Genomic DNA, 114703 nt, shown 5'->3' with positions numbered 1-114703 from the left:
AAGGCCGGCGGCGACATCTCCGTGGAAGGCTGCAGCCCGCAGAACCCCCTGATCCCGAGCAACACGTCCGAGACGTGTGGCGGCAACGTCCTCGACCTCGTCACGGCCAAGCTCGTGTCGTACGCCACCAAGGACGCGAAGCCCCAGATGGACATCGCCGAGTCGATCACGACGTCGGACAACCAGAACTTCGAGGTCAAGCTCAAGAAGGGCTACAAGTTCCACGACGGCACCGAGGTCAAGGCGAAGAACTTCGTCGACGCCTGGAACTACGCCGCGTACTTCCCCAACGGCCAGGGCGCGTCCTACTTCTTCACCCCCTTCGAGGGCTACGCGGACCTCCAGTCGGAGGACCCCGACGAGGACGGCCCCCAGAAGGCTCCGGCCCCCAAGGCCAAGGAGCTTCTCCGGCCTCAAGGTCGTCGACGACCACACCTTCACGATCAAGACCAGCGAGAAGGTCTCGAACCTCCCGGTGCGCCTCGGCTACACCGCGTTCGCGCCGCTTCCCGACTCGTTCTTCGCCGACCCCGAGGCCTACGGCAAGAAGCCGATCGGTGCAGGCCCCTACGAGTTCGTCTCGCTGACGCCTGACGTCGACATCAAGCTCAAGAAGTTCGCGGACTACTCGGGCAAGGACGCCGCCAAGCCCGACAACATCACCTTCAAGATCTACGCCGACGACGAGACCGCCTACAAGGACCTCATCGCCGGAACGATCGACGTGATGGAGCAGGTGCCCACGAGCGCCCTCATCGGCGAGGCCTGGAAGACCGACCTCCAGGGCCGTGCGGCCACCAAGGCCGTCGCGGGCATCACCCACGTCGGCTTCACGAAGACCGACCCGCGTCTGTCCAACGTCAAGGTGCGTCAGGCCATCTCGATGGCGGTCAACCGCCAGGAGATCACCGACAAGATCTTCAACAAGGGTCGGGTCCCGGCCACCGGTTGGGTTCCGCCGGGCATCGACGGCTACGCCGCCGGCGCCTGTGGCGAGGCCTGCACGTTCGACGCGGCCAAGGCCAAGACGACGCTCGCCGAGGGTGGCGGCTTCACCGGCACGCTCGAGTTCGCCTACAACAACGATGGTGGTCACAAGGAGTGGGTCGAGGCGACCTGCAACCAGATCAAGACCAACACCGGCATCAACTGCGTGCCCCGTCCGTTCGTCGACTTCTCGACGATGCTGAAGGAGCTCGAGTCGCGCAAGTTCAACGGGATGTTCCGTCTGGGCTGGCAGATGGACTACCCGTCCATCGAGAACTTCCTGGCCCCGCTGTACGGCACGGACGCCGACAGCAACTACCAGGACTACAGCAGCCCTGCGTTCGACAAGCTGCTCAACGACGCTGCGGCTGACGGCGACCCCGCCTCCAGCAACAGCAAGTACCAGGAGGCCGAGAAGATTCTCGGACAGGACCTCCCGACCATGCCGATGTGGTACACCGCTCGTCAGACCGGTTGGTCCGACAAGGTGAACACCGTCGAGGTGGACGCGTTCGGAGTTCCGGACTACGGAAACGTGACGCTGAAGTAAGCGGTTCGTGCACGATGGGGTGGGTGGCTCGTCACCCACCCCATCGTGATGTCCGTTAAGGCTCCACCACCCGGAGAGGTATGGTCGAGCGGCCCCGGTGGTGGTCACACGACCGTGAGGCATCGCTGACCTCGATCAGGTGGCGACGCACATAGTGAAGGAGGTGGCGCGTGGGCAAATACATTGTTCGCCGTCTGCTTTTGATGATCCCGGTGCTCGTGGGCACCACGTTCTTGATCTACGTCATGGTTTTCGCACTTCCGGGTGACCCCACGGACAACAAGTGCGGCGAGCGCCCCTGCTCACCGGCATACATCGCGGCCTTCCGTGCCAAGTACAACCTCGACGACCCGCTGCCGCTGCAGTACCTCAAGTACATGGGCAACGTGCTGCAGGGCGACTTCGGTACCAACCAGCGTGATGTCCCCGTCATCGACGACATCATCGCCCGCTACCCCACGACCGTGAAGCTCGCGCTCATGGCCGTCGTCATCCAGGTCATCATCGGCATCCTCGCCGGCGTGCTCTCGGGCGTGCGGAAGGGCAAGTTCATCGACCAGGTCGTCCTTGTGAGCACCCTGCTCCTCATCTCCGTGCCGATCTTCGTCATCGGCAGCACCTCGCAGCTGGTCTTCGGACTCCAGCTCGGCATCTTCCCGATCTCGGTGCCAACGCGAGATGCGACGCTCTTCGACTTCGTCCTACCCGCCTTCGTGCTGGCATCGGCGTCGGTCGCCTACATCGCGCGACTGACGAGGACGAACCTCGTCGACAACCTGCGTGCTGACTACGTGCGCACGGCCAAGGCCAAGGGGCTGACGCGAGCCCGGACCGTGGGTCTGCACACGCTGCGCAACTCGATGATCCCCGTCATCACCTTCATCGGCTACGACCTCGGCGCCCTTCTCGGCGGATCGCTGGTCACCGAGCGCATCTTCAACATCAACGGCGTCGGCGGCTATCTCTTCCGCGCCATCCCCGCACAGGACGGCGTCGCGATCGTCGGCACCGTGACCCTGCTGGTGCTCGTCTATCTCCTCGTCAACCTGCTCGTCGACCTGATGTACGGCGTGCTCGATCCCAGGATCAGCCATGAGTGACCAAGTCGCCTCCCCCATGACCGTCGACGCCGGCGAGGTCGAGGCAGGTGGCTCGCTCGCCAGCGACGCGTGGAAGGCCCTGCGCCGCAACCCCGTCTTCTGGATCTCCGCGGCGCTCATCACCCTCTTCGTCGTGATGTCGATCTTCCCTGGCCTGTTCACCGACAAGGACCCGGCAGCCGGCAACCTCGCAAACTCGCTCAAGCCGCCGGGCGACGGCGCGATCTTCGGACACGACCGGCAGGGCTACGACATCTACGCCCGCACGGTCTACGGGGCGCGCTCGTCGATCCTCGTGGGATTCCTCGCGACCACCTCGACGATGCTCGTCGGTGTGGCCATCGGGGTGTTCTCCGGCTACTTCGGCGGGTGGATCGACATGCTTCTCTCGAGGCTGACGGACATCTTCTTCGCCATCCCCCTGCTGCTGGGCGCGCTGCTCTTCCTGGCGACCTTCCCCAACGACTCGCAGACGCCGTACCTCCTCATCGTGCTCAAGGTGGTGGCCGCGCTGGCCGTGCTGGGCTGGCCGTCCAACGCCCGACTGATGCGCTCGAGCGTGCTGCAGGTCAAGCCGCAGGAGTATGTCCAGGCCGCCCGTGCACTGGGAGCCACCCCGTGGCGGATCATCCGGTCCCACATCATGCCGAACGCCTTCGCGCCGGTCCTCGTGGTCTCGTCGATCAACCTCGGTGTCTACATCTCCGTCGAGGCGACTCTGTCGTTCCTCGGCATCGGGCTCACGCCGCCGGCGATCTCGTGGGGCGTCTCCATCAGTGAGGCGCTCACCGCGATGCGTGCGGCTCCCCACGCCCTGTTCTTCCCCAGCCTGTTCCTGAGCATGGCGGTCCTGGCCTTCATCCTGCTCGGCGATGCCGTGCGCGATGCCTTCGACCCCAAGTCACGATGAGGAGCGACATGACCGCAGTTGCCCCAGCGCACAAGCCCGACTCCAAGTACAAGGCCGCCCCCGACGGCACGTTGCTCGAGGTGGACGACCTCTTCGTCGAGTTCCACACCGCCGGTGGCGCCGCCAAGGCGATCAACGGTGTCTCCTTCAACCTCCGCCAGGGCGAGACCCTCGCCATCCTTGGTGAGTCCGGCTCCGGCAAGTCCGTCACCGCGCAGGCGGTCATGGGCATCCTCGACATGCCGCCGGCCGTCATCCCCTCAGGTGGGATCCGCTACTGCGGTGAGGACCTCCTGACGATGCCGGAGGAGCAGCGCCGTCTGATCCGCGGGCCGGAGATCTCGATGATCTTCCAGGACGCACTGAGTGCCCTGAACCCGGTCTTCCCCGTGGGCTGGCAGATCGGTGAGATGTTCCGGAAGCACCGGGGCATGAACAAGTCCGACTCCTACGCACAGGCTGTCCGGCTCATGGAGCGCGTGGCCATCCCGGCCGCCAAGCAGCGGGTCAAGCAGTATCCGCACCAGTTCTCGGGCGGCATGCGCCAGCGCATCATGATCGCCATGGCCATCGCGCTCGACCCGGCGGTCCTCATCGCCGACGAGCCGACCACGGCGCTCGACGTCACCGTCCAGGCACAGATCATGGCGCTGCTCGCCGAGCTGCAGGAGGAGCGCCAGATGGGGCTCATCCTCATCACGCACGACCTCGGTGTCGTCGCCGACGTGGCCGACCGCGCTGCGGTCATGTATGCCGGTCGGATCGTCGCCCAGGCGGAGATCGAGGACCTCTACGCGCGTCCGGCCCACCCCTACACCCGCGGGTTGCTCGAGTCGATCCCGCGACTGGACCAGAAGGGTCAGACCTTGGCGGCCATCGGTGGGCTCCCACCCAACCTCACGCGCATCCCCCCGGGATGTGCCTTCCACCCGCGCTGTCGGATGTCGCAGGACATCTGCCGCACGGACGAGCCCGCCCTGCGCCTGGTCGGCCAGCAGCGGTCGGCGTGCCACTTCGCCGAGGAGGTCCTCAATGGCTGACGACATCATTCTCAAGGCCGACAACCTCTTCAAGCACTACCCGATCCGCGATGGCATCCTGCGGTCGACGGGCAAGCAGAACGTCAAGGCGGTCGACGGCGTCTCGTTCGAGCTGCGGCGCGGCGAGACCCTCGGCATCGTCGGCGAGTCCGGCTGTGGCAAGTCCACCCTGGGTCGCATGCTCATGCGGCTCGAGGAGCCCACGGCTGGCACGTTGAACTTCGACGGCCACGACATGTACAGCCTGAACAACAAGGAGATGCGCGCGGTCCGCCGCGACATCCAGATCGTCTTCCAGGACCCGTACACGTCGCTCAACCCGCGCAAGACGGTCGGCGACATCATCGGCGAGCCGTTCGACATCCACCAGGACGTCGTGCCCAAGGCGGGTCGCAAGAAGGCTGTCCAGGAGCTGCTCGAGCTCGTGGGCCTCAACCCCGAGCACATCAGCCGTTACCCCCACCAGTTCTCCGGTGGTCAGCGTCAGCGCATCGGCATCGCCCGGGGCATCGCCCTGCGCCCCAAGGTGCTCATCTGCGACGAGCCCGTCTCGGCACTCGACGTCTCGGTGCAGGCCCAGGTCATCAACCTCATGGAGAAGCTGCAGAACGAGCTCGGGCTGTCCTACGTCTTCATCGCTCACGACCTCTCCGTCGTCCGCCACATCTCCGACCGCGTCGGCGTGATGTATCTCGGCCGCATGGTCGAGCTGGGCACCGAGGAGGAGATCTACCAACGGCCGACGCATCCCTACACCCAGGCCCTGCTGTCGGCCGTCCCGGTGCCGGACCCGACGATGCGTGGCAAGCGTGAGCAGATCGTCCTCACCGGTGACGTCCCGTCGCCGGCGAACCCGCCCTCGGGGTGCCGCTTCCACACGCGGTGCTTCAAGGCCCAGGAGCGGTGCAGCGTCGATGACCCGGAGCTGATCGACCGTCCCGACGGTCTCGCGGCGCACCGGTCCGCGTGCCTCTTCGCCGAGCCGCGTGTCATCGTCGAGACGATCGACGTCACCAATGTCGAGCCGGACTCACGCTTCGCGACGACGGACGTCGTCGACCTGGACGTGATCTCCGAGGACCAGGAGAGCGCGCCTGCCGACGCCGCTGCCATGGCGGAGCGTTCTGAGGCCACGGTCGGCTCGGAGCGTCGCCACAGCACGACGCAGGACAATCGCCTCGTCGTCGACGACGAGCCGGACGAGAAGCGGGACCCGAGGGTCTGACAGACACCGCCGGCTCAGCCGGAAGAACAGGTATGCCGTCCGCTCACGCGGGCGGCATACCTGCATCTGGGGTCGTGGCGGCTCTCACGCCCCGCGACAGAGCGGTCGTCGGAGGCCGCCGGTCAGTCGCCGGTCTGGGGATGGCGGGTGCGCAGCAGCCGCCTCAGCGACTCCAGTCGGGAGACTCCTGAGGGCCCGGCACGGCCGGCGGCCACCCACTCGTCGAGGGCGCACTCCTCCTCGTCGTGGGTGCAGCCGCGAGGGCATCCGTCGGTGCCGGACTCGAGCTCCGGGAAGTGCGTGATGATGCGTTCGGGGTCGACGTGGGCCAGGCCGAACGACCGGATCCCCGGCGTGTCGATGACCCAGCCGTCACCGTCGGGCAGGCGCAGCGCGACGGCCGATGTCGAGGTGTGTCGCCCGCGACCGGTGACGTCGTTGACGACGCCCACCGCCCGGTAGGCATCGGGGACCAGGGCGTTGACGAGGGTGGACTTGCCCACCCCCGAGTGTCCGACGAGCACGCTGACATGCCCCCGCAGGGCGTCGCGCACGGCGTCGAGCCCGTCGGTTCCGTCCGCGTCCGTGGTCGCCGTGATGACGGCAGGCACCTCGAGGGGTGCGTAGTTCTCGAGGAACGGCGCCGGATCTGCGAGGTCGGCCTTGGTGAGGGCCAGCAGCGGAGACATCCCTGCGTCGTACGCCGCGACGAGGCAGCGGTCGATGAGCCGGGGGCGAGGCTCCGGATTGGCGAGGGCGCAGACGACGACGAGCTGGTCGGCGTTGGCCACGATGACCCGCTCGACGGGGTCGGTGTCGTCCGCGGTGCGGCGCAGGAGGGTGCGACGGGGCTCGACCCGCACGACGCGTGCGAGGGCGTCGGGGCTGCCGGAGACGTCACCGACGAGGAGTGCGTCGTCGCCGACGACGATGCTCTTGCGGCCGAGTTCGCGGGCCCGCATGGCCACGACGATGCGTTCATCAGCGGATCCGGGCTCCATGAGGACGGTGTAGCGACCGCGGTCGACTCCGATGACCATGCCGGGGACGGCGTCGAGGTGGGCCGGTCGGTCCTTGGACCGAGGACGGCTGCCACGCTTGCTGGGACGGATCCGGGCGTCGGACTCGTCATAGTCGCTCGTGGCCCGGGCCATCAGGCAGTGCGCCCCTCGGGCTGGTGCCGACCGAGCATTCCGGCCCACAGGGTCGTGAAGGTGGGCAGGGTCTTGGCGACGGTGTCGACATCCTCGACGACCACACCGGGCACTGCCAGCCCGATGACCGCACCAGCCATGACCATGCGATGGTCGGCGTAGGTGTGGAAGGTCGTGGGGGAGAGGGGCCGTGGCGTGATGTGCAGGCCGTCCTCGGTCTCGGTGACGAGAGCCCCGAGGGCGCCCAGCTCGCGTGCCAGGGCGGCCAGCCGGTCCGTCTCGTGGCCGCGGATGTGGGCCACGCCACGGATGAGGCTGGGCCCTTCGGCAAGCGCCGCCAGGGCCGCGACGACCGGGGTCAGCTCACTGGCGTCGTGGAGGTCGACGTCGACCCCTCCGAACCCGTCGACGGCGCTCACGGTGAGTCCGTCGCGGGCCAGACTGACGTCGGCGCCCATCTCGTCGAGGATGTCGCGGATCTCGTCGCCGGCCTGGGTCGTGTGCTGCGGCCAGCCGGGGACGCGCACCCGTCCGCGGGTGACGAGCGCGGCCGCCAGGAAGGGGGCCGCGTTCGAGAGGTCCGGTTCGATCTGGACGTCGAGCGGGTTGAGCGGCCCCGGCTCGACGCGCCACAGGTTGGGCTCGGTGTCGTCGACGTCGGCTCCGGCATCGCGCAGCGCCTCGACCGTCATGTCGATGTGCGGCTGGCTGGGCACCGGCTTGCCGTCGTGCTGGATCATCACGCCCTGGTCGTAGTGCGGACCAGAGAGGAGTAGGGCAGAGATGAACTGGGACGACGCCGAGGCGTCCAGGGTCACGGGACCGCCACGGACGGAGCCAGCTCCGCGAACGGTGAACGGCAGCGCACCACGGCCGTCGTCGTCGATCCGGACCCCGAGGGCGCGCATCGCCTCGAGTGCCGGACCCATGGGCCGGGTCCGCGCCTGTGGGTCCCCGTCGAAGTGCACGGGGCCGTCGGCGAGCGCAGCGAGAGGTGGGACGAAGCGCATGACCGTGCCCGCGAGTCCACAGTCGACGATGGGCTCACCGTGCGTCTCGCCGGGCGTGACGAGCCAGTCGTCCCCGTCGACCTCCTCGACCTGGGCCCCGAGGCCGCGGAGGGCGCCCACCATGAGGATGGTGTCCCGAGAGCGCAGCGGCGACCGCAGGCGGGACACCCCACTGGCGCGAGCGGCCAGGATGAGGAAGCGGTTGGTCAGCGACTTGCTGCCGGGGAGGTCGACGACCGCCTCCACGGGCTCGGTGGTCGCCGGGCAGGTCCAGTCAGGTGAGGGCATTCTGTGCCTGGGCCGCCTTCAGTCGGGCCTCGCGGCGAGCGGCCTTGGCCGCGTGTCGGGCCTCACGCTTCGTCGTGCGGGCGGTGCGTTGCGCGCTCTCACCGGCGAGCCGGGCGCGGTAGCTCAGGCTGGGCTTGCCGTCGGTGTCGACGGCGGCGAGGAGCAGGCCACCGAGCAGGCCGAGGTTCTTGAGGAACTGGATCCTCTGCTGCGCGCGCTTCTGCGGGTCGGACTCGTTCCAGAAGGGGTGTGCCGCAAGGGTCGTCGGCAACAGGGTGCCCGCGAGGACCGTCGACGCCAGACGCGGGACGTGACCGGTCGCGAGCAGTGCGCCACCACCCACCATCGCAGCACCGTTGGCTCGCACGAGCAGCTCGGGGTCGTCGGGCAGGCCGAGCTTGCGGGCCTGGTCGAGCAGCGGGCCGGCCGCCTTGGACTTGGCGCCGGGATGCTTGAGCTGGTCGAGCCCTCCCACGACGAACATCGCGGCGAGCATGGGACGGGCAACACGACGCACGAGCGACATGCGTCCTCCTCGGGGTCGGGACGGATCGTGGACCTGCTCCTACCGTAGTTGGTGCGCATCCATCCGTGGCTTCGAGGGTCGCCCGGTCATGCGGCTGTCCCCGCTCGTGTCGTTGCCACTGCGTAGATTGGCCGCATGTGCGGGCGGTATGCGGCCACGGCCAAGCCTGATGAGCTGACCCTCGAGTTCGAGGTCGACGACGATCGCGTGGCCGAGCCCTCCCGCAGCGTGCTCGTCAACCCGCAGTCCCCACCTCCGGGGACCCCGGACCACAACATGGCCCCGACCAAGCAGGCCCCAGTGGTGCTCACCAGGTCACCACGGGGCGAGTCCGAGGGCCGTGCGACACGGCAGCTCCGACTGCTCACCTGGGGCCTGGTCCCGAGCTGGTCCAAGGACCCCAAGGCAGGGGTCCGGATGATCAACGCCCGGGTCGAGTCCGTGCTGGAGAAGCCGGCCTACGCCAAGGCGGCAGCGCGCCGACGGTGCCTCGTGCCCGCACGCGGCTGGTACGAGTGGCAGGCCTCGCCGACCGCGACCGACGCCAAGGGCAAGCCACTCAAGCAGCCCTTCTTCACCTCACGAGGCGACGGTGCGAGCTGCGCCTTCGCCGGGCTCTACGAGTTCTGGCGTGACCCCGCGGTCAGCGACGGGGACGACCCCTCTGCGTGGTTGACGACGTTCACGATCATCACGACCGAGGCGGAGCCCGGTCTGGACCGCATCCACGACCGCCAGCCACTGGTCCTCGAGCGGGCACAGCTCGACGACTGGCTCGACCCGGACCTCACCGACCTCGGGCACGTGGCCGAACTGCTCCGGCCCCACGCAGCCGGACGCTTCACGGCATACCCCGTCTCCCGGGCCGTGAGCAGCAACCGCTCCAACGGACCGCAGCTGCTGGACCCGGTCCCCGAGTCCGAGCTGCACGGGGTCGTCGATCCCATGACCGGCGAGATCATCGGGTCCCCGACGTGACTGCGCGACTGGTCGAGGTGGAGACCCCACTGGGGCCTGCCCACGCCCACGTCTCGCGGCCGCCTCGGGCTCGAGGGACCGTCGTCCTCACCCACGGGGCCAGCGGTCGGCTGGGTGGTGCCGAGCTCGTCGCGGTCCGTGACGGACTCGTCGAGCAGGGCTGGGCGGTCGCGTTCGTGCAGCAGGCCTGGGGCGTGGCAGGACGCCGTATGCCGCCGCGTCCCGTCCCGCAGGACGAGGCGTGGCTCCCCGTGGTCCAGACCCTGCGCACCGGTCGGGCCCGACTGCCCGGACCGCTCGTCCTCTCGGGCAAGAGCAACGGCGCCCGAGTCGCCTGCCGCACGGCGGCAGACGTCGGGGCCGACGCCGTGCTGTGCCTGTCGTTCCCGCTGCATCCGCCGGGCCGGCCCGAGGTCTCCCGCGCCGGCGAGCTCAGGCTGCCTCTGGCGGCAGGGATCGCGCTCCACGTCGTGCAGGGGGAGCGGGACCCGTTCGGCACCCCGGGTGAGGTCCGCGCCGAGCTCGACGACCCGGCATACGTCACCGCGGTCAAGGGCGAGCACACGATCAGGGCGACGGGGCCGCTGGTCGCCGCCGCGCTGGCCTTCCTCGAGACGGTCGCCTCGCTGCGGCGCCTCAGAGCAGGCCGCCGGCGACGTCGGGCGCCGAGGAGTCGTCGGGCTCGACCTGTGGCTCGCGCGCGAGGTGCTCCTCGACCTGGAACCAGTCGTCGTCGGCGCGCTCGGTGATCGTGAGCAGGGTCTTCATCGACGACACCTCCTCGACCTGTTCCTTGAGGAACCACAGCATGAACTGCTCGCTGAGGACATCACCCTCCGCGCGGGCCGCCCGGAAGAGGGCCTCGCACTGCTCGGTCACGGTCTTCTCCTGCTCGAAGGCCAGGGCGATGGGCTCCGCCGGTCGGTCGAAGGAGTTGCGCACGGGGTCGACCCCGGGGATCTCGACGTCCCAGTCCCGGTCGAGCATGTAGCGGACCATCATCATGGCGTGGTTGCGCTCCTCCACGCTCTGCGCGTAGAAGCGCTCGGCGAGCCGGGGAAGGTCCAGGTCGTCGAACCACACCGCGATCGCGATGTACTGCTGGCTGGCGGTGAACTCGTGGCGTATCTGCTCGCCGAGCAGGGTGACGAACGAGGATGGGGTCGACGTGAGCATGGCCAAACGCTACACGCGGGGAATGGTGCCTCCTTCCCCCTGTTGAACCCCCTGTTCCCGCACCGAGAAGTCGTCGGCGCACCGCATCACCGAGAGGTTCGCCCGTGCTCGTACTGCACACGACGTCACCCGCCGAGACGGGTCTAGGGTGGAGTGCGATGACCACACCACAGACGACCAGCGACGAGACCGGCGTGGATCTCGCGACCGAGACCCCGGCGCAGAAGCAGGCGCGGTTCGAGGCGGAGGCACTGCCCCTCCTCGACCAGCTGTATGCCGCGGCGATGCGCACGACGCGCAACCCGGCCGATGCCGAGGACCTGTTGCAGGAGACCTACGCCAAGGCGTTCGCGGCCTTCCACCAGTACAAGCCGGGGACCAACCTTCGTGCCTGGATGTACCGCATCCTCACCAACACCTACATCAACACCTATCGCAAGAAGCAGCGCGAACCGCTCCAGTCGGATGCGTCCGACGTCGAGGACTACCAGCTGGCGCGGGCCGAGTCGCACACGAGCACGGGTCTGAAGTCGGCCGAGGCACAAGCCCTCGACCACCTTCCCGACTCCGAGATCAAGCGGGCCCTTCAGGACCTGCCCGAGGACTTCCGGATGGCGGTCTACCTCGCCGACGTCGAGGGGTTCGCCTACAAGGAGATCGCCGAGATCATGGGAACCCCCATCGGCACCGTGATGTCCCGTCTCCACCGCGGTCGTCGTCAGCTCCGCGAGATGCTGACGGAGTATGCCGCTGAGCGCGGCTTCGGCAAGGAGGTCTCGTCGTGAACGAGAACGTCAACAGCGCCCAAGGTACCCGTGGAGATCATGGCGTCCTCGGCGGCCACGTCGACTCAGGTGATGGGTCCGCTGGGTCCCACGTCGACTCCCATGCAGAGTGCTCCGAGGTCCTGCACCGGATCTATGAGTACCTCGATGGCGAGATGCAGCCGGCCGACGTCGCGCGGGTCGCAGAGCACCTCGAGGCCTGCGGGCCGTGCCTGCACGAACATGACCTGGACCGTGCCGTGAAGGCTGCCGTACGTCGCACCGGTGGTGGCGAACCCTGCCCTGACCAGCTGCGCGTGCAGGTCATGCAACGGATCACCATGGTGCGCCTCGAGCTCGATCGCTGACCCGCCTGCAGGTGTGACGAAGGGGCGACCACCGCATGGTGGTCGCCCCTTCGTCGGCTGCTGCGCTGTGCTCAGGCGTTGGGCTTGCGGCCGTGGTTGGCCTTGTTGCCCTTGCGCGAGCGGCGCTTGCGGGCGCGCTTGCTCATGGGAACTCCTCGAGGTTCGGGGGTGAACGGGCGACAGGGAGCCCTGACGGTGCCAAGGGGCGCCACAGATCGCTCGTACGTCGTTTTCATTGTCGCACACCTGGGAAGCGTGGGATAATGGGCAACTCAGTCCTGGCTTCCCTGGTCGGGACCAACGAAAGGTCTTATCATGCGCTCCATCCGTATCGCTGCCGTCGCCGTCGTCCTCGCCGCTCTCTCCACGATCGGTGCGACCTCCGCCCAGGCCGGTGACTCCTCCCACGTGAAGAACACCTCGGTCAAGGCTGCCGGCTGGCAGTGGTGAACACCTGTCCGATGTGGTGACGCCGGAGACCCCGGCCTCACTCCCCGCGCGATACACGACGCCGACCTACATCGGCGTCGTGGTGCTTGTGGCGGTCGGTCTCGGGTGCTACTCGTACCTACGGTACGGCTGGCCGGATGACTGGGTCGCCCTGGTCGTCCTGGCATTTCTTGGCGCCCTGACGTGGTGGCTTCCGTCGACATCGAGTGACGGTCGCATCCACTTCACCGCCGACAACGTCGTGGTCCTGGCGGCCATCCCCATCGTCGGACCGTTGGGGGCCGGAGTGGTGGGTCTGGCCATGGCGGTCCTCACCCGGCGTCGCATCGCGCTTCATCGACGGCTCTTCAACGTGGCCATGGCGTCGGCGTCCGCGATGGTCGGGGGGATCGCCTACGACCTGGCGGGGGGATCGCTCGCGGTCGACGAGCTCAACGGGGCGCTGCAGCTCGTGCTCCACGTCGGCCTGCCCATCGTCGTCGCCGACGCCGTCAACCTCCTGGCGAACGCCGTCCTCGTGGCCGGCGTCATCCGGCTCACGGCAGGCGTGCCTCTCCAGCTGCAGCTCGTCGACATGCTGACGAGCTCGGGTCTGACGCAGTTCGCCTACGGGATCATCGCCTTCCTGGTCGTGATCATGTGGCTTCCGGGGAAGCGGTCCGGTCGCCGTGCTCGTCGCACTCGCGCCTCTCGCGGGCGCGCGCTGGGCCCTGCTCCAGTACGGCGAGGAGCGGGACGCCAGGGAACGAGCCCTGGGCGCCCTGGTGACCGCCATCGAGACCCGGGCGCCTGTCCTGGAGGGGCACAGCGGACGCGTCTCCACCATGGCCGCGCTCATGGCCCAGGAGCTCGGTCTGGGCCCCAAGGAGGTCGCCGACGTCAGGACGGCCGGACTCCTGCACGACCTCGGCCGGGTGGTCGTCGCTCCGGGGCAGGAGGGCGTCGACCAGGCGGGCGGCGCAGCTCTGAGAGGTGCGGCCATGCTGCAGAGCCTGCCGTTCCTCGCGGGGGCCTCATCAGTGATGGAGGAGGTCGCGAGGGCGGAGGCCTCCGGAGCCCAGCTTCTCGATCGCGGCCGACATCGTGCGAGCGGCGGACGAGTTCGACCTCATCCTGCACGGCGAGGACCGGGTCAGTCCCTCCGCTGCCATCGCCCGGGTGCGCGAACGCAGGCCGGCGACCCCGGAGGCGGACCGTATGCTCGGAGCCCTGGCCAGGGTGGCCCGCCTCCATGATGGTTCCGGTGAGGGCATGGTGACGACGTCATGACTCCTCCGCCGCGGGTCGGGGCGCTCATCGCCACGACGGCCCGGCCCTCTCGCCGGGTGGAGCCGATGGTGCTCCTGCTCGGCGCCGTCACGGTCCTGTCCGCCCTGGTCACCGAGTCCGCGCGCCTCGAGCTGGCCGTGCGCGACCACAGCTCTGTCCTGGCGGCCTTCGCCGTGGCCATCGTCGTGGGTGAGCAGTTCCGCGTGCAGATGCCCTCGGGGCGCGTGGCGGCCCCGGTCTCGACGGCGTCGGCGATCGCCCTGGCGGTGCTCGGCTCGGTGGAGGGACATCCCGTCTTCGACGTCCCGGCCGGCATCGTCGCCCTCGTCGTGGCCGGGTCGTTGTGCGTGGGGACCCTGGTCGGACGTGCCCTTCATCGCCGGACCCATTGGTACGTCGTCGCCGCTCGGACGATCGGCGTGGGGGTCACGGCAAGCCTGATGCGTGCGGTCCCCTTGGACGGCGGGGCGGGGGAATGGGCCTGGCAGCTGGACGACGGCCGACCGCCGTGGCTCGTGGCGATCGTGATGATGGGCGCCGCTGCGGCCGGCCTCTATGTCGAGATCATTCTCACCGGCCTCGTGCGGGCCCAGCGGCGCTCCCTGCCCGTGGCAAGCGCACTCTCCGAAGAGCTCGGTGAGGCGCAGGCGCTCACTCTCGGTCTGCTGGCGGCGGGCCCGCTCGTCGCCTTCCTCGCGCCCGTCGTGGGTCTGGCGGCGCTGCCGCTGGGCCTCCTGCCGATGGTGCTGACCTATGTCGCGGTGCGCCGCTACACCACGAACCGCGCTACCTACCGACAGACGATCGCCACCCTGTCGCAGCTCACCGAGGTGGCTGGCTACACCCCGGCCGGGCACGCCTCCCGGGTCGCCTCCCGCGCGGTGAGCATCGCGCGCTCCATGGGCATGCATGCCGAGCAGGTCCAAGACCTCGAGTATGCCGCGCTCCTGCACGACCTGGGCCAGGTCGGGCTCAGATCCCCGATCCCCGACGGCGCAACCGTGCTGGCTGCTCCCGACGACCAGCGGCGGATCGCCTCCGAGGGCGCGCGCATCGTCCGTCGCACCGAGGTCCTCGACCGCGTGGCCGACCTCATGGAGGGACAGACGACTCCGTTCCGACACGTCCGCGAGTGGAACGAGAAGGTCCCGATCGAGAGTCGGATCATCAAGGTCGCCAACGCCTTCGACGACTTCTCGCACGGCCGCACCGACGCGTCCTCGATCGAGGCCGCGCTGGAACGGATCCACCTGGGGCTCGGCTACGAGTACGACCCCGAGGTGGTCGAGGCCCTCATCCGCACGGTCCACCAGCCGAGCCGTACCTGACCCGACCGCAGACGTCCTCGGACAGCAGCGAGCCCCGACGCGTCGTGCGTCGGGGCTCGCGGTGCATGACTCGCTGTAGCGGTCAGGCCTTCTTGGTCTCCTTGAAGATCGCGTCGATCTCGTCGATCTTGGCGAGGAGCTCGTCGGCCTTGGCGGCGTCGAGCTCGCCCTTGGTGCCGGAGGCGCCGGCAAGCTTGGTCGCCTCGTTGACCAGGGTGTGCAGGTTGGGGAACTTCTCGAAGTGCGGGGGCTTGAAGTAGTCGGTCCAGAGCACCCAGAGGTGGTGCTTGACGAGCTCCGAACGCTGCTCCTTGATGAGGATCGCGCGGGTGCGGAAGTCGGGGTCGTCGTTGTCGGCGACCTTGGCGATGATCGCCTTGATCGACTCCGCCTCGATGCGGGCCTGGGCGGGGTCGTAGACGCCGCAGGGCAGGTCGCAGTGGGCGCTGACATCGGTGACGCTGAACAGAGCGGGGAGGCGCATGAACGTCCCTTTCGTTGGGCTGAGTTGTGGCCACTTCCCAACCTACAACGACCGCACGCGGAGGGATCAGGGCGTCTGCCGCGTGGGCAGCCTTCCGGGTCGTGGCCAGACCCGCGCGACCACGCTCGCCAGAGCGTCCTCAGGGGTGATCGAGCCGACGTCGAACGACGTCAGGCCCTCTCGAGGGTTGTCGGAGTCGAGCCACAGGCGGCCCGGGTCGCTCGGGTCGGCGCCTGCGATGCGCTTGACCGAGACCGGTCGAGCGGTGCCCTTGCCGTCGGCAGGCAGCCGGACGACGGCGACCCCTCCGGGTCGTGGCCGCGCCCCCCAGAGGGCCAGCAGGAGGTCGCCCTCGTGCAACGTCGGCTCCATCGACCGGCCGCGCACGCGAACGACGCGCGGGCGGGGGAGCGGTCGTGGCAGCACGGGGCGATTGTGGCATTGCGCACGTCAGGACCCGCAGACGTGCCGACCCGACGCGTGCGAGGATGACAGGGCGCGGCACACCTCCCGCCCATCGCCGCCCCGCACCAGGGGCCTGGCACGTCGCACCGAGTCCTTCGGTCGCGCCACCTGTCTGCACGTTGGGAGTTCCCGTCATGTCTGCGTCCCCGGTGTACTCGAGCTTCGACTTCGACGGGCCGGTCTTCCGAGCCCACGAGGGCGGAAAGCTCGGCGTACACGCCACGCAGCCGCTGCGCGACCGCGATGACCTGTCCTTGCTCTACACCCCGGGTGTGGCCGACGTCTGCCGTGCCATCGCCGAGGACCCCAGCCTCTCGGCGCGCTACACCGCCCGTCGCAACACCGTTGCCGTCATCACCGACGGGACAGCCGTCCTCGGGCTGGGTGACATCGGACCCCTCGCGGCCATGCCGGTCATGGAGGGCAAGGCCATCCTCTTCAAGCACTTCGGCGGGATCGACGCCGTGCCTGTGTGCATGGAGACCGGCACGGTGGACGAGCTCGTCGAGGCCATCGCCCGGATCGCCCCGTCCTACGGTGGGATCAACCTCGAGGACATCTCGGCGCCGCGCTGCTTCGAGATCGAGAGCCAGCTCAAGGAGCGCCTCGACATCCCGGTCTTCCATGACGACCAGCACGGCACCGCGATCGTCGTCCTGGCCGGCCTCACCAACGCCGCCAAGGTCGTGGGTCGCCCCTTGCACGGCCTCCGAGTCGTCGTCGCCGGCGCCGGTGCGGCAGGGGTCGCGGTCACCGGACTGCTCCAGCGGGCCGGGGTCCGGGACGTCGTCGTCTGCGACTCGCGCGGCATCATCTCGCCCTCACGCACGGATCTCACCGGGCACAAGCACCGCATCGCCGCCTCCACCAACCCGCGCGGGCTGACCGGCCTCATCGCCGCCGCACTCGTCGACGCCGACGTCTACATCGGCGTCTCCGGGGGCACCGTGCCGGAGGCGGAGATCTCGAGGATGGCGCCGGACGCGATCATCTTCGCGCTCGCGAACCCCGACCCCGAGGTGCACCCGGACGTGGCCCACCGCCACGCAGCCGTCGTCGCCACGGGTCGCTCGGACTTCCCGAACCAGATCAACAACGTCCTGGCATTCCCCGGGATCTTCCGGGGCGCCCTGGACTCAGGCGCGAGCCAGGTCACGGAGGCGATGAAGCTCGCTGCTGCCGAGGCCATCGCTGCCATGGTCGCTGAACCGAGCGCCGAGGAGATCGTGCCCAGCGTCTTCGCGCCGGGGGTTGCCGACGCCGTGGCGGCCGCCGTGGCCCTGCTCGCCTGAAAGCCGGACGCAACGGGCGAGCGCGCTGCCAGCTCAGGCGCGCACGGCATCCGCGATGTCGCGGATGCCGTGCGCGTCGATCCCGCAGCAACCGCCGATGAAGCGGGCTCCGAGGTCGGTCCAGTGCTGCACCGATGTCGGCGCGAAGCGGGTGGAGCCGTCCTCGGTCCAGGTCTTGCTGTCGGGGTCGTAGGTCGCGCCCGCATTGGGATAGATGACGTAGGGCACGCTGGGACGGCCGGCAGCGAGGAGCTCGTCGAGGTGGCGGGGTGCGGTGCAGTTCACGCCGACAGCAATGGCCGCGCCGCCCACGACGTCGACGGCCTCGGCGAACGGCGCGCCCCCGGTGAGCCGTGCGCCCTCCGTCGCGGAGAAGGAGACCCAGTAGGGCAGGTCCGGGGCGATCTCGGCGAGCAGTGAGACGACCACCTCGGCCTCCCTGACCTCGGGAATTGTCTCGACCGCCACGAGGTCGGGGTTTGCCGCGACGAGGCGCTCCAGCCTGCGCACGTGGAACTCGCGCAACGTCGCTCGGCTCACCTGCGGGTAGCCGGTGTACTCGGAGCCATCGGCCAGGTGCGCTCCGTAGGGCCCGACCGAGGCAGCGACGAGGGCGCGGCCATCGGCGGCCTGACGCGCCAGGCCGATGGAGGCGTCGAGGTCGGCGTCGCACTGCTCCTCGCTCAGACCGGCAGCGACGTATCCCGGATAGCTTGCCTGGTAGGACGCGCTGATGACGATCTCCGCGCCCGCGTCGACGAAGGTCCGGTGTGCCGCCACGACCTCCGACGGGGCCTGGCGCAGGAGCCGGGCCGACCAGAGGCGTCCGGAGAGGTTGTGGCCGCGTGCCTCCAACGCCGTCGAGAAGCCGCCGTCGAGGACGACCGGTCCGGGGCGCAGGAACGTGTCGAGGGTCATCGCCACATCGTCGCACTGCCGGCTCGGAGCCATGGGTAGGGTCGAAGCCATGCTCGCCGCCTCCGCCGTCTCCCAGTCCGCTGCCGACCCGCTGTCGGGTCTCGAGGTGGGGGAGCGCCCGGACCCGCAGGCGCGCGACGGCTGGGTCGTCGTCGACCTCAGGACGTGTGCCCTCAACCACCACGACGTGTGGTCCTTGCGCGGAGTCGGGCTGGCTCCCGACCGGTTGCCGATGGTTCTCGGCTGCGATGCGGCCGGCGTCGACCCCGAGGGCAACGAGGTCCTCGTGCACGCCGTCGTCCCGTCGGAGGGATGGAACGGTGACGAGACCCTTGACCCGCGCCGCACCCTGCTCTCCGAGCTGCACGACGGCACCTTGGCCACCAAGGTCGCCGTCCCGCGGGCCAACCTCGTCCCCAAGCCCGCGGAGCTCAGCCGGGAGCAGGCCGCCTGCCTCCCGACAGCCTGGCTCACGGCATACCGGATGCTCTTCACGAACTCGCAGGTGCAGCCCGGAGGCACGGTCCTCGTCCAGGGAGCGGCCGGTGGCGTCGCGACGGCACTCGTCCAGCTCGGCGCGGCAACCGGGATCAGGATGTGGGTGACGAGCCGCGACGAGGCCAAGGGTGAGCAGGCCGTCGCGCTCGGTGCGGATCGCGCGTTCGCGTCAGGGGAGCGGCTGCCCGAGCGGGTCGACGCGGTGATGGAGACCGTCGGCGCCGCGACGTGGTCGCACTCGGTCAACTCACTGCGGCCAGGTGGGACGATCGTCATCTCCGGCGCCACGTCGGGCGATGCGCCGGCCAAGGCCGAGCTCACCAAGATCTTCTTCAAGCAGCTCCGGGTCATCGGCTCGACGATGGGCACCCGCGACGAGCTCCAGAAGCTGGCGAATCTCGTTGTCGCACAGGGCATCCAGCCGCTCATCGACTCCGTCATCCCGCTTGCCGATGCCCGCGAAGGCTTCGCCCGGATGGTCGAGGGTCAGGTCACCGGCAAGATCGTGTTCACGGCCTGAACCGGCGTGCGGCTCAGATCTGGAGCCACTCGTTCCAGCCGTTGTGCAGGACGAGCCAGGCGATGAGGCCGTAGCCGGCCTGGCCTGGGTGCTGCCCGTCGCGGCTGGCTCTGAGCTCGGAACGCCACTGGTCGTGCCCGAGCAACGGGCGGTAGCAGTCGACGAACGGCACCGACCGGCGCGAGCAGACGTCGGCCTGGGCCTCGACGAGCACGGCCAGCTTGTCGTTGAACGCGTCGTCGCTCGTCGGCGGACTGCTCACCACGAACGCCGAGACGCCGTTGCTCGCGGCCTCGTCGAGGATGTTGGCGAGGTTGAGGCGGTGCCGTGCCAGCGTGACGCCCGCCGCGATGTCGTTGGCACCGAACGAGATGACGAGCCGCCGTTCGCTGCGTGACTTCCAGCGGGGAGGGCACTCCTGGTGCCACTGGGCGAGGACGTCGCCGCTCGTCTGACCACGGATACCGAGGTTGTATGCCGTGAACTCGACCTCCGGATGAGAGGTGCGCCCGACGACCCGGGTCACCCATCCCTGCCCCTTGGGGTCACCGACGCCGGTCACCAGGGAGTCGCCCATGAAGACGATGGCCACGTCCCGGGGTCCGTCCCCGGGCACGCTGAAGTCCGCGCTCGGCCGGAACTCGATGTCGCCGGAGGGCTCGCCGCCGGACTGATCCGGGCGGTGGATCTGGTCGGTCATGGTCAGTCGTCCTCATCGTCGAGCCGAGCCAGCCAGGTGGCGAGCCGCTCGACGGGTGTCTCGAAATCGGGGTTGAGGTCCACGAAGGTGCGCAGCTGCTCGGCGAGCCAGGCGAAGGTGATGTCCTCGTCGCCCCTGCGGGCCTCGAGCTCCTCGATCCCTCGGTCGGTGAAGTACACGCAGCCACCCTAATGCGCGTGCGCCTCCTCACCCGGGAGCCCTCGGGAGCGCGTTGCGCGAAGCTGCACCCGGAGCTCGTCCCCAATGCGATACTTTCCCCGCCGTGGACTTCCCGGCGCACGTGCCTTCTGGGGGAGTTCCATGAACGTTCGGCCCATCGTGCGGTACCCGATCTCGGCCCTGCTCGCGATCGTCGTCATCCTCGCCACGGGGCTGGCCTCGTCGTCCGTGGCGGAGGCCGCGGACGATCCCGAACCGATCGTCGCCACGTCGGTCTCATGGAGCGCCACGTCGCTGGACGTCACCGAGGGCCCGGTGACCCTTCGCGTCGTGGTGGGCATGGACCCGGTGCACAATCTCGGAACACCGAACCAGGCGTGGCTGCGCAGCTCAGCGAGCACCCAGGTGTCGACCGGTGTGGCCGACCCGACGCCTTGGACCTCCGCCGACGAGCGCACCTTCACCTTCACCCTGCCCCAGGGCGCTGCACCGGGTCAGTGGGTGCTCGACCTCGATGCTCTCTACGTCGACGAGGAGTACCACGACGTGGTCCCGCCCACGGGAGCGCGCACGTCCATCGACGTGACCTCGGTCGATGCCGACGTCCAGGCGCCGGTGCTGCACTCGCTGGAGGTGACACCGAACCCCGTCGACATCACGTACGAGTCACGCTTCGTGAGGGTCACGGCGAAGGTCACTGATCGCACTGACGCCAGCGTGAGGCTCTTCATCCACGAAGCTGATGGTGCTCGCTCATCCCTGCACCTGAGTCGGATCGGCGAGACCGACATGTTCACGAACCAGTTCCTTGTGCAGACGGGCTCCCCGACGGGCAGGTGGTCGGCGTCCATCGAGTTCTTGCAGGATGCGCTCGGGAACTACGTCGGCGAACCACCTCTGCCCGCCGGCGTCAACGCGGACTTCACGGTCGTCAGCCCGCCCAGTCCGCCAGGACTGCCGAGCATCACCTACCTTGCCGCGTGGGCCCGGGGGTCGTTCACCGCAGCGTGGGAACGCCCGTTCAGCGACGGTGGCAGCCCCATCACGGGATACGAGGCCACCTTGGTCCCGTCCGGGAAGGTTGTGCGGACCGACGCGGACACCCTGACCACGACCTTCACCGGACTGGAGGACGGCACACAGCAGACTCTCCGCGTCTCCGCGATCAACGCCCTGGGCACAGGAGCCTTCTCTGAGTACGGGCCGATGAGGACCTGGACCCTGCCACCGGCCCCGGCAGCACCCGTTGCCTCGCCGCGACGCACCCTCATCGACGTGAGCTGGAAGCCGCCCGCACCCAACGCCAGCGGTCCACTGTCGGGCTACGAGGTCACGGCCCACCCCAGCGGGCAGACGATGACCGTTGGAGCCACCGCCACCACGGTGACGTTCTCGGGTCTGGCTGCGTCCGCGCAGCACACCTTCTCGGTGGCCGCGATCAACACTGTCGGCACCGGGTCGCCGTCGGCCCGGTCCGCCCCGGTGACACTGGTCACCGAGGTGACTGCGCCGGTGTTGACCGCGACGCTGTCCGCTCCGGACACGGCGAAGCTCACGTGGACCTATCCCGGTGGCGTGGACACCGTCACGAGCTATGAGGTCTGCCGGCGCCGGCTGGACGGAACGACGGTCAGCTGCCTGACCACCACGGCGCGGACGATGTCGCTCGGTGCCCTCCCGGCTGACAGGACCTTCGGCTTCACCGTGCGAGCCGATGACGGCACTGAGTGGGGTCCTTGGTCGCAGGTCAAAACGCTGACCACCACACCGGGAGTCGGCCAGCGCTTCACGCCCGTGACGCCTCGCCGCCTCGTCGACACCCGAACCGGGCTGGGCGCCAGCCCTCGGCCCGTGAAGCCCAGCGAGACCATTGCCTTCACCGTGCCGGGGCTCCCTGCCGGCACGACGTCCGTGAACCTGAACCTCACTGGGCTGTCCGCGACCACCAGCACCTACATCACGGCGCATGCGACCGACACCGCCCGACCGACGGCGTCGCACCTGAACCTCCTGCCTGGTGAGACGGTGGCGTCGTTCGTCAGTGTGCCGGTCAGCAAGGACGGTCGCGTGTCCCTGTTCAATGCCAGGGGAGGCGTCAACCTCCTCGTCGACCTCGCCGGCTACGTGCATCCGGGCGGACTGTCGACGATGCTGTCCGAGGCGGGAAATCGAATCCTCGACACGAGGCACGGCACCGGCGCGGCGCAGTCGCCGGTGGGCGCTGGACAGCTCGTGTCCCTCACGGTGCCCAAGCGCGTGGGGCAGGTGCCCACGGCCGCCGTCCTCAACCTCACCGTCACGGGGGCGACCAAGGGAACCTATGTCACGGCATACCCGGCTGGTACGCCGCGGCCGAACTCCTCGAGCCTCAACGTTCCGCAGGGGGGGACCGTCGCCAACCTGGTCGTCGTCCCCCTCGACTCCGCCGGTCGCGTCAACCTCTGGAACGCTGCGGGTTCGGTGGAGCTCATCGCCGACCTCGTGGGGACCTACTCGCTCGACACCGGCGCCGGGTACGAGCCAGTCGCCCCGACGCGGATCATGGACACCCGAAGCGGACTCGGCGGCTCGACCGGGCTCGGGTCGACGGCTACCACGCTGAAGCTGCCCAACCTGCCGCCCGAGGCCAAGGCGGTGCTTCTGCGCACCACTGTGGTGGGGCCCTCGCGCGGCGGCAACCTGGTGGGCCACCCGGCGATCTCGACGTCCACTGGCTCGATCCTGAACTTCACTGCGAGCCAGACGGTGGGCAACCACGTCGTCCTGCCTGTGCAGTACGGCGGGACCGTGCGCTTCCAGTTGTCCTCGGGCGTCCAGGGCCACCTCCTCGTGGATGTGGCGGGCTACTACCGACGCTGAGACAGCGGTCGATCTCGAGCGCATGAGTGAGGCCCCGGCACACGTGCCGAGGCCTCACTCATGCGCTGGTCGTTGTCAGCGGGCGAAGGCCGCCGCGATGAGCTCGGCCTGCTCCTCCTGGTGCTTCTTGTTCGACCCGGTGGCCGGTGAGGCCGACGCCTTGCGCGACAGGACGCGCAGCGGACGCTGGACGTCGTGCTCTGCGAGAGCCGCCGGCAGGTTGAGGGCGAGGAACGGCCACGCACCCTGGTTCTGCGGCTCGTCCTGGACGACGACCACCTCGGCGTCCGGATACTTCGCCAGCTCCTCGGCAAGCTCCCTGCCCGGGAGCGGGTAGTACTGCTCCATGTGCAGGATCGCTGTGCTCGTGTCACCACGCTTGGCGCGCTCGGCCTCCAGCTCGTGCACCGCCTTGCCCGCTGCCAGGAGCACGCGGTCGACGGTGCCGTCCGTGGCGCCCTGACGGTCCGGGAGGATCGGCCGGAAGGTGCCCGTCGTGAAGTCCTCAGGCATGCTCGACGCTGCCTTGAGGCGCAGCATCGACTTCGGGGTGAAGACGATGAGCGGCCGACGCGGTCGGGCATAGGCCTGGCGGCGCAGCAGGTGGAAGTAGCTGGCCGGGGTCGACGGGTAGGCCACCGTCATGTTGTCCTCGGCGCACATCTGGAGGAACCGCTCGATGCGGGCCGAGGAGTGGTCCGGACCCTGGCCCTCGTAGCCGTGGGGGAGGAGCAGCACGACGGAGGAGCGCTGGCCCCACTTCTGCTCCGAGCTCGCTGATGAACTCGTCGATGATGGTCTGCGCCCCGTTGAGGAAGTCACCGAACTGGGCCTCCCACAGGACGAGCGCGTCGGGGCGCTCGACCGAGTAGCCGTACTCGAACCCGAGAGCGGCGAACTCGGAGAGCAGGGAGTCGTAGACCCAGAACCGGCCCTGCCCCTCACCCAGATAGAGCAGCGGCGTCCACTCGAGTGCCGTCTCCTTGTCGATGAGGACGGCGTGGCGCTGGACGAAGGTGCCGCGGCGGCTGTCCTGGCCGGCGAGGCGGACGGGCGTGCCCTCCTTGAGCAGTGAGCCGAAGGCGAGGAGTTCGCCGGTCGCCCAGTCGATGCCCCCCTGGCTGACGCTGCCGACACGCTTGTCGAGCATCTGCTGGAAGCTTGGGGTGGACGCTGAAGCCGTGCGGCGGGTTGGCGAAGACCTCGCCGATCGCCTTGAGCTCCTCGGGCGAGATCGCCGTCTCGGTCGCGGACCGGGTCGTCGCGTCGGCCGTCTGGGCGGCCGGCGGCTCGAGACCGGTGTGGCCCTCGACGTCGGTGCCCGTGTAGTTGTCGTCGGCGGCCCTGGCGGCGGCAGCCTCGTTCTCCTTGAGGGCTGCCTTGGTCTCGACGAACACCCGCTCCAGCTGCTGCTGGTAGTCGCGCAGCGCGGCCTCGGCGTCCTCGACGGTGATGTCGCCACGACCGATGAGCGACTCGGTGTAGAGCTTGCGGACGCTGCGCTTGGCCTCGATGAGGCTGTACATGAGCGGCTGCGTCATCGAGGGGTCGTCGCCCTCGTTGTGGCCGCGACGTCGGTAGCAGACCATGTCGACGACGACGTCCTTGGCGAACTCCTTGCGGAACTCGTAGGCCAGCTCGGCGACCCGCACGCACGCCTCCGGGTCGTCACCGTTGACGTGGAAGATCGGGGCCTGGATCATCCGGGCGACGTCGGTGGAGTAGGTCGAGGAACGAGACGAGCTCGGTGACGTCGTGAAGCCGACCTGGTTGTTGACGACGACGTGGACCGTGCCACCGGTGCGGTAGCCGCGCAGCTGCGACAGGTTGAGCGTCTCTGCGACGACACCCTGCCCGGCGAAGGCCGCGTCACCGTGCATGAGGACCGGCAGGACGGTGAAGTCCTCGCCGGCGAGGTTGAGGCGGTCCTGCTTGGCGCGGACGATGCCCTCGAGGACCGGGTTGACCGCCTCGAGGTGCGACGGGTTGGCCGCGAGGTAGACCTTGGTCGTCGCGCCGTTCTCGGCGGTGAACGTCCCCTCGGTGCCCAGGTGGTACTTGACGTCGCCCGAGCCCTGGACCGACTTGGGGTCCTGCTTGCCCTCGAACTCGCGGAAGATCTGGCTGTAGGACTTGCCCGCGATGTTGGCGAGGACGTTGAGTCGGCCGCGGTGCGGCATACCGATGCAGACCTCCTCGAGCTCGTCCTCGGCCGCGAGCGACAGGACGCGGTCGAGGAGGGCGATGACGGACTCGCCACCCTCGAGGGAGAAGCGCTTCTGGCCGACGAACTTGGTCTGGAGGAACGTCTCGAACGCCTCGGCGGCGTTGAGCTTGCGCAGGATCCGCAGCTGCTCCTCACGGGTCGTCTTGGCGTAGCCGACCTCGATCTTGGACTGGATCCACTCGCGCTGCTCGGGGTCCTGGATGTGCATGTACTCGACGCCGATGCTGCGGCAGTAGCTGTCGCGCAGGATGCCGAGGATCTTGCGGAGCTTGAGGAACGGCTGGCCGCCGAAGCCGCCGGTCGCGAAGAAGCGGTCGAGGTCCCACAGGGAGAGGCCGTGGCTCGTGACGTCGAGGTCCTGGTGGCGCCGCTGCTTGTACTCGAGCGGGTCGGTGTCGGCCATGAGGTGGCCGCGCACGCGGTAGGCGTGGATCAGCTCCTGGACCCGCGAGACCTTGTTGATGTCGTCGTCGTGGGACGCCGAGATGTCCTGGACCCACCGCACCGGCTCGTAGGGGATGCGCAGGCTCTCGAAGATCTCGTCGTAGAAGCCGTTCTCACCCAGCAGCAGCTGGTGGATCACGCGCAGGAACTCACCGGACTGGGCGCCCTGGATGATGCGGTGGTCGTAGGTGCTAGTGAGCGTGAGGATCTTGGAGACGGCGTTGCGGTTGAGCGTCTCGTCGCTCGCACCCTGCCACTCGGCGGGGTAGTCCATGGCGCCGACGCCGACGATGGCCCCCTGGCCGGCCATGAGGCGCGGGACGGAGTGCACCGTGCCGATGCCGCCCGGGTTGGTGAGCGAGATGGAGGTGCCCTGGAAGTCCTCGACGGTGAGCTTGCCGCCGCGGGCCTTCTTGACCATCTCCTCGTATGCCGTCCAGAAGTGGGCGAAGTCCATCGTCTCGGCGGCCTTGATCGAGGGCACGAGGAGCTGGCGCGTGCCGTCGGGCTTCTCGAGGTCGATGGCCAGACCGAAGTTGACATGGGCGGGGGTCACGAGGACCGGCTTGCCCTTCTCGTCGTTCGAGAAGCCGTTGTTCATGGCGGGCATGACGCCCAGGGCCTTGACGACCGCGAAGCCGATGAGGTGGGTGAAGCTCACCTTGCCGCCGCGGGAGCGGGCGAGGTGGTTGTTGATGACGATGCGGTTGTCGACGAGCAGCTTGGCGGGGACGGCGCGCACGCTCGTCGCGGTGGGGACGGCCAGCGACGCCTCCATGTTGGTGACCACACGGGCGCTGGCCCCGCGGATCGGCGCCAGCTCCGGGGCGTTGACCGCGCCATCGGACTTCGGCGCACCCGCTTCGCGGGGCTTAGGCGCGTCCGCCGGGGAGTCGCTCCTGGTGGCCTCCGGCTTGGGGGCCTCGCTCTTGGTGGCCTCCGCCTTGGGTTCGGCCGTGGGCGCCTCGCTCTTCGGTTCGGCCTTGGGCGCCTCTGCCTTGGGCTGGGCCTTGGGCGCCTCACCCTTGGGCGCCGCTGCCTTGGGTTCGGCCTTGGGCGCCTCGGTCTTCGGTGCCGCGACCTCGGGCTGCTTCGAGGAGGGAGCAGGCTGAGCAGCCGGTGCGCTCTGGCGCCCGCCGTTGCCGGCACCACCGTTGGGGCTCGCGGGGTCGTAGTCGGCGAAGAAGTCCCACCACGCCTTGTCGACCGAGTTCTTGTCCTTCTGGTACTGCTCGAAGAGCTCGTCCACCAGCCACTCGTTGGGTCCGAATGCGGTCAGGGGGTCGTGCGGAGCGGACTGGTCGGGCACGGCAGTTACGCCTCTTTCTGCGTGGTGTCGTCAGGTTTCAGGTGTCTGACCAGACTATCCCTCCGGACGCGGCTGCCGAGGATGGGTCCGACACGTCTGTGGGCACGGTTCCCCGACGAAACGAGCCGGTATGCCGGGTGGCTCGCACCCGGCATACCGGCTCGTTCTGCTTGACCCGCCGCGCAGATCGGAAGCAGCGGCCGTCTTCCCCTCGAAGAACGTGGTGAGAAGGTCCTAGGAGATGTCCTGGCGCACGGTCCGCCAGGTGCCGACCGCGCTCAGGACGGCCGCGTAGGTGGCGAGCACGAGGGCTGCCGTCCACCAGGAGAGGGGCTGCACCGCGTTGTCCCCGCCCTGCGTTACTCCGCTGACCATCGCGCTCGTGGCCTGGCCCGGCATGAACTTGGCGATGTGCTCCTGACCGAAGTCCCAGAACGTCAGCGCGAAGCTGGCGAGGGGTTCGACGATCTGGGCCACGCCGATCGCGATGAGCAGCGCAGCGACCTGGTTGGGGATGAGGATGCCGACCCCCAGGCCGATGAGCGCCCAGAGTCCGAGCACCAGGAGGCTGAGGGCCAGCGCCCGGAGGACCTGCGTGCTCGGGAAGGGGTCGAAACCCCGGGACTGCAGGACGATGGCACCGGCGACGACGGAACCGACGAGCGAGATCAGGCCGTAGATGGCGCCGATCCCGAGCAGCGCCACGACCTTGGCCAGCATGACCCGGATGCGTCGCGGGGTGCTGAGGAACGTGCTGGTCACGGTCTTGTGGCGGTACTCCGAGCCGATCTGCATGATGCCGATGACCAGGGTGAGGGTGTAGCCGATGGTCAGGCCGGAGGTGTAGACGCTGTTGGCGATCTGGAGCGGGCTGCCGGTGGGCTGGCCCGACGCGATCGACTCCGGCGTCGGTGGGATGGTGAGCAGGAAGCCGAAGAGCACGGCGAAGAGGGCAGCCGCGACGAACATGGCGATCGCCAGACCCCACCACATGCGGGTGGTGAAGAACTTCAGGAACTCGGACTTGATGACGGCGCCCATCATTCGTTCGCCCCTTCCCGGCCGGCGACGGCATCTCGTTCGGTCGGTGGGCCGGGGTTGCCGTCGCCCAGGTTGCGGTTGGTGCCCTCGGTGAGCTCGAAGAAGAGTGCCTCGAGGTCGGCCCTGCGGTCGCGCAGCTCCCAGATCGGCAGTCCTGCCCGCAGGGCCACGTCACCCACGAGGCGCTTGTCGGTGGTCTCGACGATGAGCTCGCCGTCGGTTCCGGGAGTGGCGAGGACGTCTGCGACCCGCAGGGCGCCGGCGAGCTGGTCGACGTCGGACGTGCGGACCACCGTCGAGGGGGCGCCACGCAGCTCGGACATGGCGCCTTCGCGCACGAGCCGCCCGTTGGCGATGATGACGACGTCGTCGACCGTGGCCTCGACCTCCTGCAGGAGGTGGCTGGAGACGAGGATGGTCTTGCCCTCGCTGCTGAGGTGGCGCAGGAAGCCGCGCAGCCAGCGGATGCCCTCGGGGTCGAGGCCGTTCGAGGGCTCGTCGAGGATGAGGACTCGCGGGTCGCCGAGGAGCGCCGCGGCCAGGCCGAGGCGCTGGCGCATGCCCATGGAGTACTCACCGGCGCGCTTGCGAGCAGCAGCCGGTATGCCGGTCAGCTCGAGCAGCTCGTCGACGCGGCTGTCGGGAAGGCCGCCTGCGGCGGCGAGGACGCGCAGGTGGTCGCGGCCCGAGCGGCCCGGGTGGAAGTTCGTCGCCTCGAGGGCCGAACCCACGACCGACTGCGGGTGGTCGAGGTCGTGGTAGTTCTGACCGTCGATCGTCGCCGTGCCCGATGTCGGGTGGATGAGACCGAGGAGCATCCGCAGGCTGGTTGTCTTGCCTGCGCCGTTGGGGCCGAGGAAGCCGGTGATCCGACCGGGCTCGACCTCGAAGCTGAGCTGGTCGACGGCGGTGAAGGAACCGAAGGTCTTGGTGAGGTCGCGTACCTCGATGCGTGCGCCGGTGGTCGTCGAAGCGGCGGTCATCAGGCGTCCCCCCTTGCGTGCTGAAGTCTGTGCATGGCGGCAATTCTGGCAGGCTCACGCGGCGTCAGGGTCAACCGCACGGTGGAGTGGGGGTCCGTCCGAGGTATGACGTCGACCGCTCGCGGAGGCGGCCCCATGCCGGGACGTCCTACCTCGTCCCTAGGATGGTCGCACTATGACCGAGTGGTTACTCGTCCTCGCCGGCGTCGCGCTGACGCTGGGGACCGCCCTGTTCGTCGCCGCCGAGTTCGCGCTGGTCGCACTCGACCGCCCCAGTGTCGAGAAGGCCGTCGAGCGTGGGGACGTCCGGGCCCGGTCGGTCCTCACGTCCCTGCGCGCGCTGTCGACTCAGCTGTCCGCGTCGCAGGTCGGGATCACCCTGACGACCCTCGTGCTCGGCTTCCTCGCCAACCCGTCCATCGGCAAGCTCCTGCTCGGACCGCTGCAGTCGCTCGGGCTCGGCGAGTCGCTCGCGGAGCGCGTCGCATCGGTGCTCGCGATGGTCCTCGCCACGATCTTCTCGATGATCGTCGGCGAGATGGTCCCCAAGACCCTCGCGATCTCGACGCCGCTGGCCACGGCGAAGTGGGTGGCCGCACCGGTGCGATGGTTCGCGTTGGCGTTCAAGCCCTTCATCCACGTCCTCAACGGCACGGCGAACTCGGCGCTTCGTGCCATGGGGGTCGAGCCGCAGGAGGAGCTCTCGGCCGCCCGGAGCCCGGCCGAGCTCGCGTCACTCGTGCGCACGTCGGCCGAGGCCGGCACGCTCGACCTCGGGACCGCCCGCCTCGTGACCGCGTCCCTCACCTTCGGCGCCCAGACGGCCGCCGACGTCATGACCCCCCGCTCACGCGCCACGGCCATCGACCGGTCCGCCTCGGCTCGCGAGTGCGTCGAGCTCGCGCGCCAGACGGGTCACTCGCGCTTCCCGGTCATCGACGACGACTGGGACGACGTCGACGGGGTGGTCCACGTCAAGAAGGCCATCGCCGTGCCGCACGAGCGCCGCGACGACGTCCCCGTCTCAGCCCTGATGACCCCGCCCCTCGTCGTGCCCGAGACGATCCGCCTCGACCCGCTCCTCATCCACCTGCGTGACAGCGGTCAGCAGTTCGCCATCGTCGTGGACGAGTACGGCGGCACGTCGGGTGTCGTCACGCTCGAGGACCTCGTCGAGGAGATCGTGGGCGAGGTGTCCGACGAGCACGACCGCAGCCAGACCACCGGTCGCCAGATGACCGACGGGTCATGGACCGTGCCGGGCCTGTGGCGGCCGGACGAGGTGCTGCGCCGCACCGGTATCGAGATCCCCGAGGGACCGGCATACGAGACGGTCGCCGGCTTCGTCATGTCGGAGCTGGGACGGGTGCCCGTCGTCGGTGAGGTCGTCGAGCTGCCCGGGTGGCGGATCACGGTCATCGACATGGAGGCGCGCCGGGTCGACCGGCTGCGCTTCACGCCCGTGGCGGCCGAGGATGACGCCCCGACGGGACATCGATCCGACGAGTCGGAGGGGGCGCCGGCATGAGTCTCGGAACCATCCTCATCACGGTCGTCCTCCTGCTCGCCAACGCGTTCTTCGTCGGCGCCGAGTTCGCTGCCATGTCCGCCCGCCGCAGCCAGCTCGAACCCCTGGCCCAAGAGGGCAGCCGTCGGGCGCAGACCGCGCTCGACGCCATGTCCCGCACCGGGATCCTGCTCGCGACCGCCCAGCTCGGCATCACCGTCTGCTCCGTGCTCCTCGGCGCCGTGTCCGAGTCCGCCCTGCACCACGCGCTCGTCGGACCGGTCGAGACGCTCGGTGCACCCGAGGCCGTCGCCGACGTCCTGGCGCTCGTGCTCGCCCTGCTCATCGTCGTCTTCCTGCACGTCGTCGTGGGCGAGATGATCCCCAAGAACCTCTCGATCGCGACGCCGGAGCGGGCGGCCATCGCGCTCGTCCCGGCCCTCGTCATGGTCTCGAGGGTGGTCAAGCCGGTCATCAGCGTCATGGACTGGGTCTCCAAGGTTCTGGTCCGGGCGCTGGGGGTGGACCCCAAGGACGAGCTCGCCTCCGCGTTCACGGCCGAGGAGGTCGCGCAGATCCTGTCCGAGTCGCACAAGGAGGGCCTGGTCGAGCCCGAGCAGTACGGCCTGCTCGGCGCCGCCCTCGAGTTCAGTGACAAGGACGCCCGAGACGTCGGTGTCCCCAACGACCGACTCGTCACCGTGGGCGTCGACGCCACCCCCGACGCCATCGAGCGGCTCGTCGCGCGACACGGGTTCTCGCGCTTCCCGGTCGTCGACTCCGGAGGCACGCTCTCGGGCTACCTCCACCTCAAGGACGTGCTCTTCGCCGACGAGCAGGAGCGCCTCGAGCCGGTTCCGGCCAAGCGCATCCGCAGGATGGCGAACGTGCGCCCCGGCGACGAGGTGGAGTCCGTGCTCGCCACGATGCAGCGCACCGGCTCGCACCTGGCCCGGGTCGTCGCCGACGACGGCGAGGTGATCGGCGTCGTCTTCCTCGAGGACGTGATCGAGGAGCTCGTCGGCGAGGTCACGGACGCGTCCCAGCGCGGCTGAACCCCTGACTTGTTGCGACTTCGGGTCGATGCGAGCCCAGCGAGCACCGACCCGAAGTCGCAACAAGTCGGACGGTGTGGTGCCCCCGGCAGGATTCGAACCTGCGCTCCCGCCTCCGGAGGGCGGTGCTCTATCCCCTGAGCTACGGGGGCTCGAATGGTCCGAATAGTGGCCATTCGCGCCATTCTGGGATGCCCACGGAGGGTATCAGCCTAGAGTTCACAGCATGGAATCCGGTCCAGCCGTCGTGGCGATCACGCCTCGGCCGCTGGTCATGGTCTGCGACGACATCGACTCCATCCGGGCCATCATCCGCATCAATCTCGAGCTCGAGGGCTTCGACGTCCTCGAGGCGGCCGACGGGCACGAGGCCATGAGCCATCTCATCGACCCCTCGGCCCCTGTCCCGGACGTGATCATCCTCGACGCCCAGACTCCGCGTCGTGACGGATGGTGGGCCATCGCCGCCATTCGCAGCCACCCTCGTCTCGTCGGAGTCCCCACGGTGCTGGTCACGGCATCCACCACCGCGCACGACCGCAGCGAAGCGGCCCTCGCCGGCTTCGACGCCTTCATCGCCAAGCCCTTCGACCCGGCCGACCTCGTCCAGGTCATCTCACGCCTCGCCGCCCACGGACGACCCGAGAATCCCGGCCAATAGACTTCGCGGGTGACTCCCGAAGAACTTTCCTCCGCGATCCGGGCTGCCCTGCTCGACGCCAATGCCGCCGGCGACTTCACCGCCGAGGTCCCCGGCGAGGTGCGCGTGGAGCGACCCAGGAACCGCGACCACGGCGACTGGTCCACCAACATCGCCCTGCAGCTTGCCAAGCCGGCCGGTATGCCGCCGCGAGACCTCGCCACCGCGCTCGCCTCACGACTGAGCGCGATCGAGGGCATCTCGCAGGTCGACGTCGCCGGCCCCGGCTTCCTCAACATCAGCCTCGACGCGTCGAGCGCAGGAGAGCTGGCCCGAAGCATCGTCGAGAGCGGGGCGGCATACGGCAGGAACGACTCCGAAGCCGGCCACACGATCAACCTCGAGTTCATCTCGGCCAACCCCACGGGCCCGCTGCACATCGGGCACACCCGGTGGGCGGCCCTCGGGGACTCGATGCGGCGCCTCCTCTCCGCCTCGGGAGCGGACGTGACGGCGGAGTACTACATCAACGACGCCGGTGCGCAGATGGACAAGTTCGCCCTGAGCGTCCTGGCCAGTGCCAAGGGCCGGCCCACTCCCGAGGGCGGCTACCCGGGCGCCTACATCGGTGACCTCGCCAAGATCGTCGTCGAGCAGCGGCCCGACCTCCTCGACCTGCCCGACGACGAGGCCATCGCCGTCGCCCGGCCGCTCGCCTACCGGGCGCAGCTCGCCGAGATCAAGCAGACCCTCGAGCGGTTCGGGGTGTTCTTCGACGTGTGGTTCTCCGAGCAGGAGCTCCACGACGGTGGCGCCGTCGAGCAGGCCGTCGAGCGGCTGCGCGAGCAGGGCCACGTCGACGACCGGGACGGCGCGGTGTGGCTGCGCACGACCGACTTCACCGACGACAAGGACCGCGTCCTCATCCGGGCTGACGGTGTGCCGACCTACTTCGCCGCCGACGCCGCCTACTACCTGAGCAAGAAGGACCGCGGCTTCACCGAGAAGATCTACCTGCTCGGGGCCGACCACCACGGCTACATCGGACGGCTCAAGGCCATCGCGGCGTGCGCCGGGGACGACCCGGACGTCAACATCGACGTCCGCATCGGCCAGCTGGTCAACCTCAACGGCGCCAAGCTTCTCGAAGCGGGCCGGCAACATCATCGAGCTGAACGACCTCATCGACTGGATCGGCAGCGATGCCGTCCGCTACAACCTCGCCCGCTACCCCGCGGACAGCCCGCTGAGCCTCGACGGCGAGGAGCTGCGCAAGCAGACCAACGACAACCCGGTCTACTACGTGCAGTACGCCCACGCCCGCACCGCCAACGTCTCGCGACTGGCCGGCGAGGACGGTGTCCACCGCGAGGACGGCTTCGACCCGGCGCTGCTCACCGATGCCACGGAGGCCACCCTCCTCGCCACCCTCGGCGACTTCCCGCGGGTCGTCGCGCAGGCGGCTCACCTGCGCGAGCCGCACCGGGTGGCGCGCTACCTCGAGGACCTCGCCGGCCGCTACCACAAGTGGTACGACACCTGCCGGGTGCGGCCCATGAACGCCGACGAGGAGGTCACCGACCTCCATCGCACCCGGCTGTGGCTCAACGACGCCACCCGCCAGGTGCTCGCCAATGGCCTCGACCTGCTCGGCGTCAGCGCGCCCGAGCGCATGTGAGGGACTGAGCCATGCGTTCACACGAGGCCGGTGCGCTCCACGCCGAAGGCTATGGCGGGCCGCCGCTCTACCTGCCCTTCCCCACCGACGTCAACGCGCTGCTGCCGCAGCTCTGGGCGGACTCGGTATGCCGTGATGCCGAGGGCCGTCTGACCGTCGCCGGTCTCGACGTGGAGACCATCGCGCGCGAGTTCGGCACGCCGGCATACGTCGTCGACGAAGGTGACTTCCGCGCGCGGGCGCGGGCGTTCCGCGACGACTTCGCGGCGCCCTTCGACACGGTCTGCGGTGGCGCCGACGTCTACTACGCGGGCAAGGCCTTCCTGTGCACCGCCGTGGCGAAATGGGTTGCGGAAGAGGGCCTTTCGCTCGACGTGTGCAGCGGGGGCGAGCTCGCCGTGGCACGCCGGGCGGGCTTCCCGGCAGAGCGGATCGGCTTCCACGGCAACAACAAGTCGCTGGCCGAGATCCGGGACGCGCTGGACTACGGCGTGGGGCGGATCGTCGTCGACTCCTTCGTCGAGATCGAACGGGTCGCGGAGATCGCGGCCGAGCTGGGGGTGGTCGCTCCGGTGATGATCCGCGTGACCGTCGGCGTCGAGGCTCACACCCACGAGTTCATCGCGACCGGGCACGAGGACCAGAAGTTCGGGTTCAGCCTGTCCGGTGGCCAGGCGCTCGACGCGGCCAGGGCTGTCTTGACCCACGAGAGCCTGGACCTGCGTGGGCTGCACTCGCACATCGGCAGCCAGATCTTCGACACGGGCGGATTCGAGATGAGCGCGCGCCGCCTCGTCGGCCTGCACGCGCAGATCGCGAACGAGCTCGGCCATCACAGCCCCGAGATCGACCTCGGTGGTGGCTTCGGCATGGCCTACACGTCACAGCACACTCCGCTCCAGCCCGGCGAGATCGGTGAGCAGCTCGCCGACATCGTGGGTCGTGAGTTCAAGGCCATCGGTGACGGCGATCTCGAGGGGGTGCCCGTCCCGAGGGTGTCGATCGAGCCGGGCCGCGCCATCGTCGGACCCTCGACCTTCACCCTCTACGAGGTGGGCACCATCAAGCCGGTCGAGCTCGGCGACCACCACTCGCGTGTCTACGTCTCGGTCGACGGGGGCATGAGCGACAACGTGCGGCCCGCGCTCTACGAGGCCGACTACTCGTGCACCCTTGCCAACCGGACCTCCGATGCCGAGCCGGTGCTCGCCCGGGTCGTCGGCAAACACTGTGAGAGCGGTGACATCGTCGTCCAGGACGAGTGGCTGCCCGCGGACACCCAGCCGGGTGACCTCATCGCCGTGCCCGGCACCGGCGCCTACTGCCGGGCGCTCTCGAGCCAGTACAACCACACTCCCCGGCCGCCGGTGCTCGCGGTCCGAGACGGCAGGGCGCGGGTCGTCGTGCGTCGTGAGACGATCGACGACCTGCTCGCTCTGGACGTCGGGAGCAGCTGATGTCGCAGCCCTGGGATGTCGAGCCCGTGACTGAGGAGAGCCCAGCCGAGATGGCATCCACCACCACTGACCTGCCCACGCTCAAGGTCGCCCTGCTGGGGTGCGGGGTGGTCGGTTCCTCCGTCGCGACGATGCTCATCCGCAACGCCGACGACCTGGCTTCCCGGGTCGGTGCGCGCCTCGACCTCATCGGCATCGCCGTCCGCCGGCCCGAGCGCGCTCGTCCGGACGTCCCCGTCGACCCCTCGCTCTTCACCGCCGACGCCGACAGCCTCGTGCGCAGTGCCGACATCGTCATCGAGGTGATCGGGGGCATCGACCCGGCACGCGAGCTGATCCTCACCGCCATGAAGCACGGCGCCTCCGTCGTCACCGCCAACAAGGCGTTGCTCGCCGAGGACGGACCGACCCTGTATGCCGCGGCCGGCGAGCACGGTGTCGACCTCTACTACGAGGCCGCCGTCGCGGGCGCGATCCCGATCGTCCGACCCATGCGTGAGTCCCTCGTGGGCGACGACGTGCAGCGGGTCCTCGGCATCGTCAACGGCACCACCAACTTCGTCCTCGACAAGATGGACACCACCGGCGCCGGCTTCGCCGAGACCGTCGAGCAGGCCCAGGCCCTGGGCTACGCCGAGGCCGACCCGACTGCTGACGTCGAGGGCTTCGACGCCGCGGCGAAGGCAGCCATCCTCGCGTCCCTGGCGTTCCACACCCGGGTCTCCAGTGACGACGTGCACCGCGAGGGCATCACCGAGGTCACTGCTGCCGACATCCAGGCGGCGCGTGACATGGATGCCGTCGTCAAGCTCCTGGCGATCTGCGAGCTCGTCCGCGACGAGTCCGGCGCGCCCAGCGGCGTGAGCGTCCGCGTGCACCCGGCGATGATCGCGCGGACCCACCCGCTGGCCTCGGTGCGAGATGCCTACAACGCGGTCTTCGTCGAGGCTTCTGCCGCGGGTGAGCTCATGTTCTACGGCAAGGGTGCCGGAGGCGACCCGACCTCGTCGGCCGTCCTGGGTGACGTCGTCGCGGTGGCTCGTCACCGCCTCGCCGGCGGGCACGGCCCGACCGAGTCCGCCTACGCCGACCTGCCGGTCGTCGAGATGGGCCAGGCGACGACGAGGTACCACATCAGCCTCGCCGTGGCCGACCGCCCCGGCGTCCTCGCGCAGGTGGCATCGGCGTTCGCCGCTCACGACGTCTCGATCGAGACGGTGCGACAGCGCGTGCTCGGTGAGGGCGAGCAGTCGCGTGCGTCCCTCGTCATCGTCACCCACCGTGCGTCCGACTCGGCACTGGCCGCGACGGTGAACGCACTGACCGGCCTCGACACCGTCGATGCGGTCGTCTCCTGGATGCGCGTGGAAGGAACCTGAGTGGCACACCAGTGGCGCGGAGTGATCCGTGAGTATGCCGACCGCCTGCCGATGCTTGCCGGCTCACCTGTCGTGACCCTGCACGAGGGGGGCACGCCACTCATCCAGGCCGAGCACCTGTCCGAGCTGGTCGGAGCCAACGTCCTCGTCAAGTACGAAGGCCTCAACCCCACAGGGTCGTTCAAGGACCGCGGGATGACAACAGCGATCTCCTACGCCAAGGGTCGCGGAGCCAAGGCCGTCATCTGCGCGAGCACCGGCAACACGAGCGCCTCGGCCGCGGCCTATGCGACCAAGGCCGGCATGACCTGCGCCGTGCTCGTCCCCGAAGGCAAGATCGCCATGGGCAAGCTGAGCCAGGCCATCGCCCACGGCGCCACGCTCATCCAGGTCGACGGCAACTTCGACATCTGCCTCACGGTCGCCCGCAAGCTCGCCGAGGTGCACCCCGTCGAGCTCGTGAACTCGGTCAACCCGGCGCGGATCGAGGGCCAGAAGACCGCCGCCTTCGAGATCGTCGACGCCCTCGGAGACGCCCCGGACATCCACGTCCTTCCCGTCGGCAATGCCGGCAACATCACGGCCTACTGGCGTGGCTACACCGAGTACGCCACGGACAGCGAGGGCCTGCCGGCCGTCGCGACGCGGACCCCGCAGATGTGGGGCTTCCAGGCGGCCGGCGCCGCGCCCATCGTGCTCGGTCACCCCGTCGACCATCCCGAGACGATCGCGACCGCCATCCGGATCGGCAACCCAGCCTCCTGGCGACAGGCCGAGGAGGCTCGCGACCAGTCGGGTGGTCGGATCGAGTCGGTGACCGACGAGCAGATCCTCGCCGCGCACCGGCTCCTCTCCTCGACGGAGGGCATCTTCGTCGAGCCGGGCTCAGCAGCGAGCATCGCCGGCCTCGTGCAGGCGAGCGAGCGCGGCGAGGTTCCTGCGGACGCGACGATCGTGTGCACCGTGACCGGGCACGGGCTCAAGGACCCGCAGTGGGCGCTGCGCACGGCTGACGGCTCGGAGATCGAGCCGGTCAAGGTCTCGGCCGAGGCGCAGGCCGTCGCCGAGGTCCTGGGCTTCGAGAGCTGATCGTGGGGGAGTGGCGGCCGGGGCTGGTCACGGCCGTGCGCGTGCCGGCCAGCAGCGCCAACCTCGGCCCGGGTTTCGACTCGATCGGGATGGCTCTCGGCGTCTGGGACCGCTGTCGCGCAACGGTTCTCGCCCATCCCGGGCTGCAGATCGAGGTCTCCGGCGAGGGCGTCGGAACCGTCCCGACGGATTCCTCCCATCTGGTCTTCCGCAGCCTTGTCCGTGCGTTCGAGACGTGGGGCGAGAGGGCGCCCGAGGGCTTGGGACTCGAGTGCCGCAACGCCGTGCCACACGGTCGTGGCATGGGCTCGTCGGCCACCGCGATCGTCACCGGCGTCGCCCTCGCCCACGCCTTGCGCGCCGCCCGAGACGGGCGTCCCGCCGACGACGTGGACCTGGGCGCCGTCAACGACCTCGCCGCGCGGCTCGAAGGGCACCCGGACAACTCCTCCGCAAGCGTCTTCGGTGGGGTCACCCTGTCGTGGTCCGACGACCCCGAACGGGGGACGACGACGCTGCGCCTCGCCGCGCATCGCGACGTCGCGCCCGTCGTCTTCAGTCCTGACACCCAGCTCTCCACCGCGACCGCACGCGCGGTGCTGCCCGCCCAGGTGCGGCTCGCCGACGCCGCCGCGAACTCCGCGCGGGCCGCGCTTCTCGTGCATGCCCTGACCGAGGCGCCGGAGCACCTGCTCGACGGCACCCGGGAGTGGCTGCACCAAGAGCCCCGCCGACCGTCGTACCCGGCGTCGATGGCCCTGGTCGACCAGCTCCGCGCCGACGGTCACGCGGCGGTGATCTCCGGGGCAGGACCATCAGTCCTCGTCCTCGCCACCTCGGCCACTGCGGGGATGGTGAGCGAGACGGCAGGTGAGGGATGGCAGGTGCTGCTCCCCGGCATACCTCGTCATGGGGTGGAAGTGCTCGCGAACTGATGGCTCGATGGGCGCACGTCCGGAGACTGTCGCGTCGGTCCAGGGTGTTAGTGTGGCAGCGCGGTCGTAGTTGATGCCGGGGAAGCGTCCTGCTCATCCGATGCCTACCGCGAGTCGCACCCTCCACTGTCGGACTGGTCGTGCTTCAGTCACGCGCCGTTTGTCGGCAAGTCCCGTGGATCAATCCGCCAGATCTCTGGCACCCACTTTCGGCCCCGCCCCCTGCGGGCTAGGGGCCCACTGACGAGGGGAAGGATCCTTCGTGACAGACACCACCACCCTCGAGGCATCCGCGGCGTCCGGGCAGAGCCCGCGCCGATCGGGCTCGCTGACGGCCATGCGCCTTGCCGAGCTCCAGGGCCTTGCTTCGAGCATGGGCATCTCCGGCACCGCCAAGATGCGCAAGGGCGACCTCGTCGCCGCCATCAAGTCACGGCAGAACGGCGAGAGCGGCCCCGCCGCCGCGCCGGCCGCCGAGGCGGAGACCTCCACGTCGGCCCCGGCACGGGGTCGGGCACGTCGGGCCTCCTCGTCCGGCCAGGGGGCGCCGAAGTCCGACGTCGGCGCACCGACCGAGGCGTCCGCACCGACCGAGACATCCGCACCGCGCGACGACCGCGCCGAACGCGAGCCGCAGGGCGACGGTGACGACCGTGCCGAGCGCAGCCAGCACGAGGCCCGCGCCGACCGCAACGGCCAGGCCGACCGGGCGGAGCGTTCGGAGCGCAGGGACCGTGCCGAGCGCACCGAGACGTCCGACGGTTCGAACGAGGACCGCAACGGCCAGAGCCGCGAGGGTCGGGAGCAGCGCGAGGGCAACCGGGAGCAGCGCGAGGGCAACCGCGAGCGCGGACGCAGCCAGGAGCGCCCCGACCGCAACAACCAGGAGCGCCCTGACCGCAACAACGGCGAGCGCCCCGACCGCAACGCCAGCGAAGCGGGCGCCTCCGACCGCGACGGCGAGCAGCGCAGCAACGACCGCACTGACCGCACTCAGGGACAGGGCAACAGGCAGCAGTCCCAGGCTCAGGCTCAGGCTCAGGGTCAGGACCAGGGTGGGCAGAACCAGGACGGCGATGACGACGAGACCGGCCGCAGCGGCCGCCGTCGCCGCAACCGCAACCGCAGCCGCGATCGCGATCGTGACCGCGACCGCGACCGCGACAAGCGCCGCCCCACGTCAGGTGGCGGCGAGGCCCAGGCCGAGAACGAGCTGCAGATCACCGAGGACGACGTCCTCGTCCCCGTGGCCGGCATCCTCGACATCCTCGACAACTACGCCTTCGTGCGGACCTCGGGCTACCTCCCGGGCAACAACGACGTCTACGTCCCGCTCGGGATGGTCAAGCGGCACAACCTGCGCAAGGGTGACGCCGTCGTCGGCGCGACCAAGGCGCCGCGTGACGGCGAGGACCCCCAGCAGCAGACCGTGGGCACCCGCAACAACCGCGCCAAGTACACGCCTCTCGCGCGCCTCGACACCGTCAACGGTCAGAACCCCGACGACGCCCGGACCCGCGCCGAGTTCGGCAAGCTCACGCCGCTCTACCCGCAGGACCGGCTGCGTCTCGAGACCGAGCCGGGCATCCTGACGACGCGGATCATCGACCTCGTCGCCCCCATCGGCAAGGGCCAGCGTGGCCTCATCGTCGCACCGGCCAAGGCCGGCAAGACCATGGTCATGCAGGCCATCGCCAACGCGATCACGACGAACAACCCCGAGGTCCACCTCATGGTCGTCCTCGTCGACGAGCGGCCCGAAGAGGTCACCGACATGCAGCGTGCGGTCAAGGGTGAGGTCATCGCCTCCACCTTCGACCGCCCGGCCGAGGACCACACCACGGTCGCCGAGCTCGCGATCGAGCGGGCCAAGCGCCTCGTCGAGATGGGTCACGACGTCGTCGTGCTCCTCGACTCGATCACGAAGCTGGGTCGCGCCTACAACCTCTCCGCCCCGGCGAGCGGTCGCATCCTCTCCGGTGGCGTCGACTCGGCCGCGCTCTACCCGCCGAAGAAGTTCTTCGGCGCGGCGCGCAACATCGAGGACGGTGGCTCGCTCACCATCCTCGCGACGGCGCTCGTCGAGACCGGGTCGCGCATGGACGAGGTGATCTTCGAGGAGTTCAAGGGCACCGGCAACATGGAGCTCAAGCTCGACCGTGGCCTGTCCAACCGCCGCATCTTCCCGGCGGTCGACATCAACAACTCGGGCACGCGTCGTGAGGAGATCCTTCTCGCTCCCGAAGAGCTCAAGATCATGTGGAAGCTGCGTCGTGTGCTCTCCGGACTCGACAGCCAGCAGGCCATCGAGCTGCTGCTCGACCGGCTCCGCAAGAGCAAGACGAACTACGAGTTCCTCAAGCAGGTCCAGCAGAACAGCTCGATCAGGATCGAGGACGAGTCGGACGACTGAGTCCGGCGTTCAGCTCTTCACAGCGAGGCGGTCTCCCGTGTGGGAGGCCGCCTCGCGGCATTGTCGGGTATGCCGTCCGCTCACCGAACGCTCGCCGGTGCCACCCGGCGCATGGTCGGGAAGGCGGCCTCGGTGAAGCCCAAGGAGCTGTAGAGCGGGGCGCCCTCACTCGTCGCCGCGAGGTCGATCCGGTCGGCATCGCCCTCCTCCTCGAGCCAGCGCACCAGCTCGGTCATCACGGCGCGCGCCAAGCCGCGGCCCCGGGCGTGGGGCAGGGTCGCGACGTTGGAGACGAAGCCGAGGCGACCACGCGGCATGCTCGGCGCGGGGATGGCGGACAGCACCTCGGCCAGTCCGCCCGCAACGACCTGGTCGCCGTCGAGCACGACGAGGACGTGGGTGTTGTCGGCAGCGATCTTCGCCGTGAACCACTCGCGTGCGGCGGCACGCCATTCAGCAGCCTCGAGCTGGTGCGCCGGTGTTCCCATGGCCTCGAACATGAGGACGCGCAGGCGCATCAGGTCGTCGACGTCGTGGACTCCGGCGGGTCGCAGCTGCTCCATGCGCGCCGACGCTAGCCGAGCAGGTGCCCAGCTCTCGCGCTTTTCACCGGACGGCTGTGCGAAAGGGTCCTCAGGCCAGGACCCGGCCCGTGTGGGCGCGGAAGATCAGCGAGGTCTGCACGTGCGAGACGCCCGGCCGGCTCGAGACGTTGTCGAGGACGAAGTCGCGCAGCTGGTCGGGCGACTCGGCGCTCACGTGCAGCAGGAAGTCGTCGGCGCCGCTGATGTTGAACGCGGCCAGCACCCCCGGCAGACCGGCCATCTCGTCCCCGAAGGCCTCGACCTGTGCCCGGTCGTGTCCCGAGAGGCCGATCGCGATCACGGCCTGGAGCGGGCGGCCCATCTTGGCCTGGTCGAGAACGGCGTGGACCCCGGTGATGACGCCGCGCTCCCGCAGAGACCGCACGCGCCCGACACAGGTCGACTCGGCGAGGCCCACCTCGCGCGCGAGAGCAGCGTTCGAGATGCGTCCGTCCGCCGCGAGGGCGGCGACCAGGGCCCTGTCGATCTCATCGAGCAGTGGTGGCGCGGTCGGGGTCGGACCGGGTGTGAGCGGGTGGGGATTCTTCGGCACACCCTCAGGCTAACCAACCCCGGACCGCGGATCACACCGTTTCGAGCCGCAGTGTGCCGGGTTTCAGCGGGACTCTTCCCTGAGGATGTGCATCCTGCGGACGATGGACGACATGAGGACTGAATCCATGACGCGTCACCTCGATCCGGCAACGACGGCCGTCCACGCTGCCCGTGAGGACCTCCGCGGCTCGGGGCTGCACGTCCCACCCATCGACCTGGCCACGACGTATCCGATGCCGACGATCGAAGCCGGCGGGACGGCATACGACACGTTGGGTGCGGGCGAACGGCCGGACCACGAGGCGACCCTGGTCTACCAGCGCCTGTGGAACCCCGGCGTCGACCGGTTCGAGCGTGCCGTCGCGGCGCTCGAGCAGGCCGACGCAGCGGTCGCCTTCGCGAGCGGCATGGCGGCCCTCACCGCGGTCCTCCTCTCGGTCGTGGCGGCAGGCACGCCTCACGTCGTCGCCGTCCGCCCGCTCTATGGCGGCTCTGACCACCTGCTCGCCACGGGCCTGCTCGGCACGAGCGTCACGTGGGCGACGCCCGAGACGGTCGGCGACGCCGTCCGTCCGGACACGGGTCTGGTGCTCCTCGAGACGCCGGCGAACCCCTCGCTCGAGCTCGTCGACATCGCGGCGGTCGTGGCTGAGGCGGGGGACGTGCCCGTGGCCGTCGACAACACCTTCGCCACGCCGGTGCTCCAGCAGCCCGTGCGGCACGGCGCGACGCTCGTCCTGCACTCGGCCACGAAGTTCATGGGAGGGCACGGCGACGTCATGGGTGGAGTGGTTGCGGCGGGCCAGGAGTGGACCTCGCGCCTACGCCAGGTCCGGGCGATCACCGGTGCCGTTCTGCACCCGCTCGCCGCCTATGAGCTGCACCGCGGGCTGCAGACGATCCATGTCCGGGTGCGCGCCCAGCAGGAGTCCGCGGGCGTGGTGGCGGCGTGGCTTGCCGAGCGCTGCGAGGTGTCGGAGGTGCACTACCCGGGCCTCGTCGGCGCCGACCCACGTGGGCTCGTCGGAACCCAGATGACCGGACCGGGAGCGCTGGTCGCCTTTCGGCTCGCCGGAGGGTATGCCGCCGCGTCGGCCTTCGTGGAACACCTGGACCTCGTGACCCATGCCGTGTCGCTCGGGGGTGTGGACAGCCTGATCCAACATCCAGCGAGCCTCACCCACCGGCTGGTCGTCTCCGAGGCGCGACCAGACGCGGACCTCCTGCGCCTCTCGGTGGGACTCGAGGGCGTCGGCGACGTCATCGCCGACCTCGAGAAGGCCTTCGCCAACCTCCCCTGACCTTTCGGGACAGGGATGCTGCAGGGCGCGCGCCATGTCGCGCCCCCTGCAGCAGATCACGACCTGATGCGGTGCACGGAGGGCAGGGAATGTGGGGGAGAGGGGCGTCGTTTAGGTCACTGTGTGCCTGCTCTGGCACACTTGTTCGCTGGACCGGTTCACGGCACCAACGCGTTTCCTGAGCATCACCCTCACGAGTGGATGCAGGCGGGGCGCTACCGGGTCTGCATCTACCTGATGGGCCCGCCGACCCGGAGACATCCAGAGCTTCTCAAGGAGATCATCGTGAAGAAGGACATCCACCCGAACTACGCCGAGACCACGGTCACCTGCACCTGTGGCGCGTCGTTCACCACGCGCAGCACCGCCGAGAGTGGCGAGATCCGCGCCGAGGTCTGCAGCCAGTGCCACCCGTTCTACACGGGCAAGCAGAAGATCCTCGACACCGGTGGCCGCGTCGCGCGCTTCCAGGCTCGCTACGGCAAGAAGGCCGACGCGTAGCACTCCCGATGCGCCGACCCGTTGATCCTGACAAGGGATCCGGGTCGGCGCATTCGTGTTCCCCCGTTGTCGAGCCCATCCCGTCCCTGAGCCGCCTTCGTCCCTGAGAGGACACCCTGATGTTCGAGTCCGCCGAGGCCCTCGCCCGGGAGCACGCCACGCTCGAACGTGAGATGGGTGACCCGGCCATCGCCTCCGACCCCGACCAGCTCCGTGAGATCAACAAGAGGTATGCCGCGCTGGGACCCACGGTTGCGGCATACGCCGCCTGGCAGTCGGCCACGGACGACCTCGAGACCGCCCGGGAGCTGGCGACCGAGGATGCCGGCTTCGCCGCCGAGGTCCCCGCCCTGGAGGCGCACGCTGACGACGCCGCCGACCGGCTCCGCCGCCTGCTCATCCCGCGCGACCCCGACGACGACCGCGACGTCATCGTCGAGGTCAAGGCCGGGGAGGGTGGCGAGGAGTCCGCGCTCTTTGCCGGTGACCTGCTGCGGATGTACCTGCGCTACGCCGACCAGCGCGGCTGGCGCACCGAGGTGCTCGGGTCGACCGAGACCGACCTCGGCGGGTTCAAGGACGTCCAGGTCAGCGTCAAGTCCAAGAAGGCGCCGCAGCCGGGCGAGGGACCGTGGGCCCGGCTCAAGTACGAAGGTGGCGTGCACCGGGTCCAGCGCGTTCCGGTCACGGAGACGCAGGGTCGCATCCACACGAGTGCGGCCGGTGTCTGGGTCATGCCGGAGGCCGAGGAGGTCGAGGTCGAGATCCACGCCAACGACCTGCGCATCGACGTCTTCCGCTCGTCCGGGCCGGGCGGGCAGAGCGTCAACACCACCGACTCGGCCGTGCGGCTCACCCACCTCCCCACCGGCACCGTCGTCATCTGCCAGAACGAGAAGTCGCAGCTGCAGAACCGCGAGGCCGCGATGCGCGTCCTGCGGGCTCGACTGCACCAGATGGCGATGGACGAGGCCAACGCGGCGAGCGCCGACATCCGGGCGAGCCAGGTGCGCACCGTCGACCGCAGCGAGCGCATCCGCACCTACAACTTCGCCGAGAACCGGATCAGCGACCACCGCACCGGGTTCAAGGCCTACAACCTCGACACCGTCCTCGGCGGGGAGCTCGACCCGGTCGTCGAGTCCGCGATGGCGGCGGATGAGGCGGCGAGACTCGCGGCCCTGGGCGAGGGCGCCGCGTGACCACCCTGCGTGAGGCGGTGCGGGCGGCCACGCAGCAGCTGGCCGATGCGGGAGTGGGTTCTCCTGAGCACGATGCCGTCGCGCTGGCCGCGCATGCACTCGGGGTGGACGCCGCCGAGGTGCGGCGACGGATGATCCTCGGTGGTCCCGAACCCGAGGGGTATGCCGCCCTCGTCGCCGAGCGGGCCAGTCGAGTTCCGCTCCAGCACCTCACCGGCCGGGCCTGGTTCCGGGGGCTCGAGCTCGAGGTCGGGCCCGGTGTCTTCGTGCCGCGGCCCGAGACCGAGGTCGTGGCGGGGTGGGCCATCGACGCCGTGAGCGCCTGTGTCGAGGGCGGCGTCGACGAGCCCGTCGTGGTCGACCTGTGCACGGGGTCAGGGGCCATCGCCCTGTCGATCAAGTCGGAGGTGCCGCAGGCGCGGGTCCACGCCGTCGAGGTCAGCGACCTCGCGGTCGCGTGGGCGCAGCGCAACAGGGAGCGTCTGGGGCTCGACGTCGAGATCGTCCACGGCGACGCGGTGACGGCGTTCGAGGAGCTCGCGGAGGTCGACGTCGTCGTGTCGAACCCTCCCTACATCCCCACGACGGCCGAACCCATCGACCCCGAGGTGCGTGACCACGACCCCCATGTCGCTCTCTACGGCGGCAGCGTCGACGGGCTCGCGATCCCTCGTCTGGTCGCTGCACGGGCCGCCGGACTGCTGCGCAGCGGGGGAGTGCTCGTGATGGAGCACGCCGACAGCCAGGGGGAGTCCCTTCCGGCGGCGCTGCGCGCGACGGGTTCCTGGTCGCAGGTCGAGGACCGCCTCGACCTCACCGGTCGGCCGCGAGCGACCGTCGCCGTGCGCGCCTGACGCGGCACCGCCCACGCCCCACGCACTGCGGCCTCCACCCGGTGTCGGGTGGAGGCCGCAGCGTCGTCGGTCGTGTCAGAGGATGTAGATGAGCAGAGCGATGATCAGCAGAACACCGACGATCGTCCAGATGAGACCGGAACCACGCATTGCCTTGCACCTCCGTTCGGAACAGACAGGGTCGAACGTGACGACACTATGCACTCGGAGCCCCGAATGGTGTGATGTCGCCGGGGTCAGTTCGCAGACGAGTTTCGTGACGCCGACCGGTCCCCGCGGACAGCCGCGCCGGGCCCGGTCCTAGGCTGGGCCCATGAGCCCCGTCTTCGACTGCACGACACCCGAGGGGCGCCAGGACGGCATCGCCAAGGCGACCGCCGGAGTGCGCCAGGGCGAGCTCGTCGTCCTCCCCACCGACACCCTCTACGGCATCGGCGCGGACGCCTTCTCGCCCGATGCGGTCCAGCGTCTGCTCGACGCCAAGGGCCGAGGTCGCGAGATGCCACCGCCGGTGCTCGTCCCCGAGGTCCGCACGGTCGACGGTCTGGCCACGGACGTGCCGGCCTATGCCCGCGCCCTCATCGAGCGCTACTGGCCCGGCCCGCTGACGCTCGTCTTCAAGGCGCAGCCCTCGCTCATGTGGGACCTGGGTGACACCGGTGGCACGGTCGCAGTGCGCATGCCCGACAACGAGGTCGCCCTCGAGCTCCTCAAGGAGGTCGGACCGATGGCCGTCAGCAGTGCCAACCGCACCGGGCAGCCGGCGTCCCGCAGCATCATCGACGCCGCGACGCAGCTCGGAGCGTCGGTCGAGTTCTACCTCGACGGTGGCCCGGTCACCGGTGGCCTGGCCTCGACGATCGTCGACTGCACCCACCCCGAGCCCACGATCCTGCGTCGCGGCGCCATCGACGCGGACGAGATCCTGGCTCTCGCGGCGCAGCACCTAGAGTTGCCGGCGGACGAGCAGCCGACGGACGGCCAGCCGGTGGACGAGCAGCCGACGGACGAGCAGCCGGTGGACGAGCAGCCGACGGACGAGCAGCCCGCCGACGAGCAGCCGGCTGACGAGACGACCCCTTCCCCTTCACCAACGGACGAGCCGGCACCCGAATCCAAGGAGAGCAGCAACCATGAGTGAGACGTTCTACGGTTCCGACTTCGAGGCGCTGGAGACCTTCGACCCCGAGATCGCGGGAGTGCTGGTGTCCGAGCTGGATCGCCTCCGCGGCGGGCTGCAGCTCATCGCGAGCGAGAACATGTCCTCACCCGCGGTGCTCACCTCGCTCGGGTCGACCCTGTCCAACAAGTACGCGGAGGGCTATCCGGGCCGCCGCTACTACGGAGGCTGCTCCGAGGTCGACAAGGCCGAGTCCCTCGCCATCGAGCGGGCCAAGGCTCTCTTCGAGGCCGAGCACGCCAACGTCCAGCCGCACTCCGGCGCCAGCGCCAACCAGGCCGTCTACGGGGCGTTCATGAAGCCCGGCGAGACGATCCTGGCGATGAGCCTGCCGCACGGCGGCCACCTCACCCACGGCACCAAGATGTCGTTCTCGGGCAAGTGGTTCAACGCCGTCCACTACGGCGTCGACAAGGACACCGAGGACATCGACTACGCCGAGGTCGAGCGACTGGCCAAGGAGCACCGACCCAAGGTCATCCTCGCGGGTGGGTCGGCCATTCCGAGACTCATCGACTTCGAGTTCTTCCGGCGCATCGCCGACGAGGTGGGCGCGATCTTCTGGGTCGACGCCGCACACTTCATCGGCCTCGTCGCCGGCAAGGCGATCCCGAGCCCCGTGCCGCACGCCGACGTCGTGAGCTTCACGACGCACAAGGTGCTGCGTGGTCCACGCAGCGGCGCGATCGTCTGCAAGGAGGAGCACAAGGCTGCGATCGACAAGGCGGTCTTCCCGATGATGCAGGGCGGTCCGCAGATGCACACGATCGCGGCCAAGGCGACGAACTTCAAGGAGTGCGCCACGCCCGAGTACCAGGCCTACGCGAAGCAGGTCATCGCGAACGCCAGGGTCCTTGCCGAGACGCTGGGAGAGAAGGGCATCCGCCCGACCACGGGTGGCACCGACACCCACCTCTCGCTCCACGACCTCCAGCCGGTGCTCGTCACCGGCGTCGACGCCGAGGCGCGTTGTGACGCGGCGGGCATCACCCTCAACAAGAACGCCATCCCCTTCGACCCGCAGAAGCCCAACATCGCCAGTGGCATCCGCGTGGGCACGCCGTGCGTGACGACACAGGGCATGGGCGAGGAGGAGATGCGCACCATCGGCGACCTCATCGCGCGCGCGGTCGTAGACGGGGACGCGGACCCGGACCACCAGGTCTCCAAGCAGGTGCGTGCCGAGGTGACCGATCTCGTGACGCGCTTCCCGGCATACGCACGCTGAGATCCTGCACGCCGCCGGACCTTTCCCGGCTGGTCACGACGAGGGAGCCTTCAGCCCGGACCTGTTCCGGGCCGAAGGCTCCCTTGCGTGGATGGGACGAAGACGCGTGACATGCGGCCGAGGAGATCGGTCCGGCGGCTCAGTCGCGGCCGGTGCGCTGGTCTTCGACCGCCTGCTCACGTGCCTCGGCCTCCAGAGCAGCGGCCTCCTCGAGCGATGGGCGGGCCTTGGGCTTGGTGCCCGAGGCCGACACGACCGTCCAGACGCTGCGGGCGAGGACCTCGAGGTCGAGCAGCGGCGACATGTGCTTGAGGTAGTAGAAGTCGTAGGAGAAGCTTCTCGATCGTCTCCTCCTCCGACGCGGCATAGCCGTGCCGCACCTGGGCCCACCCGGTGATGCCGGGGCGGACGAGGTGCCGCTGGTCGTAGAAGGGGATGGCGTCGCGGTACTTCTCGACGAAGGTCACCTGCTCCGGGCGCGGTCCGATGAGGGAGAAGCTCACCGCGCAGGATGTTGAAGAACTGGGGCAGCTCGTCGAGCCGGACGCTGCGCAGGACGTGGCCGAGAGGCGTGATGCGGGGGTCGTCACCGGTGGCCTGGCGGGCGCCGTCGACCTCCGCGTCGGCGCGCATCGTGCGGAACTTGAAGAGCTGCGACCAGCTCGCCGCGCCTGCCGACCCGCACCTGACGGAAGATCACCGGGCTGCCGTCGACGACGCGGACGAGCAGGGCGACGACCGCGACGATCGGGAGCCACAGGGGCAGGGTCAGCACGACGAGGACGAGGTCGACGGCGTGCTTGACGGGCAGGAAGGGCAGCTTGCGCAGGAGGGAGGTCTCGATCTCCCAGCCCTCCGACAGGTGACCCAGGGGGACGCGTCCGGTGTGCTGCTCGTAGACCTCGTTGAGCGGGCGGACCTCGCGGCCGGCGACCGAGGTCGCGGAGACGTAGCGGGTGACCTCGCGCGACCACGGGGCGCTGAGGTCGACGGTGAGGATGGTGTCGGGTGGGGGAGCGGACAGCGGCCCGGTGGCACTCGGGTCGATGACGCCGACGACGGTGATGTGCGGGGTGTCGTCCAGGGCTCGCACGATGGCGTTCGAGCTGGTCACGACGACGAGGCGCTCGGTCCACGGTCGTAGTCGCAGAAGCGCCCGCAGGAGCAGGACGAGGCCCAACCAGATCGCGAGCGAGATGAAGAGGTGGTTGCGCGAGTAGTACGGCCGGAACAGGACGATCTGGGCGGTGATCACGAAGAAGGCGAACAGGGCGCCGAGGGCACCTCGGCTGTAGGTGGGTCGCGGAGGGCCCTGCGGCGTGACCGCGGCGACGAGCGCACTCCCGATGGCCGAGCTGACCACCGAGATGGCGATGATCCGCGACAACCCGTTCCCCCGGGTCTGGAGGAGGACGGCGTCGCTGAAGGGTGGGGCGTCGAACACGACGAGCGATGCCGTCACGAGCGCGATGACAAGGAGTGCGGCGTCGGCAAGGCCCATGCCGACGAGGAGCCGCTGTCTCATGGCGGGAAGTGTATTCGCCGCGCTCGCCCCCCTCGGGGACGCCCGTCGGAGTGGGCCAGTTGGCCCCTACCGGGCGCTTGTGATAGTTTTCACAAGCACCCGAAGCACCTCGAGGGAGAGACGCCCAGTGACTGCACACCCCGCGCCACGGACCCCGGTCCGGATGATGCTGCGGGGTGCTCTCGTTCCAGGGATGATCGCCCTTCCGGTGCTCGCAGGTGCCTTCTGGGCGTATGCCGGTGAGCGCGGTGCGCTCTCCGCCCTCGCGGGCGCCGCGACCGTCTTCGTCGTCCTCGTCGTCGGGCTCCTCGGCATCACTGCGGTCGTGATGGGCCCGGCCGCCACGTCCATGGCCGGCGCCGGCGTCGTCTACCTCGGCCAGCTCGTCGTCATCATGGCGATCGTGGCGGTCCTGACCCGCGTGGACTGGCTGGATGGCCGCTCCTTCGCGCTGTCGGCGGTGGCCCAGACGATCGTCATGCAGGTCGGGCAGATCGTCGGATACGCGCGAGCGCGCCACGAGATCCACCCGGGCTCGCTGGACCGTGGAGCAAGGTCATGACCGACGAGCGCACCCCCGACCGCAAGATCCCCAAGGGCGTCGAGGGGCACGAGCCCTTCTCGACCTGGCACGACGACCCCGAGCTGCCCAGCGCCACCGCGCGTGCTGATGCGCTGGGTGCCACCGTCATCGCCTACCTGCTCACCGGCCCCGCCGTGTTCGGCGGGATCGGCTGGGGACTCGACCAGCTCCTAGGCACGGGCTTCATCCTCGTGATCGGGATCCTGGCCGGGATGGCTCTGTCGTTGTACGTCATCTGGCTCCGGTACGGTACGTCGTGACGCCCCTGACCATCGGCCGCAAGCGACGCGCGCTCGAGCCGCGATTGCAGGGTGCCGCCACCACCATGAACGAGGAGAACCACCTGTGATCCTGACTGCGCTGGCTGCAGGGACCACGACCGCCGTCCCCACCGCCGAGGGCGGTGACGGGTTCGAGACCCCCACCCCCGACATCTTCTGGCTCCCCACCTTCGGCACGAGCGGTGACTGGGCCATCACGGAGCAGATGGTCTGGGGCGGCGTCTCCGTCCTCCTCCTCAGCGTGGTCATGGTCGCGCTGTCCAAGAAGGCGGCGATCGTCCCCTCCAAGGGCCAGTTCTACATGGAGGGCTTCTACAACCTCGCGCGCAACGGCATCGCCCGCGACATGATCGGCACCAAGCACTTCCTCAAGTTCGTGCCGCTGCTCTTCAGCCTCTTCTCGCTGATCCTCATCAACAACTGGTTCGGCATCCTTCCCCCGGTCATGAACCCGACCTTCGGCCGCATCGGCTTCCCGATCGCGCTGACCCTCGTCGTCTACGTGGTCTACCACTGGATCGGCATCAAGAAGATGGGCCTCGGTGGCTACTTCCAGCACCTGGTGCCGCCGGGCCTGCCGGGCTGGATCAAGCCCGCGATCTTCGTGCTCGAGTTCATCACCTACTTCATCACCCGCCCACTCACGCTGGCGCTGCGACTCTTCGGCAACATGTTCGCCGGGCACATGCTCATCGTGCTCTTCGTGAGCGCGGGCGCCTACTTCCTCACCCAGGGCATCGCCTTCAAGCTGCTCTCGGTCCCGACGTTCATCATGGCGGCTGCCATGTTCGTCTTCGAGGCGCTGGTCCAGTTCCTGCAGGCCTATGTCTTCACCCTGCTCGCGGCCAGCTACATCGCCGGGGCGCTCGCCGACGACCACTGAGGCCCTCGGGCACTTGCGAAGTCACGGCTTCCTGATCGCACGACCCACAACTCCATAGCTCGACACCATCGAAAAATTCTTCCGCCCCGGCACTCGGCCGAGGTGGAACCCCCAGAAACACGAAAGAGGAATCATCGTGGAAGGCAACCTCTCGCTCGTCGGTTACGGCCTTGCGACCATCGGCCCGGCCATCGCCGTCGGCCTGATCTTCGCTGCCTACATCAACGGCGTCGCCCGTCAGCCCGAGGCCCGCAACCTCCTCCAGCCGATCGCCATCCTTGGCTTCGCGCTCGCCGAGGCACTTGCGATCTTCGGCCTGGTGCTCTTCTTCATCTGATGCCAGCGGCCCTCAGGGCCACGACTCATCCCCGAACTGGTTCGAAGCACTAGGAGTACCCGTGCAGTTCACCGCCACACCGTCGACGGTTGTCTCTCTGGCGACCGCCGAGGGCGCCAAGATGCCCCTCATCCCGCACATCCCCGAGCTGATCTTCGGTCTCGTGATGATCGGGGTCCTCTACTGGGTGGTGTCGACCAAGGTCGTCCCCAACCTGGAGAAGGCCTACGAGGAGCGTCGTGCTGCCATCGAAGGCGGCATGGAGCAGGCCGAGGAGGCCCAGGCCCAGGCCCAGGCCGCCCTCCAGCAGTACGAAGCCCAGCTGCACGAGGCCCGCACCGAGGCCAACGCCATCCGTGAGGAGGCGCGGGCCGAGGGTGCCTCCATCGTCACCGAGCTGCGCGAGAAGGCGCAGGCGGAGGCGAGCCGGATCACCGAGTCGGCCAAGCGACAGATCGAGGCCGAGCGCCAGCAGGCCGTGGTCTCGCTGCGCTCCGAGGTCGGCACGCTCTCGACGACTCTCGCCAGCCGCATCGTCGGTGAGTCGCTCGAGGACGAGGTGCGCCAGAAGGGCATGATCGACCGCTTCCTCGCCGAGCTCGAGAGCGGCGCCGTCCGCCCCGAGAAGGTGTCCGCAGCATCGGTTGCGGCCCCGACCGAGGAGTCCGGCCAGGGTCAGCTCGACCTCGGCAACGGCGGCACGGCAGGGCGGGACGCCTGATGCGTGGCTCGTCGCGTGGTGCCGGGCTGGCGGCCGAGAAGGCCCTCGACCTGGCTCTCGACGGCGTCGACCGGGCCGCTCTCGCCGAGGAGCTCTTCTCGATCGCGGGAACGATCGAGGGCGACGCCGCACTGCGACGCGCCTTCGCGGACCCGGCGCGGGACGGTGAGGCCAAGCGTGGCCTGGCCGACCGGATCTTCGGTGGCAAGGTGAGCGAGACGGCCACGTCCCTGACGGGCGAGGTCGTCGCGCAGCGTTGGGCCAACGAGGGCGACCTCAGCGACACCTTCGAGGCACTCGCCGTTCGTGCGTTGCTCGCCCACGCCGAGAAGGAGGGTCGCATCGACACCGTCGAGGAGGAGCTCTTCCGCTTCGAGCGCATCGTCGCCGGCAACACCGCGCTTCGCGACACGCTCTCGAGCCGCAACACCGACGCCACGGGCAAGGCCGGCATCGTGCGCGGCCTGCTCGAGGGCAAGGCGACGCAGGAGACCGTTCGGCTCGCTGAGCAGGCGGTCCTCGTCTCACGTGGTCGCAGGCTCGACCGAGTGCTCGAGACCTACCTCAGGCTCGCCGCGACCCGTCGCGACGAGCTCGCTGCCGTCGTCTCGGTCGCCATCCCGCTCGACGAGCAGCAGCAGTCGCGCCTCGCTTCGGCGCTGCGTGACATCTACGGCAAGAAGGTCACCCTGCAGACGGTGCTCGACCGTGGCGTCGTCGGTGGGATCCGGGTCCAGATCGGCGACGAGGTCGTCGACGGGACCGTCCTGCGGCGCCTCGAAAAGGTGCGACACGACCTCGCTGGCTGACCCCGAGGAACCTTGCAGGGACCGGACGGCATACCGAGCCTTCCGCCTCGACCACATCTGAAGAAGCACCACACCCCACACACTTCGGCTCAATCGGAGCCGGCAGCTGTTACACCAAAGGGAGAAGAGATCACATGACGGAGCTCTCGATCCGTCCGGAGGAGATCCGGGACGCACTGGACACCTACGTCCAGTCCTACGAGCCCGGCGCGGCTTCGCGTGAAGAGGTCGGCCGCGTCACTGACGCCGGTGACGGCATCGCCCACGTCGAGGGCCTGCCCTCGGCCATGACCAACGAGCTCCTCGAGTTCGAGGACGGCACGCTGGGCCTCGCGCTCAACCTCGACGTCCACCAGATCGGTGTCGTCATCCTCGGTGACTTCTCCAAGATCGAGGAGGGCCAGGAGGTCAAGCGCACCGGAGAGGTCCTCTCCGTTCCCGTGGGAGACAGCTTCCTCGGTCGCGTCGTCGACCCGCTCGGCAACCCGATCGACGGTCTCGGCGACATACAGAGTGACGAGCGCCGCGCGCTCGAGCTTCCAGGCGCCCAACGTCGTCCAGCGCAAGTCGGTCCACGAGCCGCTGCAGACCGGCCTCAAGGCCGTCGACGCCATGACGCCGATCGGCCGTGGCCAGCGCCAGCTCATCATCGGTGACCGTCAGACCGGCAAGACCACCGTCGCCGTCGACACGATCATCAACCAGAAGGAGTTCTGGGAGACGGGCGACCCCAACAAGCAGGTCCGTTGCATCTATGTCGGGATCGGCCAGAAGGGCTCGACCATCGCGTCGGTCCGCGGCACCCTCGAGGATGCCGGCGCGATGGAGTACACCACCATCGTCGCGGCGCCCGCCTCCGACAGCGCCGGCTTCAAGTACCTCGCCCCCTACACCGGCTCGGCCATCGGCCAGCACTGGATGTACCAGGGCAAGCACGTCCTCATCGTCTTCGACGACCTGTCCAAGCAGGCCGAGGCCTACCGCGCGGTGTCGCTGCTGCTGCGTCGCCCGCCGGGTCGCGAGGCCTACCCGGGTGACGTCTTCTACCTGCACTCCCGCCTGCTCGAGCGTTGCGCGAAGCTCAGCGACGAGCTCGGTGCGGGCTCGATGACCGGTCTGCCGATCATCGAGACCAAGGCGGGTGACGTTTCGGCCTACATCCCGACCAACGTCATCTCCATCACAGACGGCCAGATCTACCTCCAGGCCGACCTCTTCAACTCCAACGTCCGCCCCGCGGTCGACGTGGGTGTCTCGGTGTCGCGAGTCGGTGGCGCCGCGCAGACCAAGGCCATGAAGGGCGTCTCCGGTCGTCTCAAGCTCGACCTCGCCCAGTTCCGTGCCCTCGAGGCCTTCGCGATGTTCGCCTCCGACCTCGACCCTGCCTCCAAGGCCCAGCTGGCCAAGGGCGCACGACTCGTCGAGCTGCTCAAGCAGGCGCAGTCGGCGCCGTTCCCGGTCGAGGAGCAGGTCGTCTCCGTGTGGGCCGGCACCACCGGTCAGCTCGACTCCGTCGCGGTCGAGGACATCCGCCGCTTCGAGTCCGAGTTCCTCGGTCACCTCCGCCGCAGCAAGAAGGACCTGCTCGACGCGATCCGTGAGACGGGCAAGTTCGAGAGCTCGACCGAAGAGGCGCTCAAGGCCGAGATCGACTCCTTCAAGAAGGGCTTCGAGCCCTCCAACAAGGAGAACCTCCCGATCGGCGACGAGTCCGAGAGCGGCGACGACGCCCTCGACTCCGAGCAGGAGAAGATCGTCAAGCAGAAGCGCTGACGCTTCCCGGTATGCCGGGTGGTCACCTCCGTGACCACCCGGCACCGGAAGCCAGGGCAGAGCTCGAGTGACCCGCTCACCTCGGGCACACGGCATACCGGCTCGGTTCCACCAGGCACAGCACCACCTCAGACACAGCACCACCACAGACTTCAGACCAGGAAGGGCGGCAAACTATGGGAGCGCAGATCCGGGTTTACCGGCAGCGCATCCGGTCCGTCAGCGCGACGAAGAAGATCACGCGGGCCATGGAGCTCATGGCCGCGGCTCGCGTCGTCAAGGCCCAGCAGGCCGTGCGTGAGTCGACCCCGTACGCGCGAGCGATCACGCGGGCCGTCTCGGCCGTCGCGACCTTCTCCAACGAGGACCACATCCTCACGACCGAGAAGGAGAAGGTGACCCGCGCTGCGGTCGTCATCATCACCTCGGACCGCGGGCTGGCCGGCGCCTACAGCTCGTCCGTGCTCAAGGAGTCCGAGCGCCTCATCGCGCGACTGCGTGAAGAGGGCAAGGAAGCCATCCCCTACCTCCTCGGTCGCAAGGCCGTCGGCTACTACAAGTTCCGTGGGCGCGAGTCCGCGGCCGAGTGGACCGGCAACTCCGAGAAGCCCACCTTCGAGACCGCCCGCGAGATCGGTGAGCGGCTCGTCGGGGACTTCCTCCTGGACACCGAGTCCGAGGGTGGCGTCGACGAGGTCCACATCGTCTACTCACGGTTCGTGTCGATGGTGACCCAGGAGCCCGAGGTCATCCGCCTCCTCCCGCTCGAGATCGTCGAAGGGACCGAGGCGCCCGCAGAGGGCGAGCTGTTCCCGCTCTACGAGTTCGAGCCGAGCGTCGAGGAGGTGCTCGACGCGCTGCTGCCCAAGTACGTCACGTCGCGCCTGTTCAACTGCATGCTCCAGGCCGCCGCGTCCGAGCTGGCCGCGCGACAGCGCGCGATGAAGTCCGCGACGGACAACGCCGAGGAGCTCGTCAAGAAGTACACCCGACTGGCCAACCAAGCCCGTCAGGCCGAGATCACCCAAGAGATCAGCGAAATCGTCGGTGGCGCCAGCGCCCTGGCCGAGAGCAAGTGAGAGAGAACATGACTGCCACTGTCACAGGCACTGACAACCACTCCAGCGACTCTGCGCCCGGCGGCATCGGCCGTGTCTCGCGCATCATCGGCCCGGTCGTCGACATCGAGTTCCCGGCCGACGCCATGCCCGAGCAGTACAACCTGCTCACCACCACGGTCGAGCTCTCGGGTGAGACGAAGAACCTCAACCTCGAGGTCGCCCAGCACATCGGCGACAACATGGTTCGCGCCATCTCGCTGCAGCCGACCGACGGCCTCGTCCGGGGCACCCAGGTGCAGGACACGGGCGGTCCCATCACGGTTCCCGTCGGCGACCAGACCCTCGGCAAGGTCTTCAACACCACCGGTGAGGTCATGAACCTCGCCGAGGGCGAGACCTTCGAGGTCAAGGAGCGCTGGGGCATCCACCGCAAGGCTCCGGCCTTCGACCAGCTCGAGTCCAAGACCGAGATGTTCGAGACCGGCATCAAGATCATCGACCTGATGACCCCCTACGTGCAGGGTGGCAAGATCGGCCTGTTCGGTGGCGCCGGTGTCGGCAAGACCGTCCTCATTCAGGAGATGATCGCCCGAGTCGCGCGCAACCACGGTGGTGTCTCGGTGTTCGCCGGTGTCGGCGAGCGCACCCGTGAGGGCAACGACCTCATGGTCGAGATGGAGGAGGCCGGCGTCCTCGGACAGACCGCCCTCGTCTTCGGCCAGATGGACGAGCCGCCGGGCACGCGTTTGCGGGTGGCCCTGTCTGCGCTCACGATGGCCGAGTACTTCCGTGACGTGCAGAACCAGGACGTGCTGCTCTTCATCGACAACATCTTCCGCTTCACCCAGGCCGGTTCCGAGGTGTCGACCCTTCTCGGTCGTATGCCGTCAGCCGTGGGCTACCAGCCGACCCTCGCCGACGAGATGGGCGTCCTCCAGGAGCGCATCACCTCGACCCGAGGCAACTCGATCACCTCGATGCAGGCGATCTACGTGCCCGCCGACGACTACACCGACCCGGCCCCGGCCACGACGTTCGCGCACCTCGACGCGACGACCGAGCTGTCCCGTGAGATCGCCTCGCTGGGTATCTACCCGGCCGTGGACCCGCTCACGTCGACCTCGCGGATCCTGGACCGTCGCTACATCGCGGATGACCACTACGACACCGCGGTGCGCATCCGGTCGATCCTCCAGCGCAACAAGGAGCTGCAGGACATCATCGCGATCCTCGGCATCGACGAGCTCTCCGAGGAGGACAAGATCCTCGTCAACCGGGCCCGTCGCATCCAGCGCTTCCTCGGCCAGAACACCTACGTCGCCAAGCAGTTCACCGGCATCGAGGGCTCGACGGTGCCGCTCGTCGACACGATCGAGGCGTTCACGAAGATCGCCGACGGCGACTTCGACCACTTCCCCGAGCAGGCCTTCTTCATGTGTGGTGGCCTCGACGACGTCGAGCGCCAGGCCGCAGAGATCCAGAAGAACCTCTGAGTCGTTCCGTTGGTCGCAGGGCCGATGCCGCGAGCGGTGTCGGCCCTGCGCCGTACGGCGCCGGAGCTCTCAGGCAGCGCCGGTAGACTTCACTTCCACACCACTTCCCGGAGGAACACGTGAGCCAGCTGCAGGTTGAACTCGTCGCCGCGGACCGCAAGGTCTGGGAGGGCGAGGCGAGCCAGGTGAGCGCCCGCTCCATCGAGGGCGAGCTGGGCATCATGCCCGGCCACACCCCCATCCTCGGCGTCCTTGTCGAGGGCGAGATCAAGATCCACGGCGAGGGCGGTGTGCGCACCGCCACGATCGACGGTGGCTTCCTGTCCGTCGACCACGATCGCGTGACCATCCTCGCCGAGGCCGTCGACGCCTCGGGTCTGACGAACTGACGCAGGGGCAGGTCGCGCCATGACGCCGATCGTCGCCGTCGAGCTGGTGCTCGCGGTGACGGTCGCCCTGCTCGTGGCGGGCGTCGCCTACGTCCTGCTCCGGCGTCGCTACATCTCCGGTGGCAAGCCGCTCATGCTCTGTGCGGTCAGCACGGGTGAGCGCCGTTGGCGTCTGGGCCTGGCGCGCATCGCGGGGGATCGACTCGACTGGTTCTCGGTCGTCGGTCCCTCCTTGCGTCCCGGGCACTCCTGGGTCCGTCACGACCTCGACCTGGGAGCACCTCATCGGCTCGCCGAGTCGGTCCCGGGCCTTCCGTCGGACGCCGTGTGCGTGACCGGACGGTCGCGGTCGGACGACTACGAGCTCGCACTCAGCCCGGCGGCATACACGTCCCTGCGCGCCTGGCTGGAGAGCTCGCCCCCCGGGTTCAACGTCAACGTCGCCTGAGCGAACGGGCCGGACTCAGTCGTCGTCGGTCGTCGCGTCGTCCCCCTGCGGGGTCGGCGCACCTTTGGCCGGTGCCTCCGCCCGACCGCCACCGGGCTGCCACAGGACGTCGCCGCCGGCACCGAGGTTGGCGACGCGGGCGAGGATGAAGAGGAGGTCCGACAAGCGGTTGAGGTATGCCGCGGTCGTCGGGTTCACGCCGCCCTCACCCTTGGCGGTGCCGACCTCCGTGCCGTGGGCCTCGAGGGCCGCCCAGGTCGAGCGCTCGGCCCGCCGGACCACGGTCGTCGCCTGGTGCAGGTGCGCCGCACCGACGGTGCCGCCGGGGAGGATGAACGACCGGAAGCTTGTCGAGCTTGGCGTTCTGGGTGTCGCAGTCCGCTTCGAGCTCGTCGATCCACTCCGACCGGACCCGCAGCGGCGGGTACTCCGGGTTCTCGAGCAGGGGAGTGCAGAGGTCGGCGCCGACGTCGAACAGGTCGTTCTGCACGCGGGTGAGGATGGCTCGCACGTCCTCGGTCAGCTCGCCCGTGGCGAGCACGACCCCGATGACGGCGTTGGCCTCGTTGACGTCGGCGTAGGCCGCGAGCCGCGGGTCGGTCTTGCGCGTGCGGCTGAAGTCCCCGAGCCCGGTCGTGCCGTCGTCGCCGGTGCGGGTGTAGATGCGGGTGAGGTTGACCATGGGCCGAGCCTGCCAGAAGCCTTTGCCGAGTCTTTACCCGGCGCATGCCCGGCCCGTGGCGGGGGTCGCGTTCAATGGGGTTCGGATGAAGAAGGCGACCGTGGATCAGCGTGGACACACGATCGTGACCCTCAGCGAGCGTCGCGACCCGTCTGGACACCATGTCTCGCTGCGCGGACGCCTCGACTTCCACACCGTGCCCGACCTGCGGATGGTGCTCCATCGCATCGTCGACGACGGCCACGACGACCTCCTCGTGGATCTCGCCGAGTGCGAGATCGGCGACGCGACCGGCTTCGGCCTCATCGTCGAGTGCCTGCGTCGAGCGCGTCGGGGTTCGCGGGCCTTCTGCATCGTCGAGGCCGACGACCGCACGCGTCGCCTGCTGCGCCGGGCCCGGCTGAACCACCTCATCGGCACCGGTCCGGCGGACCTCACCACCGCGGTCGGCTGACCTCTGCCATCCTGTCCGTGTGTCGAACCGCGTGACAGATCGTGTGGGAGAGCCGGTGCAGGACACCCCGTCTGCCCCACGGCGTGTCCTCGGCCTGGATGCCGCGCGCGGCCTCGCCGTGGTGGCCATGGTCATCGCCCACGGGGTCCCGTTCGTCAGCGGTCGCGTGTCCGAGTCCGGCGCCTTCGTGCTGCAACAGGTCAACGACCTGGCATCCCCGCTCTTCGTCCTCGTGATGGGGGTGGCCGCAGGGTTGAGTTTCGGGCGCGGAGCCGCTTCTCGGGGCATCGTGCGCGCGGTGGTCAAGGGAGTGGCGTTGATCCTGCTGGGGGTCGGGCTCGAGCAGCTGGACCACTGGGTGGCCGTGATCCTGCACGTCCTGGGACTCCTGCTCATCGTCGGGACGCCCCTGCTCGTCCTGGGTTCGCGATGGCTGGTGGGGATCGCGGCGGTCCTGTTCGTGGGCGGGCCCTGGGTGATCGAGGCGGTGACGCGCGCAGCCGGCGGGGTCGCCGGCGGCGCGGCGACCACCGCGGGCTGGGCGGCCAACCCCCTCGTGCAGTGGCTCGTGACCAACACGCACTACCGCGTGCTCACCCTCCTCCCGCTCTTCCTCGTGGGCGTCGTCCTGGCCCGGCGAGGCCTGAGTGACGAGCGCGCGTCGTGGTGGTGCGTCATGGGCGGGCTGGCCCTGCTCTGGGCGAGCTTCGCCGCAGAGCTGTTGGGGCACCCGGTCGTCTTCTCCGGTGACCACCCCGACCAGGTGCAGGAGAACGGACTGGCCCTCGCGGCATACGGGCTCGTCATGGCGACCGACCTCGCGGGGGAACGACGACCATCGGTGTATGCCGTGCTGCGCCCGCTGGCGCTCGTCGGCCAGGTGGCGTTGTCGCTGTACGTCTTCCACGTGGTCCTGCTCGTGCCCCTGATCCCGGGCTTCCCCGAGGGTGGCTGGCTGCCCTTCGGGTTGCTGCTCGTGGTGGCGCTGGTCGTGGCCTGGGGGTGGGCACGGTTCGTCGGGCGCGGCCCGATCGAGTGGCTCATCGAGCGGCTGTCACCGTCCCGCCGCCCTCGAGCGGCTGCGGCGGCGTGAGCACTCTCACGACCTGAGACCCTGTCTCGGCTCTTGGGCCGCGCGTAGCGTTGCGGCATGCCCGAACACCCCTCTGCCGACGCGGTGCCCGCTGCTTCCCCCGCGCGCCCCGATCGTGACCGACCGTGGGTCATGCGCACGTATGCCGGCCACTCGAGTGCCGCTGCCTCGAACGCGCTCTATCGCCGCAACCTCGAGAAGGGGCAGACCGGGCTGTCGGTCGCCTTCGACCTCCCGACCCAGACGGGCTACGACCCGGACCACGTGCTCGCGCGCGGCGAGGTCGGCAAGGTCGGCGTCCCCATCTCGCACATCGGCGACATGCGCGCCCTCTTCGACCAGATCCCGCTCGCCCAGATGAACACGTCGATGACGATCAACGCAACGGCGATGTGGCTGCTCGCGATGTACCAGGTGGCGGCCGAGGAGCAGGCCGCGGCGGCGGGAGAGGACGCGGCCGCGGTCGTCAGGGCACTCGGCGGCACGACGCAGAACGACATCATCAAGGAGTACCTGTCGCGCGGGACCTACGTCTTCGCGCCCGCGCCGTCGCTGCGGCTCATCACCGACATGGTCGCCTACACCGTTTCCGACATCCCCAGGTGGAACCCGATCAACATCTGCAGCTATCACCTGCAGGAGGCCGGCGCCACGCCCGTGCAGGAGATCGCCTACGCGATGTCGACGGCGATCGCGGTGCTGGACGCGGTCCGCGACGCCGGTCAGGTCCCACCGGAGCGCTTCGGTGAGGTCGTCGCCCGCATCTCGTTCTTCGTCAACGCGGGCGTGCGGTTCGTCGAGGAGATGTGCAAGATGCGCGCCTTCGTCGAGCTCTGGGACGCAGCTGACCCGTGAGCGCTACGGCGTGACCGACGCCAAGCAGCGCCGCTTCCGCTACGGGGTCCAGGTCAACTCGCTGGGCCTCACCGAGGCCCAGCCCGAGAACAACGTTCAGCGCATCGTTCTCGAGATGCTCGCCGTCACGCTGTCCAAGGGTGCCCGTGCCCGCGCCGTGCAGCTGCCCGCCTGGAACGAGGCCCTCGGCCTGCCGCGGCCGTGGGACCAGCAGTGGTCGCTGCGCATGCAGCAGGTGCTCGCCTATGAGTCCGACCTGCTGGAGTACGACGACCTCTTCGAGGGGTCGAGCGTGGTCGAGGCCAAGGTGGCCGAGCTCGTCGCTGGAGCCAGGGCCGAGATCGACCGCGTGGCCGAGCTCGGGGGAGCCGTGGCCGCCGTCGAGAGCGGCTACATGAAGTCGGCGCTCGTCGCATCACACGCCCTGCGCCGCCAGCGGATCGAGACAGGCGAGGACGTCATCGTCGGCGTCAACAAGTTCGAGACGACCGAGCCCAACCCCTTGACCGCTGATCTCGACACGGCCATCCAGACGGTCGACGCGGGCGTCGAGGCGGCCGCGGCGGCCGCTGTGCGGAAGTGGCGAGAGACACGCGATGCGGATCCCGCCAAGCGCGAACGAGCGGCTGCCTCGCTCGCGCGACTCAAGGCAGCCGCACAGACGGACGAGAACCTCATGGAGGCCTCGATCGAGTGCGCCCGTGCGGAGGTGACGACGGGGGAGTGGGCCCAGGCACTGCGTGAGGTGTTCGGTGAGTTCCGTGCTCCGACCGGTGTCACCGGCTCGGTCGGGCTGACCGGGGGTGCTGCAGGCCTCGAGCTGTCCGCCGTGCGCCAGCGGGTGGCAGAGCTGCGCGACGAACTCGGCGAGACGCTGCGCGTGCTCGTCGGCAAGCCAGGGCTCGACGGGCACTCCAACGGTGCCGAGCAGATTGCCGTGCGGGCGCGGGATGCGGGGTTCGAGGTCATCTATCAGGGCATCCGGCTCACGCCCGACCAGATCGTGGCCGCTGCCGTGTCCGAGGACGTCCACCTCGTGGGCATCTCGATCCTGTCGGGATCGCACATGGAGCTCGTCCCCGAGATCCTCGTGGGACTGCGTGAGGCAGGTGCTGGCGACATCCCGGTCATCGTCGGCGGGATCATCCCCGAGTCCGACGCGGCCAGGCTCAAGGCGCTCGGAGTCGCCGAGGTGTTCACGCCGAAGGACTTCGGGCTCAACGAGATCATGGGCCGCTTCGTCGACGTCGTCCGCGACTCCCGCCTCCCGGCCGAGGCGCCCACCGCCTGACCTGCACCCCCAATCCCACCCCTCCCAACTTTCCCGCCGGAAGTGAGTTTCTCTCACTTCGCCTGACCGCCGCGATCAAGCGAGGTGAGAGCTTGTCCTGCTCAGTGCGCCCGGATGGTCGTGCTCCGGCCGGTGAGTGGCAGGCGTGGGCGGAGGGCCGCGTGGGTGCGGTGCCGGAACTTCTCACTTCGCTTGATCGCGCCGACGAGGCGAGGTGAGAGGAACCCACTTCAGGCGGGAAAGTTGGGGTGGGAGGCGGGGTCAGAAGTGGGTGTTGCAGTGGGGGGCGGGGCTGCCGTCGGCGAGGGCGGCGAACCGGCGCAGCGCCTCGTCGCTGCCGTTGATCCGGCCGGCATGCGCCAGCGGGTCCACGGACACGTCGCCGAGGTAGAGCGTGCCCAGAGTCTCGACGTCGAGGGTGACGTCGGGTTCGTCGGAGGTCGAGGTGATCGTCGCTCGCCCGTCGCGAGCCTCGATCCGGACCGTGCCGTCGGCGTGGCCCAGCGAGTCCTCGACCCGGAGGACGAGGACGTCGTCGGCGAACCACGGTCGAGCCTCCAGTGCCGCGACGAGGTCGAGGACGCGGACCCACAGGTGGTCCCGCGTCGCGGTGACCCGTCGGACACGGTGGTTCACCAGCGCGTGCGCCAGCAGGTCCACGACGGGCGCGGGCGCCGTCACAACGTCGGCGAGGTCGATGTCGGCGAGGAACTGCCACAGCGCGAGGTGCGCAGTAGCGGTCGCCGCGACGATGTCGCGCACCTTGACCTCGACCTCGTCTCCGTCCTTGACGACATAGGCGACGAAGCCGTCGGGGCGACCGTCCGGGCCGAGGCGGACCGCGATGCGCTGCTTGCGGTCCGCGCTCTGCTCGTCCCAGTCGTAGCCCTTGAGCCCCGTCTCGTAGTAACCCGGGCGGCCCACGCTGCCGCGGGTGCTCTCGTGGTGGCGCTGGAACGCCGTGGCGAGCAAGGGCCACGCCTCGGACGGGTCGGCGAGGACGACGCGCCCGCCGTCGTCGGGACGAGCCCGCAGACCGAAGCGTGACGACGTGTCGACCGACACCCGGGCCTCACGCGTCGCCGGGCCGAAGCCGAACCGCTGGTAGATCGCGCCCTCGGAGGCCGTGAGCACGGCGACCGGCATCCGCGCAGCCACAGCCGCATCGAGGTTCTCGGTCATCAGGCGACGCATCAGTCCGCGCCTGCGGTGGGTCGGTGCCACGGTGACGTCGGTGATCATCCACGCGGGGATGACGGAGGCACCGGCGTTGATCGTCTTGACGAAGTGACCGAAGGTGGCCACGGGCACGTCGCCCGAGAGACCTGCGGCGGGTGGCTCCCAGGCCCCCCGGAGCACGGCCCCGTCGGCGCGTGCCGCGGTCAGCCACTTCGCGCGGAACTCGTCGTCCGGCCGCCCCTGGTGGAAACCGAGCATGATGGCGTCCAGCCAGCCGCTGGTCCGCGCGGTGCCGGCCGCGCTCTCGTCGTCGAGGTCGAGGGTGGCAAAGGTCAGCTCGTCGGTCACCTCGACAGCCAACCAGCCACGACCGGCACTGTCGAACGGATTCGGGGCGGACGGCATACCGGCAAGGGTGTCCTGACCACGTGGGAGGGTGGAGGCGTGAGTGATCTGCAGTGTCCCGCAACCCTGCTCGTGTCGCGTCATGGTGACGCGGACTACCCGCACGCCAAGGTGCTCTCGAACGACGGGGGCTGGCTCACGGACAAGGGCAAGGCCCAGGTCCGCGAGCTCGCCGAGTCGCTGCGGTCGCGCAACGTCGCAGCCGTCTGGACGAGCCGGTTGCAGCGTGCCGTCGAGTCGGGAGCTCTCGCCGCAGAGGTCCTCGGCGTGCGGACGACCGCGATCGACGGCCTCGAGGAGTTCTCGGTCGGCGCGCTCGCGGGCCGGGAGCACGACGACCCCGAGCTGAACGGCGTCTTCGAGGCCTGGAAGGCCGGTCACCTCGGGACGTTCATCCCGGGAGGCGAGAGCGGGCAGGCCGTCCTCGACCGCTACCGGGCGGCGCTCGAGGAGATCTCGGACCAGCACCGTGGCGAGACGGTGCTCGTCTTCACCCACGGCGGCGTCATGTCGTTCTGCCTGCCACGCATGGGGCACAACGTGCGCAACGACCTTGCGGCACAACGCTTCCTGCCCAACTGCGCCGTGGCCGAGATCAGCATCGACTCCGACGACGTCACGGTGCACTCGTGGCCGGGCAGGGCCGACCGCTCCGTCGTGTGAGACTGCACCCGGAGGACCAGGGCGGACACGCAACTGGTCAGGCAGGCGATCTAGATAGCCAGACTGACTACGCGTCGCCTAACTTGATGGTGTGAGCAGCGCACCGTGGCCCAGCGACTGGCTTCGCGGTGCCCTGGCGCTCCTTGTCCTCAAGGTGGTGGCACCCGGACGCACCTACGGATATGCCATCGCGACAGAGCTCGAGGCGTCCGGGCTCGGCGCGGTCAAGGGGGGCACGCTCTACCCGCTGCTCGCCCGGCTCGAGGCGGACGGCCACATCTCCTCACGGTGGGAGCCGGGGGAGGGTGGGCCGGGGCGCAAGTACTTCGAGCTCACCGAGAGCGGCCGAGCCCACCTCGACGCAGAGGTCGCCCGGTGGACGGCGTTCAGCGGCCGTGTCGCCGCCGTCCTCTCGGACCCACAGGTGCCAGAACCGAGGAGAACACCATGACCCAGAACACCACGCTCGATGCGGGGTGGCGCCGCGACTTCGTGGTCGCCCTGCGCCTCCGGAACGTCCCTGCGGCGAGCATCGCCGACCACCTCAAGCTGGTCGAGACCCACTGCGCCGAGTCCGGGGAGCCGCCGCAGGACAGCTTTGGTGACCCAGCGGCATACGCGGAGAGCCTCGCCGGTGGTCCGGCCGACAGCCTGGCCGAGCTGGCCCCGCTGCTCCCGGCCGCCGTGCTCGGGTTCCTGGCCGGCGCGCTCACCCTCGAAGGGGCCATGGGCCTGCTGGGCGACAGGGACGTGACGGTCCGGCTCGGCGACCTCGGCGCCGCCGCGGTCCTCGTCGGCGCGGCCGTCGGAGTCCTCGTGCTGCTGGGACGGGTCAGGCGCCCGCTCCCGGCCGCGTTCTTGCTCGTGGTCGCGGCGGTGACCGTCGCCGTCCTCCTCGACGTCGCGCAGACGGCCGCGCTCTTCGAGTGCCCCGCCTGGCTGTCCCTCGCGGTGGGAGTCGCGTCCTTCGTCGGCCTCGGCCTGTTCGGTGCTCGTGAGGCACGCCGTCAGCGCGTCACCGACCCGCTGAGCGGGGAGCCCATGCTGTGACGCTGCGCCCCTGACGCTCAGAAGAGGCGGTGCTCGCTGTTGTCGATGCCCTTGAGGTCGTCGTAGTCCAGGACGACGCAGCGTATGCCGCGGTCCTCGGCGAGCGTGCGTGCCTGCGGCTTGATCTGTTGTGCGGCGAAGACTCCGGTCACCGGAGCCAGGTGCGTGTCCCGGTTCATGAGCTCGAGGTAGCGGGTGAGCTGCTCGACCCCGTCGATGTCACCGCGGCGCTTGATCTCGACGGCCACGGTGGCTCCGGCAGCGTCCTTGCACAGGATGTCCACCGGGCCGATGGGAGTCATGAACTCGCGCCGGGTCAGGGTGTAGCCGTCGCCGAGGGTAGTGATGTGCTCGGCGAGGAGCCGCTGGAGGTGCGCCTCGACGCCGTCCTTGACCAGACCGGGGTCGACCCCCAGGTCATGGCTGGTGTCGCTGTGGACCTCGTGGAGCCGCACCCGCAGGCGGTCCTCGGACTTGGCGTGCTGCACGACCCATACCGCCGTGACACCGTCCGCCACCTCGCTCTCGTCCGGCTCGACCTCGGCCATCGCGCAGGGCGGTGACATCCAGTTGAGCGGCTTGTAGGAGCCGCCGTCGGAGTGGATGAGCACCGAGCCATCGGCCTTGACCATGAGCAGCCGTGTGGCGAGGGGGAGGTGGGCCGTCAGCCGACCGTCGTAGTCGACGCTGCACTTCGCAATCACCACTCGCACCGGGCCACCCTAGTCGGCGCCCCCAGCGGGGGACGTGCGGGCGCGAACCACCCGAGCTGCGAACCCGGCACACGAAATGGGAATGCACCTGCCCGGCGATGTCTTGGACACTGGTGATGCGGGCTCACCGGTGCGCGCCGCGACCATGATCGACCACCCACGCCAGGAGCCAGCAGTGCGCGCCCGCCCCGTCCCCCATTCCTCCGAGATCCTCGCCGAGCCCGCCGGTGGCGGCGCGTCGCCGGCTGCGACCACGCCCGTCGGGCGCGCCTACCTGCGCATGGTCCTCGTCCTGGGTGCCCTCGTCGCGCTCGGCCCCCTGACCATCGACACCTACCTGCCCGCCCTGCCGACGCTCGCGGACGACCTCGGCGCCACCGAGCCGCAGGTGCAGTTCACGCTGACCGGCATCATGCTCGGCCTCGGCCTCGGCCAGCTCGTGCTGGGTCCGGTCTCGGATGCCGTCGGGCGTCGCCGCGTCATGCTCGGCGGCATCGCCGCCCACGCGGTGATGTCCGTGCTGGCCGGGCTCGCGCCCTCGATCGAGGTGCTCACCGCGGTGCGCATCGGCCAGGGCATCTCCGGTGCGGCCGTCGCGGTCACCGCGATGGCGGTAGTGCGCGACCTCTTCACCGGGCGGCGGGCGGCCGGCCTGCTCAGCCACCTGACCCTCGTCATCGGCGTCGCTCCCATCCTCGCTCCGTCGCTCGGCGGCCTCCTGCTGCAGCTCACGGGGTGGCGCGGGATCTTCGGGGCGCTGGCCCTCGTCGCGGTCGTGCTCTTCGTGGTGGCTCTTCGCGGGATGGACGAGACCCTGCCGGTGCACCGTCGTCGGCCGGCGCGCGTCGGCGCCACCCTGCACACGTATGCCGGTCTGTTGCGTGACCGTGCCTTCGTCGGCCTGGTCCTGCTCGCGGGACTGATGTTCAGCGCCCTCTTCGCCTATGTCGCCGGCTCGTCCTTCGTCCTCCAGGAGTTCTATGGCGTGGACGAGCAGCAGTTCGGCATCCTCTTCGGCATCAACGCCGCAGGGCTCATCGTGGCGACCCAGGTCAACCCGTTCCTGCTCCGCAGGTGGGAGCCGCAGCACATCCTCACCGGCGGAGTGGTCCTGGGCATGGTCGCGACGAGCTCCATGCTCGTGGCCGCACTGGTCGACGCACCGCTGGTGCTCGTGCTCGTGCCGCTCTGGTTCGTCATGTTCGCGGTGGGGCTGTCCTTTCCCAACACGCCGGCGCTCGCACTGTCGCGTCACGGTGAGGCCGCCGGCTCGGCCGCCGCGCTGCTCGGCGCCATCCAGTTCGGCATGGCGAGCATCATCACCCCGCTGACGGGGCTCGTCAGCACGGGCGATGCGGTCGGCATGGCCGTGGTGATGACCGGAGCCGTGTGGCTGGGTGCCGTCGTCCTGGTGGTCCTCGTGCAGCCGTGGAAGCTGGTCTCTGAGTCGGAGACCGACGAGGCCACGGGCGTCCCTGACACTGCGGACCTGGCCCTCGCCGCCTCGCACTGACACCGCACCGCCCCGGCCGGGGTGGGCAGGCTCACGTCGGATCGATGACGACACGGCATACCCACTCTGGGAGACTCGCGGACATGTCACGCGAGTTCACCAGGGTAGGCGTCATCGGACTGGGCACCATGGGTGCCGGAATCGTGGAGGTGTTCGCGCGCAACGGGATCGACGTCGTCGCCGTCGACGTCACGCAGGAGGCGGTCGAGCGGGGGCGCTCCTTCCTCGCGAAGTCGACCGGGCGTGCGCTCGACCGCGGCAAGATCGACCAGGCCGCCCATGACACCCTCCACGGCCACGTCACCTACGCCACCGAGTTCGAGTCGCTCGTGGACTGCCAGCTCGTCGTCGAGGCCGTGCCGGAGCACCTCGACCTCAAGAAGGAGATCTTCGCCAAGCTCGATGCGATCGTCTCCCCGGACGCCATCCTCGCGACGAACACCTCGTCGCTGCCCGTCACCGAGATCGCCGCGTCGACGAGCACGCCCAAGCGCGTCGTCGGCATGCACTTCTTCAACCCGGCGCCGGTCCAGCAGTTCGTCGAGGTCATCCGCACCGTCATCACCGCCGACGACGTCTTCGAGGACGTCAAGGCCCTCGCCGAGCGCATCGACAAGAAGCCGGTCATCGTCGGTGACAAGGCGGGCTTCATCGCCAACGCCCTGCTCTTCGGCTACCTCAACCACGCGGTGTCGATGTTCGAGAGCCGCTACGCCACCCGCGAGGACATCGACGCGGCGATGAAGCTCGGCTGCGGCTACCCGATGGGCCCGCTCGCGCTGCTCGACCTCATCGGTCTGGACACGGCATACGAGATCCTCGACACGATGTACAAGCAGGGGCGCGACCGGCTCCACGCACCCAGCCCGATCATCAAGCAGATGGTGTCCGCGGGTCTCAAGGGACGCAAGACCGGACGGGGTTTCTACACGTATGCCGCCGCCGGCTCACCGGAGGTGGTCGCCGACGTGCACACGCCTCCCGAGGGCGCCGCCGAGGGCGTGCAGCTGCGCGAGATCTCGTCCGTCGGTGTCGTCGGCTCCGGCACGATGGCCATCGGCATCATCGAGGTCTTCGCCAAGGCCGGCAAGAGCGTCACGTTCGTCGCGCGCAGCGACGACAGGCTCGCCGGTGTCCGCGCCGCCATCGAGAAGTCACAGGCACGCGCGGTCGAGAAGGGTCGCGCCACTCAGGAGGAGGCCGACGCGCTGCTCGGTCGTCTCCACGCCACGACCTCGCGCGCCGACCTCGCCGAGGTCGACCTCGTCGTCGAGGCGATCGCCGAGGACCTCGCGATCAAGCAGGAGCTCTTCACCGAGCTCGACGCCATCTGCAAGCCCGGCGCGATCCTGGCGACGACGACCTCGTCGCTGCCGATCATCGACTGCGCCAAGGTGACCTCGCGGCCGCAGGACGTCGTGGGCATGCACTTCTTCAACCCCGCCCAGGTCATGAAGCTCGTCGAGGTCGTGCACACCGTGTCGACCGGCGACGACGTCGTCGCGACCGTCCAGGAGCTGTGTCGCGAGATCGGCAAGCACCCGGTGACCTGCGGGGACCGGTCGGGCTTCATCGTCAACGCCCTGCTCTTTCCCTACCTCAACGACGCCATCAAGATGCTGTCGGCCAACTACGCCAGCGCCGACGACATCGACACCGCGATGAAGACCGGCTGTGGCCTGCCGATGGGGCCCTTCGAGCTCCTCGACGTCGTCGGGCTCGACGTGTCCCTGGCGATCGAGCGCGAGCTCTACATCGAGTTCCGCGAGCCGGGCTACGCGCCGGCCCCGCTGCTCGAGCACCTCGTGACGGCGGGCTACCTCGGCCGCAAGACGGGGCGCGGCTTCCGCACCTACGCCTGACCCCGCCGGGGGCTGGGCGCGCCCTGACGTGAACCCGTTCGTCGAGATCGGGTGACGCGCGCGGGATCAGGGCGACGCGCCTGCGTGTCACCCGATCTCGACTGTCCGTCGATCGGCTGCCGGGTGGCGCCACGGGTGGGTAGCCTCCGCGTGTGAGCCCTGCCTCGAACCTCCCCGCCCGCGCCCGGGTCGTCATCATCGGCGGCGGGGTCATCGGGACCTCGATCGCCTACCACCTCGCCCACGAGGGTGTCACCGACGTGGTGCTCGTCGAGCGTGACCGCCTGACGAGCGGCACGACGTGGCACGCGGCCGGGCTGATGACGTGCTTCGGGACGACGAGCGAGACGCTCACCGGCATACGCCTCTACTCACGCGACCTCTTCGCGCGGCTCGAGGCCGAGACGGGGCTGTCGACCGGCTTCCGGCCGGTGGGGCTCATCGAGGCCGTGGGTGACACCGACCGGCTCGAGGAGTACCGCCGCGTCGCAGCCTTCCAGCGCCGGCTCGGGCTGGAGGTCGAGGAGATCGGACCGCGCGAGATGGCCGAGCTCTTCCCGCCCGCCGACATGGACGGCCTCATCTCGGGCTTCCACGTCGCAGGCGACGGGCGGGTCAACCCGGTCGACCTCACCATGTCGCTGGCCCGCGGAGCCAAGAACCTCGGGGTCCGCATCGTCGAGGGCGTCACTGCCGGGGACGTCATCACCCGTGTCGACGGCGCACTGCCGCGCATCACCGGGCTGCGCACCAGCGCCGGCGACATCGAGTGCGAGATCGTCGTCAACTGCACCGGTATGTGGGCGCGCCAACTGGGGGAGCGGCACGGCGTCGTCATCCCCAACCAGGCGGCCGAGCACTACTACCTCATCACCGACACGATCCCCGGGCTCGACCCCGACGGGCCGGTCTTCGAGGACCCGGCGCGCCACGGCTACTACCGCGAGGAGGGCGGCGGCATGATGGTCGGCCTCTTCGAGCCGGTCGCCGCCCCGTGGATGCTCGACGGCATCCCCGAGGACTTCTCCTTCGGCACGCTGCAGCCCGACTGGGACCGCATGGCCCCCGCTCTCGAGGCCGCCATGTCACGCGTGCCGGTGACCCTCGACGTCGGCGTCCGCACCTTCTTCTGCGGGCCCGAGTCCTTCACCCCGGACCGGTTCCCGGCCGTGGGCGAGGCGCCCGACCTCCAGGGCTACTACGTGGCGGCGGGCCTCAACTCGGTCGGCATCCTCAGCAGCGGTGGGCTGGGTCGCGTTGTCGCACACTGGATCGCACAGGGGCGTCCGGACGTCGATGTCACCGCGATCGACGTCGCCCGGTTCAGGCCGCACCAGCTCCACCGCGACTACCGCCGCGACCGGGTCATGGAGGTGCTCGGCAAGACCTACGCCGCACACACCCCGGGCGTCGAGCTCGTCACCGGACGTGGCACCTTCGTCTCACCCGTCCATGACGAGATGGTCGCCGCCGGCGCGAAGCTCAAGGACGTCTCGGGCTGGGAGAGCGCGGACTGGTATGCCGGTGACGGCCGACGCGCGCACCTCACCCCCTCGTGGGGTCGGCAGCCGTGGTTCGACCGGTGGGAGGCCGAGCACCGGGCCGTGCGAGAGGCGGTGGGCCTCATCGACATGTCCTTCATGGCAACGTTCCGAGTGACCGGGCGCGACGCCGGCGCCGTCCTGCAGCGGGTCAGTGCCGGCCCCGTCGACGGCGACGTGGACCGGATCACCTACACCCAGTGGCTCGGGCCGGACGGTGGCATCGAGGCGGACCTCACCGTGACCAAGCGTGGCGAGAACGACTTCCTCGTCGTCGCCTCCGACACGGCCCACGGCCACACCCTCGCGTGGCTGCGCCGACGGGTCGGCGACACGGACGTCACGATCGAGGACGTCACCGAGGCGACCGGCCAGCTCAACGTCCAGGGCCCGGCGTCGCGAGCGCTCCTCGCCGCGCTCACCGACACCGACCTCTCGAACGACGCCTTCCCGTTCCGGACGGCGCGCACCATCATGGTCGCCGGGGTTGAGGTCCTGTGCGTGCGCATCACCTACGTCGGCGAGCTCGGCTACGAGCTGTACGTCCCGCGCGACCGGACCGCAGCGGTCTGGACGGCACTGCGCACGGAGGGCACGGCATACGGGCTGATGCCTGTGGGTCTGCGAGCGCTCGGTTCGCTCCGTCTCGAGAAGGCCTACCGCGACTACGGACACGACATCGACAACACCGACACCGTCGGCATGGCCGGTCTCGGCTTCGCCGTCGACCTGGCGCACGACTTCATCGGGCGGGACGCGGTGCTGGCCGAACGCGAGCAACCACGCCACGACCGACTCGTCCAGGTGCTGCTCACCGATCCCGAGCCGTTGATGTTCGGCGCCGAGGTGCTATTGCGTGACGGGGTGCCGGTGGGTGACGTCCGGTCAGCGTCCTATGGCTGGACGCTCGGTGGCGCGGTGGGCATCGGCTCCGTCGCTGCCGATGGCCCGGTGACCAAAGCCTGGCTCGACGAGGGCACTTGGCAGGTCGACGTCGCAGGGACCGCCGTCCCGGCGGTGGTTGCCCTGCGCCCGCTCTACGACCCCACGAGCGCGCGGGTGCGTGGCTGAGCCCTCTGGAGTCAGGTCAGGGCGGGCACACCTGGACCGTCGAGGTCGGCCAGTGCGGCGTCACGGCCTGACACGGCGAGCAGCAACGACAGGGCCGGTCCGCTCACCTCGGGGCCGTCACCGATGACGATGTCACTGTCCGTCGCGCGCAGGCGCACCCCGGCAATGCGCTGCTTGCCGCCGCCCATGCCGACCGAGGTCCTCGCCTGGTAGCGCAGGGCCCGTTCGACGCCCTCCTCGGCATACGCCCGAGTCATGCCCAGCGGTCGCCTGATGTCCTCGCCGTGGACGACCTCCTCGACCAGCCGGCTGTCCAGGTGAGCCGGCGGCCCCGTGCGGCGGTCGACGACGGCCCGCAGGCGCGCGAGGGTGTCCGCAGGGGAGTCGCCCAGTGCGCGCCTCACGCCCGTCGCGTTCTGCCGGTCGAAGTCGAACCGTGCCCGGGCCATCGCGACGACGATGCCGACCCGGGTCGTGAGCGCGTTGTCGACGAGGTGAGCCGCCACCTCGCGCACCGTCCAGTCGCCGCACAGCGACTGCTCGTCCCACTGGCTCGCCTCGAGGCCCGACAGGTCGTCGACCAGCGCGAGCCGCTCGGCACGAACCAGCTCCCACGTGTCACTCATGGCTGCACCCTCTCAGCCGCTGGTGACAGCGACTCTGCGAGTCTTGACCCATGCCCCGCGCCAACCGCAGACGACCCGAGGACGTGCCCCTCGCGATGGGGCGCCTCGGCCGTGGCGCGACGACCACGGAGACGTATGCCGGCCAGCGCTGGACCGTGCGTCGCCTCACCGGGCAGTCCTCGGAGCGGGTCTACCTCTGCCCCGGGTGCGAGCAGGACATCGTGCCCGGCACGCCTCACGTCGTCGCCTGGCCCGAGGAGGGTGTCGGTGGCGTGGGCGACCGTCGACACTGGCACACGCCGTGCTGGTCGGCACGCGAACGTCGACAACCGCCAGGTGCGTTCCGCTGACCTGCGATGATGCCGCGAAGCCTTCCGACGAGGAGACCGACGTGAACGTGAGCTGGGGCAGGAACTCGGTGCGCAACTGGCGTGACTATCGCCAGCGCCAGCGCGCCGCTCTGCGGGAGAGCAACCGCATCCGCTACGAGGACGAGCACCTCGAGCGCAGCCTCATGAACGACGTCCTCGGCGCTGACGAGGACGCACGCGAGGCAGGGTCGGAGCCGGGCACCGATGGGACCACGGGGGCGGACGCTCCGGACCAGGCCGCCGGACGCCGGGCGCACGACGCTGCGGGGACGACCCAGTTCGGTGAGATGGGCCGTCCCATGAACCGGCACTCGCCGTTCTACCTCGGCTTCGTCGGAGCCCTCGGAGCCCTGATCGCCATCGGTCTGTGGCACTCGCTCGGGCGGCTGGCCACGACCATCACGATCCTCGTCGTCGCGCTCTTCCTCACCCTTGCCCTCAACCCGATGGTCGAGTGGCTGGGCCGGCGCGGTCTCAAGCGCTCGCTCTCGGTGGCGATCGTCTTCGTGGCGCTCATCGTCGTCTTCGTCCTGCTCGGTCTGCTCGTCTTCCCCCCTGTGGTGACCCAGGGCAGTGACCTCGTCCAACAGGCACCTACCTACCTCGACCGGATCCTCGGAGCCTCCTGGGTCCAGGAGCTCGACAAGAACTACGACGTGGTCGACAAGATCAACGAGGAGTTCAACAAGCGCCTCACCGACGAGACCTTCATCAGCTCGCTCCTCGGCGGTGTGCTCGGGGCCGGTCGAGCCGTCCTCAACGGTGTCTTCCAGACCTTCACCATCCTCATCCTCACGCTCTACTTCCTGGCGTCCCTGCCTCGGATGAAGAAGATCGCGTACTCGATGGTGCCCGCCAGCCGTCGCAACCGGTTCGCGCAACTGAGTGAGGAGATCATGCGGCGCACCGGGTCCTACGCCGTCGGACAGGTCGCCATCGCGACGATCAACGCCATCCTCAGCTACGTGATGATGCTGCTCCTGGGGATCCCGTATGCCGCCGTGCTGGCTGTCGTCGTCGGCTTCCTCGGTCTCATCCCGATGGTCGGCGCGACCCTGGGCGCCGCCGTCGTCTGCCTCGTGGCGTTCTTCGACGAGCCCCGGGTCGCGCTCTTCGCCGCGATCTACTACCTCGTCTACCAGCAGATCGAGAACTACGTGGTCGCGCCCAAGATCATGCAGCGCACGGTCTCGGTGCCGGGAGCCCTCACGGTGGTCGCCGCCCTCGCCGGAGGCACCCTGCTCGGCGTGCTCGGTGCGCTGCTCGCCATCCCGGTGGCTGCCGCGCTCCTGCTCCTCGTGGACGAGGTCCTCATCCCGCGCCAGCGCCACCAGTGAGAGGACGACTTATTGCGCATTGCGCACCGTCAGGCCGAAGGCGAACCATCGCTGGAAGGGTGCGCAGTGCGCAATAAGTCGTTGATCGAGGACAGTCAGGAGTCGCGGAAGCGGTTGATCTCGGCCTCGTGGCGCGCCCGCTTCTCGGGGTCGGAAATGCCGAGGCCGGCCTCCGGGGCGAGGGTGAGGACGCCGACCTTGCCCTGGTGGGCGTTCTGGTGGACGTCGAGCGCAGCCTGTCCGACCTCCTCGAGGGGGTAGGTCTTGCTCAGCGTCGGGTGGATGAGGCCGCGGTTGATGAGCTCGTTGGCCTCCCACGCCTCGCGGTAGTTGGCGAAGTGCGAGGAGAGGATCCGCTTGAGGTTCATCCAGAGGTAGCGGTTGTCGTACTCGTGCATGAAGCCCGAGGTCGACGCGCAGGTGACGATCGTGCCGCCCTTGCGCGCCACATAGACGCTGGCGCCGAAGGTCTCGCGGCCCGGGTGCTCGAAGACGATGTCGACGTCGTGGCCGCCGGTGAGCTCGCGGATCTTCTTGCCGAGTCGCTGCCACTCCTTGGGGTCCTGCGCGGTGTTCTCGTCGTTCCAGAACCGGTAGCCCTCGGCGCTCCGGTCGATGATCAGCTCGGCGCCCATCGCCCGGCAGATCTCGGCCTTCTCGGGGGAGGACACCACGCAGACCGGGGTCGCACCGGCAGCGAGCGCCATCTGCGTCGCGTAGGACCCGAGGCCACCCGAGGCACCCCAGATGAGCACTCGGTCACCCAGCTTGAGGGCCGCGCCGTTCTTGGAGATGAGCTGCCGGTATGCCGTGCTGTTCACCAGTCCGGGTGAGGCCGCCTCCTCCCAGCTGAGGTGGGTCGGCTTGGGCATGAGCTGGTTGGTCTTGACGATCGCCAGCTCGGCCAGGCCACCGAAGTTGGTCTCGAACCCCCAGATGCGCTGCTGCGGGTCGAGCATCGTGTCGTTGTGCCCGTCCGCGTCCTCGAGCTCGACGGAGAGGCAGTGGGCGACGACCTCGGTCCCGACCTTCCACTTGCTGACGCCGGGCCCGGTGCGCAGCACGACGCCGGCGAGGTCGGAGCCGACCACGTGGTAGGGCAGGTCGTGGCGCTTCGCATACTCGGACGTACGGCCGTAGCGCTCGAGGAAGCCGAAGGTCGAGACCGGCTCGAAGATCGAGGTCCACACGGTGTTGTAGTTGATGGCGCTGGCCATGACGGCGACGAGGGCCTCTCCCGGGGCGAGCTCGGGGACGGGGACGTCATCGATGTGGAGGGACCTGCGCGGGTCCTTCTCCTTGGCGGTCAGTCCCTGGAACATGTCCACCTCGTCCTTGTGGACGGTCGCGGCGCGGTAGGTCGCGGGGATGGAGAGGTTCGCGTAGGTCTCCTCGGTGCGGTCACCGCTGAGGATGGCGTCGCGGATCTGGTCCATGAGAGGTGGTGCTCCTTGATCTGGGCGGGGCAGGTCAGGTGATGCGTCGGGCTGAACGAGGTGCGCAGTCAGTGCGGTGGCAGGCACGAAGGCCCAGGAGGTCCAGGACTCAGTGGGCGGGGGAGTCGATGGCGGGTTCGACGAGCTCGACGAGGATGCCGCCGGCGTCCTTGGGGTGGATGAAGTTCACCCGCGAGTTCGACGTGCCGCGCTTGGGCTCGTCATAGAGGAGGCGCAGTCCGCGCTCGCGCAGGGTTGCGCTCACGCCCTCGATGTCGGTCACCCGGTAGGCCACCTGCTGGACGCCGGGCCCGGACCGGTCGAGGAACTTCGCGATGGTCGACTCGCGGGTCAGAGGCGCGAGCAGCTGGATGTGCGAGCCGGAGCTTCCCGACCGCCATCATCGCCTCGCGGACCCCCTGCTCCTCGTTGACCTCCTCGTGCGCGAGCGTCATGCCATAGGTGTCGCGGTAGAAGGCGATCGCCTCGTCCAGGTCGGGGACGGCGACGCCGACGTGGTCGATCGCCGTGAACAGGGACGTGACGGAGGCGGACCCTGAGCTGGAGGGGGTGGGGGACTGACTCATGGGACCGAAGCCTAGGGAGGTGAGCCAGCGGCATACAGGTTTTCCGGGTGTGGTGATCGACACCTACGGGACGTCCGTCACAACGCCGTTCGGCTCCGGACGAGCGAGTGGCTAGCATCGGGGGGAGCCCCTTGGGCGCCCAGCCCGACCCGACGTTGGAGGACCGCAGTGAGCACCGCCCCGACCCAGAACACCGACCCCACAGTTCTCGTCGCTGGGGCGAGAACCCCGATGGGCCGCATGAGCGGCAGCCTCAAGGGCTTCAGTGGCTCCGACCTCGGCGGGTTCGCCATCAAGGGCGCCCTGGAGAAGTCGGGCGTGAGTCCCGAGGACGTCGACTACGTCATCATGGGCCAGGTGCTCACCGCCGGCGAGGGCCAGATCCCCGCGCGCCAGGCCGCGGTCAAGGCGGGCATCCCTATGACCGTCCCGGCGCTCACCATCAACAAGGTCTGCCTGTCGGGCATCGACGCCATCGCGCTCGCGGACCAGCTCATCCGCGCCGGCGAGTTCGAGGTCGTCGTCGCCGGTGGCCAGGAGTCGATGAGCAACGCCCCGCACCTGCTGCCCAAGAGCCGCGACGGCTTCAAGTACGGCGACGTGACCCTCAAGGACCACATGGCCCAGGACGGCCTCTGGGACGTCTTCACCGACCAGGCGATGGGGCTGCTGACCGAGGCGGCCAACACCGACGAGGTCGAGTTCAGCCGCGAGCAGCAGGACGCCTTCGCCGCCCGCAGCCACCAGCTCGCGGCCAAGGCCTGGAAGGACGGACTCTTCGACGACGAGGTCGTCACCGTCTCCGTCCCGCAGCGCAAGGGCGACGCCCTCGACTTCCGTGACGACGAGGGGATCCGCCCCGACACCACGCCCGAGTCGCTCGCTCGCCTGCGCCCGGCCTTCTCCAAGGACGGCACCATCACGGCCGGGTCCGCGTCGCAGATCTCCGACGGTGCGTGCGCCGTCGTCGTCATGAAGAGGTCCAAGGCCGAGGAGCTGGGCCTCACGTGGCTCGCCGAGATCGGCGCCCACGGCGTCGTGGCCGGACCGGACTCCACCCTGCAGAGCCAGCCGGCCCGCGCCATCGTCAAGGCGTGCGAGCGTCAGGGCATCGAGGCGGCCGACCTCGACCTCGTCGAGATCAACGAGGCCTTCGCCGCGGTCGGGCTCGCCTCGACCAAGGAGCTCGGCATCGACGAGGACAAGGTCAACGTCAACGGCGGTGCCATCGCCCTCGGCCACCCCGTCGGCATGTCGGGTGCGCGCATCGCACTCCACCTCGCGCTCGAGCTCAAGCGTCGCGGCGGCGGCGCCGGTGCAGCCGCGCTCTGCGGTGGCGGTGGGCAGGGCGACGCCCTCATCCTCACCGTTCCCTCGCAGTGACCGCCTGATCGTCCGCGACGCCGGAGGCTCCGCCATCGCCGCCAGGACGCCTCGCACGGTCGACGTCCCCTCTCTCGTTGCTGAAGCGAGAGAGGGGCGTTCGCGTGCGGTGGCCCGGCTCATCTCGCTCGTCGAGGACGGTCACCCTGCCCTCCCAGAGGTGATGGCCGCCCTGGCTCCCCACGGCGGCGGCGCCCACGTCATCGGCCTCACCGGGGCGCCGGGCGTGGGCAAGTCGACGACGACGGCGGCGCTCATCGCCGCCTACCGCGCGGAGGACAAGCGCGTCGCGGTCCTCGCGGTCGACCCGTCGTCGCCCTTCTCCGGCGGTGCCCTGCTCGGTGACCGCATCCGGATGGAGCACCACGCCACCGACCCCGGCGTCTTCATCCGCTCCGTCGCCTCGCGAGGTCATCTCGGCGGACTGTCCTTCGCGACGCCCCAGGCGCTGCGCGTCCTCGACGCCGCTCGGTTCGACGTCGTCCTCCTCGAGACGGTGGGGGTGGGCCAGTCCGAGGTCGAGGTCGCGGCTCGCGCCGACACGACCGTCGTCATCGTCGCTCCGGGCATGGGTGACGGGATCCAGGCAGCCAAGGCGGGCATCCTCGAGATCGGTGACGTCTTCGTCGTCAACAAGGCCGACCGCGACGGCGCCGACGACACGGTTCGCGACCTGCGGCACATGATCCAGCTCGGCAACCGCGAGCGCTCCGTCGACTGGCGGACCCCGGTGGTGAGGACCGTCGCGAGCCGAGGGGACGGCATACCCGATCTTGTCGATTCGCTTGTGGCCCACCGTGACTGGCTCACGTCATCAGGGGCGCTCGCCGACCGCAGGCGACGTCGCGCCCAGGCCGAGATCGAGGCCATCGCCCTGGTGACCCTGCGCCAGCGGCTGGGTGACGGGGGAGGCCTCGTGACCGACGCGCTGGCCGCTGCAGTCGCCTCCGGCGAAACGGACGTGTATGCCGCAGCGCGCGACGTCGTGGACCGGCTCACCGGGGAGCCCGGACGCCAGTAGCGTGAGCCGGGTGACACCTCCAGACACGCGCCCGACCCCTGTCATCCTCGTCCTCGGCGCCAACTACCGCGAAGCCATGGTGGACGTCCTCACCCAGCGCTACTCGATGGAGTACGAGATCATCGCGCCGTCGACCATGGAGGAGACCATCGAGGTCCTCACGGACCTCAGGACCGGTCGGCGACCGGTGGCGCTGGCCGCCTGCGAGTTCTTCGCCGATGGCGAGAAGGCCACCCACCTGCTGGCCAAGTTCCAAAAGTTCATGCCGAGCGCCCGCCGGCTCGTCTACGTCCCTGTCGAGCGCTTCCGCGGGTCGGTGGCCCAGCTGCGCGAGAGCCTCGCCGAGGGCAGGCTCGACCTCTACCTCATGCTGCCGCAGGGGGCGCGGGACGAAGAGTTCCACACGGCGATCTCCGAGACGCTGTCGGACTGGGCGCAGTCGTCGAGCTACTCCGAGATCGACGGGACCCGGATCATCGCGGACGGTCCATCGCCCGACCTGAGCAGGATCCGTGACTTCCTCGACCGGATGGGCCTGCCCAACACGGTGCACGCGCCCGACAGCCCCGCCGGTGTCGCGGCGCTCGCCGCGGCGGGTCCGGACGCGACCCTGCCCCTGGTCCAGGCACCGAACGACGACTACCTGCTGTCCGCCCCGTCGAACGCGGACCTCGGAGCCGTCCTCTACGGGCGGCCGGCAGACATCGGTGAGGAGGCGATCTGCGACCTCGTCATCGTCGGCGCCGGGCCCGCAGGGCTCGGAGCCGCCGTCTACGCGGCGTCCGAGGGGCTTGACACGCTCATCATCGACCAGGGCCCGATCGGCGGGCAGGCAGGGACGAGCTCGATGATCCGCAACTACCTCGGCTTCCCGCGGGGCATCTCGGGGATGCGGTTGGCACAACGGGCGCGGTCGCAGGCCGTGCGGTTCGGTGCGCGGTTCCTCGCCGGGCAAGAAGTGACTGCCCTGCGGGTCGGCGACGGTCCGGACGGGTGCCACGTCCTGGAGCTCGGCGGGTCCAGCGTGCGCGGCCGGACGGTGCTCATCGCGACCGGGGTCGACTACCGACGCCTCGGCGTCGAGCCCCTCGAGGACCTCGTCGGTCGGGGGGTCAACTACGGCGCGGCGGCCAGCACGTCACGCGAGGTCAAGAACAAGGACGTGTTCGTCGTGGGCGGAGGCAACAGCGCCGGGCAGGCTGCCGTGCACCTGTCCCGCTTCGCGCGGCACGTCACCATCCTTGTCCGTCGCGAAGGCCTCGGCGCGACGATGTCGAGCTACCTCATCCGCGAGATCGAGGGCAACCCGCGCATCACTGTCCGACCGCGGATGGTCGTGACCGACGGAGGCGGCGAGGGCCGTCTCGAGTGGCTCACCCTGCAGGACGTCGACTCCGGCACCGACGAGCGGGTCGAGGCCGCGGGGCTCTACCTCCTGCTCGGCGCCCAGCCGACCTGCGACTGGCTTCCTCAGCAGGTGGCAAGGGACGACCTCGGCTTCGTCCTCGCCGGTGCCGACACCCCGTGGCAGTCGTGGCAGGGCGGCCGGCCACCGGAGCCCTATGCGACGACCGTGCCCGGGATCTATGTCGCCGGAGACATCCGGTGCGGCTCGATGAAGCGGGTTGCCTCGGCCAGCGGAGAGGGCGCCGGCGTGGTGCCGCTCGTCCACGCGTTCCTCGCGCCGGACGCCGGCTGAGCCGGTCCGGAGTGCGCCGGGCGAGAGGTGCGCCGGGCGCGAACCGGAACGGACGGCATACGGTGTTGTCATGCTCGTTGCCTTCTCCGTGTCCCCGTCCGTCGCCGATGACCAGGGAGGAGTGACCGGTGCCGTCGCCGATGCCGTGCGCATCGTCCGCGAGAGCGGTCTGCCCCACCGCACCGACTCGATGTTCACGACGATCGAGGGTGAGTGGGACGAGTGCATGGCCGTCGTCAAGGCCTGCGTCGACGCGCTCGCCGCTCACGGCCCCCGCGTCGGGCTCGTCCTCAAGGCCGACATCCGAGCCGGCCGGACCGGGGAGCTCGAGGGCAAGCTGGAGCGGCTCGAGGCCGCCCTCCGGGACGACTGAGCCGCACCTCCTCAGGAGTCGCTGAAGAGGGCCGCGAGCTCGGGGTGCGCCCGGCGATATCCCTCGAAGAGGGCCCGGGCCGTCGACACCGAGTCGACGAGCGGGTGCAGGGCGAACGCCGTGGTCGCCGCCCGGGCGGAGCCGGTCGTGGCTGCCTCGATGACGAGGCGCTCCACGGCCTTGACCTGCTGCATGAGTCCGAGCATGTGGCCCTCCACCGGTGCGAGGGTGCTGGCATGCGGACCCTCGCGGTCGACGACGCACGGGATCTCGACGACGGCGTCGTCCGGCACACCCGGCACGGCTCCGCCTCCGCGGATGTTGAGGATCATCGACGACGACTCGCCACGGCTGATCGCCGCCATGATCGCGAGGGCAACCCCCTCGTAGCCGCCGCCGGCGACGTCGGCCTCGTCCCGCTGCTCGTCCGTGGCGCGGGCCTCACGCATGTAGGTCGCGTCGCGCTCCTCCCGGACCCGGGTCCACTCCACTGCAGCCTCGTCGGGGTGGTCCGCGACGGCGGCGTAGAAGGCGGCCTGCTGGTCACGGAGGAACTCGCCCCGGGTCTGCGGTGCGGCCAGGATCGCGGCCCGGGCCTCGCGGTTGAAGTAGTAGTAGTAGAGGTACTCGTTGGGGATGGCGCCCAGCGCCCCGATCCACTCCGCACCGAAGAGCCGCCCCTCCTCGAGGGTCTGGAGGGCAGTCGGATCGCCCAGCAGACGGGGGAGGTGGTCGACACCCTCGACCCGCAGGCCGCGCAGCCAGCCGAGGTGGTTGAGGCCGACATAGTCGATGTCCGTGGTCGACGGGTCGAGCCCAAGGGCGCCGATCGCCCTGCGCGCCAACGCAATCGGTGAGTCGCAGATGCCGATGACCCGGTCACCGAGGATGGACTGCATCGCCTCCGTCACGATGCCCGCGGGATTGGTGAAGTTGATGAACCACGCGTCGGGCGCCACCTCCCGCGTGCGGCGAGCGATGTCGACGGCGACCGGAACGGTGCGCAGGGCGTAGGCGAGCCCACCGGGACCGGTGGTCTCCTGTCCGAGGACTCCGAGGTCGAGGGCGACCCGCTCGTCGAGCGTCCGTCCGGCCAGGCCGCCGACGCGGATCGCCGAGAAGACGAAGTCGGCACCACGCAGGGCGTCGTCGAGGTCGGTCGTGGCGCTCACCCGCGGCGCGTGGGGGCTCTCGGAGCCCGCCTGCTCCAGCACCCGCGTCATGGCGGTCAGGCGCCCGGCGTCGAGGTCGTGCAGGACGACCTCGGTGACCCGGCCGGGCGAGTCGTCACGCAACAGGGCGCCGTGGACGAGGGGGACCCGGAACCCACCACCGCCGAGAATGGTCAGCTTCACGAGAGCACCACCTCCACGCCACGACTGCGGCATTCGTCGAGAATCAGGGGATCGGCGCCAGCAGTGGTGACGAGGACGTCGACCTGGTCCACTCGGCAGACGCGCAGGCTTCCGGAGCCCGGAATCTTGTGGCCGTCGGCGACGAGGACCACCTCGCGAGCCGCGGCGATGAAGGCGCGCTTCACCGGCACTTCCACGAAGGTCGAGTCCATGACCTGACCGCCGTCGGAGATCCCGCTCGTCCCGATGAAGGCCCGGTCGACACCGATCTGGTGGACGGCGTCCTCGGTGAGGACCCCGACGAGCGAGTGGTAGGACCGGCGCACCATGCCGCCCAGCAGTATCAGCTCGACCGACTCGTCGAAGCGCAGCACGTCGAGGACGGCCAGGCTGTTGGTCACCACGGTGATGTTGCGCCCCCGCAGCTCCCCGGCCAGGAGCGCGGTGGTCGTGCCGATGTCGAGTGCCACGACCTCGCCGTCCCGCACCCGCGCCGCCGCGGCCGCCGCGACGCGCGACTTGTCCCGCGTGTCCGCCCGGGCCACGGCCGCGAAGGGGCGCGACCTGTCGGGGTCGGCGGCGGTGACGGCCGCCCCGCCGTGGACGCGGGTCAGCACTCCGGCCCGGTCGAGCTGGAAGAGGTCGCGGCGGATCGTCGAGGCACTGACGTCGAGCGCGCTCGACAGCTCGCTGACCGACACGGTCCCGCCCTCGCGCACCCGGGCCACGATCTCGCTGTGCCGCTGAACCTTCACGACACGCAACGTACCAAGACCGCGCAGTTTCAGCCATGGTCGCGCGCAATCCTGGCCGTCCACGCAGGAAAGACCTCGACAAGCGCGCAAAAACACGCAGTTTCCCCTTGCGGTCCAGGCGATGTCGGGCAACGATGACGAGGTGCCGGTGGACCACGTCTTCGACCCCCTCGCGTCGCTGCGTCGCGACGACGATCCCGTCGTCGACGTCTTCGTGCAGGGGATGGTCTTCCTCGACATCATCTTCACCGGCCTCGCTGCGATGCCCAAGAGCGGCACCGAGGTCTGGGCCGACGGCATGGGCTCGTGCCCCGGCGGCATCGCCAACCTCGCCGTGGCTGCATCGCGCCTCGGGCTCAACACCTCGCTCGGTGCGGCCTTCGGCGACGACGACTACGGCGAGTTCTGCTGGCGCTCCCTCGAGCAGGAGCAGATCGACCTGTCCCGGTCGGAGCGCTACCCGCACTGGCACACCCCCGTCACCGTGTCCGTGTCCGTCGGCGGGGACCGTCGGATGATCACGCACGGTCACGACGCCCCGCAGTCGGCCACCGAGATGATCGGGACGGTTCCGCGGGCTCGGTCGGTGCTGCTCGACCTCGATGCCGAACGACCGCTCGGACACGGCCACCCCGAACGCCAGTGGGCCGAGCAGGCGGCGGCCAACGGCGCCCTGCTCTTCGCCGACGTGGGCTGGGACCCCACCGGCAAGTGGTCGCCGGCCGTCCTCGCGCAGCTGGAACACTGTCACGCCTTCATGCCCAACGCCGTGGAGGCCATGGCCTACACCCGCACCGACTCGGCGCACGACGCGCTCTATGCCCTCGCCGACCTCGTGCCTCTCGCCGTGGTCACCAACGGCCGCGACGGCGCGCTCGCCATCGACTCCGCGAGCGGCGAGGAGGCCTCCGTGCCCGCGCTGCGGGTCAACGCCATCGACCCCACGGGTGCCGGTGACGTGTTCGATGCGGGGATGCTCGTCGGCAGCCTCGCGCAGTGGCCCCTCCTGGACCGGATGAACTTCGCCACGCTCTGCTCCAGCCTGGCCGTGCAGGAGTTCGGTGGCTCCCTGGCCGCCCCGGGGTGGGGAGACCTCGCCGACTGGTGGCAGCGGGTCCGTCGGCAACCGACCTCCAACGCTGCTGCCCGCTCGGTGCAGCGCCGGTTCGCCTTCCTCGACGACCTCGTCGCCGAGGTGCCGCCGGGCGCCGTGCGTCGCGCCGCTGCCACGATTGCCAAGCTGTCCGACGCCCAGGCTCCCGACACCCCACCCCCCTCCACACCGCTCATCGAGGAGACACCATGAACCGCACGCGCACCACCCTGGTCGCCCTCACCGTCGGCACCGGGCTCGCCCTGAGTGCCTGCGCCCCCGGTGGCTCGGGCTCTGGGTCCGAGGGGTCGGCCGCCCCGGCCCCGGACGCCGTGAAGACCGATGCCGCCGCCCTCGGCGACGTCACCCTCACCGTCTGGGACCAGGAGGTGCGCGGGGGGCAGGCCAAGCAGATCGAGACGCTCAACGCCGACTTCCAGAAGAAGTACCCCAACATCAAGATCAAGCGCGTCTCCCGCTCCTTCGACGACCTCGTCAAGACGCTGCGGCTCGCGCTCACCGGGGCGGATGCACCGGATGTGGTGCAGGCCAACAACACCCGCTCGCAGATGGGCGAGTTCGTCAAGGCCAAGCAGCTCGTCAACCTCGATCCGTATGCCACGGCATACGGCTGGGACAAGCGCTATCCGGAGTCGGTGCGCAGCGTCGCGTCCTACTCACCTGACGGCAAGACCTTCGGCTCCGGCTCGCTCTTCGGTATGCCGCAGGTCGGCGAGGTCGTCGGCATCTTCTCCAACGAGGCCAAGCTCAAGACCCTCGGCATCAACCCGCCGAAGACCTGGGCCGAGTTCGACGCGGCGCTCGCGACGGCGAAGTCCAACGGCGAGGTGCCGCTCGTCCTCGGCAACCTCGAGAAGTGGCCTGCTGGACACGTCTTCGGCGTCGTCCAGGGGCGCTTCACCAAGGCTGACGACATCCGCAAGCTCGGCTTCGGCCAGGCCGGGGGCAGCTGGGTCACCCCCGAGAACACCAAGGCCGCCCAGACGCTCGTCGACTATGTCGACAAGGGCTACTTCAGCCCCGGCTTCAACGGTCAGGACTACGACCCGGCGTGGCAGGGCTTCACCAAGGGCAAGGGCGTCTTCCTCATCGCCGGCTCGTGGCTGCAGGCCGACCTGTCCGCGGCGATGAAGACCGACGTGAGGTTCTCGCTGCCGCCGGCACCCGAAGCCGGCGGTGCGCCGGTGACGACCGGTGGCTCCGGACTGCCCTTCGCCATCACCGAGAAGGCCAAGAACAAGGACGCCGCAGCGGCATACATCAACTTCATCACCAGTCCGGAGGCGATGAAGGTGCTGGCCGACAACGGCAACCTCCCCGTCGTCGAGACCACGAGCCAGAAGGCGCCCGACGCCCTCGGCACTGACGTCTTCGCCGCCTTCGGTGCGGTCTCGAAGGACAACGGCCTCGTGCCCTATCTGGACTGGGCGACCCCGACGATGGGCGACACCATGGGTGCCACGTTGCAGGACCTCCTGGCCAAGAAGGCCAGCCCGGAGGAGGCCCTCGAGGCGCTGCAGAAGGACTACGGCGACTTCACCGCCAAGTGATGCGTAGCCGCACCTCCACGAGGGCGCTGGGACCGCCGGGGGAGCCCCGGCGCATCGGCTACCTCTATGTCCTCCCGGCCTTCCTCGTGTATGCCGCGTTCGCCCTCTACCCGTTGCTCAAGGCGCTCTACCTGTCGCTCTTCGACTGGGACGGGCTGACCGTCGGGACGTGGGCGGGGCTGTCGAACTACCAGGAGGTGCTCACCGACGAGCGGCTTCGCGCCTCCTTCGGCCACGCGCTCGTGCTCATGCTCTTCTTCGCGGTCATCCCCTTGCTGGTCGGTCTGGTGCTCGCCTCGATCCTGCACCGGGCGAGCGTGCGCGGCTTGGGCTTCTTCAGGACCGTCGTCTTTTTGCCGCAGGTCGTCGCCATGGTGGTCATCGCCGTGGCATGGCGCCGGATCTATGCGCCGGACGGGACGATCAACTCGGTCCTCACCGCCGTCGGCCTCGAGTCGTGGACGCGAGGATGGTTGGGGGAGTACGCCTTTGCGCTGCCCGCCGTCGGGCTGATCGGCACGTGGTTCGAGAGCGGGCTCGTCACCGTGCTGCTGCTCGCGGGGATGGCGCGGATCCCTCGTGACCTCTACGAGGCTGCCCGGCTCGACGGCGCCGGCGCGGTCCGCGAGTTCTTCGCCGTGACGCTGCCGTCGGTGCGTGGCGAGATCGCGGTCGCCCTGACGCTCACCGTCATCGCGGCCCTCAAGACCTTCGACCTCATCTACATGACCACCTCGGGCGGGCCGGGGCACACGACGACGGTGCCGAGCTACGAGGTCTACCGCCAGGCCTTCGAGCTCGGGCAGGTCGGGCTCGCCTGCACCATCGGGGTCCTCCTCACCGTCATCATCTTCGCGATCAGCTTCGTCATCACCAGGGTCGGCGACAGGGTGGCCGACTGATGCGGGTCTCGACGTCCGAGCGGACGATGAACTACGTCATCCTCATGGCCTTCGCCGTCTTCGCGATCTATCCGATCCTCAGCATCGTCATCGCCGGGCTGCAGCCCGATGCAGAGGCGCCGGGGGGTCTGGGCAACCTCACCGCGGCGTGGGAGATCGGTCGTTTCGGCAGCTACCTGCGCACGAGCCTGCTCGTGTCGGTCTTCGTCGTCACGGTGAGCACGGTGCTGTCGGTCCTCGCCGGGTTCGCCTTCGGGACGATGCGGTTCAGGGGAGCCTCGGCACTCTTCTACCTCATGCTCGTCGGCATCATGATGCCGGCGGAGGCCATCGTCGTGCCCCTGTTCTTCGACCTTCGGGCCATCGGCCTCACCGACACCTTCTGGGCCATCGCCCTGCCGCAGGTGGCGCAGTCGGTGGCCTTCGGGACGTTCTGGCTGCGGGCGGCGTTCCGCTCGAGCTCACGCTCGCTCATCGAGGCCGCCCGCCTCGACGGCGCCTCGACGCCGCGCATCCTGGGGCAGGTGCTCGTGCCGCTCGCCCGGCCGGCGATCGTCACGCTCGTCGTCCTCACCTTCATGTGGACCTGGAACGAGTTCCTCATCCCCCTCGTGATGATCCCGACCAACGAGGCGCTGCGCACCGCGCCACTGGGACTCGGATTCTTCTCGGGTCAGTACACCCAGGGCTACGCGCTGCTCGCGGCCGGAGCGACGATCGTCGCGCTGCCCGTCGTCATCGTCTACCTCTTCCTCCAGCGGCACTTCATCGCCGGGATGCTCGAGGGGGCGGTCAAGGACTGACACCTGCCGCTGCCCCCTCAGCGCTCGAGGGGACGACGGCTCAGAGCTCGACCAGCGGGCGCACCTCGATGGGGAGATCACATGTCACGAAGTCCAGGCAGAACCACCCTCGCAGCGGTTGCCACGCTGGTCGCTGCTCTCGCCCTCCCGGGCGCCGCACTCGCTGCACCCGGCGGGCCCGCGGGCAAGGGGCCCAAGCCACCCGATCTGACGACGTCGTCCGGGCCACCGGCAGACCTCGACGCCATGTTCATCGGCGCCCACCCCGACGACGAGGCCGGGACGCTGTCGACCTTCGGCCAGTGGGACAGCGACCACGACGTCACGACCGGCGTCATCACCATCACGCGAGGGGAGGGCGGCGGCAACGCCGTGGGCCCGCAGGAGGGCCCCGCGCTGGGGCTCATCCGTGAGCGCGAGGAGCGGGCCGCCGTCGCCAAGGGCGGGATCACCGACATCTACAACCTCGACGAGGTCGACTTCTACTACACCGTCTCCGAGCCGCTCACGGCCCAGGTGTGGGACCACGACGAGACCCTGGCCAAGACCGTGCGCATCCTGCGTCAGACCCGCCCCGAGGTCCTCGTGACCATGAACCCGGCGCCGTCCCCCGGGCAGCACGGCAACCACCAGGAGTCGGCGCGGATCGCCGTCGAGGCCTACCGCGCCGCGGGCGACCCGTCCCGCTTCCCCGAGCAGATCACCCGTGAGGGCCTCAAGCCGTTCTCGCCGGACCGCATCCTCCTGCGCGCCGCCACGGGCACCAGCGCCAACGGACCGGGGTGCGCCAAGGCGTTCGTTGCGGCCGACCCCAGTCAGACGATCTATGGCGTCTGGTCCGGGACCGCCTCTCCTGACGGCCGCTCCTGGGCCGCCGTCGAGCGTGACGCCCAGCGGGAGTACGCCTCGCAGGGGTGGGCCGGCTTCCCCGACGTCTCCACCAACCCGGCCCAGCTCGGATGCGACCACCTCACCCTCGTGGACTCGCGAACTCCCGTGCCGCAGTGGGGAACTGACGCGGCATACACCAACCACGCCCCACTGGACGGGTCCCTCGTCGCGATCGCGGGCGGCCTGCCGCTCGGTAGCGGCATGACGGTTGACACCGACCGGTTCCGTGTCCTTCCCGGTGCTCCGTTCACCGTCACCGTCGGTGCGTCCGCGCCTGAGGGGACTGCGCTCGGTGCGAGCACCGCGCGGCTCGAGCTGCCGGCCGGCTGGACAGCCACGGGCAACGGCTCGCTCGGCACGATCGCCGCCGATGGGAGTGCCACAACCACCTTCACCGTCACCCCGTCCGCCAGTGCAGCCGTCGACACCCGGGTGCGCCTCAAGGCGTTCGTCGAGTCCGCAGGTCGTGTCGGATACCAGGACGAGCCGGTGCTGGTGAGCGCACCCGTCACCGCGACCCAGCAGCTGCTGCCGCAGGTGGAGCAGTTCCGGGAGTGGGCGCTGGGGGTGGATGCCGAGGCCTTCGCCGACATCGTGCGGCCCGTCCTCACGCTCGCCTCCGGAGGGAGCCGACCGGTCGACGTCGTGGTCACGAACCACAGCGCGACGGTGCAGTCCGGGACGGTGACCCCGTCGCCGCCCGCAGGGTTCACGATGAGCCCGGCCACGGCGGCATACAGCGGGCTTGCTCCGGGAGCCCGGACCACCGTGCGGTTCACCGCGGTCAACACCGACACCTCGCTCAAGACCTCCGTCGAGGGCGGCGTCGCCGGCGACCACCTCTACTCGATCGCGGCCACCAGCACCACGGCGACGGGCACGACGCAGCAGGGGTTCGAGCTCGTCCCGACGAGCGTGGTCCCGCAGGCGTCCACCGCACCGACCGTCGACGGTGTCGTGAGTGCCGGAGAGTATGCCGGTCCCGCCCTCGACGTCTCCCGACGCTGGGAGGGCGAGGCCTGCACCTCGGCCGCGGACTGCTCGGCCACGGCCCAGGTGACCTGGCGCGACGACACGCTCTTCGTCGCCGTCACGGTCAAGGACGACGTGCGCGGGACGGCGCTGGCCGCCAGCGACTGCAAGCGGCACTGGCGCACCGACTCCGTCGAGATCGCCATCGACCCGCGCGGCACGTCGGAGAACACGTCGACGACGTTCAAGGCGGCGATCCTGCCGTGGACGGCCGAGGGTGGACCGTGCCACCTGCGCGACGCCGACGCCCACCAGGGCGACGGGCCCGTGACCGCACCCGGGATGAAGGTCGCGTCGAAGGTGACGCAGCCCTACACCGGCTACGTCGTCGAGACGGCGATCCCGATGTCGCTCCTCCCGAGCGCCATCGACCCGGCCCACATGGGCCTCAACGTCCTGCCCTACGACTCCGACACGCAGGACAAGACCGGACAGACCCGCCTCGGCTGGTCGGTCTGGGGTGGCGTCCAGGGCGATCCCTACCGTTGGGGTGACGTCTCACTCGAGGGCTACGTGCCGCCGGCCGGTCGCCCCACGACCCCGGCGGACCCGGTCATCCCGACCGAGGCCCTGCAGTCGGTCGACTCACCGCAGTCCATCGAGCAGGCGGTGCGCACCAACGTCGCGCTCGCCGGGCGTCCGTCGTCGACGACCGCCGAGGCCGGGTGGGTCGAGAAGGCGAGGCTGCGCGGTGACAGCGTCGAGCTGCGGCTGCGGGTCAAGGACCCGGGCACGGCGCACATTACCGTGCGCGACGACGACGGGATCGTCGGGCAGGTCGTGGCTCCGGTCGCCGAGAGCCGCCCGGGGCTGGTCACCGTCGCGGTCCCGCTGACCCGTGAGCTCGCGGGTCCGGCGCGGGCGCTCGTCGGCTGGGACGACGGTGCCGGTGGCACGTTCTCGTCGCTCGTGGCGGTGAAGTGAGGCGGTGCTGACCCGACCGACGTGCTGAGGGCCTCGACGGGCGCGGGCGACTAGCGTGCTCCTGTGCCCAAGGACCTCAAGCTGCCCTTCGACCCCATCGCGCGTGCCGGCGAGCTCTGGCGCGCGCGATGGGGCGAGCAGAGCCAGGCCACGCCGATGGCCACCGCCACGTCGATCATGCGCGTGCAGCAGCTCCTCCTCAGCGAGTTCGACGCCATCGCTGCCAGGCACGGGCTCACCTTCGCGCGCTACGAGGCGCTCGTGCTCCTCGCCTTCAGCCGGGAGGGCAGGTTGTCGATGGGGCGCATCGGGGAGCGCCTCATGGTGCACCCCACGAGTGCCACCAACATCGTGCAGCGCCTGGCCGCCCAGGGGTTCGTCGAGCGCGTCGCGAACCCGGCCGACCGGCGCGGCGCCTTCGCTGTGATCACCGACACCGGCCGGGCGGCGATGGAGGCGACGACGGCCGACCTGGAGGCGGCCCAGTTCGGACTCGGGATGCTCGGCGATGACGAGCAGAAGGCGCTGTTCTCGCTGCTCAGGGGCGTGCGGGTGGCCGCAGGCGACTTCGTCGACGACGCGGCCCCGGCCGCGCCGGGCGGGCGGGGCCCGCAGGGTTGACGGCGGCGTCGCAGCGGCGGCGCTGCCGGTCGCGATTTGGCTCCGGGGCCCTCCTTTGTCATGGTGGAGAGCAGCCCGTGACCGGATCGAGACATCTCGGCACGCCTCTTCACGCTCCAAACCAAAGGACCTTGCATGCCCACGCTCGCCAAGCGGGTCGTCGGCGGTCTCCTCGCCCTCATCGGCCTGGTGCTCACCGTCGTCGGCCTCTGGTACGCCCTGCACCTCGGTGGCAGTGGTACCGCGACCTTCTCCACGCAGGCCTCCGTCACCACTCCCGTGCTCGTCCCACAGACCGTCCTCAACCGCGTCGACGGTGCCGTCCGGGTCACCGCGACCCCCAGCAAGGGGGGCACCGTCTGGCTCGCCGCCGCAGCACCCTCCGACGCCACGGCCGTCCTTGCCAAGGCAGAGCACGCGACCGTGACCGGCGTGAGCACGCGACCGTGGCAGCGCAGGAGCACCACCTCGGGAGCCGGGGACGCTCCGGCCCTCTCCGGCACGGACGTGTGGCGCAACACCGACACCGGCGATGCCGACGCCCCCGTCTCGATGACCATCGAGCAGGCCAACGCGCCCGAGGCCGTCATCGCCCAGGCGACCAAGGGTCAGATCGAGCGGGTGGACCTCACCTGGGAGCGCAAGTCCTGGTTCGTCCAGTCGGTCATCGCCGCCCTCGTCGGGCTCTTCCTGCTGCTCAGCGGGCTCAGCCTCCTGTGGAGCTCACGCCGGCGGCCCGACCGCCCGCTTTCCGAGGACCGTGAGACCGCGCGTCCCCTTCCGGTGACCCACGAGGGGGAGACCGCATGAACCGCCGCATCTTCCCCACCCCGGTCGTCGGTCTGGTCCTCGCCGTCGGACTCACCGGCTGCGGAGTCGGCAGCAGCATCGTCGGTGTCCGCGACGCACCTGCCGAGCGGTCGGACGGTGCACCCCTGAACCTCGACGGCGCCACCAGCGTCGCCGCCCGCGTCCTCGACGACGCAGTGGCTGCTCGTGCGGCCAAGGGCGCAGAGGCCGCCAAGGTCCAGCCCACCGTGCTGGCCGATGCCGCGCTCGCGCAGGCGCAGGCCGCGACCAGGATCGGCGCCGCGACCTCGACCGACCCGCTCCAGAGGGCGAGCGACCCCAAGGTCGTGGCCATCTCGCGCGGCAAGGAGTGGCCACGGGCCATGCTCGTCGGCACCCTCGACGAGGCCAGCAAGACCCAGACGTTGCACGTCCTCATGTCGACCGCCGCGGCTCAACCCTTCAAGGTCCACGCCTCCGTCCCGATGCTTCCGGGGACGAGCGTGCCTGCGCTGGGTGACCTCGCGGCGGGCGCCCGCCTCATCAAGCCCACCGACAAGGCGGGCGCACCCCTGGCCCCTGCTGCGGCGTTGACGGCCTACTCCGCTGCGCTGAACTACCCGAAGCCGGTCGCGAACAAGGCCGTCGGGACGAGCGACGCCTACGCCACGGCCCTGCGCACCTCGGCCACGGGCCAGGTCAAGGCGCTCGGTGCACTGGCGTCCTTCACCCAGGCCCACGCTCCGGTGCCCAAGAACACCCTTGCGTTCGCCCTGGCCGACGGCGGCACGGTGACCTTCGGCCAGCTCACCCGCCGGGACGTCATCACGGCCAGCGCCGGTGCCAAGGAGCTCGTCATCCCGGCCAGCTACAGCAAGCTCGTCGGCAAGAGCAAGGCCACCAAGAACATCGTCATCAACAGCCTCGAGCAGCTCGTCATGGTCATCCCCGCCAAGGGTGCTGCCACGGTGGTGGGTGCGGACGAGCAGATCGTCTCGGCCACGGCCCAGTGACCTGCCCCGCCTGACCCCTCGGCCCGCTGAGACCGCTCCGGACAAAAGTCGCCTGCCCGCTCCCGTGCCCTCCGGCACGGGACCGGGTCGCCCTTTGAGAGACTGGTCGACATGAGCACCACCCCCACTCCTCCCTCCGGCGCACGCGGCGCCATCGACCTCTCCGCTCTCGGCTCCAGGCCGAGGACCACTGGACCGAGCGGCCCTGCAGGGTCACCGGCACCCGGAGCACCGCCAGCAGCAGGAGCACCCGCAGGGCCCGTCGCCGCCGGGGTGCCCAGTGACGCCCCAGCCCTGCCAGCGGGCGTCCTGGTCCCGGTCGACGACGCCAGCTTCTCCGAGGTGATGAACCGGACCCTCCAGGTCCCGGCCGTGCTCGTCCTCTGGTCCTCGGCGCACGCGCAGACCGTGGGCCTGGCCGAGCGCGTGGCCGCCGTCGCCGCCAAGCTCGAGGGACGGGTCTTCGTCATCTCGGCCGACGTCCAGACCTCACCCGCGATCCTCCAGGCCTTCCAGCCGGTGATCGTGCAGGCCTTCGGACAGCTGAGCGTGCCGGTGACGTTCGGACTGCTCCAGGGTCAACCGGTGCCGCTCTTCCCCGGTGTGCCCCAGGACGACGAGATCCGGGTCGTCCTCGACCAGCTCGTCCAGGCCGCCGTCCAGAACGGCATCACCGGTCGGGTCGACCTCGGCCCCGTCGCGGATGGCGTTGGGGGCGAGGACGAGCAGCCGGCCCTTCCGCCGCTCATCCAGGAGGCCTACGACGCGATCGACGCGGGGAATCTCGAAGGTGCCGTGGCGGCATACGAGAAGGCTCTTGCGGCGAACCCCAAGGACCACGAGGCCGAGCTCGGTCTCGCCCAGGTGAAGCTCATGCTCCGCACTGACGACCTCGACGTCCAGGCTGCCCGGGCGGCGGCCGCCGAGTCTCCCGAGGACGTCGACGCGCAGATCGCCGTCGCCGACCTGGACGTCCTCGGTGGCCATGTCGCCGACGCCTTCACGCGGCTCATCGACACGGTCAAGGCGACCGAGGGCGACGACCGCGACAAGGCCCGGACGCACCTGCTCGAGCTCTTCAACGTCGTCGGCAACCACGACGAGCGCGTGCGCAAGGGCCGCACCGCGCTCATGAACGCCCTCTTCTGAGGTGCCACCGAAGCTGCTCGACGACCATGTGCGCTTCCGGTTCGCCCCCGAGGACGCAGGCGTTGTCGGAGTCTCCCTGGACTGCGACCCGGTCGTCCCGGGTGGGCGCGAGTTCACCCTCGTCGAGGACGTCTGGGAGCTCGCCCTGCCGCGGCCGGAGCTGCAGCGGGTGGAGTACCGCTTCGCGGTGACCCGAGCCGCCGACGGCGGAGCCGCCACCACCGAGACGATCCTCGACCCGGACAACCCGATCACGGTCGACACCGCCTTCGGCTCACGTTCCGTCATGCAGATGCCGGGGTATGCCGTGCCGTCCTGGCTGTCGGCCCCTTCCGTCGTCGGCGGTTTCACCCCCATCGCGCTGGAGGGCGAGACGGCGGATGACGTCCCGGTGACGGTCTGGGCCCCCGAGGGGAGCGAGGGGCAGGCGCTGCCGCTCCTCCTCGTCCACGACGGCCCGGAGTACGACCAGCTGGCGTCGCTCACGCAGTATTCGGGAGCCATGATCGCCGCCGGCGTCCTGCCTGCGCACCGCCTTGCCCTGGCCCACCCCGTGCTGCGCGACGCGTGGTACTCCGGGTCGCCGCAGTATCTGAGGACCATTGCGGGACAGGGCTTTGCGAGGCTCGCTGAGGAGGCGCCCATCGACGGACCGGTGGTGGTCATGGGGGCCAGCCTCGGTGGGCTGACGGCCCTCCTCGTCGGGCTTCTGGGCGTCGAGGAGATCGGGGGAGTGTTCTCCCAGTCAGGCTCGTTCTTCCAGACCAGGCACGACGACCAGGAGAGCTCCTACAAGTACTTCGGCCGGATCTCGCGCCGCGTCCAGGAGATCCTCGACATGCGCTCGACAGCGCGACCGCTGCGCATCGGCCTCACCTGTGGGGCTCTCGAGGAGAATGCCGCCAACAACCGCGACATCGCCGCAGCCCTGCGTCGGGCGGGGCACGACGTCACCCACACCGAGGTCCGCGACCTCCACAACTACACCGCCTGGCGAGACGCGCTCGACCCGCATCTGACCGAAGTGTTGCGAGACGTGTGGGGGGACGCGCAAGGATAGGCCCATGCACCGCGCCGACGTCCGCCTCCGAGTGCCCGGGCACGAGGCCGACCTCAGGGTGGTGCGTCACGGTCACCACGGCCGACCGTTGCTGGCCTTCCCCAGCGAGGGTGGGAGCGCCGCGGACTTCGAGGGCCGCGGCATGCTCGACGCCATCCGCGACCTGGTCGACGCCGGTCGGGTGAGCGTCTTCGCCGTCGACTCGCTGGACGGCTGGACGTGGTCCGACAACTCCGTGCCGACCGATGAGCGGGCCGCCCGACACCACACCTACCACTCGTGGATCGAGCAGGCCGTCGTCCCCTGGATTCTCGACCAGACGAGCCAGGAGTCCGAGCTCATCACCTGCGGAGTCTCACTCGGCGCCTACCACGCGGTGCAGTTCGCCCTCCAGCGCGCCGACCTGGCACCCCTGGCCATCGGGCTCTCCGGCAACTACGACCCGACGACGTGGAACGCGTGGGGCGACCTCGGTGACGCGACCTACTTCGCCAACCCCACTGCATACGTCCCGGGTCTGGACGGTGAGCACCTCGATTGGCTCCGTGAACGCCTGTCGATCCTGCTCGTCGTGGGAGAGGGGCCGTTCGAGGTCAGTCCGACGGGAGCGCTACCGTCGACTCGCGCCTTCGCGGATCTGTTGTCACAGAAGGGGATTCGTTACGAGCTCGACGTGTGGGGACACGACTCCGCCCACGACTGGCCCTGGTGGCACCGGCAGCTCGCTCACCACCTCCGGCGATTCGTCTGACCGGCTGCAACATCACGACCACCTGCAACACGGACAACGAAGGGACGCACATGGCTCCGAAGACCGACCACCTGATCGGGCTCCTGCTGGGCGCGGAGGACGACTGGCCGACCGCCTTCGAGGCGATGGCGCGACGCCTCGGTGTGATCCGCACCGCCGACGGGGCCGACCACCGGGTGACGACGGAGCGGCTCTCGATCGAGCCGTTCAACCTGCGTGACCGGCCGCGCCAGGACCTCGTCATCGACCGGCTCGCGCACTGGTACTACCACCCCCGTGAGTGGCTCAAGAAGGTGTCGCTCATGGACGACGTCTACCTGCTCAACAGCCCGTTCACGTTCCAGTCCATGGAGAAGCACTCGGCCTACTGCGCCCTCATGCGGTTGGGGATGCACGTGCCCGACACCGTGCTCGTCCCCTACAAGAACCCGGTCGACAACGCGCGCTGGGCCTACACGTCGAGCCGCTACAACCAGCAGTTCGACCTCGCCGGGATCGCCGAGGAGATCGGCTACCCGCTCTTCATGAAGCCGTTCGACGGTGGCGCGTGGCGTGGCGTCTCGATGATCAAGGACCGCGAGGCGCTGCACCAGGCCTACGACGAGTCCGGCGAGATGCTCATGCACCTCCAGAAGTCGGTCGACGGGTTCGAGGTGTTTGCAAGGGCGCTCACCATCGGTCCCGAGACGATGGTGATGAACTTCCGACCCGACGAGCCGATGCACAACCGCTACGCCGTCGACCACGGATTCCTGTCCGAGGACACCGGGCGCGAGGCGATCACCATCGCGCAGACCGTCAACGCGTTCTTCCGGTGGGAGTTCAACTCCTGCGAGATGCTCGTGCGCGATGGCGTCGTCCACCCCATCGACTACGCGAACGCGTGCCCCGACGTGGCGGTCACGTCGCTGCACTACTACTTCCCGTGGGCGATGAAGGCACTGCTGCGATGGTCGGTCTACTGCGCCGTCACCGGCCGCAGGGCGCGCACCCAGGTCGACACCGACCCGTGGTTCGCGATCGCCGACGACGAGGCGCTCGACTACCGGGGCAAGCTCGCGGCATACCAAGGCCTGTCGGACGACTACTTCGAGAGCGAGAAATACGCCGAGTTCTGCGCGACCTCACTGCCGCACGTCGACGAGATGGTGCACGAGTGGATCGGCTCCGACGAGTTCAGCACCCTGCTCCGCTCGACGATCCACCAGACCTACCCGCCGCACGAGTGGGAGAAGTTCGAGGGTCACTTCGGTGGCCTGCTCGGGATGTGGCTCACCGACGAGCAGCACCGCCTGACCTCCCCGACCTCGTCCTGAGGCGCGCCGCGCCGAGCGAGCCACACAATGGTGAGCCGACCACCCATGGGTGGTCGGCTCACCAACTTCTGACTCGCTCGCTGGCGTCAGCTGCCGAGGGCGGCGCTCACGACGTCCTTGGCCTCGGCCTGGACCTGGGCGAGGTGCTCGGGGCCCTTGAAGGACTCGGCGTAGATCTTGTAGACGTCCTCGGTGCCGCTCGGCCGGGCCGCGAACCACGCCGACTCGGTGACGACCTTGAGGCCACCGATGGCCGCGCCGTTGCCCGGCGCCTCGGTGAGCTTGGCCGTGATCGCCTCACCCGCAAGCGACTCGGCGTCGACGGCGTCGGGGGAGAGGGCGGCCAGCTTCGCCTTCTGCGATCGATCCGCGGGGGCGTCAATGCGGGCGTATGCCGGCGTGCCGTGTCGCGCTGTCAGCTCACCGTAGTGCTCGCTGGGGCTCTTGCCCGTCGCGGCGAGGATCTCGGAGGCGAGCAGCGCAAGGATGATGCCGTCCTTGTCGGTGGTCCACACGGACCCGTCCATCCGGAGGAACGAGGCACCGGCCGACTCCTCGCCGCCGAAGGGACCCGAGCCGTCGAGCAGTCCCGGCACGAACCACTTGAAGCCCACCGGCACCTCGACGAGGCGGCGTCCGAGGTCGGCTGCCACCCGGTCGATCATCGAGCTCGAGACGAGGGTCTTGCCGACATATCCGTCGTCGCGCCACTGCGGTCGGGCGCCGCCGTAGAGGTACTGGATCGCCACGGCGAGGTAGTGGTTGGGGTTCATCAGCCCGGCGTCGGGAGTGACGATGCCGTGGCGGTCCGCATCGGCGTCGTTGCCCGTGGCGATGTCGTACTCGTCCTTGCGACCGATGAGCGAGGCCATCGCCGAGGGGGAGGAGCAGTCCATCCGGATCTTGCCGTCCCAGTCGAGCGTCATGAACCGCCAGGTCGCGTCCACGAGGGGGTTGACGACGGTGAGGTCGATGCCGTGCCGGTCGGCGATGGCCCCCCAGTAGTCCACGGCTGCACCGCCGAGCGGGTCGGCACCGATGCGCACGCCGGCCTCCTTGATGCGCGCCAGGTCCACGACCGACGGCAGGTCGGCGACGTAGGTGCCCATGAAGTCGTATGCCGTGGCGCTGGCTCGCGCGCGCGGGAACGGGATCCGCTTGACGTCCTTGAGGCCACCCTTGATGAGCGCGTTGGCCCTCGCAGCAATGGTCTTCGTGGCCTCGGAGTCGGCTGGGCCGCCGTGCGGCGGGTTGTACTTGAAGCCACCGTCGTAGGGCGGGTTGTGCGAGGGGGTGACGACGATGCCGTCCGCGAGGCCGGCACCGGACGGCATACCGTCGACGCCGGTGACCTTGCCCCGGTTGGCCACCAGGATGGCGTGCGACACCGCAGGGGTGGGGGTGAAGCGGTCAGCGGAGTCGACGAGCACCGTGACGTCGTTCGCAACGAGGACCTCGAGCGCCGAGACCCACGCCGGCTCCGACAGCCCGTGGGTGTCCCGCCCGAGGAAGAGCGGCCCGTCGAAGCCCTGGGACGTGCGGTAGTCGACGATCGCCTGCGTCGTCGCGAGGATGTGGTCCTCGTTGAACGCCGTGTCGAGCGAGGACCCCCGGTGCCCCGAGGTGCCGAACGCGACCTGCTGGTCGATGTCGTCGGGGTCCGGCTTCAGCGAGTAGTAGGCCGTGACGAGGTGCGCCACATCGACGAGGTCGGACGGCTGGGCGAGCTGTCCTGCACGCGAATCGGTCACGAGACTTCCTCCTTGGTGACGGGCGCCGACTCGACGGCTGGTGCCGACTCGACGGCTGGTGCCGCCTCGACGGCTGGTGCCGCCTCGACGGCCGGTGTCGGTGCGTCGACCACGGGTGCGAGGTAGAGCGAGGTGAGACCGGCGAGCCGGACCGTGACGTGGAAGGGCTGGTTGTTCCAGGGCTCCTCGACCGCGTCGAGCTCGAGCCCCGCCTGGCTCGGCGTGCCGTGCTGGTCGTAGCCGCTGGTGTCGAGCAGCACCTGCCAGCGGCCGCCGCGAGGAACGCCGACGCGCAGCCACTCCTTGGAGTCGCCACCGAAGTTCACGACCGCCGCGACGACGTCGCCGCTGCGCCGCGAGGGGTCCTCGAACCGGACGAACGAGTAGGTGTTGCCCCGGTTGTCGTCGGCGTCGAGCCACTCGAAGCCCGCCGGCTGCGAGTCGAGCGTCCACAGGGCAGGGTGGGCGCGGTAGAGCCGGTTGAGCTCCTTGACGAGGTTGTGGACGCGGTAGTGGCCGGGCTGGTCGAGGAGCCACCAGTCGAGCGACCTGCCGTCGGCCCACTCGCTGGGCTGCGCGAACTCGCACCCCATGAAGAGCAGCTGCTTGCCGGGGTGCGCCCACATGTAAGCGAGGAACGCGCGCACGGTCGCGAGCTGCTCGGTCCGGTTGCCCGGTGCCTTGTTGACCAGCGAGCCCTTGCCGTGGACGACCTCGTCGTGGCTGATCGGCAGGACGTAGTTCTCGCTGAACGCATACATGAGCGCAAAGGTCAGCATGTGGTGGTGGTGCTGCCGGTCGATCGGCTTCTCGCCGAGGTAGCGCAGCGAGTCGTTCATCCACCCCATGTTCCACTTCAGCCCGAAGCCGAGGCCGCCGCCGCTCGTCGCCTTGGTGACGCCCGGCCAGGACGTGGACTCCTCGGCGATCGTCACGATGCCGGGGACCCGCTTGTATGCCGTCGCGTTGGTCTCCTGGAGCAGGCCGATGGCCTCGAGGTGCTCGCGTCCGCCGTGGACGTTGGGAAGCCACTCGCCGTCGTTGCGGGAGTAGTCGAGGTAGAGCATCGAGGCGACCGCGTCGACGCGCAGCCCGTCGATGTGGAACTCCTCGAGCCAGTAGAGCGCGTTGGCGACGAGGAAGTTGCGCACCTCGAGCCGGCCGAAGTCGAAGATGTGCGTGCCCCAGTCGGGCTGGTCACCGCGCCGCGGGTCCGGGTGCTCGTAGAGGGGCAGCCCGTCGAAGCGGGCCAACGCCCACTCGTCACGGGGGAAGTGCCCCGGCACCCAGTCGAGGATGACGCCGATGCCGGCCTGGTGCAGCGTGTCGACGAGGAACTTGAAGTCGTCGGGGGTCCCGAAGCGCGAGGTGGGGGCGTAGTAGCCCGTCACCTGGTAGCCCCAGGACGGGCCGTAGGGGTGCTCCATGACCGGAAGCAGCTCGACGTGGGTGAAGCCGAGGTCGACGACGTAGTTGACGAGGTGCTCGGCCAGCTCGCGGTAGGAGAGCCCCTGACGCCATGAGCCCAGGTGCACCTCGTAGACGCTCATGGGTCCGCTGTGCGGGTTGCCACGCGACCGTGCCGTCATCCACGACGTGTCGGCCCACTCGTGCTCGGCCTCATCGATGACCGAACCGGTCAGCGGCGGGACCTCGGTGCGGCGCGCCATGGGGTCGGCCTTGGCCCGCACGATGTCATCGGCGCCGCGGATCTCGTACTTGTAGATGGAGCCCGCCCCGATGTCGGGGATGAACAGCTCCCAGACGCCGCTGGTGCCGATGAGCCGCATCGGGTGGATCCGTCCGTCCCAGCCGTTGAAGTCACCGACGACCCGCACCGCCTTGGCGCGCGGTGCCCACACCGCGAAAGACGTCCCACGCACGGTCCCCAGCGGGCCGGCATACTCCCGCACCCGGGCACCGAGCACGGTCCACAGCTGCTCGTGCCGCCCCTCGCCGACGAGGTGGAGGTCGATCTCGCCCAACGTCGGGGCGAAGCGGTAGGGGTCGTCCTGGAGGTGCTCGACACCGTCGTCCCACGCGACGAGCAGCCGGTAGTCCATGGTCCGCGTCGTGCCCTCACGCACCGCGGTCCACACGCCCTCTGCCTCGTGCTCGAGGGCGAGCTCCTCACCGTCCTCGAAGCGCACGCGCACCGAGCTCGCCATCGGGCGCAGGGCGCGGATCCGCAGCCCGCCGTCCTCGAGGTGCTGGCCGAGGAGGTCGTGGGGCTGCTGGTGTCGCCCCTGGATGAGGGCGCTGATCGCGCCGCCGACTTCGTGGGCGGGGGTCGGGGTCACGGGGTGTCCTCCTGGTGGGTCGTGGCGGCGGGCCGGCTGGGGTTGAAGCCGGCAGCCAGTCGTTCGATGGCGGCGAGCGGGATGTCGACCCACGACGGTCGGTTGCGGACCTCGTAGACGACTTCGTACATCGCCTTGTCGAGCTCGAAGGCGGCGAGCAGGGCGGGACGCGCACGCGGGTCCTCACCGGCGGTGGCGGCGTAGCCGTCGAGGAAGGCCTGCTGCGAAGCCGACACCCAGTCGCGCGCCGACGCCCCGGTCGAGTGCTCGACCGACCCGCCCGCGTAGTCGAAGCTGCGGAGCATGCCCGCGATGTCGCGGATCCGCTGGTCCGGCTGGGTGCGCTCCGCGAGGGGGCGCAGCGGCTCACCCTCGAAGTCGAGGAGGATCCAGCCGCCGTCAGGAGTGTGCAGCACCTGTCCGAGGTGGTAGTCGCCGTGGATCCGTTGCAGCGCAGGCCAGCTCACGTTCATGGCCGCGTCAAGGATCGCGGCGACGGCCTCGTCGTGGTCGTGCAGGGCGCCCACGTCGTCGGCCGCGGCGGCGTAGCGCTCACGCATGCCCTCGACGATCTCGCGAGCGACGTCGGGGCTCGTCCCGGTCGTGCCGAAGGCGTCCGCAAGCATCGCGTGGACCTCGGCGGTGGCCGCGCCGAGGGCCCGCGCCGGAGCGCCGAAGTCCTCACCCGAGCGCACGGCTTCGAGGGCCACGCGCCAGGCGTCCTCGACACCGGGGAGAAACTCCTGGGCGAAGACGAAGTGCCCGTATGCCGTGTGCTCACCTTCCGTCGTCGCCGCGCCGGTGTCGGACCCCTCGCCGGAGGACAGCGCCTCGGGCCACTGCCCGGCCACCGAACCGACGACGGCCGGGACCCGGCGGGACCCGTGCTCGACGAGGGCCGACTGGAGGACGACGTCGGGGTTCTCGCCGGCGGACAGCATCCGGAAGATCTTGACGATGACCGGCACGAGCGCGCCGGAGTCGTCGACGCACTGGAGGATGACGGAGGTGTTGGACTGCTCACCGGAGAGCACCTTGGCGTCGTGCACGGTGACGTCGCGTGACCAGGCACGGCCGGGAGTCGCGACGACGGTGTCGTCGAACGCATCACTCGCGGCACTGGACTCCGCACGCACCCTGCCCTGGATGAGCTCGAGGACCTGGGCGGCATACACGGGGTCGTGGGGTGCGTCGTAGACCCAGCGGGTGCCGAGGACCGAGTGCTCGGTGACGCCGACGAGCGCCGGCTGGAGCTCGGGCACAGCCACCGGTCGATAGGTGAGCGGCACCTGGTAGGTCACGGGGGAGGGGCCGGAGTCGTCGGCGACGACGAGCACCTCGACGCCGACCTCGCCAGCAGGGTCGCCCAGTCTCCACGACGCGAGGCGACGCAGCGACGGGGAGGTGCCCTTGCCGGCATACCAGCGCTGTCGTCCCATCCACGCCTCGAGGAGCTCGAGCTTGGTCGGCGTGATGCTGGCGCCCTTGTGGATCTCAGCCATGGCCCGGTGACTCCCGATGGCCCGGTGCGTCTCGATGACCCGGTGACTCGCGCCGGCTCTCGTCGCCGACGCGCAGCCAGAAGAAGTCGCGGCTGCCCATGGTGAAGGTGACCCGGCCGTCGGCGGCGATCCACGGGAAGTTGGCACCGCCGAAGAGGTCGAAGAGCTCGTTCTCGCCCAGGTGCTCGGGCACCTGCACCGTCGCCGCCTGGGGCTTGTCCGACAGGTTGTTGACGCAGAGCAGGGTCTCGCCGCGGCTGTCGCGGTTGCCGGCCCACGAGCGGGTGTAGGCGAGGATCGACTCGTTGTCGGTCGGCACGATCTCGAAGTCACCGAGGCCGAACGCGGGGTGGAGGCGTCGCACGCCCAGCATGCCGCGCAGCCAGTGCAGGAGCGAGTGTCCCGTCGCCATCTGGGCCTCGACGTTGACCCCGTTGTAGTGGTAGACGAGCGAGGAGATCACCGGGAGGTAGAGCTTGCCCGGGTCGGCCTCGGAGAAGCCGGCATTGCGGTCGGGGGTCCACTGCATGGGGGTTCGCACGGCGTCGCGGTCGGTGAGCCAGATGTTGTCGCCCATCCCGATCTCGTCGCCGTAGTAGAGGCACGGAGAGCCGGGCAGCGACAGCAGGAGCGCGTGGATGAGCTCGATCTCGGGGCGGGAGTTGTCGAGCAGGGGCGAGAGACGGCGCCGGATGCCCACGTTGGCCCGCATCCGGGGGTCGGGGGCGTACCAGCCGTACATCGTGGCGCGCTGCTCCGGCGTCACCATCTCGAGCGTCAGCTCGTCGTGGTTGCGCAGGAACGTGCCCCACTGCGTCCCGGGCGGGATGTCCGGAGTCGAGGCCAGCACGTCGATGATCGGCTGGGCGAGCTGGTCGCGCATCGCGTAGTAGAGCATCGGCATGACCGGGAAGTGGAAGCACATCTGGCACTCGGGTGCGTCCTCGGTGCCGAAGTAGTCGACGACGTCTGCCGGAGGCTGGTTGGCCTCCGCGAGGAGGATGCGGCCGGGGTACTCCTCGTCGACCATCTTGCGCAGCTTGGCGAGGAACGCGTGCGTCTTGGGGTGGTTCTCGCCGTTGTGGCCCTCCTCCTCGTAGAGGTAGGGGACGGCGTCGAGGCGGAAGCCGTCGATCCCCATGTCCATCCAGAAGCGCACGACCTCGAACATCGCCTCGTGGACGGCGGGGTTCTCGAAGTTGAGGTCCGGCTGGTGGCCGAAGAAGCGGTGCCAGAAGAACTGCCGCCGGATCGGGTCGAAGGTCCAGTTCGACGTCTCGGTGTCGATGAAGATGATCCGGGCGTCGGTGTACTTGTCGTCGGTGTCGGACCAGACGTAGAAGTCGCCGTAGGGGCCGTCCGGCTCGCTGCGCGACGCCTGGAACCACGGGTGCTGGTCGCTCGTGTGGTTCATGACGAAGTCGGTGATGATCCGGATGCCGCGGGCGTGGGCCTCGGTGATGAGCTGCTGGAACTCCGGCAGCGTCCCGAACTCGGGCAGCACCTGGGTGTAGTCGGCGATGTCGTAGCCACCGTCGCGCAGCGGGCTGGCATAGAACGGCGGCAGCCAGAGGCAGTCGACGCCGAGCCACTGGAGGTAGTCGAGGCGGTTGATGACCCCCTGGAAGTCACCGGCCCCGGAGCCGTTGGAGTCGCCGAACGCTCGCACGAGCACCTCGTAGAACACCGCGGTCTTGAACCATTCGGGATCGTGCTTGAGCCCCGGCTGGTGCAGGCCAAGTCCTTGCGTGGTCGTCACTCGTCAGTACCTCTTCAGCTCGATGATGTGGACCGGCTCGTGGTCGGGACCGAGATGCACCATGGCCTCCCGCAGGAAGTCCCACCACTGGTCTGTGATGAGGTCGTGGGCGCGGAAGCCCTCGTCGGGGTGCAGGCCCAGGGCCGGCATGTCGAAGACGACCCGGCTCCAGCGGGTGCTGTGCGGGTCGAGGTTGGCGATGACGATGACGACGTCCTCGTGCGCCGGGACGCCAGTCGTCTCGTCCGCGGGGACGGCGCGGCGCTTGCTGAACGCCATGATGTTCTCGTCGTCGACGTGGTGGAACGTGACGTTCCGCAGCCAGTGCAGGGCCGGGTGCTCGCGGCGGATCTCGTTGAGGCGACGCAGGTACCAGGCCAGCGACTGGCCCTCGCGCTCGCCGCCGGGCTCGTAGTCCTCCCAGCGCCGGTTGCGGTACTGGTACTTCTCGTTGTCGATCTGCTCCTCGGCGCCGGGGCGGGCGACGTGCTCCATGAGCTCGTAGCCGGTGTAGATGCCGTAGGTCGGCACGAGAGTGCCCGCGAGCGCTGCGCGCAGCTTCCACGCGGCCGGCCCGCCGAACTGCATGTAGGGCGTGAGGATGTCGTGCGTCGTCGGCCAGAAGCTCGGCCGCATGTAGTGCGCCGTCTCGGTCGCGAGCTCGGTGACGTACTCCTCGAGGTCGGGCTTGGTGTTGCGCCAGGCGTAGTAGGTGTAGCTCTGCTGGAACCCGGCCTTGGCGAGGGTGCGCATCATGGCCGGCTTCGTGAAGGCCTCGCTGAGCCAGATGATGTCCGGGTGGTCGCGGGCCACGTCCTGGATCAACCACTGCCAGAACTCGATCGGCTTGGTGTGCGGGTTGTCGACGCGGAAGAGCGTGACCCCGTGGTCGATCCAGACCTGGATCATCCGGCGCATCTCGGCGTAGGCGCCTTCGGGGTCGTTGTCGAAGTTCAGCGGGTAGATGTCCTGGTACTTCTTCGGCGGGTTCTCGGCGAACGCGATCGTCCCGTCGGCGCGGGTCGTGAACCACTCGGGGTGCTCGGTGACCCACGGGTGGTCGGGGGAGCACTGCAGCGCGATGTCCATGGCGACCTCGAGGCCGAGCCGGCGGGCCTCGCTGACGAAGAAGTCGAAGTCCTCGAACGTGCCGAGGTCGGGATGGATCGCGTCGTGGCCACCGTCGGCGGAGCCGATCGCGTAGGGGCTGCCGGGGTCGTCGGGCCCGGCGTCCAGGGTGTTGTTGGGGCCCTTCTTGGCGGCCTGCCCGATCGGGTGGATCGGGGTGAGGTAGATGACGTCGAAGCCCATGCCGGCGACCGCTTGGAGGCGCTTGGCGGCGGTGCGCAGGGTGCCGCTGCGCCAGGTGTGCGACTCCTCGTCGTAGACCGCGCCCTCGCTGCGGGGGAAGAACTCGTACCAGGCTCCCGTGAGGGCGAGCTGACGCTCGACGAGCAGCGGGTATGCCGTGCTCGGAGTGACGTGGTCCCTCACCGGGGTGCCCGTCAGCTCCTCGTGGACCGGCCCGTGGGTGACGGCCGACAGACGGACCTGGGGCGGGCGTGTCTCGTCCCGCAGGGCGGCTGCACCGGCCGCGAGGGTGGCCCGGCCCGCGGGGGTGCGGTCCTCGGTCTCGGCGGCGCGGTCGAGGAGCACCGCTCCCTCGGCGAGCATGAGGGCGGTGTCGACGTCGGCCTGGATCTTGACGGTGGCGTCGTGCTCCCACGTGCCGAAGGGGTCGGACCAGCCCTCGACGCGGAACGTCCACAGGCCGGTCCGGTCGGCCGAGACGACGGCCTCCCAGGTGTTGAGGCCGGGGTTGGTGCACACCATCTGCGTCACGTGGTCCGTGCCGTCCGGATCGGTGAGGACGACCGACGCGCTGACGGCGTCGTGCCCCTCGCGGATGACCGTCGCCTCGACCAGGAAGGTCTCGTCGACGACGGACTTGGTGGGTCGCGCGCCACCATCGACGAGGGGGGAGATGTCGAGGACGGGGATTCGTCCGATCGGGGTCTGGGGCGGAGTGCTGAGGGGGGTCGCGGTCACAGTGCGACGCTATCGTCCCGGGCGCCCTCATCACGAGTCGTCCACGCCTCGCCGCCCAGACCGTCCACGCCTCGACGCCCAGACCGTCGCCGGGGCGACGCCCGTTTCTCGCCGCATCGGCGCACGTCAGGGGCAGATGTGAGTAAACGTTTCCGCGGATCGACGATGTGACCCTAGGATGACGCCTCGTGAAGGCCATCCGTCGCTTCAGCGTCCGCCCCGTCCTGCCCACCCGCATCGCCGCGTTGGGCGATCTCGCGATGAATTTGCGCTGGAGCTGGCACCCGCCGCTGCGCGACCTCTTCGAGAGCATCGACCCGGGGCGGTGGACCGCGGTCGGCGCCGACCCGGTGGCCATGCTCTCGGCCACGCCGGTCGAGGAGCTCGACCGCCTCGCCGCCGACGACGCCTTCGTCGCCCGGGTAGAGGACGCCAAGCAGGGGCTCGAGCGCTACCTCGGTGAGGACCGTTGGTACCAGCAGTGGGCCGACGAGCAGGGCGACCAGGGCGCGCCCGCGGCGATCGCCTACTTCAGCCCCGAGTTCGGCATCGCCGCGGCGCTGCCGCAGTACTCCGGGGGCCTCGGCATCCTCGCCGGTGACCACCTCAAGGCGGCCTCCGACATCGGTGTGCCCATCGTCGGCGTCGGCCTGTTCTACAAGACCGGCTACTTCCGGCAGAGCTTCAACCGCGACGGCTGGCAGCAGGAGGACTATCCCGTCCTCGACCCCGACGGCCTCCCACTCTCGCTCCTGCGCGAGGAGGACGGCACCCCTTGTGCGGTCGTCGTCAAGCTGCCGGGTGGTCGCGAGCTGCGAGCCCAGGTGTGGCGCGCGCAGGTCGGTCGTGTCCCGCTGCTGCTCCTCGACTCCGACATCCCGGGCAACGACGAGGCCGCCCGCGCGGTCACCGAGCGCCTCTACGGCGGCGGCGGTGAGCAGCGGCTCCAGCAGGAGATGCTCCTCGGTGTCGGTGGGGTCCGCGCGCTGCGCCTGTGGTCCCGGCTCTCCGGTGCGCCCACGCCCGACGTCTACCACTCCAACGAGGGCCACGCCGGCTTCCTCGCGATCGAGCGGATCAGCGAGCTCGTGACCGGTGCCGGGCTGAGCTTCGACGAGGCGCTCGAGGCCGTGCGCGGCGCGACGGTCTTCACGACGCACACCCCGGTCCCGGCCGGCATCGACCGCTTCGAGCGCCGCCTCATCGAGATCTACTTCGGTGGTGACCTCGCTCCCGCCGGCGTCCCTGTCGACCGGCTCCTGGCCCTGGGCGCCGAGACCTACGAGGGCGGCGACTCGGCCATGTTCAACATGGCCGTCCTCGGACTGCGGATCGCGCAGCGCGCCAACGGCGTCTCGAAGCTTCCACGGGGTGGTGAGTCGCGACATGTTCGACGGCCTCTTCCCTGGCTTCGACGCCGACGAGGTGCCGATCACGAGCATCACCAACGGTGTCCACGGCCCGACGTGGGTGGACCGCAAGGTCTACGAGCTGGCCGACCGGCATACGGACGACGTCACCGTCGACACCACGGTGCTCGACAGCGAGGCCTCCTGGAAGGCCATGGCCGACCTGCCGCGCGACGAGGTCTGGGCCACCAAGCGTGAGCTGCGCGAGCAGCTCGTCAAGGAGGCCCGGGCCCGCGTGCGCGCCTCGTGGGTCGAGCGCGGTGCCTCGACGGCCGAGCTCGGCTGGACCGACGAGATCCTCGACCCCGACGTGCTCACGATCGGCTTCGCCCGTCGGGTCCCGACCTACAAGCGGCTCACGCTCATGCTGCGCGACCCCGCCCGCCTCAAGAAGCTGCTGCTCGACCCCGAGCGCCCGATCCAGATCGTCATCGCCGGCAAGTCGCACCCAGCCGATGAGACCGGCAAGCAGCTCATCCAGCAGATGATCAAGTTCACCGACGACCCGGAGGTGCGTCACCGCATCGCCTTCCTCCCGAACTACGACATCGCGATGGCCCAGCACCTCTACCCGGGCTGCGACGTGTGGCTCAACAACCCGCTGCGTCCGTTCGAGGCGTCCGGGACCTCGGGCATGAAGGCCGCGCTCAACGGGGCCCTCAACCTCTCGATCCTCGACGGCTGGTGGGACGAGTGGTTCGACGGCAACAACGGCTGGGCGATCCCGACGGCCGACGGTGTCGAGGACCCCGACCGTCGCGACGACATCGAGGCCAACGCGCTCTACGACCTCATCGAGAACCAGGTCGCGCCCCGGTTCTACGACCTCGACGACGACAAGCTTCCCGCAGAACTGGCTCGCCATGGTCATGCACACGGTCTCGACCCTCGGCCCCAAGGTCCGGGCGAGCCGCATGGTGCGCGAGTACACCGAGCGCCTCTACGTGCCCGCGGCCCGCGCCGGGTGGGCCCTCAAGGGCGAGGACTACGCCGGCGCTCGCGACCTCGCTGCCTACGCGAGTCGGGTCCGGGCGTCCTGGCCCAAGGTGAGCGTCGACCACATCGAGTCCTCCGGCGTGGGCGACAGCCCCGAGATCGGTGAGACCCTCCACGTCAACGCCTACGTCTCGCTCGACGGCCTCGCCCCCGAGGACGTCGAGGTGCAGGTCGCGCACGGCCGCACGAACCACCGCGGTGACGACCTCCTCGACGTCACGACGCTGTCGCTCGAGCACGCCGAGAGCTATGAGCACGGTCGCCATCAGTTCTCCGGCGACCTCATGCTCAAGACCAGCGGCGCGTTCGGCTACACCGTGCGGGTCCTGCCCAAGCACCCGGGCCTCGCCGCTCCCGCCAGCCTCGGCCTCGTCGCCACCGCCTGACCCCCCAGCTGCCGCATTATCGGGTCACCCGATAAAGGGGCGCTCGACCCGAGTTGCCAACCCGGGTGGAGCGCCCCTTTGTCGGGTCGAGTGGGTCCACGACGGGCCCGGGCTGCCCCGGCGACTCACCAGAGGAAGCGCGGCAGCAGCCACAGCACGAACCCGACGACGACGGGCAACGCCAACGCCGCGGACCCGTGCCGCTGGAGCGGTTCGTGCTCGAACCACGAGCCCGTCGCGCGCCGCATCCGACGCGACGCAACCACGAGGCCTCCGCCCAGGCTCAGGCCGAGGAGGCCGAGCCCGACGCGCTGGAGCACACCGTAGGCACCGACCCACGTCGTCCCCACCCTCCGACCACCGGCCTCGACGCCCACGACGTCGCCGTCGGACTGCGAGAGCATCACCGCGTCCGTGGCGTCGCCGAGGTCGTCGGAGGCTCGGCCGGGCAGCGCCACCTCGTGCGTGGGGCCGGATGACGGAGTCAGCGTCCAGTCGTTGCCGGCATCGCGCCAGGAAGGGTTGGGTCCCTCGATCGCGACGTCGTCACGGACCAGGCACATCTCCTCCCGCCCAGCCGCGCACGACCGGCCGTCCTCGACCACCCCTCCCCAGCGCCACGCGCCGACAGCACCCAGCCCGGTGAGCAGCCCGACCAGCACGAGCACGACGCCCAGAGGGAGGAGCACCACCGGACGCGACACGGCCTTGCCCATGCTCGGTCAGCCGAGGTCGTCGAGCGCCTTCTCGGACCCGGGGTGCAGCTCGACGGGGTCGGACTCCTTGGCCGTGGCCGGGTCGAGGTCCTTGGCGGCCGGGTGCACCTTCTCGAGGTCGGCCTTCTTGTCGAAGAGCAGCTTGGTGAGCGCGCACGCGTTGGCGTCCGACATGTCCGAGCGCACGAGCAGCACGTTGGGCACGACGACCGTCTTGGCATCGGCCGGGGTGCCATAGGTCGCGGCCGGGATGACGTCCTCCGCATACACCGGGTTGACGTCCTTGAGCTTGGGCAGCAGCGGCGTGATGTCGATGAACTGCACCTCGTCCTTCATCGCCGTCATGAGGTCGGTGATCCCGCCGGTGGGCAGACCGCCGGACCAGACGAGCCCGTCGATGCTGCCGTCCTTCATCGCGTCGACGGTCTTGGTGAGGTCGAGGCGCTGGGCCGAGACGTCCTTGGCCGGGTCGAGACCGGCGGCCTCGATGAGGCGGTTGGCGATGACCTCGGTGCCGGACTTCGGCGACCCGGTGGAGATGCGCTTGCCCTTGAAGTCCTCGACCTTGGTGATGCCGGACTTCTTGGACACGACGACCTGCGTGAAGTTCGAGTAGATCCGGGCGAGCGCCTTGACGTCGGCCTGCTTGCCCTCGAAGGCGCCCTTGCCGGTGACCGCGTCGGCCGCGGTGTCGGCGAGCGAGAAGGCGATGTCGTACTTCTTGTCGACGAGCTGTTGGATGTTCTGCACCGACGCACCCGTCTCGGCCGCTGTCGCCTTGAGCTCGGTGTTGGCGCTGATGACCTGCGCCAGACCGCCGCCCAGGGCGTAGTAGACGCCGGTGCTGTTGCCCGTCGCGATGGTGATCTGGCCCGAGCTCGCGGTGCAGTCGTTCGCTCCACCAGATGCGCCGCCCGCGGCGGTGTCGCTCGTGCGGTCCTGCTTGCCGCCACACCCCGTCAGGGCGAGCGCGGTGATGGTCGCGGCTGCGAGGGCCGCCGTACGAATTCGGTTGCGACTCATGCGTTTTCCTCCAGTGTGGTGGTGCTTCGGTCAACAGATGGGGTATGCCGTGTGCTCGCCTTCGTGATCCACGCGAGGGCCACGGCGGCGGCGAGGAAGGCCAGCCCGGCGCCGATCGAGAACGGCTGCAGGTAGAGCAGCAGGCCGGCCGCCGGGACGCACAGAGCGCGCACGACGGGCTTGGCGGGTCCGAAGAGCCACCCGCCGGTCACGACGGCCAACGCGGCCACCGCGAGCATCGAGACGACGGTGGTCCAGAGGATCGAGACGGCGTCGCCCTGCATGAGCAGGTGCGAGCCGTTGTCGGTGATGACGAACGCGAGGGCAGCGAGGAAGGCCGGCAGGGTGTACTTCCACGCGTGCCACATCGTCTTGATGGCGTCGCCGCCGGTGATGGCGGAGGCCGCGACGGCGGCGAGCGCCGTCGGTGGAGAGACCTCCGAGAGGACGGCGTAGTAGAAGATGAACATCGCCGTCTCGGGAGGGCTGGCTCCCAGCGTCTGCAGCGCCGGGCCGATGACGACCCACGCGATGATGAACGACGCCGTGACCGGCACGGCCAGCCCGAGGAGGGCGATGGCCACGGCCGCGAAGACGGCGGTGAGGATGAGCACCCCCGTGGGGTTGCTCGTGATGGCCTCCGCCGCGGAGACGAGCATCGATGCGAGCGACTGGCCGATGCCGGTCTTGACGATGACCGAGGTGATGATGCCCGCTGCGGCACAGACGGAGGCGACGGGCAGGACCGAACGGACACCGGCGGCGAGACCGCGATAGAGCTGCACGGCATACACCGGCAGTGCCTGTCCGAGCGGGAGGCGATCGGCGTCCGGGTCGAGCGGATCGCGGCCGGAGACAACCCTTTCCACGAGACCGAAGAGGGCAGCGACCGCAGTCGCATAGACCACGGCACGGAAGGGCGGGATGCCCAGCGCGAGGAACGCGACGATGACGAAGAGCGAGAGGAAGTGGTAGCCGAAGCGACGCAGCAGCTGCCAGGCGCTGCGGGTCGAGATGTGCACCTCACGGGCGCCGAACTTCCGGGCGTCCATCTCGACGGCGAGGATGATGCCGAGGTAGTAGAGCACGGTCGGGATCGTGGCCCAGAGCAGGACCTCGAGGTAGTTGACCCCGATGTACTCGGCGATGATGAACGCCGCCGCGCCCAGGGTCGGGGGCGAGAGGATCGCGCCGATGCCGGCAGCAGCGAGCATGCCGCCGGCGGCCTCTCGCGGGTAGCCGGCCTTCTTGAGGATCGGCCACGAGACGGACCCGAGGCTGACCGCGGTCGCCGTGCCGGAGCCGCTCACGGTGCCGAGGAGGAAGCCGCTCAGGGCGACGGTGCGACCCGGCGCCGACGAGCTCTTGCGGAACGCCGCGAACGAGATGTCGATGAAGAAGCGGCTCGCGCCGGTGGCCTCGAGCACGGCGCCATAGATCGTGAAGAGCACGATGTAGGTCGCGGCGACGTCGAGCGGGATCCCGAAGAAGCCCGACGCGTCGTTGTAGAAGCCGTTGATGATGTCGCCGAAGTTCATGCCCGCGTGACTGATCGACCACGACACCGGCAGGAACCCGCCGTAGTAGGCGAAAGCGAAGAACACGGCGCAGACGATCGGCAGGACGAGGCCGGTCGTGCGGCGGCAGGCCTCGAGGATGAGGAGCATGAGCAACGTGCCCATCGCCACGTCGACCGCACCGAGCGATCCCTGGCGGTCGAGGAAGGCGTTGAAGCCGCCGCCACCGTCACCGATCGTCAGGGGCAGCACGGGATAGAGGCAGACGACGAGCGCGAGGGCGGCCAGCGCCCAGTCGAGCACACCGGGGTTGTCATCGCCCTGGCTGCCGTCCGCCTGGGTGGTGCGGACACGTGCTCCCCGTCGGCGGGTGGCCCGATAGCAGACGAAGACGAGGGGGAGGACGGCCGCGAGGAAGAGGATGAGGTAGTACTGGCCGCCCTGTCGCAGCGGCGAGAACACCTGGTAGAGCACGAACATCGACACTGCGAAGCAGACTGCGGTCAGGGCCTGGTCGAGCCGGGGCGACAGTCGACGACCGGGTCGCTCCTCGTCGTACTCGCCGATGAGCTCGTCGACCGATGCCGTGCGGTCGACGTCGTCGTCGGGTCCGGTGATCTGCGCTGATCGCCCCATGGGCGACAAACCTACGACACACAACCCCTGAGAGGTATGCCGTCAGCGGGCTGCCGTCGTCAGGCGCGTTGCGCGCGCCCGGCGGTGACCGCCCTAGTTGAGGATGCGCATCGAGGAGGGCACGCCGCCGCCGCGCTGGACCTCTTCGGCCAGCTCCTGGAGTGCGGTGAGGGCGACGTTCTGCGAGAGCGGGCCGTGCGAGACCCGGGCGACGCCGAGCTCCTGCTGGCGCGCGAGCGACGGCGTCCCGGGGATGGCGATGGTCGTCAGGCGCTGCGGCCCGAAGGCGTCGACGAGGGTGACGATCTCGTCCTCGGTGAGTATCGCGGGCACGAACACGACGGGGGCGCCGGCGTCGAGATAGGCCTTCCCGCGCTCGACCGCCTCGGCGAGCACGACCGCGCGGTCGCGGTCCCGGCCGAGGTGGAACGCGTCGGTGCGGGCGTTGAGCACGAAGTCCGGGACGCCTTCGGCGGCGGCGGCGGCCATGACGGCCTCCACCTGCGCGACGGCCTCGGCGAGCGG

General features: G+C 69.6%; 96 protein-coding genes, 1 tRNA gene and 9 pseudogenes (2 of these 106 cut by a window edge). 70 read left to right on the top strand and 36 right to left on the bottom strand.

Annotated elements, in window-relative coordinates:
- From ACZZ98_RS02715 to ACZZ98_RS02690, 6 genes and pseudogenes are all read left to right on the top strand, one after another.
- Nucleotides 1-291: pseudogene (locus ACZZ98_RS02715) on the top strand (ABC transporter substrate-binding protein) (its annotated part extends 108 nt beyond the left edge of the window); the annotation flags it as partial.
- Between the two features lie 151 nt (nucleotides 292-442).
- Complete coding sequence (locus ACZZ98_RS02710) at nucleotides 443-1537, top strand: peptide ABC transporter substrate-binding protein (RefSeq protein ID WP_463517709.1); 1095 nt, start codon at nucleotides 443-445, stop codon at nucleotides 1535-1537.
- A 170-nt stretch (nucleotides 1538-1707) separates the two neighbouring features.
- Entirely contained in the window at nucleotides 1708-2637 is a 930-nt protein-coding gene (locus ACZZ98_RS02705) for an ABC transporter permease (RefSeq protein ID WP_463514831.1), read from the top strand.
- Entirely contained in the window at nucleotides 2630-3547 is a 918-nt protein-coding gene (locus ACZZ98_RS02700) for an ABC transporter permease (RefSeq protein ID WP_463514830.1), read from the top strand. Before ACZZ98_RS02705 ends, ACZZ98_RS02700 begins: the two co-directional genes overlap by 8 nt.
- An 8-nt stretch (nucleotides 3548-3555) precedes the next feature.
- On the top strand, nucleotides 3556-4587 hold the full coding sequence (locus ACZZ98_RS02695; protein ID WP_463514829.1) for an ABC transporter ATP-binding protein: 1032 nt from the start codon (nucleotides 3556-3558) through the stop codon (nucleotides 4585-4587).
- Entirely contained in the window at nucleotides 4580-5812 is a 1233-nt protein-coding gene (locus tag ACZZ98_RS02690) for an ABC transporter ATP-binding protein (protein WP_463514828.1), read from the top strand. The genes ACZZ98_RS02695 and ACZZ98_RS02690 overlap by 8 nt, the downstream gene beginning before the upstream one ends.
- 122 nt (nucleotides 5813-5934) lie before the next feature.
- Here ACZZ98_RS02690 and rsgA read toward each other — a convergent pair whose 3' ends face one another.
- From rsgA to ACZZ98_RS02675, 3 genes are read right to left on the bottom strand one after another with little or no spacing between them, the layout of a single operon-like run.
- Complete coding sequence (gene rsgA / locus ACZZ98_RS02685; protein ID WP_463514827.1) at nucleotides 5935-6966, bottom strand: ribosome small subunit-dependent GTPase A; 1032 nt, start codon at nucleotides 6964-6966, stop codon at nucleotides 5935-5937.
- Nucleotides 6966-8264 carry a 3-phosphoshikimate 1-carboxyvinyltransferase gene (gene aroA / locus ACZZ98_RS02680; RefSeq protein WP_463514826.1) on the bottom strand — a complete coding sequence of 433 codons (1299 nt, stop codon included), beginning with the start codon at nucleotides 8262-8264 and terminating at the stop codon, nucleotides 6966-6968. The genes rsgA and aroA overlap by 1 nt, the downstream gene beginning before the upstream one ends.
- Entirely contained in the window at nucleotides 8251-8790 is a 540-nt protein-coding gene (locus ACZZ98_RS02675) for a DoxX family protein (RefSeq protein WP_463514825.1), read from the bottom strand. Before ACZZ98_RS02675 ends, aroA begins: the two co-directional genes overlap by 14 nt.
- Nucleotides 8791-8925: 135 nt before the next feature.
- Between ACZZ98_RS02675 and ACZZ98_RS02670 the strand changes: the two genes are divergently transcribed.
- Nucleotides 8926-9768 carry an SOS response-associated peptidase gene (locus tag ACZZ98_RS02670; RefSeq protein ID WP_463514824.1) on the top strand — a complete coding sequence of 281 codons (843 nt, stop codon included), beginning with the start codon at nucleotides 8926-8928 and terminating at the stop codon, nucleotides 9766-9768.
- Nucleotides 9765-10517: an alpha/beta hydrolase family protein gene (locus ACZZ98_RS02665; protein WP_463514823.1), complete on the top strand. Its 753-nt coding sequence runs from the start codon at nucleotides 9765-9767 to the stop codon at nucleotides 10515-10517. The genes ACZZ98_RS02670 and ACZZ98_RS02665 overlap by 4 nt, the downstream gene beginning before the upstream one ends.
- Here ACZZ98_RS02665 and ACZZ98_RS02660 read toward each other — a convergent pair.
- A complete protein-coding gene (locus ACZZ98_RS02660) occupies nucleotides 10405-10944 on the bottom strand; it encodes a ferritin (protein WP_463514822.1) in 540 nt (179 codons plus the stop codon). The two genes, ACZZ98_RS02665 and ACZZ98_RS02660, sit on opposite strands and share 113 nt — an antisense overlap.
- A gap of 158 nt (nucleotides 10945-11102) precedes the next feature.
- On the opposite strand from ACZZ98_RS02660, the gene ACZZ98_RS02655 reads away from it, so the two are divergent.
- On the top strand, nucleotides 11103-11729 hold the full coding sequence (locus ACZZ98_RS02655) for a sigma-70 family RNA polymerase sigma factor (protein WP_463514821.1): 627 nt from the start codon (nucleotides 11103-11105) through the stop codon (nucleotides 11727-11729).
- Nucleotides 11726-12076: a mycothiol system anti-sigma-R factor gene (rsrA, locus tag ACZZ98_RS02650; RefSeq protein ID WP_463514820.1), complete on the top strand. Its 351-nt coding sequence runs from the start codon at nucleotides 11726-11728 to the stop codon at nucleotides 12074-12076. Before ACZZ98_RS02655 ends, rsrA begins: the two co-directional genes overlap by 4 nt.
- Before the next feature lie 71 nt (nucleotides 12077-12147).
- Here rsrA and ACZZ98_RS02645 read toward each other — a convergent pair whose 3' ends face one another.
- Nucleotides 12148-12222 (bottom strand): 50S ribosomal protein bL37, encoded by a 75-nt coding sequence (locus ACZZ98_RS02645; RefSeq protein WP_009775747.1) that lies wholly within the window; start codon nucleotides 12220-12222, stop codon nucleotides 12148-12150.
- 169 nt (nucleotides 12223-12391) lie between these two features.
- Here ACZZ98_RS02645 and ACZZ98_RS02640 point away from each other — a divergent pair, with 169 nt between their 5' ends.
- The 3 genes from ACZZ98_RS02640 (at nucleotide 12392) to ACZZ98_RS02630 (ending at nucleotide 15123) form a co-directional block, all read left to right on the top strand.
- The gene (locus ACZZ98_RS02640) at nucleotides 12392-12526 is read left to right on the top strand and encodes a hypothetical protein (RefSeq protein ID WP_463514819.1); all 135 of its coding nucleotides are present in this window, start codon (nucleotides 12392-12394) and stop codon (nucleotides 12524-12526) included.
- 668 nt (nucleotides 12527-13194) lie between these two features.
- Nucleotides 13195-13761 (top strand): HD domain-containing protein, encoded by a 567-nt coding sequence (locus tag ACZZ98_RS02635; protein ID WP_463514818.1) that lies wholly within the window; start codon nucleotides 13195-13197, stop codon nucleotides 13759-13761.
- 30 nt (nucleotides 13762-13791) lie between these two features.
- Nucleotides 13792-15123 carry an HD-GYP domain-containing protein gene (locus ACZZ98_RS02630; protein ID WP_463514817.1) on the top strand — a complete coding sequence of 444 codons (1332 nt, stop codon included), beginning with the start codon at nucleotides 13792-13794 and terminating at the stop codon, nucleotides 15121-15123.
- 82 nt (nucleotides 15124-15205) lie between these two features.
- Here the strand turns inward: ACZZ98_RS02630 and sodN are convergent, their stop codons facing one another.
- Nucleotides 15206-15607, bottom strand: coding sequence for a superoxide dismutase, Ni (sodN, locus tag ACZZ98_RS02625; RefSeq protein ID WP_463514816.1), 402 nt, complete (start codon nucleotides 15605-15607; stop codon nucleotides 15206-15208).
- Nucleotides 15608-15673: 66 nt separating this feature from the next.
- Nucleotides 15674-16033, bottom strand: coding sequence for a S24/S26 family peptidase (locus ACZZ98_RS02620; protein WP_463514815.1), 360 nt, complete (start codon nucleotides 16031-16033; stop codon nucleotides 15674-15676).
- Nucleotides 16034-16206: 173 nt separating this feature from the next.
- Here ACZZ98_RS02620 and ACZZ98_RS02615 point away from each other — a divergent pair, with 173 nt between their 5' ends.
- A complete protein-coding gene (locus ACZZ98_RS02615) occupies nucleotides 16207-17364 on the top strand; it encodes an NAD(P)-dependent malic enzyme (protein ID WP_463514814.1) in 1158 nt (385 codons plus the stop codon).
- 33 nt (nucleotides 17365-17397) lie between these two features.
- Here ACZZ98_RS02615 and mmuM read toward each other — a convergent pair whose 3' ends face one another.
- Nucleotides 17398-18282 carry a homocysteine S-methyltransferase gene (mmuM, locus tag ACZZ98_RS02610; protein ID WP_463514813.1) on the bottom strand — a complete coding sequence of 295 codons (885 nt, stop codon included), beginning with the start codon at nucleotides 18280-18282 and terminating at the stop codon, nucleotides 17398-17400.
- Between the two features lie 49 nt (nucleotides 18283-18331).
- Between mmuM and ACZZ98_RS02605 the strand changes: the two genes are divergently transcribed.
- The gene (locus tag ACZZ98_RS02605) at nucleotides 18332-19300 is read left to right on the top strand and encodes a zinc-binding dehydrogenase (RefSeq protein WP_463514812.1); all 969 of its coding nucleotides are present in this window, start codon (nucleotides 18332-18334) and stop codon (nucleotides 19298-19300) included.
- 13 nt (nucleotides 19301-19313) lie between these two features.
- Here ACZZ98_RS02605 and ACZZ98_RS02600 read toward each other — a convergent pair whose 3' ends face one another.
- Nucleotides 19314-20000, bottom strand: a complete 687-nt coding sequence (locus tag ACZZ98_RS02600) for a GDSL-type esterase/lipase family protein (protein ID WP_463514811.1) — start codon at nucleotides 19998-20000, stop codon at nucleotides 19314-19316.
- 2 nt (nucleotides 20001-20002) lie between these two features.
- Nucleotides 20003-20179, bottom strand: a complete 177-nt coding sequence (locus ACZZ98_RS02595; RefSeq protein ID WP_380085440.1) for a DUF6104 family protein — start codon at nucleotides 20177-20179, stop codon at nucleotides 20003-20005.
- Nucleotides 20180-20321: 142 nt separating this feature from the next.
- Between ACZZ98_RS02595 and ACZZ98_RS02590 the strand changes: the two genes are divergently transcribed.
- On the top strand, nucleotides 20322-23039 hold the full coding sequence (locus tag ACZZ98_RS02590) for a fibronectin type III domain-containing protein (RefSeq protein ID WP_463514810.1): 2718 nt from the start codon (nucleotides 20322-20324) through the stop codon (nucleotides 23037-23039).
- A 75-nt stretch (nucleotides 23040-23114) separates the two neighbouring features.
- Here ACZZ98_RS02590 and ACZZ98_RS02585 read toward each other — a convergent pair.
- The 3 genes and pseudogenes from ACZZ98_RS02585 to ACZZ98_RS02575 form a co-directional block, all read right to left on the bottom strand.
- A pseudogene (locus ACZZ98_RS02585) lies at nucleotides 23115-27019 on the bottom strand (multifunctional oxoglutarate decarboxylase/oxoglutarate dehydrogenase thiamine pyrophosphate-binding subunit/dihydrolipoyllysine-residue succinyltransferase subunit).
- A gap of 234 nt (nucleotides 27020-27253) precedes the next feature.
- Nucleotides 27254-28063, bottom strand: coding sequence for an ABC transporter permease subunit (locus ACZZ98_RS02580; RefSeq protein ID WP_463514809.1), 810 nt, complete (start codon nucleotides 28061-28063; stop codon nucleotides 27254-27256).
- Nucleotides 28060-29043, bottom strand: coding sequence for an ABC transporter ATP-binding protein (locus ACZZ98_RS02575; protein WP_463514808.1), 984 nt, complete (start codon nucleotides 29041-29043; stop codon nucleotides 28060-28062). The genes ACZZ98_RS02580 and ACZZ98_RS02575 overlap by 4 nt, the downstream gene beginning before the upstream one ends.
- A 175-nt stretch (nucleotides 29044-29218) precedes the next feature.
- Here ACZZ98_RS02575 and ACZZ98_RS02570 point away from each other — a divergent pair, with 175 nt between their 5' ends.
- Together ACZZ98_RS02570 and ACZZ98_RS02565 are read left to right on the top strand one after the other, a co-directional pair.
- A complete protein-coding gene (locus ACZZ98_RS02570) occupies nucleotides 29219-30571 on the top strand; it encodes a hemolysin family protein (RefSeq protein ID WP_463514807.1) in 1353 nt (450 codons plus the stop codon).
- Nucleotides 30568-31605: a hemolysin family protein gene (locus ACZZ98_RS02565; RefSeq protein ID WP_463514806.1), complete on the top strand. Its 1038-nt coding sequence runs from the start codon at nucleotides 30568-30570 to the stop codon at nucleotides 31603-31605. The genes ACZZ98_RS02570 and ACZZ98_RS02565 overlap by 4 nt, the downstream gene beginning before the upstream one ends.
- 77 nt (nucleotides 31606-31682) lie before the next feature.
- On the opposite strand, the gene ACZZ98_RS02560 is transcribed toward ACZZ98_RS02565, so the two are convergent.
- Nucleotides 31683-31757: transfer RNA gene (locus ACZZ98_RS02560), tRNA-Arg, on the bottom strand.
- A 74-nt stretch (nucleotides 31758-31831) separates the two neighbouring features.
- Here ACZZ98_RS02560 and ACZZ98_RS02555 point away from each other — a divergent pair.
- The 7 genes and pseudogenes from ACZZ98_RS02555 (at nucleotide 31832) to rho (ending at nucleotide 41196) form a co-directional block, all read left to right on the top strand.
- A complete protein-coding gene (locus ACZZ98_RS02555; RefSeq protein ID WP_463514805.1) occupies nucleotides 31832-32266 on the top strand; it encodes a response regulator in 435 nt (144 codons plus the stop codon).
- A gap of 9 nt (nucleotides 32267-32275) precedes the next feature.
- Nucleotides 32276-33923: pseudogene (argS, locus tag ACZZ98_RS02550) on the top strand (arginine--tRNA ligase).
- Between the two features lie 11 nt (nucleotides 33924-33934).
- On the top strand, nucleotides 33935-35380 hold the full coding sequence (gene lysA, locus ACZZ98_RS02545) for a diaminopimelate decarboxylase (protein ID WP_463514804.1): 1446 nt from the start codon (nucleotides 33935-33937) through the stop codon (nucleotides 35378-35380).
- A 50-nt stretch (nucleotides 35381-35430) separates the two neighbouring features.
- A complete protein-coding gene (locus ACZZ98_RS02540) occupies nucleotides 35431-36759 on the top strand; it encodes a homoserine dehydrogenase (RefSeq protein ID WP_463514803.1) in 1329 nt (442 codons plus the stop codon).
- Nucleotides 36760-37848, top strand: a complete 1089-nt coding sequence (gene thrC, locus ACZZ98_RS02535; RefSeq protein ID WP_463514802.1) for a threonine synthase — start codon at nucleotides 36760-36762, stop codon at nucleotides 37846-37848. It abuts the gene before it with no gap.
- 41 nt (nucleotides 37849-37889) lie between these two features.
- Nucleotides 37890-38783: a homoserine kinase gene (locus ACZZ98_RS02530; RefSeq protein WP_463514801.1), complete on the top strand. Its 894-nt coding sequence runs from the start codon at nucleotides 37890-37892 to the stop codon at nucleotides 38781-38783.
- Between the two features lie 262 nt (nucleotides 38784-39045).
- Nucleotides 39046-41196, top strand: coding sequence for a transcription termination factor Rho (gene rho / locus ACZZ98_RS02525; RefSeq protein WP_463514800.1), 2151 nt, complete (start codon nucleotides 39046-39048; stop codon nucleotides 41194-41196).
- 80 nt (nucleotides 41197-41276) lie between these two features.
- Here rho and ACZZ98_RS02520 read toward each other — a convergent pair whose 3' ends face one another.
- Together ACZZ98_RS02520 and ACZZ98_RS02515 are read right to left on the bottom strand one after the other, a co-directional pair.
- Complete coding sequence (locus ACZZ98_RS02520; protein WP_463514799.1) at nucleotides 41277-41759, bottom strand: GNAT family N-acetyltransferase; 483 nt, start codon at nucleotides 41757-41759, stop codon at nucleotides 41277-41279.
- A gap of 70 nt (nucleotides 41760-41829) precedes the next feature.
- Nucleotides 41830-42333 carry an Lrp/AsnC family transcriptional regulator gene (locus ACZZ98_RS02515; protein WP_463514798.1) on the bottom strand — a complete coding sequence of 168 codons (504 nt, stop codon included), beginning with the start codon at nucleotides 42331-42333 and terminating at the stop codon, nucleotides 41830-41832.
- Nucleotides 42334-42445: 112 nt separating this feature from the next.
- Between ACZZ98_RS02515 and ACZZ98_RS02510 the strand changes: the two genes are divergently transcribed.
- From ACZZ98_RS02510 to ACZZ98_RS02485, 6 genes are all read left to right on the top strand, one after another.
- On the top strand, nucleotides 42446-43636 hold the full coding sequence (locus tag ACZZ98_RS02510; protein ID WP_463514797.1) for a trans-sulfuration enzyme family protein: 1191 nt from the start codon (nucleotides 42446-42448) through the stop codon (nucleotides 43634-43636).
- A 285-nt stretch (nucleotides 43637-43921) separates the two neighbouring features.
- The gene (gene rpmE / locus ACZZ98_RS02505; RefSeq protein WP_463514796.1) at nucleotides 43922-44137 is read left to right on the top strand and encodes a 50S ribosomal protein L31; all 216 of its coding nucleotides are present in this window, start codon (nucleotides 43922-43924) and stop codon (nucleotides 44135-44137) included.
- Between the two features lie 119 nt (nucleotides 44138-44256).
- The gene (gene prfA / locus ACZZ98_RS02500) at nucleotides 44257-45339 is read left to right on the top strand and encodes a peptide chain release factor 1 (protein WP_463514795.1); all 1083 of its coding nucleotides are present in this window, start codon (nucleotides 44257-44259) and stop codon (nucleotides 45337-45339) included.
- On the top strand, nucleotides 45336-46193 hold the full coding sequence (gene prmC / locus ACZZ98_RS02495; RefSeq protein WP_463514794.1) for a peptide chain release factor N(5)-glutamine methyltransferase: 858 nt from the start codon (nucleotides 45336-45338) through the stop codon (nucleotides 46191-46193). The genes prfA and prmC overlap by 4 nt, the downstream gene beginning before the upstream one ends.
- A 313-nt stretch (nucleotides 46194-46506) precedes the next feature.
- Nucleotides 46507-47334: an L-threonylcarbamoyladenylate synthase gene (locus tag ACZZ98_RS02490; RefSeq protein ID WP_463514793.1), complete on the top strand. Its 828-nt coding sequence runs from the start codon at nucleotides 46507-46509 to the stop codon at nucleotides 47332-47334.
- Nucleotides 47327-48601, top strand: a complete 1275-nt coding sequence (locus tag ACZZ98_RS02485) for a serine hydroxymethyltransferase (protein ID WP_463514792.1) — start codon at nucleotides 47327-47329, stop codon at nucleotides 48599-48601. The genes ACZZ98_RS02490 and ACZZ98_RS02485 overlap by 8 nt, the downstream gene beginning before the upstream one ends.
- 139 nt (nucleotides 48602-48740) lie before the next feature.
- Here ACZZ98_RS02485 and ACZZ98_RS02480 read toward each other — a convergent pair whose 3' ends face one another.
- From ACZZ98_RS02480 to ACZZ98_RS02470, 3 genes and pseudogenes are all read right to left on the bottom strand, one after another.
- Entirely contained in the window at nucleotides 48741-48968 is a 228-nt protein-coding gene (locus tag ACZZ98_RS02480; protein ID WP_463517820.1) for a hypothetical protein, read from the bottom strand.
- 43 nt (nucleotides 48969-49011) lie between these two features.
- Nucleotides 49012-49068: pseudogene (locus ACZZ98_RS02475) on the bottom strand (hypothetical protein); the annotation flags it as partial.
- A 119-nt stretch (nucleotides 49069-49187) separates the two neighbouring features.
- Nucleotides 49188-50102: a sugar transferase gene (locus ACZZ98_RS02470; protein WP_463517708.1), complete on the bottom strand. Its 915-nt coding sequence runs from the start codon at nucleotides 50100-50102 to the stop codon at nucleotides 49188-49190.
- A 151-nt stretch (nucleotides 50103-50253) separates the two neighbouring features.
- On the opposite strand from ACZZ98_RS02470, the gene ACZZ98_RS02465 reads away from it, so the two are divergent.
- The 11 genes and pseudogenes from ACZZ98_RS02465 to ACZZ98_RS02415 all read left to right on the top strand — a co-directional run bounded on the left by ACZZ98_RS02465 (nucleotide 50254) and on the right by ACZZ98_RS02415 (nucleotide 58904).
- Complete coding sequence (locus ACZZ98_RS02465) at nucleotides 50254-50688, top strand: hypothetical protein (RefSeq protein WP_463514791.1); 435 nt, start codon at nucleotides 50254-50256, stop codon at nucleotides 50686-50688.
- Nucleotides 50685-50969, top strand: a complete 285-nt coding sequence (locus tag ACZZ98_RS02460; protein ID WP_463514790.1) for an AtpZ/AtpI family protein — start codon at nucleotides 50685-50687, stop codon at nucleotides 50967-50969. Before ACZZ98_RS02465 ends, ACZZ98_RS02460 begins: the two co-directional genes overlap by 4 nt.
- An 85-nt stretch (nucleotides 50970-51054) precedes the next feature.
- Complete coding sequence (gene atpB, locus ACZZ98_RS02455; RefSeq protein WP_463514789.1) at nucleotides 51055-51873, top strand: F0F1 ATP synthase subunit A; 819 nt, start codon at nucleotides 51055-51057, stop codon at nucleotides 51871-51873.
- A 130-nt stretch (nucleotides 51874-52003) separates the two neighbouring features.
- The gene (locus tag ACZZ98_RS02450) at nucleotides 52004-52210 is read left to right on the top strand and encodes an ATP synthase F0 subunit C (RefSeq protein WP_211254743.1); all 207 of its coding nucleotides are present in this window, start codon (nucleotides 52004-52006) and stop codon (nucleotides 52208-52210) included.
- 61 nt (nucleotides 52211-52271) lie between these two features.
- Nucleotides 52272-52931 (top strand): F0F1 ATP synthase subunit B, encoded by a 660-nt coding sequence (locus tag ACZZ98_RS02445; RefSeq protein ID WP_463514788.1) that lies wholly within the window; start codon nucleotides 52272-52274, stop codon nucleotides 52929-52931.
- Nucleotides 52931-53740, top strand: a complete 810-nt coding sequence (locus tag ACZZ98_RS02440) for a F0F1 ATP synthase subunit delta (protein ID WP_463514787.1) — start codon at nucleotides 52931-52933, stop codon at nucleotides 53738-53740. The genes ACZZ98_RS02445 and ACZZ98_RS02440 overlap by 1 nt, the downstream gene beginning before the upstream one ends.
- A gap of 134 nt (nucleotides 53741-53874) precedes the next feature.
- Nucleotides 53875-55513 (top strand): annotated as a pseudogene (gene atpA, locus ACZZ98_RS02435) (F0F1 ATP synthase subunit alpha).
- 176 nt (nucleotides 55514-55689) lie between these two features.
- Nucleotides 55690-56592 carry a F0F1 ATP synthase subunit gamma gene (locus tag ACZZ98_RS02430; RefSeq protein WP_463514786.1) on the top strand — a complete coding sequence of 301 codons (903 nt, stop codon included), beginning with the start codon at nucleotides 55690-55692 and terminating at the stop codon, nucleotides 56590-56592.
- 8 nt (nucleotides 56593-56600) lie between these two features.
- Entirely contained in the window at nucleotides 56601-58067 is a 1467-nt protein-coding gene (gene atpD, locus ACZZ98_RS02425) for a F0F1 ATP synthase subunit beta (RefSeq protein ID WP_380085413.1), read from the top strand.
- A gap of 119 nt (nucleotides 58068-58186) precedes the next feature.
- A complete protein-coding gene (locus ACZZ98_RS02420) occupies nucleotides 58187-58456 on the top strand; it encodes a F0F1 ATP synthase subunit epsilon (protein ID WP_380085412.1) in 270 nt (89 codons plus the stop codon).
- Nucleotides 58457-58475: 19 nt separating this feature from the next.
- On the top strand, nucleotides 58476-58904 hold the full coding sequence (locus ACZZ98_RS02415; protein ID WP_463514785.1) for a DUF2550 family protein: 429 nt from the start codon (nucleotides 58476-58478) through the stop codon (nucleotides 58902-58904).
- Nucleotides 58905-58919: 15 nt separating this feature from the next.
- Here the strand turns inward: ACZZ98_RS02415 and ACZZ98_RS02410 are convergent.
- Nucleotides 58920-59586: pseudogene (locus tag ACZZ98_RS02410) on the bottom strand (cob(I)yrinic acid a,c-diamide adenosyltransferase).
- A 100-nt stretch (nucleotides 59587-59686) separates the two neighbouring features.
- Here ACZZ98_RS02410 and ACZZ98_RS02405 point away from each other — a divergent pair.
- The 3 genes and pseudogenes from ACZZ98_RS02405 to ACZZ98_RS02395 all read left to right on the top strand — a co-directional run bounded on the left by ACZZ98_RS02405 (nucleotide 59687) and on the right by ACZZ98_RS02395 (nucleotide 63279).
- Nucleotides 59687-60040: an STAS domain-containing protein gene (locus ACZZ98_RS02405; protein ID WP_463514784.1), complete on the top strand. Its 354-nt coding sequence runs from the start codon at nucleotides 59687-59689 to the stop codon at nucleotides 60038-60040.
- A 55-nt stretch (nucleotides 60041-60095) separates the two neighbouring features.
- Complete coding sequence (locus ACZZ98_RS02400; RefSeq protein WP_463514783.1) at nucleotides 60096-61133, top strand: acyltransferase family protein; 1038 nt, start codon at nucleotides 60096-60098, stop codon at nucleotides 61131-61133.
- A 132-nt stretch (nucleotides 61134-61265) separates the two neighbouring features.
- Nucleotides 61266-63279, top strand: a pseudogene (locus ACZZ98_RS02395) (protein meaA).
- A 261-nt stretch (nucleotides 63280-63540) separates the two neighbouring features.
- Here the strand turns inward: ACZZ98_RS02395 and ACZZ98_RS02390 are convergent.
- Entirely contained in the window at nucleotides 63541-64863 is a 1323-nt protein-coding gene (locus ACZZ98_RS02390; protein WP_463514782.1) for a GNAT family N-acetyltransferase, read from the bottom strand.
- Between the two features lie 39 nt (nucleotides 64864-64902).
- Between ACZZ98_RS02390 and ACZZ98_RS02385 the strand changes: the two genes are divergently transcribed.
- The 3 genes from ACZZ98_RS02385 (at nucleotide 64903) to ACZZ98_RS02375 (ending at nucleotide 66576) form a co-directional block, all read left to right on the top strand.
- Nucleotides 64903-65526, top strand: a complete 624-nt coding sequence (locus ACZZ98_RS02385; protein WP_463514781.1) for a histidine phosphatase family protein — start codon at nucleotides 64903-64905, stop codon at nucleotides 65524-65526.
- A gap of 91 nt (nucleotides 65527-65617) precedes the next feature.
- The gene (locus ACZZ98_RS02380) at nucleotides 65618-65977 is read left to right on the top strand and encodes a PadR family transcriptional regulator (protein ID WP_463514780.1); all 360 of its coding nucleotides are present in this window, start codon (nucleotides 65618-65620) and stop codon (nucleotides 65975-65977) included.
- Nucleotides 65974-66576, top strand: a complete 603-nt coding sequence (locus ACZZ98_RS02375) for a hypothetical protein (protein ID WP_463514779.1) — start codon at nucleotides 65974-65976, stop codon at nucleotides 66574-66576. The genes ACZZ98_RS02380 and ACZZ98_RS02375 overlap by 4 nt, the downstream gene beginning before the upstream one ends.
- Before the next feature lie 17 nt (nucleotides 66577-66593).
- Here the strand turns inward: ACZZ98_RS02375 and nucS are convergent, their stop codons facing one another.
- Nucleotides 66594-67289, bottom strand: coding sequence for an endonuclease NucS (gene nucS, locus ACZZ98_RS02370; RefSeq protein ID WP_380085405.1), 696 nt, complete (start codon nucleotides 67287-67289; stop codon nucleotides 66594-66596).
- Nucleotides 67290-67464: 175 nt separating this feature from the next.
- On the opposite strand from nucS, the gene ACZZ98_RS02365 reads away from it, so the two are divergent.
- The 3 genes from ACZZ98_RS02365 to ACZZ98_RS02355 all read left to right on the top strand — a co-directional run bounded on the left by ACZZ98_RS02365 (nucleotide 67465) and on the right by ACZZ98_RS02355 (nucleotide 73276).
- Nucleotides 67465-68802, top strand: a complete 1338-nt coding sequence (locus ACZZ98_RS02365) for a multidrug effflux MFS transporter (RefSeq protein WP_463514778.1) — start codon at nucleotides 67465-67467, stop codon at nucleotides 68800-68802.
- An 83-nt stretch (nucleotides 68803-68885) separates the two neighbouring features.
- A complete protein-coding gene (locus ACZZ98_RS02360; RefSeq protein WP_463514777.1) occupies nucleotides 68886-70664 on the top strand; it encodes a 3-hydroxyacyl-CoA dehydrogenase family protein in 1779 nt (592 codons plus the stop codon).
- A 152-nt stretch (nucleotides 70665-70816) separates the two neighbouring features.
- Complete coding sequence (locus ACZZ98_RS02355) at nucleotides 70817-73276, top strand: GcvT family protein (RefSeq protein ID WP_463514776.1); 2460 nt, start codon at nucleotides 70817-70819, stop codon at nucleotides 73274-73276.
- An 11-nt stretch (nucleotides 73277-73287) separates the two neighbouring features.
- Here the strand turns inward: ACZZ98_RS02355 and ACZZ98_RS02350 are convergent, their stop codons facing one another.
- Nucleotides 73288-73902, bottom strand: coding sequence for a maleylpyruvate isomerase family mycothiol-dependent enzyme (locus tag ACZZ98_RS02350; RefSeq protein WP_463514775.1), 615 nt, complete (start codon nucleotides 73900-73902; stop codon nucleotides 73288-73290).
- A 50-nt stretch (nucleotides 73903-73952) separates the two neighbouring features.
- On the opposite strand from ACZZ98_RS02350, the gene ACZZ98_RS02345 reads away from it, so the two are divergent.
- The gene (locus tag ACZZ98_RS02345) at nucleotides 73953-74252 is read left to right on the top strand and encodes a hypothetical protein (RefSeq protein ID WP_463514774.1); all 300 of its coding nucleotides are present in this window, start codon (nucleotides 73953-73955) and stop codon (nucleotides 74250-74252) included.
- A 41-nt stretch (nucleotides 74253-74293) separates the two neighbouring features.
- Nucleotides 74294-75610, top strand: coding sequence for an AI-2E family transporter (locus tag ACZZ98_RS02340; RefSeq protein ID WP_463514773.1), 1317 nt, complete (start codon nucleotides 74294-74296; stop codon nucleotides 75608-75610).
- A gap of 95 nt (nucleotides 75611-75705) precedes the next feature.
- Here ACZZ98_RS02340 and ccrA read toward each other — a convergent pair whose 3' ends face one another.
- Entirely contained in the window at nucleotides 75706-77046 is a 1341-nt protein-coding gene (gene ccrA, locus ACZZ98_RS02335) for a crotonyl-CoA carboxylase/reductase (RefSeq protein WP_463514772.1), read from the bottom strand.
- Between the two features lie 109 nt (nucleotides 77047-77155).
- Nucleotides 77156-77633, bottom strand: a pseudogene (mce, locus tag ACZZ98_RS02330) (methylmalonyl-CoA epimerase).
- A 168-nt stretch (nucleotides 77634-77801) separates the two neighbouring features.
- Here mce and ACZZ98_RS02325 point away from each other — a divergent pair.
- The 4 genes from ACZZ98_RS02325 to ACZZ98_RS02310 all read left to right on the top strand — a co-directional run bounded on the left by ACZZ98_RS02325 (nucleotide 77802) and on the right by ACZZ98_RS02310 (nucleotide 82109).
- Nucleotides 77802-79016 (top strand): acetyl-CoA C-acetyltransferase, encoded by a 1215-nt coding sequence (locus ACZZ98_RS02325; RefSeq protein WP_463514771.1) that lies wholly within the window; start codon nucleotides 77802-77804, stop codon nucleotides 79014-79016.
- 109 nt (nucleotides 79017-79125) lie between these two features.
- A complete protein-coding gene (meaB, locus tag ACZZ98_RS02320; RefSeq protein ID WP_463514770.1) occupies nucleotides 79126-80037 on the top strand; it encodes a methylmalonyl Co-A mutase-associated GTPase MeaB in 912 nt (303 codons plus the stop codon).
- A 10-nt stretch (nucleotides 80038-80047) separates the two neighbouring features.
- Nucleotides 80048-81736, top strand: coding sequence for an NAD(P)/FAD-dependent oxidoreductase (locus tag ACZZ98_RS02315; RefSeq protein ID WP_463514769.1), 1689 nt, complete (start codon nucleotides 80048-80050; stop codon nucleotides 81734-81736).
- A 70-nt stretch (nucleotides 81737-81806) separates the two neighbouring features.
- Nucleotides 81807-82109 (top strand): thiamine-binding protein, encoded by a 303-nt coding sequence (locus ACZZ98_RS02310; RefSeq protein WP_463514768.1) that lies wholly within the window; start codon nucleotides 81807-81809, stop codon nucleotides 82107-82109.
- An 11-nt stretch (nucleotides 82110-82120) separates the two neighbouring features.
- Here the strand turns inward: ACZZ98_RS02310 and ACZZ98_RS02305 are convergent, their stop codons facing one another.
- Complete coding sequence (locus ACZZ98_RS02305; protein WP_463514767.1) at nucleotides 82121-83464, bottom strand: 6-phospho-beta-glucosidase; 1344 nt, start codon at nucleotides 83462-83464, stop codon at nucleotides 82121-82123.
- On the bottom strand, nucleotides 83461-84219 hold the full coding sequence (locus ACZZ98_RS02300; RefSeq protein ID WP_463514766.1) for a DeoR/GlpR family DNA-binding transcription regulator: 759 nt from the start codon (nucleotides 84217-84219) through the stop codon (nucleotides 83461-83463). The genes ACZZ98_RS02305 and ACZZ98_RS02300 overlap by 4 nt, the downstream gene beginning before the upstream one ends.
- A gap of 121 nt (nucleotides 84220-84340) precedes the next feature.
- Here ACZZ98_RS02300 and ACZZ98_RS02295 point away from each other — a divergent pair, with 121 nt between their 5' ends.
- The 12 genes from ACZZ98_RS02295 to ACZZ98_RS02240 all read left to right on the top strand — a co-directional run bounded on the left by ACZZ98_RS02295 (nucleotide 84341) and on the right by ACZZ98_RS02240 (nucleotide 98134).
- Entirely contained in the window at nucleotides 84341-85525 is a 1185-nt protein-coding gene (locus tag ACZZ98_RS02295) for a carbohydrate kinase family protein (RefSeq protein ID WP_463514765.1), read from the top strand.
- The gene (locus ACZZ98_RS02290) at nucleotides 85522-86883 is read left to right on the top strand and encodes an extracellular solute-binding protein (RefSeq protein WP_463514764.1); all 1362 of its coding nucleotides are present in this window, start codon (nucleotides 85522-85524) and stop codon (nucleotides 86881-86883) included. Before ACZZ98_RS02295 ends, ACZZ98_RS02290 begins: the two co-directional genes overlap by 4 nt.
- Nucleotides 86883-87785: a carbohydrate ABC transporter permease gene (locus ACZZ98_RS02285; RefSeq protein WP_463514763.1), complete on the top strand. Its 903-nt coding sequence runs from the start codon at nucleotides 86883-86885 to the stop codon at nucleotides 87783-87785. The genes ACZZ98_RS02290 and ACZZ98_RS02285 overlap by 1 nt, the downstream gene beginning before the upstream one ends.
- On the top strand, nucleotides 87785-88588 hold the full coding sequence (locus ACZZ98_RS02280) for a carbohydrate ABC transporter permease (RefSeq protein ID WP_463514762.1): 804 nt from the start codon (nucleotides 87785-87787) through the stop codon (nucleotides 88586-88588). Before ACZZ98_RS02285 ends, ACZZ98_RS02280 begins: the two co-directional genes overlap by 1 nt.
- A gap of 81 nt (nucleotides 88589-88669) precedes the next feature.
- On the top strand, nucleotides 88670-91435 hold the full coding sequence (locus tag ACZZ98_RS02275; RefSeq protein ID WP_463514761.1) for a sugar-binding protein: 2766 nt from the start codon (nucleotides 88670-88672) through the stop codon (nucleotides 91433-91435).
- Nucleotides 91436-91498: 63 nt separating this feature from the next.
- Nucleotides 91499-92056: a MarR family winged helix-turn-helix transcriptional regulator gene (locus tag ACZZ98_RS02270; RefSeq protein WP_463514760.1), complete on the top strand. Its 558-nt coding sequence runs from the start codon at nucleotides 91499-91501 to the stop codon at nucleotides 92054-92056.
- 135 nt (nucleotides 92057-92191) lie between these two features.
- Nucleotides 92192-92866: a hypothetical protein gene (locus ACZZ98_RS02265; RefSeq protein WP_463514759.1), complete on the top strand. Its 675-nt coding sequence runs from the start codon at nucleotides 92192-92194 to the stop codon at nucleotides 92864-92866.
- Entirely contained in the window at nucleotides 92863-93858 is a 996-nt protein-coding gene (locus ACZZ98_RS02260; RefSeq protein WP_463514758.1) for a hypothetical protein, read from the top strand. The genes ACZZ98_RS02265 and ACZZ98_RS02260 overlap by 4 nt, the downstream gene beginning before the upstream one ends.
- Before the next feature lie 111 nt (nucleotides 93859-93969).
- The gene (locus ACZZ98_RS02255; protein WP_463514757.1) at nucleotides 93970-95007 is read left to right on the top strand and encodes a tetratricopeptide repeat protein; all 1038 of its coding nucleotides are present in this window, start codon (nucleotides 93970-93972) and stop codon (nucleotides 95005-95007) included.
- Nucleotide 95008: 1 nt separating this feature from the next.
- Entirely contained in the window at nucleotides 95009-96067 is a 1059-nt protein-coding gene (locus ACZZ98_RS02250; RefSeq protein ID WP_463514756.1) for an alpha/beta hydrolase, read from the top strand.
- A gap of 4 nt (nucleotides 96068-96071) precedes the next feature.
- Nucleotides 96072-96818, top strand: a complete 747-nt coding sequence (locus ACZZ98_RS02245; RefSeq protein WP_463514755.1) for an esterase family protein — start codon at nucleotides 96072-96074, stop codon at nucleotides 96816-96818.
- Nucleotides 96819-96868: 50 nt separating this feature from the next.
- The gene (locus ACZZ98_RS02240) at nucleotides 96869-98134 is read left to right on the top strand and encodes an ATP-grasp domain-containing protein (RefSeq protein WP_463514754.1); all 1266 of its coding nucleotides are present in this window, start codon (nucleotides 96869-96871) and stop codon (nucleotides 98132-98134) included.
- Nucleotides 98135-98220: 86 nt separating this feature from the next.
- Here ACZZ98_RS02240 and pgm read toward each other — a convergent pair whose 3' ends face one another.
- Genes pgm through ACZZ98_RS02215 form a run of 5 tightly spaced genes read right to left on the bottom strand, consistent with a single transcriptional unit; the run spans nucleotide 98221 to nucleotide 107495 of the window.
- Complete coding sequence (gene pgm, locus ACZZ98_RS02235) at nucleotides 98221-99885, bottom strand: phosphoglucomutase (alpha-D-glucose-1,6-bisphosphate-dependent) (protein WP_463514753.1); 1665 nt, start codon at nucleotides 99883-99885, stop codon at nucleotides 98221-98223.
- Nucleotides 99882-102185, bottom strand: a complete 2304-nt coding sequence (gene glgB, locus ACZZ98_RS02230) for a 1,4-alpha-glucan branching protein GlgB (protein ID WP_463514752.1) — start codon at nucleotides 102183-102185, stop codon at nucleotides 99882-99884. The genes pgm and glgB overlap by 4 nt, the downstream gene beginning before the upstream one ends.
- Nucleotides 102182-103687: a maltokinase N-terminal cap-like domain-containing protein gene (locus tag ACZZ98_RS02225; RefSeq protein ID WP_463514751.1), complete on the bottom strand. Its 1506-nt coding sequence runs from the start codon at nucleotides 103685-103687 to the stop codon at nucleotides 102182-102184. The genes glgB and ACZZ98_RS02225 overlap by 4 nt, the downstream gene beginning before the upstream one ends.
- Entirely contained in the window at nucleotides 103680-105446 is a 1767-nt protein-coding gene (gene treS, locus ACZZ98_RS02220) for a maltose alpha-D-glucosyltransferase (RefSeq protein WP_463514750.1), read from the bottom strand. The genes ACZZ98_RS02225 and treS overlap by 8 nt, the downstream gene beginning before the upstream one ends.
- A gap of 3 nt (nucleotides 105447-105449) precedes the next feature.
- Nucleotides 105450-107495, bottom strand: a complete 2046-nt coding sequence (locus ACZZ98_RS02215) for an alpha-1,4-glucan--maltose-1-phosphate maltosyltransferase (protein ID WP_463514749.1) — start codon at nucleotides 107493-107495, stop codon at nucleotides 105450-105452.
- Between the two features lie 188 nt (nucleotides 107496-107683).
- Here ACZZ98_RS02215 and glgP point away from each other — a divergent pair.
- Nucleotides 107684-110286, top strand: a pseudogene (gene glgP, locus ACZZ98_RS02210) (alpha-glucan family phosphorylase).
- Nucleotides 110287-110411: 125 nt separating this feature from the next.
- On the opposite strand, the gene ACZZ98_RS02205 reads toward glgP, so the two are convergent.
- The 4 genes from ACZZ98_RS02205 to ACZZ98_RS02190 form a co-directional block, all read right to left on the bottom strand.
- Entirely contained in the window at nucleotides 110412-111002 is a 591-nt protein-coding gene (locus ACZZ98_RS02205) for a hypothetical protein (RefSeq protein WP_463514748.1), read from the bottom strand.
- 6 nt (nucleotides 111003-111008) lie between these two features.
- Nucleotides 111009-112025, bottom strand: a complete 1017-nt coding sequence (locus tag ACZZ98_RS02200; protein ID WP_463514747.1) for a TAXI family TRAP transporter solute-binding subunit — start codon at nucleotides 112023-112025, stop codon at nucleotides 111009-111011.
- Nucleotides 112022-114178, bottom strand: a complete 2157-nt coding sequence (locus tag ACZZ98_RS02195) for a TRAP transporter permease (RefSeq protein WP_463514746.1) — start codon at nucleotides 114176-114178, stop codon at nucleotides 112022-112024. Before ACZZ98_RS02195 ends, ACZZ98_RS02200 begins: the two co-directional genes overlap by 4 nt.
- A 93-nt stretch (nucleotides 114179-114271) precedes the next feature.
- Nucleotides 114272-114703 carry the 3' portion of an isocitrate lyase/PEP mutase family protein gene (locus tag ACZZ98_RS02190; protein WP_463514745.1) on the bottom strand. 345 nt of this gene lie beyond the right edge of the window, so the window shows 432 of its 777 coding nt (coding positions 346-777); its start codon lies beyond the right edge, outside the window; it ends in the stop codon at nucleotides 114272-114274.

It is taken from the genome of Knoellia sp. AC549, assembly GCF_979258975.1.
The sequence above is the reverse complement of the archived record's forward strand: the minus strand, read 5'-3'. Positions and strand labels throughout refer to the sequence as shown.

What these genes read in the sequence shown, in the direction of transcription:
- ACZZ98_RS02415 (WP_463514785.1), top strand. Translation starts at nt 58,476, where the DNA reads ATGACGCCGATCGTCGCCGTCGAGCTGGTGCTCGCGGTGACGGTCGCC.
- ACZZ98_RS02640 (WP_463514819.1), top strand. Translation starts at nt 12,392, where the DNA reads ATGCGCTCCATCCGTATCGCTGCCGTCGCCGTCGTCCTCGCCGCTCTC.
- ACZZ98_RS02285 (WP_463514763.1), top strand. Translation starts at nt 86,883, where the DNA reads ATGCGTAGCCGCACCTCCACGAGGGCGCTGGGACCGCCGGGGGAGCCC.
- ACZZ98_RS02240 (WP_463514754.1), top strand. Translation starts at nt 96,869, where the DNA reads ATGGCTCCGAAGACCGACCACCTGATCGGGCTCCTGCTGGGCGCGGAG.
- atpD (WP_380085413.1), top strand. Translation starts at nt 56,601, where the DNA reads ATGACTGCCACTGTCACAGGCACTGACAACCACTCCAGCGACTCTGCG.
- aroA (WP_463514826.1), bottom strand. Translation starts at nt 8,264, where the DNA reads ATGCCCTCACCTGACTGGACCTGCCCGGCGACCACCGAGCCCGTGGAG.
- ACZZ98_RS02490 (WP_463514793.1), top strand. Translation starts at nt 46,507, where the DNA reads ATGAGCCCCGTCTTCGACTGCACGACACCCGAGGGGCGCCAGGACGGC.
- ACZZ98_RS02555 (WP_463514805.1), top strand. Translation starts at nt 31,832, where the DNA reads ATGGAATCCGGTCCAGCCGTCGTGGCGATCACGCCTCGGCCGCTGGTC.
- ACZZ98_RS02580 (WP_463514809.1), bottom strand. Translation starts at nt 28,063, where the DNA reads ATGATGGGCGCCGTCATCAAGTCCGAGTTCCTGAAGTTCTTCACCACC.
- ACZZ98_RS02670 (WP_463514824.1), top strand. Translation starts at nt 8,926, where the DNA reads ATGTGCGGGCGGTATGCGGCCACGGCCAAGCCTGATGAGCTGACCCTC.
- ACZZ98_RS02605 (WP_463514812.1), top strand. Translation starts at nt 18,332, where the DNA reads ATGCTCGCCGCCTCCGCCGTCTCCCAGTCCGCTGCCGACCCGCTGTCG.
- ACZZ98_RS02575 (WP_463514808.1), bottom strand. Translation starts at nt 29,043, where the DNA reads ATGACCGCCGCTTCGACGACCACCGGCGCACGCATCGAGGTACGCGAC.
- ACZZ98_RS02660 (WP_463514822.1), bottom strand. Translation starts at nt 10,944, where the DNA reads ATGCTCACGTCGACCCCATCCTCGTTCGTCACCCTGCTCGGCGAGCAG.
- ACZZ98_RS02195 (WP_463514746.1), bottom strand. Translation starts at nt 114,178, where the DNA reads ATGGGGCGATCAGCGCAGATCACCGGACCCGACGACGACGTCGACCGC.
- ACZZ98_RS02700 (WP_463514830.1), top strand. Translation starts at nt 2,630, where the DNA reads ATGAGTGACCAAGTCGCCTCCCCCATGACCGTCGACGCCGGCGAGGTC.
- ACZZ98_RS02510 (WP_463514797.1), top strand. Translation starts at nt 42,446, where the DNA reads ATGAGGACTGAATCCATGACGCGTCACCTCGATCCGGCAACGACGGCC.
- ACZZ98_RS02375 (WP_463514779.1), top strand. Translation starts at nt 65,974, where the DNA reads ATGACCCAGAACACCACGCTCGATGCGGGGTGGCGCCGCGACTTCGTG.
- ACZZ98_RS02360 (WP_463514777.1), top strand. Translation starts at nt 68,886, where the DNA reads ATGTCACGCGAGTTCACCAGGGTAGGCGTCATCGGACTGGGCACCATG.
- rsgA (WP_463514827.1), bottom strand. Translation starts at nt 6,966, where the DNA reads ATGGCCCGGGCCACGAGCGACTATGACGAGTCCGACGCCCGGATCCGT.
- ccrA (WP_463514772.1), bottom strand. Translation starts at nt 77,046, where the DNA reads ATGGACCAGATCCGCGACGCCATCCTCAGCGGTGACCGCACCGAGGAG.
- ACZZ98_RS02485 (WP_463514792.1), top strand. Translation starts at nt 47,327, where the DNA reads ATGAGTGAGACGTTCTACGGTTCCGACTTCGAGGCGCTGGAGACCTTC.
- ACZZ98_RS02295 (WP_463514765.1), top strand. Translation starts at nt 84,341, where the DNA reads ATGTCGGGCAACGATGACGAGGTGCCGGTGGACCACGTCTTCGACCCC.
- ACZZ98_RS02630 (WP_463514817.1), top strand. Translation starts at nt 13,792, where the DNA reads ATGACTCCTCCGCCGCGGGTCGGGGCGCTCATCGCCACGACGGCCCGG.
- ACZZ98_RS02615 (WP_463514814.1), top strand. Translation starts at nt 16,207, where the DNA reads ATGTCTGCGTCCCCGGTGTACTCGAGCTTCGACTTCGACGGGCCGGTC.
- ACZZ98_RS02205 (WP_463514748.1), bottom strand. Translation starts at nt 111,002, where the DNA reads ATGGGCAAGGCCGTGTCGCGTCCGGTGGTGCTCCTCCCTCTGGGCGTC.
- ACZZ98_RS02570 (WP_463514807.1), top strand. Translation starts at nt 29,219, where the DNA reads ATGACCGAGTGGTTACTCGTCCTCGCCGGCGTCGCGCTGACGCTGGGG.
- ACZZ98_RS02600 (WP_463514811.1), bottom strand. Translation starts at nt 20,000, where the DNA reads ATGACCGACCAGATCCACCGCCCGGATCAGTCCGGCGGCGAGCCCTCC.
- ACZZ98_RS02540 (WP_463514803.1), top strand. Translation starts at nt 35,431, where the DNA reads ATGGCATCCACCACCACTGACCTGCCCACGCTCAAGGTCGCCCTGCTG.
- lysA (WP_463514804.1), top strand. Translation starts at nt 33,935, where the DNA reads ATGCGTTCACACGAGGCCGGTGCGCTCCACGCCGAAGGCTATGGCGGG.
- ACZZ98_RS02590 (WP_463514810.1), top strand. Translation starts at nt 20,322, where the DNA reads ATGAACGTTCGGCCCATCGTGCGGTACCCGATCTCGGCCCTGCTCGCG.
- ACZZ98_RS02260 (WP_463514758.1), top strand. Translation starts at nt 92,863, where the DNA reads ATGAACCGCCGCATCTTCCCCACCCCGGTCGTCGGTCTGGTCCTCGCC.
- ACZZ98_RS02280 (WP_463514762.1), top strand. Translation starts at nt 87,785, where the DNA reads ATGCGGGTCTCGACGTCCGAGCGGACGATGAACTACGTCATCCTCATG.
- ACZZ98_RS02290 (WP_463514764.1), top strand. Translation starts at nt 85,522, where the DNA reads ATGAACCGCACGCGCACCACCCTGGTCGCCCTCACCGTCGGCACCGGG.
- ACZZ98_RS02695 (WP_463514829.1), top strand. Translation starts at nt 3,556, where the DNA reads ATGACCGCAGTTGCCCCAGCGCACAAGCCCGACTCCAAGTACAAGGCC.
- ACZZ98_RS02460 (WP_463514790.1), top strand. Translation starts at nt 50,685, where the DNA reads ATGACCGACGAGCGCACCCCCGACCGCAAGATCCCCAAGGGCGTCGAG.
- ACZZ98_RS02225 (WP_463514751.1), bottom strand. Translation starts at nt 103,687, where the DNA reads ATGGCTGAGATCCACAAGGGCGCCAGCATCACGCCGACCAAGCTCGAG.
- ACZZ98_RS02520 (WP_463514799.1), bottom strand. Translation starts at nt 41,759, where the DNA reads ATGGAGCAGCTGCGACCCGCCGGAGTCCACGACGTCGACGACCTGATG.
- ACZZ98_RS02265 (WP_463514759.1), top strand. Translation starts at nt 92,192, where the DNA reads ATGCCCACGCTCGCCAAGCGGGTCGTCGGCGGTCTCCTCGCCCTCATC.
- sodN (WP_463514816.1), bottom strand. Translation starts at nt 15,607, where the DNA reads ATGCGCCTCCCCGCTCTGTTCAGCGTCACCGATGTCAGCGCCCACTGC.
- ACZZ98_RS02655 (WP_463514821.1), top strand. Translation starts at nt 11,103, where the DNA reads ATGACCACACCACAGACGACCAGCGACGAGACCGGCGTGGATCTCGCG.
- ACZZ98_RS02390 (WP_463514782.1), bottom strand. Translation starts at nt 64,863, where the DNA reads ATGCCGTCCGCCCCGAATCCGTTCGACAGTGCCGGTCGTGGCTGGTTG.
- ACZZ98_RS02345 (WP_463514774.1), top strand. Translation starts at nt 73,953, where the DNA reads ATGCCCCGCGCCAACCGCAGACGACCCGAGGACGTGCCCCTCGCGATG.
- ACZZ98_RS02675 (WP_463514825.1), bottom strand. Translation starts at nt 8,790, where the DNA reads ATGTCGCTCGTGCGTCGTGTTGCCCGTCCCATGCTCGCCGCGATGTTC.
- ACZZ98_RS02480 (WP_463517820.1), bottom strand. Translation starts at nt 48,968, where the DNA reads ATGCCGCGTCGGAGGAGGAGACGATCGAGAAGCTTCTCCTACGACTTC.
- mmuM (WP_463514813.1), bottom strand. Translation starts at nt 18,282, where the DNA reads ATGACCCTCGACACGTTCCTGCGCCCCGGACCGGTCGTCCTCGACGGC.
- ACZZ98_RS02565 (WP_463514806.1), top strand. Translation starts at nt 30,568, where the DNA reads ATGAGTCTCGGAACCATCCTCATCACGGTCGTCCTCCTGCTCGCCAAC.
- ACZZ98_RS02255 (WP_463514757.1), top strand. Translation starts at nt 93,970, where the DNA reads ATGAGCACCACCCCCACTCCTCCCTCCGGCGCACGCGGCGCCATCGAC.
- ACZZ98_RS02350 (WP_463514775.1), bottom strand. Translation starts at nt 73,902, where the DNA reads ATGAGTGACACGTGGGAGCTGGTTCGTGCCGAGCGGCTCGCGCTGGTC.
- ACZZ98_RS02200 (WP_463514747.1), bottom strand. Translation starts at nt 112,025, where the DNA reads ATGAGTCGCAACCGAATTCGTACGGCGGCCCTCGCAGCCGCGACCATC.
- ACZZ98_RS02245 (WP_463514755.1), top strand. Translation starts at nt 96,072, where the DNA reads ATGCACCGCGCCGACGTCCGCCTCCGAGTGCCCGGGCACGAGGCCGAC.
- ACZZ98_RS02440 (WP_463514787.1), top strand. Translation starts at nt 52,931, where the DNA reads ATGCGTGGCTCGTCGCGTGGTGCCGGGCTGGCGGCCGAGAAGGCCCTC.
- prfA (WP_463514795.1), top strand. Translation starts at nt 44,257, where the DNA reads ATGTTCGAGTCCGCCGAGGCCCTCGCCCGGGAGCACGCCACGCTCGAA.
- ACZZ98_RS02470 (WP_463517708.1), bottom strand. Translation starts at nt 50,102, where the DNA reads ATGGGCCTTGCCGACGCCGCACTCCTTGTCATCGCGCTCGTGACGGCA.
- ACZZ98_RS02430 (WP_463514786.1), top strand. Translation starts at nt 55,690, where the DNA reads ATGGGAGCGCAGATCCGGGTTTACCGGCAGCGCATCCGGTCCGTCAGC.
- ACZZ98_RS02275 (WP_463514761.1), top strand. Translation starts at nt 88,670, where the DNA reads ATGTCACGAAGTCCAGGCAGAACCACCCTCGCAGCGGTTGCCACGCTG.
- ACZZ98_RS02310 (WP_463514768.1), top strand. Translation starts at nt 81,807, where the DNA reads ATGCTCGTTGCCTTCTCCGTGTCCCCGTCCGTCGCCGATGACCAGGGA.
- ACZZ98_RS02690 (WP_463514828.1), top strand. Translation starts at nt 4,580, where the DNA reads ATGGCTGACGACATCATTCTCAAGGCCGACAACCTCTTCAAGCACTAC.